Origin of the sequence: Lysinibacillus sp. A4 (genome assembly GCF_024919535.1) — a bacterium.
In the GTDB taxonomy this organism is placed as follows: Bacteria; Bacillota; Bacilli; order Bacillales_A; family Planococcaceae; genus Lysinibacillus; species Lysinibacillus capsici.
The window spans coordinates 115344-230686 of sequence record NZ_JANWTB010000004.1; the positions used below are offsets into that span (position 1 = coordinate 115344).

Consider the following 115343-nt stretch of genomic DNA (forward strand, 5'->3'; position numbering starts at 1 on the left):
CAAAAGAATAGGGAATTTCATCTTTATCAATTTCAATGTATTCATTCAATTTTTACGCCCCTCCAATCCAGCTTGACCACCACCAGATGAACTCTTAGGAGGTGTCGTGTATTTTGATTTATTTGTTTTTGATGCGGAAGTAGGTGTCTTTTTCGTCTGTTGACGACCTTTTTTCGAAACCGGTTTTGTTTGTTTTTTAACAGGAATAGAAACACTAACAAATTTAGCAACCTTAGCTACTTTTATTTGTTTGAGTGTCATTGTAAAAGCATATCCATCTTTAATTTTTGCTTCATAATCATGTGAAAAGTCCGTTATGACAACATGCTTTAATGACGTCATGTAATCAAAATCGATGATTTCACCAGCTTCTCGATATTTCCGAAGCTTTAACACTTTTTCCTGTGTATCATCAAGGATAATCCCTGTTAATGAGATGGTGATAGGGTTACTTTTCACATGATCTGTAATCTGCTCACCATCTTCAAGCGCATGGTCAGTCGTTGTAGACGATTCTGGCATCGACACCTTAGTAATAACATCGATTAATACATCTTTTATATACGGCATCCCATCACCACCTACATAATTTGTAATTCCTCGCCCAACACTTCACTAATTACCTCACGGACTTTTTGAGCTATATCCAGTGGATTATCTCCTGTAATATGGAAAATAAATTGATGACCACCATTGTTACTTGGAGTACTATCCTTCTTATCTAAATTAAATGTTCCTACACCCGATTCAGAACTATTATCAAGGTTTAGTTCCGGTGTACCAGAACTACCCTGACTTAATATCCCTGCTCTACGTAGCTTATTTGATTGATTAGCAGTCAAGACAGATTCATCTTTATGCAACTCTGCTACATAGCCATCATAAGGAACACGTTCAAGACCTGTAGCATGGGAACCGCTAATAAAATTGCCAACTGCGCCGGCTGCTTTACCTATGGTGCTACCTATAGATGAAACCCATTTGGGTAACTTGAAATTTGTGATAGCATTTTTGAATTTATTGAAATTACTAGTTATCGTGTCCCAATTTTTATAAATTGTGATACCTGCAGAAATCAACCCTTTTATAGGTCCTGCTAAAAAAGATAATATAGGGTTGTTATCAATAACTTGCCATAGTTGTATAGCTTTTGTTTTAACGGTCTCCCAATTTTGATATAACAGTATCCCTCCTGAAATTAGTAGACCGACAGCGGTCACAACCATTCCTATTGGATTAGCTCTCAAAGCTGCGTTAAAGCCTTGGGTCGCAAAAGTAGAGGCAATTGTACTGGCTTTAAATAAATCTAATGCTGTTTTTACAAATGAGATTGTTTTCATTACAGCAAAACCACCCGCAATACCCGCTGTGGCAGCTATTACTAATTCTTTATTTTGTATAAGCCAACTAACTCCAGTTTTAAAACCATCGAAGGCAACACTTGCAACGTCAATTCCCACAGCCACTGTACTACTCATTGTGTCTGCAAATGAAGCGATATTATCACTAGTCTCTTTAGGTAGACCGAAGTTTTGCCATAAATTGGATACATTACCTGAACCATTAACCAATGACATGAAAGTATCTTTAGCTGTACCCACAAAAGAAACTACTCGATCTATTTTACTGACTAACTTATCAGTATCTAGGTTTTCGATCCACTGTGACGTAGAAGCCATACCATCAACAAATGGTTGTAAGAGTGGGCCACCAATTTTCCCTTTTAAATTCGTCCAAGATTGCTTTAAATTCCCTAATTGGTTTTCATAAGCATCTGCTTCACGTGATGCTTGTCCTAAAGCCCCGGATAATTTGTTCCCATCTTCAACCATAGCCATTAAAGTTAGTTGTTTTTGAGATTCATTTAATTTTATGAACGACTTACCATATAGTTCGTTGGCTTTAGCATTACGTGTAGTTTCTGTAGCTGAAATACCGAGTGCTGCATCATTTTCAAAGTTTCCTTTTAAAAATGATTGCATGTTTTCAATTACTTCCTCAATAGATCGGTCGTAGAATGCTGCACTATCAGCAGCAGCTAAAGTTGCGCGTTCGGTTAAAGATAGTGCTTCAGCAGTATCCGCACCTGTCGTCTTTGCAAATGCTGCTATTTGAGTAAAACTGCCTTTTAGCCTTTCCGGTAACATCCCGGTTTGTTTAGCAATCTTATTTAAATTTTCATCTGCTGTAGATTGCATACCAGTAAATACTTGGTCAAACTGTGCATTCATAGCTTGGAAACCTGCGGCTGCCTCGATTGCGCTCAATCCGAACTCTTTCACCTTATGAACAGCAAATACACCGCCTACAATTCCAACCAGACCACGCATCATAGATTTAAAACCATCTAATGTTTTGCTAACATCTTGTACTTCTTGATTTAATTGGTCTGCTTCTGATTCAGCATTATTTAATCCACTTGAAACAAGCTGTGAAGCAGTATGACCTGTTTGCCCGAAATGAGTAAAGCCTTGAGCTGTATGATTTAAGCCTTGTCCAACGCCTAATATTTCATTTTCTATGTTATCCATAGCTTGATTTATTGCTTGTAAGGTAGCAGAAGCTTCATCACGAAAGTTAATACCAACATACATATCACGCAAAGTGTTACTCATTTAATCACCCCCATCACCTTTAGTGCTGCAAGGGCATCAATAATACTCTCGTTATCCCATGACATAACGATTTGGGGGTCTAAACCATACTCTTTGGCTACAATATAGGGCCATAAGTTACTTTTCACTTTTTTTATATGTCGAGCAGGGATGTTTTTCACCCCTGCAAAGTTCATTTTTTTATTGTCCTGTTCGAAGAAAGGAAAAGGCGGCGTTCGTTACTTCTTCCAGTTCCGCCCACGTTTCAAAATCATCCATTGTGAGCCCTGCAGGGGTAACAACAACATGTTGAAGCATCAAAGGCATCATTTTTGTATTAAGTACTTTCCCTACTGCATTTGTTCCTTCATCCATGATTTCAGCTTGCTTTGAGTTCATTACATTTTGAAATGTGTATTTGTTGCCAGCTTTAGATTCATATTCTTTTGTTTTTGCTTGAAATGCCATAATATTTAGTCCTCCTTATAATGTGCTGCTAAAATTACATATTCTAACGCCTCTACTTCTTCCGCACGAGTAAATGGAGGCAACTTTTGAATCCGACAATCTTCACCAGTCACACGTTTGTTTAACGTTGTATCATGTAACATAACATCAAATGATTCTCCACTTTTATAAAGCTGCAACAATATAGGTACAGATGCCGATTCAGGTTTTAATTTAAATGTAAATGTACCAGTCTCATTATTTGATTCATTCCATGTGACATTACCATCCGCACCGACAGTTTGTGTCCACTTATCCTCGTTTGGCTCTGCTGAAATTGCGTCTCCATCTGCGAAGCCGGTCAAAATATTGCCAGCTACTACAGCTTGCGTATTCTTAAAATTGTGTACGCTCATTTAAAAAGCCTCCTTACAGTGTTAATACACCATTAATTTGTACTTTCTCCACCCCGCCTGCGATCACTAGACGGAAATTAATATCTGGTAAGATTCGTTGTGCGATTGTGTTCTTTGGAATATCTTTACGGCGTGGGAACGTAATTTGATAGTCTGGTTCGCCGTTGTCATCTTCTGCAATAATGCCTTGGCGATAAGCCGATTTGAATCGACTGTCCATTACAGCTACAATTTGTGCAATACCCGCGTCTGTATAAGGAATCTTCTTCACGCTAGCAAGCTTTTGGAATACATCCTCACGGAGTCTTGCACGTAAGAAATAATCTGCTTGAATAACATCCAAATATTCTCCACCAATTGCTTTACCACTTGCATTAATCAGCCATCCCATTTCATTTATACACGTCGTGGCATTGTTTGCGATCACTGTATTAATTTCTGCATTGGATAACTTAGCAGCACTAACACCATTGACTTGCTTATGACTGAATACATAAGAACCAATAACCTGTGGAGCACCATAAGCAATCAAACCCTCGGCGTGGTAAGCATGTTCATCATCGTGCACTGACACTAAAACATTTTCATATTTATTTTTCAATTCTTCTGTTAACGCAATATTTTTAGTCGTAACACCATAAATTTTCTCTTGTGTTGAAATCCATTCACATAACGCCTTGATTTCTGCATCGCCGTTTTCTACTGATACAAGATAAAACCAATCGTTATTAGTTTTCACAAGGTCGTTTAAGGCGGCCGGTAATGCTGTAACATCATCAGCACCTGAAACATATGAGGTCCCATAGCAAGCTAGCTCTCTTATTTTTGGTGACTGGCCAAACATACGAGTAGCTAGTTTATACTCTTTAGTTGTTTCTGCAAAATCCTCTGCTACTTCGGAAATGTCTGTATAGATCTTGTACTTTAAATCTTTATTTGTTGCTAGAAGCAAAGGTAATCCAAAACCTTTCTCTGCAACTGGCTTTGTCTCACGTGTAATATTGACTTCTACAAACCGTGATTTATCGGATACAGCCATACCATCACTCTCTTTCTATTGTTATTTCGTATTCGACTTTATCGAAGTAATCAATTTCATATTGATCTGTTTCGTTGTAACGAATAATCACATCGAATCCCCATTTTTCATCGTAGGCATCCACAAGAAAAGTTGTTCTATTTCCCACTTCTGAAATACTAACAATGGCTACCCCTAATCCATCCAAAAAGAAAGAACCTCGCCCTTCAAACCACTTTCGAAGCTGTGAAGCCACTTCAAAAGAGTTATCATGCGAAGTTCCATACGTATTAAATGAAATCGTGAAATTGCGTTCTTGTGTCCGTTTTTCAATTAAAGAATCTGGTTGATCTACATGAGAAATATTTTCCCTACCTTGTCCTTTTCGATCACCAATTATTTTATAAGTAACATAAGGTAATGTCGGTATATCCCCTGTCTGGTCAGCACGAATAATCGTTAAAGAACTATCAACAGCTACCTCTTTACGGATTAATTTCATTAAATTCATTTCTCACGCCACCTCAACAAATATATATTGACGTCAGTATATACAGAATAGTCTTTAAAAGCTTGAAGAGTGTATTTTTGCGCATTGTACTCTACCTTTGTACCTTCTGGTATTTGATCTATGGTTAGTAGTTTCTTTTCTTTCACTGTATATGTGCCGTTTTCCGCATACTTTAAATCATCATTGCTGAGAGGTAAAATAATCCCTATCATTTCCTTAGGTATTTCTTGTCCAGTAACCCATTCTCCGTCAACATAGTCACCTTCGCCTTGCGTATGGGCAATAAAAGGCACCCCTTGCGATTGGATGACAGAACCAAACAACATTTTTTCAGGCATTAACGTCTCACCACCTTGTATGTGATCTTTTGACGCAAACCCCCTGTATCAATCAAAGGGTTACTAGACCCTTTTTTAGCAATTGTAGCAGGTGCATTTGGTGGACTATTTATATCCGTCAGTTTTTCCTGAATATCTCCCACCATTTTGGCACCAAGACGTTCACATAGTATTTGGGAGTTTATTCGACCATTAATTACGTGCTCTAATTGTTTTTTTAAATATGTGAACCACTCATTATTCTTATCATCGAAAGTAGACCTCAAAAAAGAACGTTCAGGAATTACAATAGAACCTCTTTCTTTACGGATAGTAATACCAAATTCTTGCACTCCTGCGATCATGACATATTCAGCGCCCGAACTACCGAAAATCCCTACTTCGATATCATACTTTTTCAAATCCTTCAATGACTGAATCACACGTGGAATATTGTTATTCCGGCTAATAATACGGACTCCCATTTATATCACCATCAAATTCAAGTGTTTTTTTGGCTTATTTTCTAGCTCAGCTAAATCTTCTAAAATTCTTTGGTATTCTTGACCGTATTTAGAAGCCAATAGCCCAATATTTTTGTTTGGATCACTGTATTGGCGCTCAATAACATCTACTTTTTCACGAATAATAGCTTGTTTTGGCTCCGCAGATAAAATAGCTAAATGTGCAGCTAAATAACGTGTAAGACGCTCATGATGTGCCTCTGGAACGCCTAAAGAGGACACTTCCAAAGAAGCATCCTCAATATATAACTCCAACCGCATATCAGAAATAGCCTCAAATTCGGTTCCTAGTAAGCGCACACGTTCAATTGTTGTTAAAGCAGGCATGATCCATACCTCACTTTCATATTAATTCCCTTGAATTTCAGCAATTTGAGCATCAATAGCTGCTAGAACTGTTTTACGTTTCTCATCCTCTTTAAATTTCTCTAAAAATTCGATAGAAAACGTATCTTTTACAAGTTTAATTGCTTCATCTGCGTCTAAATCCTTGAGAGAAGCCGTATTTTGTCCTTCTGGCACCACAATTTCTCCGCTTTTAATCAAGCTTTTAATGATTGGGTGTGTAATAAAAGCTGTATATTCAGCTTCTGGTAATGTATTTGCCCCAGGAATAACCTTTACATCATTTGCAATACGTGTGTAATTACCTTTGTTGTGTACTAACATTAGATACCCTCCCCACGCACAATAGCCATTGGATAGCGGACAATTGCACCGCCACAGCGTTCTTCAAGCGGAATCTTATAATTAGGGAACTTGTATTCTTCCGGATGACGTGTAATATCCATCGATACAAGCATTTCAACAACATCTGGTGAGGAATCAAATACTAAAAAGCAATCTGTCCCGCCTGTGCCTTGTTCATTAAGATCAGATGTATAATCAATACGTTTGAACCAATTTTGTGACTGAATGTACTGTAAACACGTTTGCATTGTGTGCTCATTGTAGACTTTTTCTAAATGCTCATATTGTTCTGCAGCTACGAAAAGCGTATCTGCTTCATGACCGGGTAACTTATTAACTAAGTTTTTAGCCTTTTTGATGTCCTCAACAATATCGACACCTTTTTTGTCCTTCCATTTTGTTGATGTACCTGCTTCATTGTTTGGTACCGCGAGCACTTGAATGCCAGTGGCATTAACCACACCTAAAATATTATGGTCCTTGTCACCCATCCAAACGAGTTTGTTTTCCTTTTCTGCTATGGCTTTGCGTGCAGTATCAGCTTTTGTCACCTCAACGGGACGACGTGCCATTTGTGCATTACGAATTTCTTGTACGGATATATTGAATGCTGTAGCAATGGAATAAATATTGACTGTATGACGTTTTAAATCAGCATCAACTAGTGGGATGTCTGTTGCTCCTGGTGCTAAAATTTTAGCAGCTCCTGATCGCGTCATGACATCATACGAATAAGTTTCAGCACCTGCAGGTACGTCGGTTTTGACGTTTAAAATGGTACGAGCCTTTAATTCTTCTTTTTTTGGCTCATAAATTTTCTTGTCTACTGCCTCTAAATCTTGTGGGCGTAGTAGTGCATCTTCACGGAATTGTGACATAAATTATGTTCCTCCTTTAAGGTAAATTAATTTCAATTTGAACTAATGAATCAGCAGTAGCATTTCCTCGGAATACAGCACGTGAGAAATCACTTCCACCACTTGCAACAAACTTGCCTGTTGCTACATCAACTTGTACAGCCATGCCATTTGTGACATCCCCTCCAGCAACAACAAAGATATTGCCTCGTTTAACCACTGGCACCGGTTGACCAACTAAATATTTTTGGTCATCTGCATTCGTTGTGTAATCATGTATACCACGTGATAAAGCAATACCAATCGGTTTGCCATCCGTTTTAACTGGCACAACCCCTGTCCCATCTGCGGTTAATTGAACGGCCGCACCAAATGGAATAATTTCTTTTGCTGGATAGCTGTCTGCTGCATACTCTTGATAGTTTGCTAATTGTCCTGGACTGCCAGCTAGTGGCATGTACTGTCCATATTCTGTAATGGCCATGGAATAGCCCTCCTTTTAATTAGTAATTAAGAACGCATGTTTAAACGCTGTGCACGCATTGCATTTACATCTGTATTTTGTCTTGAATCACCCGTAATAATGGAATTAGATCCGGTAGACGAAAATCCTTGTGAAGCGACTTGCTCAATAGTTGCATCAAAAAAGGCGTTGATATAGTCATCTGACTTCCCATCACCTTTAAAATCCTGTTTAGTTGTTGAAATAACCGCTTCTTTAATTTCACGTTCCGTTTTTCCTGTAAAGTCGAAAGAATCGCCAAGAAGCTGCTTTGTTGTGCTAATGAGTTGCACACGTGCTTCTACCTGCTTGTCCAATTCATCTGCTGATAATTGCTTTGCCTTCTCTTTAGCAAGTTCTGTTTCAACGTTTTGCAGCTTTACTTCCAACGCATCATAACGCCCTTGTAACGCGTCCATGCTATCACCCTTGACTTTAGCTGTTTCTTCTTTCGCTTTTAGAGCATCGATGTATGCTTTTACTGCTGGATCCACTTCATACTCTGAACCTTCAATCTTAATTTTTGCCATTTTATTTTTTCCTCCTTCATCTGAATCAATTTGCCATGCGTCACTGTCTGCGCGGATGGCTACCTCTGGACCAGCTCGCCCTTGCTCTACAATAGCAATGTGATTAATTTCAATGTTTCGCTGTACATACTCATATGGTTGACCATTATATGTACCCGCTTCTGCCACAACATCACTCATAAATCCGATGCTGATTTCTCTTTTACCGTTGTAAACCTTTTTAATAAGATCCTTATCGGTGATTGTCATAGATACATAAAGCTTCAAGTCCTCCACGTGAGCGTCTGTATGACTCATCCCCTTGGCATAAGCCTGATAATTATCCAAAGTCACCGGTTCATTCGGATGTTCATCTGTAATGGGTTTGGAGCAGGCTGAATGCATTGTACGATCACTAAATATTTCATCAGGCAACTTCGCTTCCATTTGGATAGTACCATCCTGCCGTGCATAAGGAAAAACACCAGGACGAGTAATCGGTACTTTGACCGTTAAATACCCTTCTGGTGTTTCCATGTAGTCGTTTATTAGTACTTTGTCATAGCGCTGATTTTTCAATAAAAATCACCTCCTTTGAATCACTAATAAAGGCCGAAAAATACTTTCTTGCCTTTTTTGTAGAAAAATATATTAATCCAAATTTAAAATTCAAGTTTAATAGTAGTATTTATAAAAATATCATTAACTTCAAAATGTTGTACCTGGCGATCTTTATTGTATGAGAATGTGAATTCAAATTCTAGTTCGATTTCCTTGAATTCAACAACATAATAATCATCGTTATCTAATTCTCTCATAATGTTATCCAAGCCAAATTCCAATTGGGCATTAACTTTCGCAAATCCATTTATTAGAATTTCATCTCCAATTACATCAACACTTGTATGTTCACCATTCACCTCAAAAATATCAATTGTACGAAGTTCCACGTGACCATTTATATGGGTATCCTCAACAAAATCACAAATTTTACTATTGTACGTAAACATTTGTAAATTACCAAGTATATTATTATATTGACTTTCATCTTTCAAAACCCTCAGAACATACGTTTCATTTATTTCTTCAGATTCGACCCAATTTACTAAATCAATAGTACGAATTAAAGGTTCTAAGATACTTTCTTTTTCTAATAATTCTTTTACTGAAACATAATGTGAAAATTTGCTTGAGTCATTTAGAAGATCAGGATGAATATTGCCCTTACTTAGACAGAAATCATTTACATTTTCCGTTATAAAAAAACAATTGCTTAAATTATGTTCTTCTGCAAAAGCTGCATATGACAACCATGTAATGGCATCTCTAAACTCTTGTTTTTTGTTTCCAAATGGTTTTACTCGCTTAATTGATCTCTCTACTAGTGTTGGAAGCAAGTCGTTATCAAGTTCAATTATCTTAATAATTCCTGTAGTAATTTGATTTTTATAGAAAGCATCGAATTTAGCCAAAAAATCTTCTTTTGAACTATTAAGTGTCGTTGCATTCAGCTTAGTGGGGTGATAAATGTCTAAATCCTCAAGTGCAGAGTCAAGCTGTTTCATTTTCAATTTCACATTTTCTTCAAATTTATTTCTGGTCTCATCAAATACAACTCTCGACATATATAATGAAAAACCATGATATTCAGCCAATTTAATTAAATTTCTATTAAAATTACTCTTAAAGAATGGATCTCTATATGTCAATGTTGTATCGAGAAAAATGTTTGGTATGTCAATCATTGAATATCCTCCTAACAAGTCTTTATTCAAGAGTATTCAACATAATTTGACAAATCCCTTCTAAGATTATTCAAATATAGGAATAGCAACACACCTACAACGATAATCTTCACCAGGCAAACCAAATTCAGGAGGATTATCATAAGAAAATATTTTATTACTTAGAACCTTATGGGTATCTCTAACTCTCTCATCCTTCGATGTGAGCCATTTAAAACGATGGACTCCCATACTTTGATGCCTTTGCGCTGTCATCTGTCCAAATAATGTACCTGATTGATCTACAGCAATAAACTTAGCACGGCGTTGAGACATGCCTATTTGCTCTTCCAATTGCTCACGGATTGTTTTGTAGCTACTGCCATCCTTTATACCTTCATAAATAATAGATTCAATTTTATGAGTATATTCATCACGAATATTTGTAATGTAGTCGACATTCTTCTGGATATTCTCTTTCATGAAAGGAGCAAGCCATGATTCGGTAGCTGTTAGTTCTATGCCTCTTACCCTTCCTTGCTGTTCCATATTGGTTTTATTCACCTGATTTAAATTTTTCATAAAAGAAGAAGCAGCTTTATTCACCCTTTGTTGTGAATACACAATCGAAACAGCTTTTTTGATATGACTTGTCAATTTTTTAAAAAAATTAAATGGACCATCTTGCACATAACCTCGGCCATCTTTCTGCATTTCGCTTTTTACTGCAGTATCGTATAACGAAAGGGTTGCCTTGCCCGCTTCTTGAACCAATTTATCGATGGAACGGAAATATGATGCAACAACAACGTCGGGAAAGCGAGTAGGTGGCACACGTTTAGCCATGCTGTCCATTTTCCTTCCACGCACTGTATACTTCATTGGCCATACGTTGCCATTGTGCATCATCGCCGCTAAACTTGAAATCGTCAGAAACTCCGAACTGCCCGAAGCGGGTCTCTCTAATTTCATCAGCAGAGATAACACCATTTGATACATAAATTTGGTCGGTTTCTGCAACGATTTTACGGATTTCTGCATCTGTTTTTGAATCCACTGACCAAAGTGGGTTGAATTTAATTTCCCACTCAACTGTGTCTGGATCAATTCGACCACCTGGTTCCTTCTCTGCCCATAACAACATACGAATAAGTCGCTCAAGAAGCGGTTTCATTTCATTTTCTTGGGCTGAGGTAACTCGGGCATAGTAATTCATCACATCATACTGTGCACCAGTAAGTGTACCGGCCTCTTGTCCTTTAATGACACTCTTAGGCATTCGAGCAGAAGCGGATATATATTCCCATACAAAGTCGAGCAAGTCCTTCATTCCAGATACTGGCGTTGTTTGCTTTGTGAGTGATTCTCCCGTTGCAATAAGGGCCAAAGCTTCTGTTCTAAACATAAAATCTAGTATCATTGATAGCTCTTTTTTTTCCTCTTTCGACAGGTTATCAATGTCGGCAGATTCATACACCTTAAATGTGAAATCATGCAATATCTGGCCAACAGACCATAGGGATGTATCAAGAACTGTAATAGCATCATATAACGACTCTAACAGCGACATACCCTGTTCTTCATCCTCTAAGCGTCTCGTTTGGTCATGCAACACACGAGAATAATGAACAAGTGATTCAGTCTCTACGGCTTGAATTCCGCTCCTAGATGCGCGGCTAATTCGTAAATTTTCCAACTTACCATAGTTCTTATCAAATACATCATCATTAATTAAAAGCTCGCTTACTTTCATTGATGAGAATGGATGCAAGTAATCTATAGAAAGTAGACCATCTAACTTTAATGGATCTTGTAACTCAAATTTACTTCGCTGGGTAACGCCTAAGGAAATAAATCCATCACCACGCATACGTTCGTACATCCTCATTTTCTTAAAAGCATCTTTCGCTTTAAGGTCTGCTAATCGTGCCATTATATCTCGTGCAAGCTGGTCATCCTTCATACGTAATGTAAACCAGTGCCTTGTCATGTCCTCCGCGGGGATATCGACAATATTTTGTACTATTGGATTATCTGCATATAGGGCAGATATTTCAGCATGGGTTAACTTTCTGCGAATACCAGGGACTTGTCTAGTTAACTTATCTTTAGCACCTGCTTTCCCATGTCCTTGCATAAAATCCTCTTTGTACTGTCTAGCTACTTCAAGAACACTCAATCTTTATCACCTGCCCATGCCTAATAATTTTTTCGTTCTATCTAACAAACTAGAATTATTTGTATACAACTGATTCAACGCTTGTGTCATTGCATCCACCATGTCATCATGAGCCCCATTAGGGAAGCTCACCATTTCCTCAATGACATCATTCACCCAAGGACACATATTCGGGTGAGGGAAATAAACATTACCCGCTTCAAATAAAGGAGACACCGCGTTTGCACGTGCCTCCTTACCACCATCAGGATCAACTGGAATAATGCCACTGATTTCATCTTTTAATGTATCTATGACAGCAGAGCCGTTCGCTTTATCCTCAATATATTTACTTGTAGCTTTTGGCCATTTGTCAGTCATTGCGCGAATTGCTTTAACTGTATCTGGGAAGTTCATACGTTTGTGGTCCTGATCTAATAAGAAATACTGTGCCTTTTTTCGTGACCATACTTGGCCAGCAACAAAGTCACTACTTTCTGTTTTCTTAAATGTACAGTCCCAAGATTGAGCCATTTTGTCAAAGTGAATCGGTAATACAATAACATCATCACTTAAACCCCAATCCCGCTTCATTTGCTCGTCTCGTACATAGTATTTAACCCATTCACGTTTGAAGATATTACCACCTGCAGGAGCGGGTCTTTGTTGGTAAAGAGACGCCCACGTTCGTGATCCAACCTCTGCCTTTTTATCCTCAGCCCATTTCTCATCAAAGCCGAGCTCTGGACATAACGGCTCGCCAATTTTACGGTTTAATAGATCATTTTCGTCCTCTGCAATGGCAGGTAATCGCAATCGCACCCACTTACGAGGGCTACGAGCTAGCAAACGACCAATTAAGTCATTCTCATGCCATCGTGTCATAATAACGATTACGGATGCTCCATCATGTAGACGAGTTGACAATGTTGCCTCCCACTCATCCCAGATACTATCACGTATCGTTTGTGACATAGCCTCTTTCATGTTTTTAATTGGATCATCAATAATCATTAAGTCTGCGCCTTGCCCTGTGATAGAACCACCTATACCAGTGGAGATCATTCCACCACGTCTGTCCTGAATTCCCCAATCCTTTGTAGCTGCATTGGACTCGGATAATTGCACATTAAATAGATCATGTGCAAACTCATTAAACTTATTACGATTTAGACGACCAAATTTGGTTGCTAATCCATCTGAATATGCAGCTGCTATTACCCGCTTATCAGGATTTTTGCCCAAATAAAAAGACGGAAACGATTCTGTTACCGTCATACTTTTACCATGTCGTGGAGGCATCTCTATTAAGATAGATAACTGTTCACCATCGGCCACACGTTGGAGCACATCGCAAATTAATTCAGTATGACGAAAGTGCTCATAATGGCGGTGATGCACATATTCAACATAATCACGGTAGAAGCGGCGTGCAAGTTCTTTGTCCGCTTCGTTTTCCAATGCGCTCATTTCCTCATCGCTTAGAATTAGCAATCGCTCTCAACTCCTCCGTCGTTAAATTACTTAAATCAACGCCTGTGGTGTTGCTACCTCCAGCACCTTTTGTTTCAGTACGTACTTTTGCAATGTCTACTTTCAATTTTTCTTCACGTAACCGTTTTAACTGTTCATCACTTAATAAATCTGTGTACTTTGATAACATTGCAAGTGCTGCCATTTTGTCAGCAAGCTTCACACTGATACCATCCTTGCCTTTTTTGACCTCGGTTATAATCGTGCCATCAACCTCTGTAGCATTGTGGAAGTGTACTGTATTTACCTTGTATATGTGCATCCTAGGATTTCCATCTTCATCTAAGATAACATCCCCCATGCCATCAAACATAGGTTCCTCAACTTCAAGCATGCCAAAGTCGACAAAATCGGTGATGTCAGCAAATGCAATATCAATGTACTTTTGCAACACATCACGAGCTTCTAACATCAAGCTGTCAGCTAGTTGTTGTTTTAGCCGCATGATTTCTTCTTTTATACCTTCATTTACCATCAGACGATGAGCATTTCGATTAGCTGTTATATAGTCGCACTGATATGCTTTTTGGTAAGCTTTTGTAGCATTGAAATATTTAACGTAGTACATACAAAAAAGCAACTGTTTATCGTTGAGAGCGTCACTGGGGACGATTTCAAACTGTACAGTTGCTTGTGGTTCCGCTTCTGGCGTTTCTTTGCTCCGTTGCATTTTTTTCGTTTTCTTTTTTACGGAACGTTCCGTATTTTTCGGCTGTTTTGATTGGAACGTTCCATTCGATTCCGCTTCAAGACGATTATCCCATGAATCTTTATTCTTCCAACCTCGCACGGTCCCCTCAGATACACCAAGTTGTTCAGCTATTTCTTTAAGCTTTATATCACCGTTATGGGCTTTGTATATATCATATGCTTGGTCACGTCTAGGATCTCTTGCTCTAGCCATATCTCATAAATCACCACCACCTCCATAGAAAATTATTATAAAAAATACATAAAAGTAATTCTCCTTTATAGAAATTTATGATAAAAAATCCATTTTTAATAGTGACACTGTGAGACTATGGTTCATACAATAATGAATAAAGTGAGGTGATAATAATGATTATCAATGTAACACTTGATATTCAAGTGGCTTTATTCATTTTTATTGTTTTCTTTAAGTCATAGCGCAAATGAATATTGTTAAACGGTACAATATCTCTGAAATGAGGTATTGAACCTACAACTTAAATAACTAAATACATAAAGATTTTTTCAAATATGCAATTCCTCTCACTGGAGGAAAAATTTATTCCTCTATTATATAGGCATTTGTACGACAAACTTTATACAGCAAATAAAAAAGGTTTTTCTTTACTAATATTGTCTGCAATTTTAGATTCCGCACGTTTTACATAATTTTGCACTGTACCACGATTTACCCCTAGTATTTTGGCAGCCTTACTAAAGGTCATTTGCTCTGCTCGTATCATAATAAAAGCGGTTCGTTCATTTTCCGTTAAACCGGCCATAGCTTGATTTAATGTATCTTTAATATTAAACATTCTTTCAATTTCTTTAACTGCAGAATTGTCATAACTATAATCAATGACCTCTGCAAGTACACCAGGAGTCATTTCCTCACTATCGACATACGTAATTAGATCTTGCATTAAATGATGGTCCATAACATAAACATCGGTACGAGTAGCGGCTCTATACTCTGCTGGATCATATCCTGTTTCCATCCACTTAATAGCCTCCAACATATCCCTTTCCATAATTGAACATCCTCCTGCTGCCTTTAGCTTTTTGAGTGATTGTTTGTATTCATCGATTAAATCAGGAAAGTACATGGCCATCTTCCTTTCTATCTCTATGTAAAAATAAAAAGGACACTAATAGAGCGACATAATTGTCAACAACTACTAGTGTCCATCGGTTTTTCCGTAAGGACGATTATTTTGTTTTTTTAATACGAATACGTTCGGCTCTCTCAACATCAAGCACTTGTCCATTGTGCCAAACGATTGTATCTTGCCCAAACGGTTTGGGTTTTAGTGGTGTAATTTTACCGTCTTGTACGATATATACACCATTTTCAGAAGTGTTGATTTGTTGTGTCATAGTTTTGCCCCCTATGATATAATTAATCATCTGACTGAACTTAAAGGGCAGGAACCTATTCGAGCTGTAGCGTGTGATGACGCTGCGGCTTTTTTAAGTTATAATTTACAAAAAATACATAACAAGGTAATTCAATGGACATATTTACAGGACTATCACTTGGCGAGAGTTTACTATATTTTATTCCACCGATGTTATTGTTACCTATCGTAATGATAGGATGTGCTGTAATTTATAAAATCCTATTAGGCAATATTTTGCCAAAGAAGATTTACAACTTTTTGCTTGGCCCGATTGCCCTACTAGGTTTCTTTATATGGGCAATACCGATGAATATGGGATTTTATGAATTTTTTAGAGCGATGTTTTAATCGCTCTTTATCCGTCTTATCCTCATATTGTGCAGTAATGAATTATTTTTTAAATTTTACCCATACTACCCTTGTAAAATAACGAAAAAACAAGAAAAGGATGTGTTAGTATGGGTATTCTTGGTGGAAATCCAAAAGATGAACCGTTACATTACGGTGAAGTATTTGCTGTTTGGACAAATTTGATCACAGATTATGGTATAATTTCTGGCTACCAAACGTTTTATAATCATGCTGGAGACGATGATCTCAAAAAAATTATTGAAGATATCATCGAACTTTGTAGAGATGAAGTAAAGCAATTAGAAAAAATTCTAAAAACGAATGGAATTGCTTTACCTCCAGCTTCTCCAGAAAGACCAGTTGCAAGAATGGAAGATATCCCTGCGGGTGCTAAATTTAATGATCCAGAAATTAGTGCTGCTCTTAGTGCTGATCTAGCTGCTGGATTAGTTGCATGTAGTCAAGCAATGGGGACTTCTACTCGAGAAGATATTGCTTTAATGTATGGTCAATTCCATGCGGCAAAAGCCCTTATCGGTGCTAAACTACTGCGTCTTAACAAAAATAAAGGTTGGTTAGTTCTGCCACCATTACATGTAGATTATCCAGAAAAATAATATTTTTACTAGACAAACCGTTTCCCTAGTTTAAAACTGGGGTTTTTTCTTTGTTATAAATGTATAGGTAATCTTTATTTGCACAAATTAATTATTGAGTGTATCGCACGCACTTGCTGTGGCGTTGGTTGACCGTCACGGCCTCCAAATTACTTAGGGTCACTACCAGCTCTGTGACCCTTTTTTAGTTTCTTTCCTCATAATGTGCAGTAATATATATTTTTAATTCCCTCCAAAACCTTCACAGAATTGTCACTTACGAAGTATTTATAAAATTTATATACTTACTCAAGTAACGATAACGAAAGGAGTGTTGACGTTTGCCAACTACTAGAAAAGAAAGTCTATATTTTGGTTTAATAATGTGTTTTGGAATGGTACTTTTTATGACCCTTTATAACTTCTACCTTAATGATACATTTGGACAAATTTCTTTCTTAGGTGGAATTACTGATTTTTTAATAGGTTTTATTGTTGCTATCATTCTTGACTTGTACCTAGTGGGACCTATAGCTAAAAAAATAGCTTTCAAATTAACAGCAAATACATCAAATGTTCTACTTAAAATTCTAACAATATCTACATGCATGGTTATTGGAATGGCTTTTTTTATGTCTATTTATGGTTTGATAACAAGTTATTTTCACAATGGATTGTATTCCAATTCGGTTATTAAAGAATTCCTTTCTGTGTTTTGTAGGAATTTTATTGTAGCATTGCCTTTGCAAATTATTATTATGGGCCCAATCGTACGTTTTTTATTTAGTAAGTTTATAAAAACTTCTCAAAATAACTTAGTATTAAAAAATTAAGTTGAAACCATATTTACTTACATTTCAAGTAACCTTAGAGATTCATTCTTTTTGGTTACTTTTTTACTGAACAATATCTTTCTACTATTCCCTATTTCACTCCCTTTGACTTAACTTTCCTAAGTATGATTGTTTTCAAATGTCTATCCCATTTTCAAAACAAACTCAACTGCTCATATTTTTGCTTCTTGACAGGTAATTTCACTATTTCAGATATTTCGCACTCAATTTTTGTCGTTTGGTTCACCTTTTCCTGCTTATCGTTCACCATAACAGCTTCCAGTACGGGTCTAGATCCAACTTTTTTAACAGTCTGTAGTTCCTCCCCTACTAAAAGCACGCTACCTACGACCATCCTATTTACAAGCTCATTTCTTTGAATTGATATGCAACCATAAAAATTCTCTATTACTGTTGCTTGCACACCATTTTCATAATGTTTACGTTCTATAATTGATGCGTCTATAATTTCTACAATATCACCCACCTCAAATATGGTAGCCGTGTCTTTTGCTGATTCTTCAAGAGACACAATACGCTCAAAACAATCATTACGTTTATATGCCCCAATTGGTGGATCATCTGGACGATGCTTAAAAAACACACTGTAGTAACCATCTGCTCGTGGCTCCGTAATGATGTATTCTTCGTCAATTTGATAAAAATGTGAGGGTGGTTTCACTACACGAGCCAAATATTTATTAAGTACTTGAGCTGGCGCATCAATAGCAACATCCACTAGCTCAAAGTGATTCTTTTGGTAGGCTCCAAAGTGAGATCCGGGTCTAGGGAAGCGGCTAGCACAATATGCATGACCGCCATGTGGGAAAAGATAGTAAAGTTCACCTTTTGTGAGATTAGTAGAACCTCCAGTATCAACACATTTTCCCTGTAACATCCTCACCACCTACTTTCGATAAATGGCAGCAAGTAGTGCAATGTATAGCCATCCATCGATACAGCTTCGCTTGCATGTTCTTCAAATGTTGCCAGTGGAATCGATTTACGCCCACCACTTTGAGCTGTCTGCCAAGCTGCTTGAAGCGGTGGAAATGGTAAGCGATAGTATTTATCCAACTCGCTGAAATACACAAGCAAAAATGTGATAGCGCCTTTTTCGTACCAGGAGCGGAGAAGTTCGTATTGATGATCATGTAAGTTTTGGAGCGGAAAACTTTTGCCCTTTGTTTCCTTTGCATCAAACACCACTGCTCGTCCATTACAGACACCTGCATAGTCCACCCATTCAGGCTTTTCCTTCCGTCCTTCTACTTGGGAGCCTTTATCTTTTGTAATTTGTACAGGCGTTGGAATTTTACGAATGTCAGCTAATCCCGCATTACGATATTTTGTGTTGGCCATATCAATGACACGTTCTAAAAACTTGCCACGGTTAGCATGTGTTACTGATTTCGCACGCTGCTTAGTTGATTGATTATAAAACATTCTGCGCCCTCATTTCTTCATGATTTTCTGCCTCTAGCACGTCAAAAATGGTGAGCTGGTTCTTCAAAAACTCTTGCTCAAGATCATTCAAGTGCCGCTTCCAGCAAGTAACCCCATACTGTCTTACAATGGATTCTCCATTTTTTAAGGGTCTGTTGCATCTTTTACAACGCCTCATCCTATCAGCCTCCTAAAATGGCAAATCATCATCAGACACTTCTATCGGTCCTCGACTATTCGCAAATTGGTTCTCATCTACTCTTGTATAGCTAGATTGATTCATAGGTGGCTGATTTTGCTGATAAGCACCTTGCCCTAGCATAGAACCACCGAATTGTTGCTGTGATTGCCCGCCGGCATAGTTTGGCTGGTTGTTGCCATAATCTTGTCCACCATACTGCGTCTGTTGTTGCGGATATGAATTGGGCTGATGACTGCCTGTAGAACGTGACTCTAAAAATTGGATACTGTCCGCTACAACCGTTGTGGTATACACCCTTTGTCCATTCTGATCTTCGTAACTATGCGTTTGAATACGGCCCTCTAAACCAATCAGTGCTCCTTTGCGCTGATAGTTTGCTAGATTTTCAGCTGCTTTACGCCATGCTTGGCAGTTAATAAAATCTGCATCTCGCTCACCATTTTGATTGGCAAATGTACGGTTAATGGCTACTGTAAAGCGGCAAGATGCAATACCGTTCGGTGTGTAACGTAACTCAGGATCTTTTGTAAGACGGCCAACTAATAAAACACGATTAATCATTTGTTTTAATCCTCCCTTTTTGTAGCTATGCCAGCATGCACATTGTTTTCTAAATATCTAAGTTGTTGCATTGCATAATCGGTGCAGTTGCTGTCACTTAACCGCTTCTGTACGTCTTGTAGGACTGGAAGCGGGAACTGATAATCACTGACAAGCTGGTTAATACGCTTCGCTACTTCATCATGTGTCACTGCCCGTACCAGTGCTTGGTCAGTGCCATTAGTAAAAGTACCTTTAGCCTGAGCCACATTGGCGAAATGGTCACGCATTTTCATATGTTCTTCATGTCTGCTCAAATTTTTCTTCCACCTTCCCTAGCGTTGCTAAGATTTTTTGTCGTTCTGCTTCAAAGTAAGCTTTCTGTTCTTCCGACGGCTCCGCCTCTACATCCGTAATAAGTATTGATGATTCGATGATTTCTCCATTTTGTGGTTTTTCAAGTTGCCGCTCTTTAAACCATTGTGGAACAATCTCTCTCCGCACCCGTTGATATTGCGGAGGAATACTTCCGTTAGCTTTCTCCCTTTCCCCTTTGATTTGAAGGATTAATGTGGTTGCTTTTTCACGTAGTTTTTTGGTTGAAAGAATATTTGATTGCCAGAAGCTGTTGTTTTGTGACCATTCAATTAAGTATTCAATTTGTTGAGCTGTCCGTTGATCTCGTTCCATCATGAGACGAATATGATCAGCCCAGCTATTCAAATTTGGCTTTTTAAAATTGGCATCGTTAGCAAGAATTCTTTCATAAAGCCTATTTGCTAATTGATATTCAACAGAAGATTCGTCGTAAACTCGTTTGCGACTAGTATTCTTTTTAGTAATCTCTGTATTTGTAATCTCTGTAGTAATCTCTGTATACGTATTACCCTCAGGGGCAATAGGTGTTTCCCGTTTGGGTAATACCCTGTTGCCCATATCGGTAACACCCTCTTTCCCATTTGGGCAATACCCTGTTACCTTTTTGGGTAACACCCTATTACCTAAAAAGGTAATACCCTCTAAAAGTCCTATGTTCAAATCGATAAATAATACATTGGATAAATTTGTTCCATTGGATGTGATTGTCCGAAAATCACGAGTAATTAAACCAAGTTGCTCCAAACGATCCATGGCTTCTCTGACTTGTTTTTTGCTAAAGCCAAATTGTTCAACAAAGCTATCATAAGAACGTTGTAGCGCATCCGCTTTAAACTTCTTTTTTATGCCCAGTAAACGCCCTGATGCCTCTTCTTTCACATGTGTAGGGCGATACCAATAAACAATTTCACTGAGCAATGTGATAGCAATTAAATCAGGCTTACCTGTGCTTAATCGAATGTTTTCATACCAAGTATGTGGGATGACATTCCCTTCTAAATGCATCTGTCCAATCGCATCTACTGTTGTATTTCCTGTTGTAAACATTTGGTTTGCCCTCCTTATAAAAATCCATCTGTTCGCTTACAAATGGCAAAACTGCCTTTGATTTCGATCAACTTGTAATCAGGGTAGCTCTGCCACATGTAGCGGCGTATTAGGCGATATAACTCCTTTTCATCGTCTGCCGCCTGTTCAAAAATCCAATGTGGTAACAACACTCTGTGCGGTACAGAATTCATTGAGGCACTTGCATCTTGATACCGCGTAAATATTGAATTAAGCTATCCGCTTCTTTCATTGTTAATAAATCCGAATTCTTATCAGGGATTTTGCATCTCTGCATAGCCCTGTTATAAACTGTGTTAGGATCGGAACCATATGCTGTGGCAACTTCACTCAACAATTTTGCTATTTCATTGAACTGTTCCTGAGTCCTTAAACCTGTGTGATTTGGTTGATTTTTTTGTTGGTGTGGCTGACCATTGTTATTTCGCTGTTTTGAAGGAGATGGTTGATTAATATATTGATAATCATTACCGCTCGCTCCATTTGCATCATCATCCTTCTCGGTAGCCAGCCCTAACATAGCCGACAAGCTATAGCGCTTCATATAAGTAATCTGACCACCGAAATCTTGCATGCTGTTGGCTGCTGGAAATTTGAGTGGATAAGATTTCACATACTCTCCTGATTCGTGCAGGAATATGGTTTCTACACAAGCCATGGTTAAATTGCCTTCAACGGTTGTATAGCTGTTCTGAATGATGGATAAATGATTTTGAACAAATATAGGTCTGACAGCATCTAAAATGCCATTGAGATCCGTGTATTCAAACGTATATGAACCACCATTTTTGGTGCGAACATTTACTTTTGCATTATGTTTTGGTGTTTGAATAGTAGCCCATGCTTTAGCTAATGCTGCCGAAATATTGACATTACTCTCGGAAAAAAGCATATTCTTCCTCCTAGCTAGTTGATTTTTTGAAGTCTTGGGCGTAAAATACAAAGTAACTATTATTTCGAATAATTTCTTTAGACCACTGCCGCAAACAGTGGTTTTTACTGTGAATAAATAGTGGAACGTTCTGCAAATTTCAATGTCACAATTTCCCCATCTTTAGCGATACCTTCAAGCCCCGTGTTCTTAACTTGTAAAAATCGAAATTCCTTTTGATCTGATAACCGCTTGAAGTAAACAATACGCATTTCAATCACCTACTTTCTGATGGAATCCCATCAAGCAGCCTATAACTGCAAAGCAATCCGTCAAGGGGAGGAACGGGTTATAGACTGCTTGACGAGAGCGAGTATCGTACTCGCAATCATCTAGTTTTGTGATATAATTATCGAGACTAATATAGTTCTGCTGTTTAATCGCGCCAACGATTAAGCAGCTTTTTTATTGCCAGCAAGCAATAATAATTGGTACGCCAATAGCAACCATGACAATTCCGCATTTCACACAGAACTCCTTATGTTCTTGGTCGCGGCCGTCATCTGGCATATACAAATAATTCACTAGCCATTTCACCATGCTGACCACCACTTCCCTACTGAAACTAAGCGTTCTTGCAATGACAAACTACTCCATTTATTAACTTTTAATACTTTCATTAGCAAGTTTCTTCACCACCTTTAGGGAAATACCTCGCCTACTAAAATCTTGAATTAACCCACCAAAATTTTTGTTATCTTGTAGCTGCACTTCTAAACGTTTGATAGCATGTTCTGCCTTTTTAATCCGCCAAGCACATTCAGCTGCTAAGTTGTATGTACCGTGCTGTCTATGAAATGCCATGGCTCCTTGTAAATCCTCAATGCATGCTTTCTTTGCGGCTATCTCTAGCTCCAATTTCTTTACATGATCCAATTGAAAATCCCTCCTCCTATAAACATTGGTACTGTCTGTAAAAACTGCACTGCTGCATCTGCGCTAAATAATGCCGCTACTACTGTGTCTTGAGAATTTGTAATAGCTGCTGCTCGAGCTAAAAATTTAGCTTCACAAGCAATGAGATTTTGCTCAATTCGACTAATCGTAGATTGCGTAGTGTGCATAAGCTCCGCAAAGGCTTCCTGCGACAATTTTGCTTTCTTGCGGCACTTTCTGATTAACTCTCCAACATCTACATGCAATGAAATCACCTCCTTATGCAGAAAGTGCATATTATGCTTACCACGCATGGTTTCTCTATTAAGTTATCTTTATAGTTGGGATATGAGATTGTTTGCCCCAATCTCTTTTACATACCTGTCCGGGTAGTTGTTTTTTAGTAATCTTTATTCAAAATTTCATCGAGCACTTTAGCTGTGGGTTCTGCTAACCAAACCCTTTTGTATCTAGAGCCTAATTGTCTTTGGTGCTCTCTAATTCGAGGGTCACAAAGAATATATTTTTCTAATGACGCCTTACTAAATCTAGTTTCTCGAACTAGATCATCGATATCCCAATACAGTGTTCGTTTCCTAATGGTGGCTTGTACTATTTGGTCGTACCTTTCTAATAGTTCTTTTTTAGTAAGACCAGCGTTCTCGAGTACCAATTGAGTAATATCTGTATCATTTTTAATCACAGTCACTTGGCACCACCTTCAACAAGTTTTAACTCTTGTTGGTTGTACGCGTTAATTTCCATTCTTAGCGTAGTAGATGGCTGCCACATGGAGATAAATTTGATACTTTCAGCAAAACGTGTTTTAGGAATTTCTCCATACCTCGGGACTTCAAAATGATTTTTGAAATCTCGCCAAAAAGCTGAAAATACTTGACGGCTTATTTTTTTGTAGGCATTCGATTCTTTGCCACCTAACGCGGCAATTACTACTTCTCGGACACGTTTGCTGATTTGAGACTCTTGATTGCCATCAATACGCATCGTTTTATAAAGTGATTGAATGGTTTCTTTCACTTCGCTCACCTCGACCTTTAATGTTTCGATCTCTTCTGATGTCTCAAGTGATAGTCTCATCGAAGCTTTCAACTGCTCTCTTTCTGATAACGGCGTTGGATGAAGCTGTTCCTCCAACGCATTAAACGCTTGGATGTACTTCAATTTGAACTCTAATGACTTAGGTCCAGTGAAGCCCATTGCTAAGAGCGTAAAGCCATCTCGATTCATGTAATACATTTTGTAAGACTGCTTATTTTGCGTATGTTGATAAGAGCTTTCAAAGAATAAATTCTGGGTCTGCTCATTTTTGAGCAACCCTTCTATATCCCGTAAAACATTGCGATGCTCTTTGTTAAACGATTCCGCAATTTGCAAAGACGTTGTAACAGCTTGGCGGTTTTGAATGACGACTAATTGGTTCATAATTAATCACTCACCTCTTTATTTTTAGTTATTTGTGGAAGTTGGATTAATAGAAGGTATTTTATACAAAGCTTTTTTGTAAACCTTGTATAACAAAATCATCAAAAAAAATATCTTTTGCATCCTTGTTTAAAGCTTGAGCAATCTGTAATGCTAATTTAACACCGGGCTCTTGCCCATGAAGTTCAATATTAGTAATCGTTTGTCGTGTTGTACCAGATCGACGAGCAAGTTCTGAAACTGACATCCCTGTTTGCAGTCTAATATCCCTTAATTTGTTAACCAAGAATAACACCTCCTTGTGCACTTAGTGTAATACAAGGTTTACTTAATTGTCAACAATGATTAACAAAATTTTTTAGTTAAATAAATACATAAAATATTTAAAGTATTGTAAAGTATGTATTACAGGTGGTGATTACATGAAAACTTTAGGTGAATTACTGAAAGAATTAAGAGGTAGTGAGTCTTTACGAGATGCCAGTAAACGTATCGGTATTAGTCATACATACTTAGACACTATCGAAAAAGGACATGATAAACGTTCAGGAAAACATGTAAACCCTACCCCTGAAACACTGAAACTCTTATCAAAGGCATACAATTATGACTACAAAGAGTTATTAGTTAAGGCTGGCTACTTAGAACCAAATTCTACAGAGGAAACCAAAGCTGAAAAAGACGAAGCTGAGTTCCAGGCTTTCGCCAACAACCCTACCCTTGAAAAATGGTACAAAGAATTGCCGAAGTCGAAGGAAGAGGATTTGGAGAAGCTTCGAAAGATGTGGGAGATTTTGAAGGATAACGGGGAGATATAAAAACAATCTATATTATTTAGGGAGATTTTTAATGGATATAGGGGTGTTAAAAGAAGGAATAAATATCTTCTCCTACCCTATGATAGAAAGATACCCAGGACGTGTAAGCGAATTATATGCCGAAGAACACGAAAGTAGTGTTTCATTCTATTTTATGAATCCAGTCAAACTTCATGTACTTTTATATGATAAAAACACGCATTTACTTTTCTCAGAAAGTGATGATGGCCAAATAGCATTTATTGACTGCTCACACAATAGTAACTGCAGAACCAAATAATGTATAAACAAGGACATGCGGCTACGCCATGTCCTTTATCACAACCCTGGTATGTAAAATAAATACTATATTGGATAATAAATATTTTTTTATATTTCTAGTTATATTAACTTACTATTTCGAATCAGTTTCTATACATAAAGTTGTAGCCTGACAAATTAAACTACATAAGGAGGTTTGCGTAAATGGGATTTCGTTTTAGAAAAAGTGTCAAAATAGCTCCTGGTGTGAAAGTGAATTTTGGTAAAAGAGGTACTAGTTTAACTGTAGGAAATAAATATGCACGTACTACATTCGGGAATGGTAGACGGACAAATTCTATTTCCCTTCCTGGCACGGGGCTTTCCTACTCTACCTCACAAACGACCAAAAGAAAAAAACGACCACAGAGAGTCGCTTATGAGTCTACTAACGTTGTAGTACCTGACATGTCACAAAACATACAAGAAGTCGAAAAACACAATGCATACGTCGCTATGCTAACTTCTGTTCATTTAGAAGTAGCAGATAATGTCGATTGGCACTTAGTTGCTACAGAGGACATATCGTACTTATTAAATGAAGGTCCTAATGTAACATCTATTATGGATGAAATAGCTAACTACAAACCTACTTGGCGTGACAAACTTTTCAATCGTGTTGCGGCTAAGAAATTACTAATTGAAGAGCGCATACCCGAAGCTAAAGAATTAGATCTTACAATCCATCAAAAAAAGCAAAGGTTAAAAGATATTGCTCCTAGAATTTTGAATGGTGATAGAAATGTTTGGACTATCGCCTTAACTGATTATGCACCATTTGATGATATCGAAAGTTTTGGGAGCCATTTAAGTTTTGATATTCATGCCAATGAACTCATCGTTAATTTTACTGTCGGGAATGAGGATGTCGTGCCTAAAGAAACGTTGACTCTAACATCAACAAATAAAGTCTCTCGAAAGAAAATGGGTGTAACTAATTATTTGGCACTTTATCAAGATTATGTTTGCAGTTGTGTTATTCGAATTGCTAGAGAAGTATTTGCCATTCTCCCTACTGATTCTGTGCTTATCCATGTTTACGATTCTAGTCAAGCTGAACCATTACCAAGAATGGGCTGTATACTTTCAACACGTGTAAATAGAAGTGAACTAGAGTATTTAGACTTTGAAAATATAGACTGCTCTGATACTGTCGAAACATTTGAACATAATATGAAATATCTTAAAACAAAAGGGTTCAAGCTAGTGGAGGAATTAAGATGAATGGTTGCTTATTGTTGATTTTAGCTATAATTGCATTGGTAGTAGTAATAAAATACCCTTTATTTATTATAGGTGTTGTTTTAATTCTATGGGGACTACGTGAATACAAAATTAATAAACATCTTAAAGCAAAATCTAAAGTAATACCCGCTATTATTATATTTGGCTGTATATTATCCCTTTCTGGATGCGTCCTAACTATTAATGGAGCACAAGAAGAAGAACGTCAAGCGGAATTAAAAAAACAAGAAGAATTAAAGAACCAACAAGAACTAGAGCGCAAGAAAGAACAAGAAAAGCAAGAGGAATTAGAGCGTCAGAAAGAATTAGAAAGACAAGCCGAATTAGAACGTCAAGAAGAATTAGAAAGACAAGCCGAATTAGAACGTCAAGAAGAATTAGAAAGACAAGCCGAATTAGAACGTCAAGAAGAAGCTAAAAAACAAGAAGAGTTAAAACAACAGCAAAAAGCCGAAGCTGCAGTGCAACAATCTAACTCACAGCAACAAAACACCCCACAAAAAGAGTACTATCGAAATTGTACAGAGTTGAGAAAAGTTTATCCAAATGGTGTAGGTTCTGATCATCCTGCTTATGCTTCAAAGCATGATCGTGATAATGATAATTGGGCTTGTGAACGTTAAAATATCCTATTAAAACCCTACTTGTTATGGAAACATAAAGAAAGGACCGCATAAAGGCGTTCCTGATAACAAATTGATGGCTGCAAGAGCAGTCGCCGATGATACAGTTTACGGTGCTGTAAGTAACTTCACAAAAGAGGGTGACGCTATGGATAAATTCTTAGGCAACCATAAGTCATCTCGTGCAAACACAGAGTTATATGGAGCAGTAAGTCGAGTTGCATCTGCATTTGATAATAGCGCAGTCGGTATATTACCATGCCCACTTTATAAGTAATTATAGAGCATGTACTGGGTGAATTCAAAGGAAACCTAAGGCACGATTGCTATGGCAACTTTGAGCCAAGCTGACGAATCATTTTACGTAGTCAGAAGGTGCAACGCATAGGTATTGAGTAAGGAAACAATAATATACCCACGAGCGCCCAGCACCCTAAGTATAGCTAATTATTAATCTAAAAAGGACATGATAATTTCATGTCCTTTAAAAGCACTATAGTTGGTAGTATTATTCATTTATGTTTTATATTATTTTTTTATAAATTGGATAGGTATATTTACGCAAGAACTATTTACTAGTATTATAGAATTAATTTCATTATTTGTTCAAATACGGTTATTAATTTTAACTTTTAAAAAGTTATCTAGAGTTTAACTTAATTTTAATTTGAGGTGGCGTATATATGAGTTGGAAAATTAAAAAACATACTAAAGCTAAACATAAAATTTTAAAAAGTTACCTAGGGGCTTGGTTTCCAATAATGGCATTTACGAACCCTAAGATAGTATACATTGATGGTTTTGCTGGTCCTGGAAGATATTTAGAAGGAGAGGACGGTTCACCAATTTATGCTTTAAAAATTGCACGAGAAATTTTTGAAAAACATTATCTCAAATTAAAAGATAAACAATTTGTTTTTTTCTTTATAGAAGCAAATAAGGAATCTTTTGAATCTCTAAAAAAAGAAATTAACGACCTAAAATTACCATCAAATTTTTCTGTGTCCATAATAAATGATGAATTCAGAAATGTAATGGTGGAAATTTTCGACTACCTAGATAAGAACAACAATAAATTAGCACCTACTTTCGCATTTATTGACCCTTTCGGTACTAAAGGAGTTCCTTTTGAAATAGTTAAAAAAATAATGTCATATAAAAAATGCGAAGTATTCTTTAATCACATGTACTCAGGAGTAATGAGGTCTAAACATGTAAGTGACCATACAGAATTATATGGTACTGACAAATGGAAAGAAGTCGTTGACGATGCTCCGAAATTAACTGAACTATATGCAAATCAATTACAATCTATTGCAAATGTAAGTTACACTCGTAGCTTTAATGTACGTGCGAAAAATAATGCTCATATTTTTGATTTAGTATATGCAACAAACAATTTGGTTGGTTTAAAAAAAATGAAAGAAGCAATGTGGAAAGCTGATCCACTAGGCAATTATCAATTTAGAGATACCACTAACCCTAACCAAATTGTACTATTTGAGGAAGAACCTGATCTAACACCATTAAAACAATTACTACTTGAAGAGTTCAGTGGAAAAGCAATGGAAATCACAGAAATTGATAATTTTGTTGCTACGGAGACACCGTATTTATCAGGACATATAAAACAGAAAACATTACAACCTATGTTCAAAGCCAAAGAAATTGCAGTTATAAGACCAAATGGAAGTAAGTCTGGGTTTAAAGAAGGAACTATAATAACATTCCCTTAACAGGAACACTTGTTCTCTATTGTAGAGTATGATATAATATAATAAGGAGGGATATTATGGCAGGTAGTAGCAGCATTGAATGGACTGAAGCAACTTGGAATCCAGTTACAGGTTGTTCGAAGGTTTCTCAAGGTTGTAAACATTGTTATGCTGAACGAATGGCAAAAAGACTTGTAGCTATGGGTAATCCTCGTTATATTAATGGTTTTAAGGTTACATTACACGACGATTTAATCACTTTACCTTATAAATGGGCTAAGCCTCGTAAAGTTTTTGTGAATTCTATGTCGGATCTATTCCATGAAGATGTTCCATTAGAGTTCATCCAAAAAGTTTTTGATACAATGAATGAAACGCCAAGACACACATATCAAATTTTAACAAAGCGTGCAAAACGACTTAGTGAACTCGCTCCACATTTAACATGGGGACCAAATATTTGGATTGGTGTGAGTGTAGAAAATGAGAGTGTACTAAATCGAATAGATTATCTCAGAAAAGTACCAGCAACAGTCAGGTTTTTATCATGCGAACCATTATTAGGACCATTAAATAATATGGATTTAACTGATATTCACTGGGTTATTGTTGGAGGTGAATCCGGTCCTGGAGCTAGACCTATGCAAGAAGAGTGGGTTTGGGATATAAAGTTAAACTGTGAAAAAAATAATGTTGCCTTTTTCTTCAAACAATGGGGTGGCGTTCAAAAATTTCGAAATGGCAGACTTTTAAAAGACCAAACATATGATGAATATCCAGAAATCGTGTTAGTAAACCCTACTTCCAAATAGTAGGGTTTTGTTATACAATAAAACAGAACATACGTTCTATTTTGTCATTTTAGAGGTTGATTTACATGCACTATACACATCTTGAAGATTATGTCCAACAGTTCTACACTCGCTTGGGCATTACAGACCCTACCCTGCTGAATGTTGAAGAAGTGGCTTTTAGAATGGGATTGAAAGTTTTTTATTGGCAAGATAAGAGTCAGGCCTTATTTATTAATGGGCGGCATTATATTTTTCTTAATGAAAATCAGTCGCCACAGCAACAATGGCAAGACTTTTGCCATGAGCTATCACATGTCCTATTACATACAGGTGATCAATTTCATATGTATCCCCTATTTCGTGAATATCAGGAATTCAAGGCCAACAATTTTATGTACCACGCTTGTATTCCTACTTTTATGTTGGAGGCTTTGTCAATTGACGATCATACACCACAAACAATTATGAAAGTAATGCAAATTTTTAACGTAGAATATGATTTTGCTTTCAGGAGATTAACACAATATAACAATAAGCAGATTATGCAGAGGTTGCATAATATGGCCTGTCTAAATATGAGATGATGAATATAGGACAGTTCATAAGTGAGTTTAATATAGGTTATCTGCTTCAAATTACTGTGGAAGGAGTGATGTTCTAATTGTCCTTAAACTCTAATCAATGTACCTGTCCGGGTCAGTTAGATAGGAAGTGGACGATATGGTTAGAAAGAAACTTAATAGTACTAAAAAGGAAAATATTTATTGGTATTATGATTCAAACAAGAAGAAGAAATTTGCCTACCGTTACAAATTTTATGACCATACTGGAGTACGTAGAGAAAAAACGAGACAAAACTTTAACTCTAGTATCGAAGCTGAAAAAGCATTAACAGCATTAAAGGCTACTGTTTTAAATGGTGGAGAAAAAATAATATTTAATGAAAACATGACAATTGCTCAATGGGTAGATATTTATTTTGATCGTAAAAAATCAAAGTGGAAAGGTACCTCCCCTAAAACTTATCGTAACGTAATTGAAATTTACATTAAACCTTATATTGGTAGATATAAGCTATCTCGACTGTCCAAAAGTTTATACCAATCTGAATTTATTGATAAATTATCTTTAATAGCTGCTCCAAAAAGCATTCAAATGTATCATAATTTTTTCATTGGATGTATTAATGCTGCTGTGGAAGATGATATTTTGGATAAAAACCGCATTGCGAAAGCTGAATTACCTAGGATAGAAAAAATTAATAATGATGAAGTCGAGGGCAATTATTTAACTCCGACTGAGCTAGAATACTTACTTAAATGTGTAAAGCAATCTTGTGATATTTCTAGATATACTTTAATTTCTATTCTAGCAGCTACTGGTATGAGACGTGGCGAAGCTGGAGGTTTACGTTGGTCCGATATAGATTTTAAGAATAATCTAATTTACATCAATCGTACTCGTGATTTTTATGGGGAGCGCTCGGCCAAAACACTAAACAGTATTCGCTGTATTGATATGACAGAGGTACTAAGTAAACAATTAGATCGTTATAGAAAATGGTGTATCGAAAGAAAATTAATTTTCGGGATTCAACATAGCGAGGATGATCTTGTCTTTATAAGTAAAACATGCAAGCCTCTTAATCAAAATGCAGCTAGATTAACGCTAATCTTAATGCATGAATTATATGACGTTAAACTCATCTCTCCTCATGGTTTACGACACACATTTGCTACCATCTCAATTGCATCCGGTACACCGCCAACAACGATTGCCAAAATCCTTGGTATGACTACTTCTACACTTTTAAAAACCTACGCCCATTCGTTTGCAGATCGAGAGAAAAGAGCAATGCAAGTTCTAAGTGAAATAGTCAATTTCGATTAAAACACTATTTTTCATTTAAAATGGGGCACTTTTTGGGGCACCAATGCGGTTAGCCCCTCCCCAACCCTTGATAATCAAAGGGTTTATAAAAAAATAACTATAAGCATAACTTATGACCTTGGTTTCTATCCTGATGTTTTTAATTTTTTGATGTGCATAATATCAAGGTTTTGTATTAATGAAGGTTTCTATACCTGTTTAACGAAGCCTATCTAAATGTATTTAACTGGGGTACGATGTGGGGTACAAACTGGGGTACGCGGACTTTTTGTAAAATGTGTACCTCAGTTTGTAAAATGTAAATCATGAAGGTTTTGGCAGGTATTATTATAAGGAAAGAACAATATGAATTCCTTTAAAGTTAATAGTATTTCTTTGTCACAATCTGTGGCATTTTTTTGATTAAACAAATTTCTACTACATAAATACATTTTTATTATGGTACCTTCTAATGGTTCATCTAATTTGTAGATGCTAAAGAATTTTGTTTGCTTTCTCACATTGCTTCAGTAATGCCTTCGCAATTTATTCCAAATCATATTACACGATTCATGTGTTTGGGCGCTTATTTCCTTGTTGGTGTTTTACTATCATATTTGAAAGCCTTTAAAATCTTTCTTTGAAATTAATGCTTATAATATTTCATCTCTTTTGACCATTCCTATTACGTTATAACCCTGTGTCCTTAAAGCCCATCGTCTGTTAGTACTTCGTGTTCTTCATGTGCTAAATGTAAGCTTGATAAACCAATAATGGGTACATTATCTGGCTTACGTTTAAAAAATTTTTACTGGCACTATTACTTCAGCTCATAATCTTCATCCGTTTTTACAGATTTTTACACAGGAATGTTGTAAATAGATTAGTGACTAGTATTGATATATACAAACTACGCCAAATTCCCTAAAATGGTAAATAGTAGATAAACAAATTGAGGTGAATATCGATGAATAAATGTCCTAATTGTTTAGCCAATAATTCTTTTACGAAAGTACAAAAAGATGGATCTGTTATTGAGATATGTGAATATTGTAATACTATTAACGAGGTTACTACAGCAACAAAGGCGATTATTACACCCGAAAACAAACCCAAAAGCATCGATCCCGTTGACACGGTTGTACATGTCGTTTATTTTTTCTTTTTTGTCTTCATTCTCTGTATTATTATTTTATTGCTTGATCAATGAAGTAAAGCCCATGTACTCGTAGTTAAATGAGCACCTGGGCTTTAAAATTACAATCATTTTATTTCATACAATTTTTCTGTTTTACACTCGTTGTTATAAATGATCTTTAATGATCTTCAATCCTAACAAATCAACAATCTCCGTACACGTACTTGGACATACGTTCTGCCTACTACAATCAACACGGAAAGGGTTTTAATTTCATTAAGCATGACTTTTGCTTCTGTAAATTTCACCTCTTTTACTACCTCTAAGCCATTCAAAATATCCAATTTGAATTGCGCATCGGTAATCTTTATCCTTGCAAATTAATCAAAAGGGTCTCTATGTGTAGTACCATCCCAGTTAGCATTGATTTCTTCAGTAATCATTTTCAGCACTGCCTCTTTCGTCAATGCTGTAGGGTTACCGCCTTTTGGTGGTGGTGGCGTTCCTCCATCTTTGAAGCGTTTATCAACTTCTGCTTGTACAGCCGCATTAATTCAGCTTCTAAGATGCCTAAATTAGCAGTTGTCTTTTCTGCATCCTCACCTACAAAGAACTCTACTAATTTAGCTGGTAAACTCTTTTCTGTTGCAGTAGACAATGCTTGATTAACTAACTTTTCGCGCGTAGCTTCTTTTTGAGACTGCTCAAATTGTGCTTTTAAGTCGCGTAACTGTTTCGCTTCCTCCGATTCAGGTGGGTAACGCTTGGAAATCTCATCTTCTAATTTCTTTGGAAGAGTTTTAGTTTCGTACGTTTTAATCGCATCAGTTACTCGAGTATCAGCAAATGATTGAAGCCATTTCTTACCCTCATCATCGTCGTTTAGAAATGATTGAACCGATTCAAGTGTCAATGTAGCCCCTTGACCGTTTCCTCCTGATGCTGGCTCCGGTGTAGGTTCAGGCGTTGGCTCTAGATTAGGATCTCCTTCTCCCGCAAGCATTTGAATATCTAAGGGTAATAAAGTTTTAAGGTTGAATGGATTGTATTTCATGTTTTCCGCCTTGCCCAATTTAGTTATTCAATTGAATCCCTAAACAGTTCAAAAGTGTATTTGTTCTCGTTCTTTATAGCGTCTGCGAGAATAAAGACAAAAATAAAAAGCCATTCAAAATGAATGACTTGTGTAGATTTTATAATTATGAGAACAAGTCTAAAGAACATGCTTGAAAAAACAAATTCCATAATATGCTCTAATATCCGTAGAAGTTTGAAACCAAAGCTACACTAAAGTACCTCTAATTTTAGTATTCATTAGAAACTAGATACATATTTGTCAAAGTAATATTCAAATATCTCATAAGTGACTTGTGCTTCACTGATATTTACTTTAAGAAGATTTTCAACGTCAATTACCTGAATTTCTTCTATATTTTTACTGTATTTAGAATTTTCATAAGCATTAAGCATGTCATAAAAAAATTCACAATGGATTGAACAATGATAACCGTCACTATACCCTCCAGCATTAATAAGAAAACTTGCCCAAGATATTTGACGGTGCCTATATTTCAAAAATAAACAAGCCAAATAGAAATCATTTAATTCAGGAAATTTTTCAAAGGGTTCTGAATATGCAAATTCATTTACAATTCTTACTGCATTGTTTTGGAATTTTGTTAATGAAAGTTCTATAATCCAGTAAGGAGGACTTTCAGATTTATCAATAATATCATCACAAAATAAGGAATAATGCTTATATGTTATTAAGCCAGAATCAATCATCTCCCCTATTTTCCAAGCAAGAGATTTGTTCAAATTAATTTGCAACATTATCCCTCCTTTATTTTTTAAATTATGTGCTTAAAAAACTCACTACCGTTGCTTAACTAAACTGCTCTGTTAGTTTCTCAAATGGAGTTTGATTCTAGAAATATGGGCCCTCTTAATCCTCTAAATACGAAATAGGATATGGAGAGTAAACTACTGTATCTCCATCTTCATCTCGCTTTAAAATTATGATAAAATCTGCCCCATTACTATCATCCCCTCTAGGTATTGGAGTAATCAATGGAGGGCACCTTAATTCATTATATTTTTCTAATGTCCCATTAAAGTTATTAAGAGCAAACGTGACACGTTTATCTATAAGAGCAAATAATTTATCTACTCCACCTGTTTGCATATCAAAATAGTCAGGGTTCTTCTCTCTTTTTTCAATTAATTTCTCCTTGTATTCATTAACTGTTAAAAAACAAAACTCCCAATCAAGTGGAAGAAGCCCTCCTCCTAGCCAATAAATATTCACTATTTATACCTCCTTACCAATAATTTTAGTAGCCTTTAAAACCACCTATCAATTTTAACATCATTATCCAACGATGAAATCACCTATAATAAAACATGAAGGTTATCCAAATAACTCAAACTTCACTATTAAACTGTTTTCTCCAACCTTCGTAACTCACGAATGGTATCACAACGCTAGGAGGCTTAATCTGTTTGTATGCTTTGTTAAAAGCTTGTTTGTATGTCAAACCTAATTCGGACATATAAGCATCAATATGAGCAGCCAATTTCTTTTGGTATGGTATATCATCCATGTAGTCTCTGCCTCGCCTGTACTCTGGTAACTTGCCATTAACCATATAAACCGTATGGCAGCGACACTGGATATCCATTGAAGCAATGCCCCATAACCTCGGTGCTTTTGATTTCCACTTACCATAGTGATAGTAGGCATCTTTATCAGCTTTCTGGCCGTCTAGCTTTCTATGAGACTTACGAACCCTTGTATCAAGTGACGACATCCACACCTTAGTTAACCTTGCTGTTTTACTCGCCTATTCCTCAATAGCTAAATCTACTTGTGATCTAACTCGACCACCTTCTGTACGAGCAACTAGGATTTGTCCAACCCATAGCATTTTCAATCCTGATTGCCATGTCTGTATAGCTTTCACCAGCTTGTAGGCTCTGTGCTATCTCAATGTTTAATCGCCTGATAATATCGTTTCTATGAGCCTCAAATATCTTTGGAAGAGTAATTATCTTTGCCATCTGCAGAGAAGTAAGGATAAGGGTTATACCCCAATTGTCTAGCTAGATTAATACTTTCTTGAGCAATTAAAACATGTGGTGGATATTCACGTTCTTTCCAAATTCTAAATCCATTTTGATATTCCACTATTTGCCCTGCTCTTCCGTGGCCGCAACAACATCCTATCGTTTTTATTCCTCTTGCATTTAAAATTTGAATTTCCTCTGCTATACATGCATCAACAGCAACCACATTTTTATTCTGATTCTTATTTATTATGTTTACCCATCTATACACACCATATAAACACATATATTCACCTCATTATTTAGTATGCTCTTTAAACAGAAAAAATTTACATAGAATTCTACTCTCAAAACCACACCCAACTCTGCCCTCTCAACTTGATGTAGTTTTCAAAGCAAAAGAAAAAACACCCCGAAGGATGTTTTAGAAATTCATATTGGTAATATCTCGTCAATCTAGTTTTCATTCATTATGTTTTTCTGTGTATATAAATTTTGCTACCCAGTTGCTTCACTGATAAATCATTACGGCCAACTTCCATCCGCTTAAAATAGTCTGAATCCTCCTTAGAAATTATAATCCTTCCAAGTTCATCTTCATATATATTCCACCCAAATATTAAAAAAGTTATGTTGATATGAAGCATATTTGATTTCACATATAAAAACCCAATTAATATAAAAAGTACTGCATTTGTTATCAGGGTACTTATTTTTTCCATATCTATTGCCAATAAAGGTACTATATATGTTACTAAATAACTTAATATCTCTTCGTTTTTTCTTGAAACTTGCTTACCAATTATATCATCGTTACATTCACATTTGTTTATATACACTAGTGGTAAGAAAGATAGTAAAAACAATACAATTAAAATTATATAAACTGTTAATTCAAGTTTATTTTGAATAATTGAATTTATATCAAAATTATTAAAGGGGAGTATTGAAATCGCGACAATTAAATATAAAGGTGAATACGATGAAATAAAAAGTAAAACCTTAAATAGATTTGTCACATCTCTCCCCTCCATTCCATAACTATCTTAAGTCGTCTCTTCCTTTTTCACCATTTAATACTGTTTTATAATAAGCATCGTTAAGTAATTTTACTATATCATTTAACTGTTTTTTGTCGGTATATCTAATTTTAGATTTATCCTCATTCAGTTCTATATTCAAATCAAACTCTGTTATTATTTCTTCTACTTTAACAAAATTTTCAACGAACCTTGTCATTCTTTCCGGCTTTGACATTAATCTTGAAATTCTTTTTACAATGTTACCATCTTCAATGCTATCAATTTTAAATTGCTCAAACCCATCAATTTTATGTGTTTCTTCAAAAGAGGTCAGTACAGTATTAGCATTCTGAACGTATATAGTTTTTAAATCAAAAATCCTTTGCATTGATACGTTATTAATCACGAGTATTTCGTCTTCAAAGATAAGTAAATCAAAGCTCGGCTCTATTCCTATAAATGACTCGGTTACTTTTCTAAATGTTTGATCAGCTAATGTTCCCCATAGCCCTTTATTGAATTTTTTAAATTGAGGAATACGGTTAAGTAAATAAAGGTATTTCTCGGTTTCCAATTCAATTTCTATACAATATAAATCTTTCTTAACTTCTTCATCTACCCTTTCAAATGGTTCTTTTAAACTATTTATCAAATTATCATAAGTTACCCCAACATATGATTGTTCACAGTATTCTACAACTCCGTTAGGTCGGCCATTTTCATTAAATTCAATCTGTTCCTTTTCCATCAATTTATTTATAGTTGGTTGAACAATTTCAACTATTTCTTTTTGTAAAGAACGACTTAATGATGGCTTATATGAAATATAATCTAAAGCTTCTTCTGTTTTTATTTTTTCAATTAAAAAAAGTTTTACTTTTGGTGTACCGCTAATTAATTGTTCTATTAGTTTGCTATTAATAAATTCAATATTCAAAACAATTATCCCCTTTAGCTATAAGTATTTATTACTAAAATTATACAGCATATGGGTATTATATCAAATCGAAGTTGCACAAAAGAACGTTTGTTCTATTATATTATCTCACTTCATCTGCAATTTCAACCAAAAAACACCAAAATCTTTAAAGGGGCTAAAAGATTTTGGTGTTTCATTTATTAGCCTTTTATATTAATTAAGATCTCTTAAAAAATATGGGCCGGCCATGTATGTCATGCTCCGAACTAATTTGCTTGGCGCAGGTCAGTCTGTCTTTCCGTAATAATTAGTAATTTATAAATACCAAGGGAGGAAAACCTTACCTCACCGTCCTGCCTCCCATTTTACAAGATAAATTTTTGAATACCTAATGTGTAACATATATAACGTTTGTAACATGTATCACATTTAAACATTGATTAGTTTATTATTTTTCAATATTATTGCAAGCATCAAGTATGTAATTCATGAATTGGATAGTATCATCAATACGTTGTTTTTTAGATTTATAATAACGTATGTTCAATCCTTCTCTAATACTAATAGCTTCTTTTATAAGGTTATGCCATCTTTCTGGTATATGATTGATTGCATATTTACTAGCATCTACCTTTGAAACAATATCGCATTCTCTAAGTGTATAAAATTGACGTAACATCCCTGTAATAGACCACTCTACTTCCATATCGACAAATTTATTTGGTAACAGAAGAGCTATGGTCTTATATTTTTTTATTGTCTTCAATCGATTTAACCAATAGGTATTCATATTTTCTAAAACATATTCAATTAATATACTTTCATCAACATTAAAAACTGATGTGGTAACATCTGAACCCTTTATAGTGATTCCTTTGTTTTTTAAAATCCACCAAGTAATAGGGTTAGTACAATCATTACTCCATTTTGTTTTACCTTCATTTACGTATAAACAATTCTTTATCTCAGATTGTTTCTTACCAAAATCTTTATCTAGTAAATAACACCCATCCATTACTGTTTTCTTATATTTTTGATTTAGTTTTTCATGAAGATCAGATATTATTTTCACCTCTGATTCAGTTAGGGATCGATTTACAACAGCAATAAAGTCAATATCACTAGAACCTTCTATGTAAGCATGAAGAGCAATTGAACCATGTAAATATAATGCATCCAGTGTATTAGGAATCTGATTTTCAAATAACGATAAATATTCATTTAAAAAACTTTGAACTTGGATAGGAACTTTAGAATCCACAGAAACTCTCCTTTTAATTCTAATCAAACTTATATTACTAAATAAATAATATAATTCTCTTTTCATTATGAAGATATTCTTTTTTTTATTCGACACTTTTTAAATTAGGAATAGTATACTTTTTCTACTTTATATAATGTCTGCTCGATAGTGGAGCAGAGAACGGCATCCGCTTTGTAAAATTTAACTCGAAAGTATAAACTTTTCAAAAAGTTCTTTATATTATTTTTTTGCTTAAAGGCAGGGAGAAATTCTGAATTTTTCTCCACATCACCAAAACTTTGAATCCACTGCTCTACACAAGTCTGACTAAGTATTTTTCTATTTAAAACACTAATTATGGATTTGACCATTCTCTCATCTTCCCCATCGGAGTAAATTCGCTCTGTTATAGTCATCTTTTCGTAAACCAAATCGAGGATAGTTAAGAGGTCGCTTTTATCCAGTTCGGAACATTGAGCCAAATCATCTAACGCATCTGCTGCATGGGCTATGGCATGAGCCCAGCCTTTTTCTTCATCATACCCACGGTAATCTCGCTCTTCTTGTACATTGTAAAATATTTTCTCTTTTATGTGATGAATTTGCTCTCTTGAGAGAAATGGTGATTCTCTATGCCTCGTTAAGAGAAGCGGTATGACTAGCATGGAGAAAGACCGAGTGAAGACAGAGTCTGTATTTGTTTCACCAAGCTTAAAAAGCAAATGGTTTTTATCCAAAAAAACCGGTAAAAGTTGTTCTAGTTCGTTTGCGGTGAGAGATTTATCAGGAATCCAGTGTGATAAGGTTGTATAAATTAGCTCATCACGTAGTTGGGCATCCAAAGAGCCAATGTTATTTATCATTTCTAGTATCAACTGAAATCTATCGGGAGGTACTTGGTACCCATTTTCTTTTATTACTATCAACTTTTCTTTTAAATTCATTTTACACGCTCCTATTAGAAAAATTTGTTTGAAATCAACCCTTTTTTGATTAGTAAAGTATTCAACTTACGCCTTTTCTTAATTCGCTCAGTTTTTCTACAACAAAATCATTCAAATCTTTTAGTAATTTATTTGAATCCTTTATGTAATACTTATTATGCCATCGTAACGTTTCTTCTAGTTCATTTAAATTACCTATCGAATCTAAACTATTAATTATTATTTCGATATTCCGATTAACTGTATGTTCGTAACCATTAATTTGGTCGGATAAAATTCCGATGTAAATATTTTTTATAATTAAAGTATTTAAACAAACTGTTAATTCGTTTCGCAGTTTTTCGAGTTTCAGATTGTTTTCGACTAAATCCCTTTTAGCCATATCATAAATTCCGTCATCTTTACGTTTTAAAGAAAATCTATCCTCATATGTGTTAATTAAGATTTGGTGTGTTTTAGTAATTCTGAAATTATCCATTATTTTTTTGTAGATTTGAGTAGATTTTATAATTTCATGGTTCAACTCCTATGCTTTGGTAAGGATTAATGCAATGTAATCTCTATCCCTTGCCTGCTTATCTTGTTTTTTTAACGAATCCTCCATTGATTTTTTGTTTGCTTCGATAATGAAATAAGTAGTTACAATTACGCCTACCATTCCTATTATCCCACCCACTATACTACCTATAAGTCCATTATCAACTTTTAATCCATCTATCAATATTGTATCAATTACGAATGATGTCCCTAAAATTAGGACAACAAAAAATATGATTCCAATAAAAATGTTTTTAATTTTATCTGACATTATTTAACCTCCCACTAAATCATAATCTGAGAGATAATAAATTGGAACAATTTTCTACAAATTCCACTTTTAAAACATCACCAAACCATGCCATCTCAACTCATAGCGTTTTGGCTGTTTGATGTTTTCAAAGCAAAAGAAAAAGTCACACCTGTTTTAAAGTGTACCCTTTGTAAAGGGTACACTTTAATTTTAGACGTGACCTTTAATATTGTTTTACATTAGATTCTTTTTATGGAATTTTCTTCTAATCACTTTTTTCAATGGATTCATATTTGGTAATTCCATTTTCTATTAGTGTTAATTTCGGAAGTGTAAAGTAAATTATTATTGCAGAAGTAATTCCAATAAGAGCACCTACCATTACATCTAATGGATAATGAACTCCTACCCAAATACGTGAAATTCCGACTAATATAGCAAGCAAAATCCATAGACTCCATTTTCCTTTTTTAAATAACCAAAAGGACATACAGAATGAAAAAAATAATATGGTATGATCGCTTGGAAATGAATTATTTATTGCTTTTTCTATCAACTGATTTGTATTCGAAAGGACAGCAAATGGTTGGTGATTAAAATGTAATAACCCTGCAAATTTCCCTATAATTTCAGCCAAAACGAAAGCTATGCTTGCGCACATGAGCATTATTTTATTTTCTCTATCTTTGGTAAACCAGAACAGAATAACAAAAATAGCTAAGAAAATAACTGTGTATTCAGCAATAATAATCATTGGTAAATTGAAGAATTGAAATTCTTTTCCTAGACTATTAAGCATTCTAAATAAATCATTATTTATTTCTAATATATTCAAGACATTCTCTCCTTTATAGCTTAATAAAGCTATGTTAAGAAAAAATGTATCTTTAAACCATCGTAAAAGGTGACAATTAATTGCTTAAGCTAACATTATTGTCACTTTGATTTGAAAGCCTTTATGATTAGTTGTATCAATTGCTCGTTTCTGACATACACGTACAAGTGAACGTGTTTATTTTACATATTCATAATGTATATTGACTCAATCTGAATAGTGAAATATTTACCAGTTTATGTTATCCTTATATAAATTATTAGGAAGCCTCGGGGGTTGTTTTGTGTTGAAAATACATTCTACAAATAGATATATCATATTTATTTTTGGCATTACTTTGATGATAACTGGATTAGGAAGATTATCTGGTTTCTTTGAATATGATTCAGTTATTCCAAATCAATCTGTTGCACTACTATACATATCTATGGGCGTTTCTGTAATGTTCATTTCTTACTTTGTTAAACCCAAAAAAGAAAAAAGTTAAAAGTTTACCATTCCAGATCTTTCAAGCATGTTCCTCATATTGTGTAGTTAGAAACTGTAAACAACCATCCTTGAAATATCTCTTTAATTCTCTTTTCCTAACAACCATTTCTTTATTGTTATTTACTAATCTTACATACTATTCTTTGTTAGCATGAAAGTTTAACTTTCGTCTGTTTCTCCTTTAAAACCTATGATATAGGTTCTGCGATACTCTAATTTGTTAGGTAGCCAACCCAGTTTATGACGTAACATAAATGGTTTCATAAAAACATACCCCTTTATTATAAATTCATATAATTTACTGACAGCCCATATTGACTTTTGTACTTCCTCCATCAACCTCAAATACTCCTATTGTGCAATAATCAAACCGAACCATATTTTCAAATATTACCTAATCATGTTATCCTTTTGTAAGTTATTACCTAAATATCAGGAGTTGTTATAAAATGAAAACACCTTCTAAAATTGGACATATCATATTTGTTTTAGGCATCTTATCGCTTTCAATCGGATCAGCGAGATTAACAGGTGCCCTAGAATACAATTCATTTATTTCAAATAAATCTGTTGCAATACTATTCATTGCTATAGGGGTTTCTGTTATGTTCATTTCATTCTTTGTAAAACCTCTAAAAGTTAAATAACTTTACAGAACAATATCTTTTAAATATCTAACTCCAATTGACCTGTTATCTCTTGTACATGATCATTCCAAACAAGTTGATAATTACTTGCTAACAGAGTTAGCTGGAACAAATTTAAAAGCCTCTAACAGTCGAAGGGATAGTTGCAAACTACGTTTTAAAAAGACCATTAACGATATAACCAGTACTCATATTATTTTATAAGTGACCTGACTTTACTGAGAAAGTGAATTCATTTCTTTATTACGAATATGAACAACTCCTGTATTACTAACTTTTATATTCACTTCTGTAATGCCTCTTTTTAATATATGTTCTATTGCATATCTAATCTCCCATTCTTTAACCTGACCAAGATCATTTGAAATACTAGCATGGCTGGATTTCTTATTTTCACTATGAATAATGACTGTCCCTTCACATTCATATACCTTTACAACACCACCCATAAAACCAGAAGCAATAGTTACAACATCGACTCTTTCTTTTGTTATATCTCGAAATGCTTTAGTTGGAAAATTATATATTTTCGCCATTTTGACCTCTCCTTCTACGGAACGTTTGTTTGTATTTATATTAGAACAAACATTCGCTCTTTAGCAAGGAGAAATTTATGAAAATATAAAAAGTATGTTATGTAGATTTTTTTGAGATTAACGCTTATTCTATGTACAAATTAATCTGCTAATTATTGATAGTTCTTTAACCACTCATAATGCATGTGTAGCCCCTACTTTTTAATCAATTTTAAAACCAATAATACCCATTTATTGAAATATACACTAATATATGATTAAATGTAAATTACTAGGGGATTATACTAGAATGAAGGAATAATAATGGTAAAAACAATTAAAGGTCGCATTTTTGGTTTTGCTCTACTCTCAGCTTTACTTGTTTCATTTTTCATCTATCCATCAGGTAATGTTTCAGCAGCCGAAATCAACGTTGTTCAAAACTCTACTAGTATAGACAATGTCAGTCCAGCTGCTGTGTATACTAAATATGTCACAGTTAATACAAGAACTTCAACGTTTCCACCTGGACAAATTTATCATGTTGAATGGGATGGAGATTTTAAATACGCAGGATACCTAACAAGATTTGATTATGCATACGATCCTGATGCAGGTATTTACTTTGCAACATATAAAGGAAATATTACAATTCAATAAAATTGAATAAACACCTAATCCCCTAGAGTTTTAATAAAGCATAACTAAACATCCTGGTCACTTTTAATAGAAGTGACCTTTTTCTTTCGATAATCCTCGGTAAACTTAATTAATTGTCTACCTTCTCCTCGCTAATACGCTTTTGATGTCATGTAAAACTTGATTAATTTATCATCAATCTTGAATTGTTTGTCGTTTATCACTTTGTACAATGCATATTCAGCTGCTATTGACTCCCCACTTTCTTTCCAGTAATCTTTCTGTTTTATTAAATCCTCCAGTGGTTTTAGCAGCCTGTAGACAAACTCAATAAAGTTTGTCTACAGGCTGACACCTTCTTCTCTGTTTTAATGAAAATTTGATTTATTTAGTAAAGTCCCAAAGGCAATGTTCACATTTTTTAAGAAGCTTCTTTACAAATCATTAGTAAATTGCCATCAAGATCTTTAAACACAAAATAAAAATTATCCTGAATCTCTGTAACAAGTTCAACATTATTTTCTCTCATATATTGATAAGAAGCTTGAATATCATCGGTGAAAAGCTAAATAGAAGCAGCTTAAATTATTGTTTTTCATACTGAATATCGTGGTACTCGAAAGTTTCATTTGCTTGCCAATCGCTCGCATACTTCTTGAGGATCAATGTTTATCACTTTCTAAAATATGGGTACATTCTTTTCCTACATTTTCTAAATACATCGTTAAAATCAACAATTTTCTTCTTTATTTTTCTCTAAAAGTTGCTTTATTTTATTATCTATATTTAATAAAACTAGTTTAATTTGTTTAATCTGATATTCTCTTTGTAACATCTGCTCATATTTTTCTTGAAATATAACTTTGATTTCAAGCAGATTTTGTAATTCTTCTTTTGTCAGTTTTTTATTTTGATCAATATTTTCCGACCAATCAAAAAGCATTTTGATTTCTTGAAGAGAAAATCCTGTTTGTTTAAGTTTAAGAATTGCTTCCACTGTATCAAAGTCTTTCTTGTTATAATTACGGTGCTTATTTTTAATTTCTGGATGCAATAAATTCATTTTTTCATAATAACGTATAGTATCTTTACTAAGACCAGTACATATTGCAAATTCACCAATTTTCATTATGATCCCCTTCTATAATATAAATTTATAAACCATTAGGGTAATTATACAATGGAAAATGAAACGAATGATATGATGGCTGAATGTAATTCGTCCATTTGTTAACCGCCCTTCTGAAACTGCCAATATATGTATCAGGATAAATGCAATTATCAGTAATATAAACATCCAGTCTTTGTTTGGTAGACATAATATTAAGAGAATACTAATTGATACGATAATAAATATGAATGTTCGTACTTCAAATCCAACTTCTTTCCATTTTTTTATCCCAGCCACCCCTATTAAAACCGCGTATAACACAATTAGTATAGTTGTCATAATGACCATCCCCATCACTCCATTCTTTGATTTTATTCATCTTAAAAGATGGAGCCAACTCCATGTCAACAGATAATAAACAACTTACTTTCACTTACAAATAGGCTAAGAAATAATTCCATTAAGCTAAAGTATCATCATCTTCGTCACAAAACACCCTAGTCTAGCTCTGAACAAGCTTTGGTTTAATTTCAAAGTAAAAGAAAAGCCTCCATTTAGGAACCTCCCTAAATGTTTTTTTAATTGCTTAATTAGTACAACCGTGCTAAAATAAATACATGAGTAAAAAAAATAACACAACTAACCAAAAAGAAATGTCATTTATTGAAAAAGCTCGTAGAACTCAAATTGTGGAATGTGCTATCGAAACCATTGCAGAGGTGGGTTACGCTCAAGCTTCTTTAGGTCAAATTGCAAAGCGTGCACAAATCAGTAAGGGGGTTATCTCCTATCACTTTGCAAGTAAGGGGGAATTATTAGAGCAAGTAATTTATGATTACTATATGGCATGTCAAGCTTATACTGCTCCTCTAATAGAAAATCAAAAATCTCCTATAGATAGGCTTAGCGTTTATATTGAATCAAACCTTAGATTCATAGATGAAAATCGGCAGCATGTTTTCGCTGTCATTGAAATTGTTTCTAATGAAAGAACTGCTGATGGCAAACTACGATTTGCGGCGGATCATGATGATACTATTTTTCTTCCCATTGAAAACATACTTACGCTAGGAATGCAAGCGGGTGTCTTCCGAGAATTCACCAAATTGGCTTCAAGAGTAATGGCGTTAACGATACGAAATTCCATTGATGGATTCACTATTGAATTAATGAGAAATCCCCAGTTAAATGTTGAGGAATATACGAGAGAACTGATTACAATATTTGATAAATCAACGAAAAAGTAATAGGTCAGACTTGAGGAGGATAGGTATGTATTACTATGAGGTAATTTGTTCTAGTTGTAGAAACAAATTCAGAGTATACGAGGGGTCACTGAGATTCAGACAGTTAAAGGAAAGAACCGATAAGATTTTTCGTTGCGAAGAATGTTATAGCAAAATTCGTATGGATGCCATTAAAAATTTCTTTAGATAGCTCTTTCAGCCCATCTTGAGAATAAATAAAAGGAAGTACAAGTTAAATAAGTATAAAGCCCAGGCTCAAAATTAATGAGTATCTGGGCTTTGGTCAGTCGTTTCTTAAAATGCCTATTCATGTGTGCATTAAGAATTTGATGCTGATATTCTACTTTGAACACAAAATCTTTGCAAAAATAAAAAGCCATCAAGAATCAGGAACAACTACTACTGCCCCATTCGATTGCACCCATCACATATAAAAAGAACACCTATGTTAGGTGCTCTTCTGATCAATTTTTCTTGTTTAAATCATCTGGATAAACTATCGTGTTAATTACATCTCCATTTGATTCATCTTTAAAAATTACTTTGACTTTATAATCCTTTTCATCTACACCATTAAATAATTGATAGTACATACCTGTTAAAGCTAGTCCGAATGAGGCCATTGTGTCAAGACTATTATCAAATTCTTCTTTGTTTACAGATAAAGTGAATTCTGAAAAGGATTTGTCATAGGTTACATCTTTAATAGATTTGAACTCTTCACTTGCTTTAAGCTCATCTACACTTGCTAGAATGCCTTCTTTTAAACCTTTCATCATTTCTTTATGTTCTGTTTCAGACATTTTATAAGTTAAAGAACCATCCTCATTTTTACTGACTTCCTTCATCCCACTGCTTTTTGCCTTTGAAATAACAGAATCAATGTCCTGACCCTCAAAAAATAGAGCTGGAATAGTTACTTCTACATCTCCACCATCTTTGCTACCTTTTTCCTGGCCCTCACTACAACCAGAGATCAAAACACCTACTAATATAAATAATGGTAGAATCCATTTTCTTGCCATTAAATCTCCTCCTCATACACCAATATACAGAATATGAAGAGATTACACTATACTTTATTAACATAAAGCTCTATTTCTTAACCGCTTCTATACATGAAAAATCATTTCTTTTTTGAGAAACTGATTTTTTTATCGTTATCTTAATGTGTTGGGTGACGTTCCACATCCTAAATAAAATCTATTTCTTACTAAGTGTTCAGTGCTTAATTTTATAAAATTCAACACGTACTTTGATATAATCAATCATGCGTTGTTTTACATTTGTTTTTTTACATTTTCTTCAACAAAGGTTGTGATGAATTTTTATGTTTGCAGTACTTTTGGCTATAAGTATTGGAGCTATTCTTGCTGTGCAAACAGCCATTAATGCTCAATTAAGAAAGTTTGTGATTTCTCCTTTTTTAGCTTCAATGATTTCCTTCGCTGTTGGTGTCATCTTCTTAACTATTACATTAGTAAGTAGTGGTTCATCACTGGGGATTCCATTAGATTTATTGTTGAACCAACCTATCTATATATGGTTGGGGGGAATTGGTGGCGCTATTGCGATAACTACTAACATTCTCTTGTTTCCTAAATTGGGAAGTGTGCAAACAACTATCCTACCGATCTTTGGAATGACTCTCATGAGTATGTTAATCGATCATAATGGCTGGTTTAATGCAACACAATATTCCTTTGGATGGAATCGAATCTTTGGCATATTACTAGTCTTCCTAGGCGTCCTTTTAGCTACAGCTATACGAAGCAAGAAAAATGAACAGTATTCTCCCCAAACAAATAAGGAGAGTGTGCGGAATCTATGGATTTGGCGCATAGTAGGGATTCTAGCAGGAATGTTACTAGCTATCCAAATCGCTGTTAATGGACAATTAGGAAAAGTTCTTCACTCTTCTTCTCATGCTGCCCTTGTTTCATTCTTTGTTGGTACTATTACCTTGATTATAATTGTTGGGTTAAAAGATCGATCTTACACAAGTATTAAAGAGCCTTTTAAACAAGCTGCTCCTTGGTGGATATGGATTGGCGGGATCTTAGGAGGATCTTATGTTCTCATCAATGTATTTCTTGTCAATCAAATTGGAAATGGCCAAACTGTAGTTCTTGCTTTATTCGGTCAAATCACTGGTAGCTTGCTGGTACAGCAATTCGGATTGTTTAACTCGCTAAAGAATCGAATTCAACCATTACAAATAATTGGTTTAATGGTGATGATAGCCGGTGTATTTTTAATCAGGATATTTTAAATAATTTTCTTTGCTAATCTTGATCGATGAAACTCTTTTTCAAGAATGGATGCGACATTTCCCCAAAACATAAAACCAGAGTTCATCTACAAAATGTAGCATAAACTCTGGTGACAATGGTGGTCTAACTTTATTTTATGAATTGCCTCATGATTATTTCTTCGCCGATACGTCCTATTAGCCTTTCATTTGTATCTTCAAACCCTACTTTTACATATAGTTTCTGTGCTGGAATATTATCTTTGTCTACAACTAAAACAATTTCATCGCAATTTGGAAATTCTGCTTTAACAAACTCAACTAGTAATGTCATTCCTTGTTTTGCATAGCCCTTCCCTTGTTCTGTATGATTAATTGATAATGCAGATAATAGCATCGCATTTCTATTCGTAGAATATTTCTTAACTCGTTCATTTGCATTTAGGAGAAAGAAACCAACAGGTGTATTTTCACTTAGAATTACAATGCGATGCTGTCCTTCATTAATTTCCTCAAAATTACTCGGCAGTGCAGAAAATTGTTTTTGCTCTTCAGTAAGTACAAAAGCGTTCAGTCCTTGCATATATTCACTTGAAAAATGTTTTAATTCAACCTTCTTCAGTTTTTCCATTACATAATTCTCCATTCACTTTTTCTATACTTTACCACTTTATTAGGGTGTGGTCATTCATTTATTTGAAATTTCGAAAAACAACACGTTCGTTAGATAAATAAATCACGTAAAAAATGCCCAGGCTCAACATTAATTTGAGTACCTAGGCTTTGTTGTTACTTAGTATATTCATCCTAATACCGTTTTTGGATTTGCCGCTAACACGCTACTGGCTTCATGTTGTACTTTTGTTAGCAATGTATGTAATCTTTACTTGATTTCGTTCACTAACACTGCAGTATTTGGAGCAACAATCGCTTCAATGCCCGAAGCTTTGTAGCTAACTCGAATTGACTCGTTGCTTTTATATAAATGGAAAGTATCCGAACTAAAAACAAATTCCCCGTTCTCATCTAAAGTCGGTGAATAGGTGATATCATAATGGAACTTTATGTCCTTTGCATCGGCTGGCATATCTGGTTCAGGTTGATAATCCTCAGGAACTTCCGTTGTAACGTATCTAAAAAATAGTTGTATGTCGTTTTCATCTATTTTTTTCCAAAGGTCATATGTATTTCCTTGTGCCTTCATACCATCAAAATAAGTTGTTTCCTTTTCTTTATCGGTAAGGGGCAGATAAGGAAGGGCTGCTTTTGCTAATTCCGTTATTTTTATTCTTTTCGTTTCTTTCCCTGCGGCATTATAAATCAATAGTGTTTTGTCTAAACTTCCAAACAAATCATCTCTTTTTCCAACCAGAAGATGGTTTTGAAAGGTTAAAAAAACCTCATCAGGTTGCAACTCTACATTATATTGATTTACAATTTTATTCATCTCTTTAGTCATTAAATGTTCTTCAAGGATATATTTTAAATTTCCAAATCCCAATAAAGGAATGATTGCAGCGATGATCATGCTTAAAAACAACAAACCAAATTTTTTGGCTAAACTAATTTGGTTTTTAATAAAGATAATGGGAATACCCACCGCAAAAGTAAAACCTAATAAGCCAACATATGCAAAAAATTGCATCAACCCTAATTCATCTATTTCGTACATATTAATATATACACACACACCAAGTAGAACGATAGCGATTAATCGTATCAATTGATTTTTCATACTATACTTCCTTCCTTCTACAAACCTCTAAAAGCTATGGACGCACTAAGAAAAGATCGGATAATTTCTCTACAATTGTTTGTCTATTCTCAATTATCAGCCGTGTTTTTCCTTCATAGTTTATTTTGGCTTTTTAATTGTCCCTAAGTTTAGAACTATGTACCATTTTTACGTTTTGTAATGACTAATTAGCATTCTATTTCTATTCCAGTTCCATCGAATACTTTACCTATCAAATCTTACCAATGTCTCACCTTATTTTATATAGGTAATTTTTTCCTTTCTTATAAATAGAAGGAGCCAGGAGATCTGAGTATCATTTTTATAGTATATATCAGCAAGATAACTCGTTACTTATGAATACTACTACTCTTGAGGATCAATATCACAAGTGTATCTCTACCTTCTCTAAAATTATAAAAGACACCAAGTATTAATATCTCAATGGATTATTTACTCTTGGGTATTGTTACAGGGATAGTGGCAACTATTAATATTAATCCTAGATAGAGAGGATATTTTAAACATTCATTCGTTGAATACCCCAATAAATAAGGCATACCTATTATGGCCATTACTACTCCAACTACAAACAAACCCATTTCAATTTTTCTGATCATATTTTTCCCCCATCCCTTAACATTTTACCCCTACAACCAGAGAGGCTTTATCTAAGGAGCTTCTTTAAAATAAAAGACACCCCTCGGAAATAAGGAATGTCTAACTTTTTATCTATACACATCTAACAGATTTAACAAATATCTTTCTAATTCATTAATCGCAAACAAAACTTCCTTATGAAGTCTATCCTCGACAACGCTATCATCATTAAAGACCTCTAAGTATTTATTCACTTCTACAAAGAATTTTTCATACTCCTGTAAAAACTTATCAATCGTTTGATCACCAGGTGTTACAGATAAATAAATTGTTTTAAATAAATTAAAATCACTATACGCATTACTTAAAAAATAGATAGCCAGTATTCTATCGCTATTAATATACAATTTCACAAAAGATAGATTTTGCTTCAATTTTTTCAATGCATTGATAAGATTATTCGTTTGCTTCAACATATTTGCCGTATTACTATACATCTGATAATCACCTCCACCTTTATAATAAGCAGAAAACCAACAAATTGGAATAATTTTCTGCAAATTACTAGCTGAAAACTTCCTTTACAATACAATTAAGTCGAAATATTAGTTAATAATGCTAAATGTATGACAGAAAGGACCCCCATTGGATAAATAATGGATCTTGAAAATCTATTTTTAAATTGATTTCGAGGATGCCTTTCAAAAAATAAATGTAGGATTGCATGAATGATAAAGAATAAATCAAGGATCCAAAAAATGATGGTTTGATACTGACTGAAAAGTAAGGAAAGGATTAAAACGTAAAGAAACAGGTGAATAAAAGTGAATACTTTATAAGCCTTTGAATCTTCCATATCTTTAAGTATTATAAACAATCGCCACTCAGAGCGTCTTATTGCATCCATTTCATGCAAAAGAAATAAAGAAAAGTTAAATAAAAAAAGAACGAGTAATAAATCAGGCATATAAAACCTCCAACAGACTATATACCAAATATTACTATAAAACCACTTTCGAAATACTAAGTAAACATGCCTAAATATGTCGATTTGTAGGCATATGGAGGCTTTCATTCTTCCCCTTATATTAAGCAACACAACCTTTTTACTTCATTCATTTTTGCATAAAGACATTTAAATTCCGTCTTACATTCAGTTCCAAATGAAATTTTATCATGTGTCATCATTCTAAAATTGGCTCCTTCAAGTAATCTTCTAGGAGTAAACAAAAGCACACAATCAGAAGGCTTTTCGTTGGTAAATGAAATTTGTAATCCCCCAAGAAATAATATAGATTAGCATAATGAAAAGTGTCGCCCCTGTATATAAAACCGTAACGGTTGTATTATCTACAAAATCAATAATTGTTGTTAAGTGTTCATTCATATACAATGCAATCGGTCGTGAAATCCAAGTTAAGAGGATAAAGCTAATAAGTATAACCGTTGTAATATAACCCTGTTTAAATATCTGAAATAATGGGAAGGTAAGCGCAGCAAATAGTAAGAATAAGCCACTACCAATGGCAATGTCAGATATCGTAAAATGTTTATTGAAAGCTAGAAGCGCTAGACTTGTAACACATATGGATAAAATCATATAGACAATCGCTCCAAGATAGCGGGATGCGATAATTTCTGTACGTGTGTATGGCAAGGAGTTTAATAATATATTCGTCTCAACTTTTTCATCGTATGCATATGTGTTAAAGGGAATAAAAATACTGGCGACCAGAAAAATTAAAACGGGTGGTGCCCCTAACAAAATAAAAACTAAGATAAAAGGAATAAAAAGCAATAGCTGCCTTTTCTGTAGTATGACATCGCGTTTAATTAAGTTAAGCATGATGGATGCCTCCTTTAAAGTAATACATGATATCTTCCAGAGAGGCACGTTCAATCATAACTGTGTCTCCAAAAATATTTTTCGCAGCTTTAATATTATCCGTTAGTGCTTCAAATCCTGTGGATGCACGATGAACATGAACGAATGCTTTTTCAGTGTCTCTATCAAGTAGATTCAACTCACCTTTAACGAGCGCATAGTTTTCAGCTACATCGTGTATAGATTGATTAAATACTAATTCCCCTTTCTGTATAAAAGCTATGTAATCTGCGATACGATCTAAATCAGTTGTAATGTGCGTAGAAAAGAAAATAGTGCGATTGCCATCAACCATTAATTCCTGTAATAGATCTAACAGCTCCCGTCTAAAAATGGGATCTAATCCTGCTGTCGGCTCATCCATAATGATTAGCTCTGCATGATGTGAGAGGGCTATTGCTAATGAAGCCTTCATTTGCATTCCTTTTGAAAATGTTTTTATTGCTTTGTTAAGCGGTAATTCGAATTGTTCTACATATTGATAAAATATTGTATCGTCCCAGCGCTTGTAGGCAGGTGCAACTATACGTTTTATATCTTTTAAGTTCAACCCTTCAAAAAATATATTGCCATCGTATACAAACCCAATGCGCTGCTTAATCTCCTTCTCATGCGTCTTGTAGTCTAATCCGAAAAGCTTTACTTCTCCAGCATCTGGCCTTAATAGATTCATCATCGTTTTTATCGTTGTAGACTTACCAGCTCCATTTGCCCCAATGAAACCCGTTACAAAGCCTCGCTTTACCTGTAAATTTATATGATTTACGGAAAAGCCCTTGAACCTCTTTGTGACATTCTTTAATTCGACTACATTTTCCATCCCTTTCACTCCTCGTATAAAATCTTCAATAATTCCTTTAGTTCATCAAGAGACAGGCCTATTTCTCTGCTATTCGCAATGACCGCACTTAGCTGTTCCTCAATAACCTTCAGCTTCTTTTCCCGTATAACCTCCAAATTTTGCTCCGCTACAAAAGATCCTTTACCAACAATGGAATAGATAAAGCCCGCCTTCTCCAATTCTTCATAAGCCCGTTTTGTCGTTATTACACTAATTTGTAAATCCTTTGCGAGGTTACGCATGGAAGGTATAGCTGTGCCCTCCTGTAGTTCACCTGCTAAAATAAGTGATTTAATTTGATTCGTAATTTGTTCATAAATTGGCTCCTTTGAACTGTTCGAAATAATTATTTGCATGCCAATCCCTCTTCTTTATTTTTTTGAGAATATCGTTGAAATCATATTCCCTAGTGCTGCAATCAGTATAGCAATAACATGGATTGTGATGAACATATTAAAAAAAGGAAAGGAATAAGGCGTTATCCATTCGGTGAAAAGCCTCGAATCCAAAATCCATCTTCCCATTCTGGCAACTAAATTATTACTATCGTTCATGTTCGGCTCAAGAGCAGTGCCATCGACCGCGATAAAGATCAATTGAACAATTAAAAATATACCAATAGTGATGATCCATCGTTTTAACAGATTACTTTCATCCGCTTTTTCAGTGCCTATCACTTAAACAATTCCCCCCACAAATTTATTATATTGTATATATACTATATAAACATTATATACACAAATAAAAAATTTGTTCAACCACTTTTTTTAAAAAGGAAATTTTATACCATGAAATGATCTATGACATTCAAATACAAAGAAGGAGCCTGTTTTGATAGCTATTATCAAAACAGGCTCCTATTAACAACTTGCCATTCATTGTGTCTTGTCATTCAAATATGTTCATTCTACAGTTGCAATCTGATAATTTATGATATAATGAATCATCTGACTAAATTGGCAAGACAATGGCTGTAGCGTGTGACGACGCTGCGGCTTTTTCTTTGTTTTTTCCTTACGTGATTAATTTAAATACTTCCCCTGCTTGGGTAGTGCGATTTGTTCAAAATCATCGACAAGTTTTTTTAGGTTGCTTGTCAGTTCTTCGCCCTGCATTGGTAATCCGTGCCCTGTGATGGCAACTGAAGGTTTTAGTATTGCTAATTTTTCGATAGATGCTCGAGCAGCCAGCCAATCTGTTGTAAAATATTGAGGGGGACCACTGATTTCTTTTGTCTGCGTAATCACCTTATAAAGAGATTCTTGTTTGACCGTAACAAATGCATCTCCAGCAATAAGCACCTTATCCTTCTCACGGAATAAAGATATATGCCCTGGTGAATGGCCAGGCGTATGAAACCATCTGAAACCTGCCATAAATGGAACACTACCATCAGAAGGTAAAACTTTGAGGTTACCACCTAAATTTATAGCTTCATTTGGAAAAATAGGTGACATTTTAGCAACCAAGCCGTTATTTACCGTTGGATCAGGCTCGGGATAATTTTGTTTTCCAGATAAAAAGGGTATTTCTAATGTATGCGCATAGACAGGAACATCCCACCGCTCTATTAATTCTATGAGTCCTCCGACATGATCAAAATGACCGTGAGTCAGTATGATTGCCTTCGGTCGAGACTTAGAACCATAACGTTCTTCAACAACTGAAATGATCTCATCCGCACTTTTGGGCATACCCGCATCTATTAGCACAAAATCTTTCATCTGCGGTTCACCATAAAGTACAATATTTACAATTTGAATCGTGTATTGATATAAATCGGGTAATATGTCTATACCTACACCGCTTCCAACAGAAGTTGCTGGGATAAATTTATAATCGTCCCCGTAATTCAAATTCTTGTCCATTTTAAATCATCTTCTTTCAATTAAGTCATTGGAGGTTCAAGCATAACCTTTATGGAAATGCCACAACCGTAGATGAAGGCATAATATTATCTTCTTACTTCTTTTTTATTGAAGGGCTGTTCTTTCTGTTGCTCTTGTTCCTCTTTTACTGCTTCTAATTCTTCAGGATTAAATTCCATTGCAATTTCTTTTTGCTCTACTTCATTCTTTTGCTTTTCTTTTGTCAAAACACTCACCTCCAATATGCTTTAAAGTGGCCTTCCTTAAGAAAATCTATACTTTTCACTTTTTCAAAGCTACATTAAACGTATAACTAAACAGAAAACACCCATTCTATAAGTGCGTAGTGTTTCACTACTTAAAGAGCTGCAGAGATTTCTTTCTCTGTGGCTTCTTTTAATTTTTACATTAAAAATTTTATTAAAAGTGAATTTTACTTATTTTTTCAGCCATACTAACATGGCTTTAATGGCGAAAAATAAGAAAAGGATGTGTACAGATGGGTATTCTTGGTGGAAATCCAAAAGATGAACCGTTGCATTATGGTGAGGTATTTAGTGTTTGGTCGGGTTTAATTGCAGACTATGGCATGATTTCTGGCTATCAAACGTTTTATAATCATGCTGGTGATGAAGATCTTAAAAAAATTATTGAAGATATCATCGAAACATGCAGAGAAGAAGTAAAGCAGTTAGAAAAAATTCTAAAAACAAACGGGATTGCACTACCTCCCGCTTCACCTGAGAGACCTGTAGCAAGACTGGAAGATATTCCTCCAGGTGCAAAGTTTAATGATCCAGAAATAAGCGCTGCCCTTACTGCTGACGTTGCAGCTGGATTAGTTGCATGTAGTCAGGCAATGGGCACTTCTACTCGTGAAGACATCGCATTAATGTATGGGCAATTCCATATGGCTAAAGCTCAGCTTGGCGCAAAACTTTTACGTTTAAACAAAAATAAAGGCTGGCTTGTACCACCACCATTACATGTTAATTATCCTGAAAAATAAAGACTCATTCGCTTAATTAGTACAGTACTCAAAGACTCGTACGTATATATGGAATAAGTTCTAATTAGAAATTTAGAGACAGTACCCTTTCAATCGTACTAGAAACTGTAAGGGTAGATTTGGGGCATCATACCAGAGATGCCAAATAACTTAAACTAGCTGTAGCGTTTGTCGACGCTGCGGCTTTTTGAATGTATAAATTGACTATATTTACACAAACTATTAATAAGTGTATCGCACACACTTTTATAGGCTGTGGGGTTGGTTGACCGTCATAGTCTTATTTTTATTTTAAAGGCAATAAACTATGCACAATGAGTTAACTTTTCATATAAATAGTAGTGTTAGGCTAATCTAGTTTAACATGTACCTCCCGAATTGTTACTTAGGGTCACTTTCAGCCGAGTGACCCTTAAATATTTTTCAGTTATTTAAACCTCGTTTCTATACTTTACATATTCTAGGTTCTCGAAAGGAGGGACTTTCATATGGGATATGAAGTTTACGGTTCAAACTATGGCAAGCATGATAATTTATCATTCGCTCTAATTGTTGTCCTCTTTATTCTTTTAATTATTGCTGGTGCTACTTTCTTATATCATTAATAATTACCTTCTATTATCCTCAAATATTCATGCTATGATCAAAGGGTCGTCTCCCACCCTGGTGACCCTTTTTTATACTTACTTTGTAGCATAGAAGAATGTATATAGGAAGTTTGTTGCTTAGTGTACTAATCTAATAAACAGTTCATAGAATATATCAAGCATAATTAGGGCTAAAAATAACGAAGGAGAATGTCTATGAGCATTGATTTCATTACACTTGCCCCAACAGTCATGCAGGTGTTTAAAGCTGGAGATGCAAATCCCAAAAAAGTAAAGCGCATTGTTTATGGACAAGCTAGCTCAGATGCAAATGGAATAGCAACATTCTACTTTACAGACAATGCATTAGTGAATGGCAGTCCTCTCTTATCTACTATTGACTATGCAGTGGCAAGTGTATACTCGACAAATTCAACAATAAACCTAAGACCGAGGGTTCAAATGAGAGAGAAGAATATTAGTGGAAAATATGTCTCTGCTAATATTACAAATATTAGTGGTGTGACAGTATTAGGAATTAATGTATTAGGATCGGAAAATCCAGTAAGTGGCGTGATTGTAGATTTTATGATTTTAGGTAGTTTTGATTTGTAAACAGATCATACTGAACAAACTCCCTCGTGTTGCTTTTACATTCTTCTTGGTAAAACCTCTTATCCTCACTTTCATCGAGAATAAGCAAGTAACAAATGTATTTTGATATGTAATGAGAAAAAATAAAGACAAAGTCGAAAAAATCGACTTTGTCTACTGAAACCACTCTATTTAAGAATGTTTTTCTTCATTTAAAAATTAAAGTTTAACGATGTTAGCAGCTTGTGGTCCACGTTGACCTTCTTCAACTGTGAATTCAACTTTTTGACCTTCTTCAAGTGATTTGAAACCTTCACCTTGGATAGCTGAGAAGTGAGCGAATACGTCTTGTCCGCCTTCTACTTCGATGAAACCGAAACCTTTTTCTGCGTTAAACCATTTTACTGTACCTTGTGTCATTTAAATGACCTCCAATAATGTTATTAAATAAAATCATACTACTTCCAAAGAAAAAAATTCACATATTACAAAAAGTAACTAACAAAACACGATTACTCTTTGTAATATGTGAATTTATTATTTCTTTAAGAAAGATTCTATTACATACAGTATATGATAAAAAATCGTATTAGTCCAGTGTAAAGTGAATTTTTTTATCAATGAAGGCTAAAACCTGCACGTACCACCATTTTAAAGGTTAAAATTAGTCATTTCACCGCCATTAAGTAGCTAGAGACAATTGTTTTTGTATTTCAATAGCGACATTCCTTACCTCATTAATCCGTATAGTTTTTGAAGCTGAATATTACATTTAAGGACTTAATTGCCCTATGCATCCTTAGGCTCCACATGGACATGCACTTCGTAAACCCCTTGCTCTTCCACCATATTTTTCTCAACAACCGAAGCAACATCATGTGCTTTCGTGATATTTAACTTTGCATCTACAAGTATAACGACATCAATTACCTCATTATTCCCATAATTTCTTCCTCTGATTTCTTTCAATCCTTTAACGCCATCTATTTTTAAAATAATCTCTTTGTATGTTTGCAGAATTTTCTCATCAAATCCATCTGATAGTTCATGAGAAGCTTCCTTAAAAATCTCCCAAGCTGTTTTACAAATAATGAAACCTACCACAATTGCAGTTATCGTATCTAACCAAGGCATATGTAGTTGTGACCCTAAAATTCCTACAGCGGTTCCAATACTTACCCAAGCGTCTGACAAGTTATCTTTAGCTGCAGCCATAATGGCCTTACTATTGATTTTTCCAGCCAATTGTTTGTTGAAACGATAGACAAAATACATCACCAATGCTGATCCTACCCCTACATAGGCTGCAACCATATCCGGCGATTCTTTACCGCCTTGAAAAATGGAAGAAAAACCACCGACCAATACTTGAATACCAACGGCCATCATAATAAATGATGCGACCATCGATGCAATGGTTTCACTTTTCCAATGACCATAGCGATGATCATGATCTGCTGGTTTTTGTGAAAGCTTTAGTCCAATAAGTACTGCAATAGAGGCAATAATATCTGTCGTATTATTCAACCCATCCGCTTTTAAAGCTTCTGAACCACTCATATAACCAATGCCAACTTTTATGATAGATAAAATTATATAGGCAATAATACTGATGATGGCACCACGTTCACCTAATTTAAGATTATTATATCTTTCTGCTTCCAATTTACTTACCTCCCACTTACGTACCTTATTATCATAACAACCCAATATCGAGTGGGTCTACAGCAACCTTTTTGCCTTACTATACATAAGTAGGCGGAAGATAAAAGTGTTGATGTGGGGAAAAAAAAAGCCCTTAGGAAGAAACGCTGTCACTGGTTTAAAGCCTAGAAATTATTATACTAATCGAATAAAATAGTAGTGTATCTGTTCTTTAAGATTTTTTCCTCCAACGAACACACCTAACAAACCTTGGTCATTTCCAATTTCGGGAATGACCCTTTTTTAGGTACTTATAAGCACGTAGAAAAACCTTGCCACAACTGTAGCAAGGCTTAGAATGAATTATCCTCGTAGAAACCCGCCCTCTGAGTGGATTATTTGTCCAGTTATCCATGTAGCCTCCTCGCTAGCAAGAAAGCTAATCACCTTGGCCACATCCACTGGTGTCCCAATCCGCCCCATTGGAAATTTAGGTAATAGATAGCTTCTAATCTCATCATTCATCCATGTAGAATCTGTTGGCCCTGGATTGACAGCATTGACGGTAATGCCCAGCGGTGCTAGCTCCTGTGCTAATGATCTAGTAAAGGCTGAAATTGCCCCTTTCGTTGCTACATAGGCTAGCTCTCCCATCATAGGACCTAAATCTTGACCAGATGTCATATTAATGATTCTTCCTGAATTTAAATTAGCTTTTTCAAAAAGACGTGCAAATTCCACACAAAGTAGTAAGGTTGACCTCATATTCACCGCGTAATGCTCGTCTAATGTTTGAGCATCTAACGCTAGATAACCATCTTGTGCTGAATGGGCAGCATTATTCACTAAAATGTAAGGTACACCTAGTTTTTCGAAAACCGTTTGGAGTATCCTTTTTGGAGCTTGAGAATCTGATAAATCAATTGACATTTCTTCACATGAAACACCCATACTCAAAATTTCCTGTTTGAATTCTCCTATCCACTTACGATCAGCATGCCAGTGTGTGAAAAAAACATTGACACCGTCCGTAGCCATTCTTCTACAAATAGCTGTTCCAATATCTTGAGGGTGGCTTGCACCCGTAATGATTGCTATTTTACGTGTTGTTTTATTCATTTCTTTTTACCCCCATGCTTTTTGATGGTTATTGAGATTATGAATAAAAAAAGAGCATTACCATCATGGTCTGCTCCGTTTTTAGAAATACAAAACCCTTACACTGCACATCCTTTGAAAATGACCACCATACCTAGACATACACCCTAAGCTACAGAAATTGTCACATGTAGAGTATGTATTCCCCTCTTCATTTAACTGAATTCATACCAAACAAAATTCGTGATAATTTTCTAATCTAAAATTATAATCTTATTTTGAACATCAATAGAAAAGTTTTCTACATCAAATTGATGCTGCTTTATCATATCTTCCGCTAACTGTTGAGCCTTCTTTTTAGCCTTGTGATTTTTTTCTTCTGTTAAATTAATGCTTACTTGAATTCCTTCAGACGTCATACTATGGTCAATGCTGAAAGTCCCGAAATCTTGGGCAAACATCTTCTCAAATAGATTGGCCATGACATCATTATAACTGAGCCGAGTTGAGATCGCTTCTGCTGGCTCATAGAGTTGCTTTAACGTTATTTGAAAAGAGATGGGGTTTAATTCATTAGCTTTGATAACGTCCAGCATTGTTTCCTCTATGTGTTGCTTTGTCTTGTGATCGACCTTGTCGGGTAATGACACAAGGAGCTCTATTTTTCCATTAGGTAAAATTCCGTAATCTAACAGAAAGCTATAGGATTCTTTGCGCAATGTATAAGAAATCTCACTAATTAAAAATTGATATTGCTGAATATAACGCAATAATTCATCATTACTAGGCTGTGACATAGAAACATTGGTTTTTTCAGCATATTGAATAGGTGCATTTGCCAAAAAGAAAAATGCACCACAAACAATGCTTAAAAGTAGAAACCATAACGTAAACAACCTTTTAATAAACATGTATAGCCCCCTTATTCGGGACTATATGCCAACTATCGAAAGTAAATTACGGTAGAATTTTATAAAACAACACACGATCTTGATTTTCACCACCATAATTACTATGAATGGACATATTATCTATCACCTTGTCACCTTTTTCCATTCTAAAACCCAGATTCGTATGGAAGGCGATGGATACTTCATTAATAGGCGACGTGACACATTTCACAATATTTCGATGGTATTGCTTCACCACATGAAAGAATACATCATATAATCTTTTTGCAATATTCTGTTTTCTGTAATCAGGATGGACCCCAACAAAATGGATGAACGCTTCATTTGTTTTAGACTGCGATAAAAAGCCAATGAGGAAGCCGATAATCTCGCCATCCTTCTCCATAATTAGGCTTGTATTTGTAAAGTGATCAAAAAATAATTTAGGCAGCTTATCTGACATATTCCTACCACCCCACCACTCATTAATCAATGGAGATAAAGTATAGTAATCTGAACTCTGTACACTACGAATGTTCATGGAATCCCTCCTCCTTTTCAAGTCATACAACAGATTTATGGTCTGAATGTATCTACAGCTATTATATAAATGGTGACAATCACCATAGCATACCCCACTAAAAATGCATATTTAAGTTATTGTGCTGAGGCTCATACAAACTCAAAAACAATCACCATAACCAGATATGGATAAAACAATGTAAATGAATACTATCTTTATACCCTCCATCTAGGAAGGTTAATCCTACTCTTATTTTACCCTACCATTTATTTCAATATCAATGGTTCTATTATACCTTTGCCATCACTAATGCCTTTAACGTGTTACTTAAAGCCTGAATGTGGTTCGTGGTGTCTGTCATGCTTACGAGAAGCTGATTTTCATCCTCCACTGAATGTAGAATAGCACCAGTAGAAGCTGCATTTTGCTCCGTCATGTGATTCAGTTTTTCAATTTGCATTTGGATTACCTCAAATTGTGAGATGGCACTACTTAATTCCTGCATCCCTCTTGTTAAATCTGTATTCGTTTCTGTAAAAGAATCCTTTAAATTATTAAAGAAATGACTGACATCCTGTAAAAGCTGTTCACCATGCTGGAGTGCCTTTTCACCGTCATCAGAACGCTGATGAGCCTCTGTTGATTTTTCAAACAAGGTTTTTGTCACATTGGTAATGCTGACAGTAATTGCAGCGCTTTCCTCTGCTAGCTTACGCACCTCATCTGCTACAATGGCAAATCCCTTTCCATGTTCCCCCGCTCTAGCTGCTTCTATCGCGGCATTTAAGGCCAATAAATTAGTCTGTTCTGCAATATGGGTAATCCCCTTTAATAGACTATCCACCGTTTGTAGGCTGTATTGAAGCTCTTTGACAGTTTCCACTGTTGAGCCCATCGCATAACTCATGACGCTCATTTGAGTCATGGCATCCTGCATTTTATCCCATCCTGCTAATACTTCTTGTTGTAGCTCAGTAGATTTAGCGACCGTATCCTTCGAAATCGTCAATGTTTTATTGACAAAATGAACCGAGTCGCCCATTGTGCCGTGAATCATTTGCAAACTGGATGCCTCCTGCTGAATACTTGCAGAAATATCCTCTGTCGCTACTAAAATTTGCTTACTAGAGCCAGAAATCCTTTGCATTGTTTGTTGGAATTGCGTGACATGCTTGTCCAATGCCTGACTGCTCTTTTCAATTTCCTGAAATGTATTTTGTAGTTGATTGAAGGATGCACGCACTTCATTTTGCTGGATTTCTGCATGTTGAATCAGTTCATTCCCCCATTTTGCCAGCAAATAAAAAGCTATAATGACCCCATTCATAATTGCCAGAAGTGTCACAAAGACAATGGTATCATCAAATGGGCCTAACAATGATGACGAGTTGACCATATATAAAATGAAAAAACTAAAATTGGTTAGAATCCCAAAGAAAACAATCAATTCTTTTTTAAAATACAGGGCAATAATGGCCACTGTGCACAGTAAAATATAATGTTTATTTAATGAGAAGCTATCAAGCAAAAATAAGGTAAACACAACACTTGATGGAATGAGGCCAAAAATAAAGCCTTTGACATACGTTTTTATAGGTAAAAAATAATTACATACCGCTAACGCAATGACAGCTAGCCCGATCAATAAAAAATGGATGCCCTTTGATAGAATCATAGGTCCGCATATTAGAATGGCCAAAATTGAGATAATAGCCAAATTGACACGATGAACTTTTCGTGTATCATAACGAAGTTTATGCTCCATTACTATCCCCCTTAAAAAATGAATAGACATTCAGTTAAATTTTCTATTATTATATAGTATAACAACTACTTTTTGTAGCTAAATATTGCATTTATAAGCAGAAATAGCTTATTTTTGAAATAAAAGGGGGAAATTGAATTGACTAGCGTCCAACAAATTGCACCAAATTTCTACTGTATCGATACACATGATTTAGGTCGAGAGCAGCGAACAAGCTCCTATCTATTAATCGATGAAAAGATTGCTCTCCTCGAAACTTCGGCCAGTCCATCCGTACCTTATATTATGGAAGGGTTACAGAAATTAAATATTGCAGTAGAGGATATAGACTATGTCATCGTGACACATATTCATTTAGACCATGCAGGCGGAGCAGGGTTATTTTTGCAAAGCTGTCCCAATGCTAAATTAGTGGTTCATCCACGAGGCGCAGCCCACATGATTGATCCAAGTCGTCTTATCCGCAGTGCTAAAGGAGTTTATGGCGCTGAATTTGACCGCCTTTTTGATCCAATTGTGCCCATTGACGCTGCAAAAATTATAGAAGTTCATCACGAACAGCGTTTACAATTAGGTCAACATCAATTAACGTTTTATCATACTGAGGGACATGCTAAGCATCATGTTTCAATGCTTTATTCCGCTACAAACGGCTTGTTTGTAGGAGATACCACAGGTGTTCGCTATCCCGAAATGGATGAGGAAGCAATTGATTTAATCATTCCGTCCACCTCTCCAAATCAATACAACCCTGAAACAATGGAACAATCCTTAAAATTGTACGAAAAGCTACAAGCAAGTGAATTATACTTCGGTCACTATGGGGCTTATAAAAATCCAGCTGAAGCCTATCGTCAGGTGCGCTATTGGACACCGCTCTTTTTAGAAGAAGGTAGAAAAGCGCAAGCAGCATCCAGCCAGTTCCAAGAACAAGTTCACTACTTAGATGCTCGCTTAAAGGAACTTTTATTCAACTATCTACAGGAAAACGACATTCCGTCCGATCATCCTGTCTATCAAACCATCCCATTCGATACCATTGTGTCCGCAATGGGCATACTGGATTACCTCGAAAAAGTAAATGCACAGGTTCCACTATAACGGCAAAAAGAGGTGTTCCCAATGACATTGGGAACACCTCTTTTTTAGAAGCGCTTGCAGTATTGGTCAAAGCGATCTTTTTTGTAAACCTGAGTTTTATCAGGTAAACCCTGCTCGTTTTACATCGCACAGCGCTCATGCCCTGTCAGAGCTTCCCTATCCCCATAAGTGTCCTCATGCCTTTAATTGATCTAGAACTGCTTGAAAATTTTGTTGCTCCCCTACTTCACGAAATAATTGAAAGGGATTGCTCATTTTTTTCATGCGCGCCATGACAAAGGGAATCGTAAAAAGTGTTGGTGTTAGGTTTTCATTGACCTCCTCCCATAGAAGCGGTGTTGCTACTAAACCCATTTCATTGCCCCGAGTAGAATACGGGGCAATGATAGTCTTGCCCTCTGCATGCTGGACATAATCTAAATATAATTTTTCATGACGATTCTTCTTTAAACGCTCAATTGTATATAAATTTGGCTTTTGCTCACATAAAAAGCGACAAACAAACTCTGTAAAAATACGTACCTCTTCATAAGTAAATGTATTTGCGGGTAAAGGAATATACAGCTGTAAACCTTTTCCACCTGATGTTTTGACGAAGGATTGGAGCTGAAAATAATCAATAATGTTCTTTAAATCAAGTGCGCCTGAAACGGCTAATGAAAAATCTTGTACTGAGGGAGGATCTAAGTCGAAAACGATTTCTGTCGGGTACGGAGAATGATGTGTTTGAAATGGAATGTGGAACTCTAATGCCAGCTGATTTCCAAGCCACAATAACGTTTCCAAGTTATTACATACGATATAATCAATATCATCCATCACAGCTGTTGCCACAAAATCAGGCATTTTTTCTGGTCTACTTTTTTGATAAAAACTTTCACCTGGAACACCATGTGGATAGCGTATTAGCGTTAGAGGGCGATCCTTTAGAAAAGGCATTAAATAGGGCGAAATATTTTGCAAATAGAACAAGTATTGATCCTTTGTAATACCCATATTCGGCCATACAGGCTTGTCTGGATGTGTGATAGCAACTGAATCAGGGATAGGATACAGTTGACGTTGCATGTGCAGCCAATGACATTGCTCAGGTGCTATCTCTAATCGAAAGGCATGAAATCTAGGTTCCCGAAGCTTACTACCATCAAAATCAATACAGGCAATATCAACACAAATCGAAGGCTCAAGTGCCCATAGCTCCTTTTTACGCAGTCCATTAGTCTGAAAGAATTTGACAAGTGTTTGATGCTCTTCCTCTGTCATCCCATGCTTAAACGTAACGACTTCTCGTAATTCATTGTCCTCAAAAACTGCACCATGAAAATAACTATTGCTATGGTCATATTGTGTGACAATGACTGTGACATAACGCCAATTTTTTATCTTTAACCAATGATTTGATCGTATGTTTTCAAGCCATTTACTTGTTTTCTTCTTAGCAACAATGCCTTCCCCATTGTAAAGCTTGATGGACTGCCATATGCTCTCATGCTCCTCACTACCATGTATGACTTGGATAGGCGTTGGATTCTCATAGTTTACGCTTGGCCATTTGAACTTCGTCGCAAGCTTGACCAATTGCTCCTTTCGCGTTTTTAAATAGTGGTTTTGGAGAGATTCTCCTTTAAGGGTTAAAACATCAAATGCTAGATAGTGAAAAGGACATGAATGAGCATGTTCCTGAATCACGTCTTGATTTTGCATTCTCCCCCTCTTCTGAACAACGGCAAAATCACTTTTATAATGATTGCGTAAATAAACTAACTCCCCATCCAAGGTTAGGGGTAAAAAGGTTTGGATGGATGTATATATTTGCTGACAAAAAGCTAAAATTTCGGGAAACAGGTGATTTAAATGTCGCCCATTTCTACTAATGAGCTTCGGCTCCTCATCCCAAACTAATAAGCAGCGAAAACCATCATATTTTGTTTCAAATAGCCATTCATCTCCACTAGGAATATCGTTTGTTTCCGATAAAAGCATTGGTTTCATTTCACAATACCTACTTTGCTTTTTATATTCAGTGTTTGAAGATTTCATTTTAAGATACATAAAAAACCTCAAAATACATCATAGTAAGAAAAACGAGGTGACAACAATGCATACAGTGTGGAAAGGCAGTATTTCCTTTGGACTTGTTAATATTCCTGTGAAACTACATGCTGCAACTGAAAATAAAGATGTCAAATTGCGTCAGCTTCACAAAGACTGCCATACGCCGATTAGTTATAAAAAGGTTTGTGAGGGCTGTAACCAAGAGGTAACAGATGAGGATATCGTGAAGGCTTATGAATATGCCAAAAATAAATTTGTTGTGTTGGATCAAGAGGATTTAGAAAACTTGCGTAAGGAAAATGAAGATAAGGCTGTGGAAATTATTGATTTTGTGCAATTAACTGAAATCGATCCAATCTATTTTGAACGCACCTATTTTTTATCACCCGATTCGACGGGAGCCAAAGCCTATTCATTGTTACGAAAAACATTAGAACAATCAGGGAAAATAGGCATTGCCAAAATCGTTATCCGCTCTAAAGAGCAACTTGCCATTGTGCGTGTTTATCAAAATGCCCTTGTGATGGAAACAATTCACTATCCAGATGAGGTAAGGAGCATTGGCGATGTCCCTAATATTCCAAGCGAACAGGATGTAGTACAAAAGGAGCTCGATACAGCCCTCATGTTAGTGGAACAACTAACAACTACATTCAACCCTGAAAAATATACAGATGATTACCGCAATGCTTTATTAGAACTAATTGAAGAAAAGAAAGCTACAAATACGATATCTACAAGCGATAAACAACGTCCAATTCCTGAAAATGTCACGGATTTAATGACAGCTCTACAGGCCTCTTTAGAAAAAACAAAAAAGCCCGCTACAAGAAAACGGACTACACGTACAAAGAAAAATGCCTAAGAACAAGCGTATCCTGACATCGGGATACGCTTTAGAATTGTCGAAAATAGGAATCTAAATCCTTATTGCGCTGAATCATTAAAAGTTTAGCCAATACAGCATGTTGCTGTTTAAAGAATTTAGGCTTTCCTACCCTTTCAAAGCGTTTATTCCAACGAAACATTTTAAAAAAGATCGAAAAAGTAGGTTGATAGTGAGCTTTTTCGAAGCCCATTTTTTGTTTTATAAATCTTTTTATTATACGAAAGACTCGAATTTTATAAGGCGTATCGAGAAAGATAATGCAATCAGCTTGCTGGAAGCTATCAACAACCCACTCCTCCTGATGGATCCCCTCTATAATCCAACTGTTCGTTTGGAGAATGGTTTGTAAGTGCTCCTTTTTTTCTTCATCTGTTCTTAGAATATCCCCTGATTCCTTTCGCATCCATGCCACATTATCAAGCTCATAATAAGGAATCTGCAAGGTTTTAGATAACTTCCTCGCCAATGTCGTTTTCCCACTGCCAACGGACCCAATGATATGTATTTTTTGTGGAAACGCTTTTGTCACAGAACCCCTCCATTGTATGTACCTTTGTAGAAATAATTCCTTTATTATACAATAGATTTCAACTTACATAACGATAGTTTCCCAAGAACATTCGTTCCTACTTATGGTATGATGAAGGAAAACTAGGAGATCTTTATTCATGACAATACATGAGCAAATGTCGCAACAACAAATAGCTGGCCTCAGCATTGCCTATATAAAGGATGGTGAGCTTCAGAAAGCAGTGTGCTTTGGTCTATTAGAGGTCGGGAAAACTAACAGAATCAATACCCAAACCATCTTCAATGCCTGTTCAATTAGTAAACTAGTTACAAGCATTTTAGTGATGAAGCTGGTCGAGCAAGGTATAGTAGATTTAGATGAGGATATTAATCAAAAGCTCACATCTTGGAAGATGCCAGATCATAGCTACACTCAGGGAAAAAAAGTAACATTACGACATTTGTTAAGTCATCAGGCCGGAATTATTGACCCTAAAGGCAGCTTCTCTCCCTTACATTCACGATGGCAGAGGCCTTCGATGGTCGACTTATTAAAAGGTACAACTCCTTATTGTTCCATTCCAATCGATAGTACTTTTGAGGCCGGACAAGAATTTCACTATTCAGATGCTGGCTTTTGCATTGTTCAATTGCTGATTGAGGATACAATAGGCTCAAGTTTTTCAACACTTATGACAGACGTGATTTTCCGACCACTAGCCATGACAAATAGCTTTTTTTCTTCCGCAGTCCCAACTGCCAATACAGCAAGTGGTCATCAGAAAGATGGCACCCTAACAGCACAAAGATACCCTATTTACCCGTATGATGCAGCTTGTGGATTATGGACAACACCGTCAGATCTAGCAAAATTATTACAAGAGGTAATGCAGGCCTTAAAGGGAAAGGGTACACTTGGTTTAGCTTCAATCCATGAGCTAATTCGTCCTCAGGGCTGTAAAGAATGGATGGGCCTTGGTGTATTTCTTGATGGTGCTGGTGAGCAGCTTGAAATATCCTCGCTTGGCTGGGGCGTTGGCTATCAATGTATGCTAGTGGCCTACCCCCACCTAGACAAAGGCTTTGTTGCCATGACTAACACCGATACAGGCGTTCATCAAATGCAAGGTCTCTTAGGAGAAATCTATCGTTCCTTTATCAAATAAAGAAGAGGCTTGATTTAAGCCTCTTTCCTTACCTCATAATGTAGTTGTACCATTTGACCATATCGTTTTGTTTCCAATAGCCTTAAGTTTTCGAATGGACGGGGAGATTTAAACAAGGGTATCCCTGAGCCCAGTAAATGGGGTGTAATCGTAATAATCCATTCGTCAATTAGCCGCTCCTGTAAAAAAGCATCTAGAAGGTTCCCTCCCCCTACCATCCAAATCTTTGTGCCTTCTTGCTCTTTTAAACGTTGAGTAAATGTGATGACATCCTCTTGGATAAACGTCACATGCTCATTTTCCCCAGTTTGAGTTGTTGAGAACACATAGCATTTTTTATCAGGATAAGGGAACGGTTTAAGATGTTCTAGGATATAATCATATGTCCGTTTTCCCATAATGACGGTATCAATGGTTTGATACATATCAGCGTAGCCATTATCACCCTCTCCCTCTGTTTCCTCTAGCCACTGTAGATCATCATTTTCCTTGGCAATAAATCCATCTAAACTCCCTGCAATAAATACCAGTATTTCCCGTGACATTACGTCAGCTCCTCTTCTTTTGAAAATCTCTTGTACAATCTCTATACTAAATATAAAACATGACAACTATTGGCATGATTAAATAAAAAGGTGAAAAAAATATGACTAAAGCTAAACGATTAATTGATATTTTGCTATTCGTCAGTGTGAAAAAGAAATTTACAGCGCAGGAAATTGCCGACACCTTCCATATTTCCGTGCGAACGGTGCATCGTTACCTTTTGGATTTAAGTGATATGGGGCTACCCATTTACGCGGAACAAGGAAGACATGGGGGCTATACGGTGCTATCCAATGCTATTCTCCCCCCGATATTATTTACTGAGGAAGAGGCGGTCGCCATCTTCTTTGCATTCCAGTCTTTGCACTATTATCGTGATTTACCCTTTAATACTGAAATGAAGTCTGTCTCTCAAAAGCTGTATGAATCCTTACAGAAGGAAGCCAAGAAAAAGGTGGATACGCTGCAATCCTATATTGCCTTTTGGAACCCTAAAAGAGCCATTACAACACCACTCCTAACGGACGTTTTAGAGGCTATCATCAACCAATCACAATTGCATATCCAGTATGAATCGAAGTCTGGTATCACCTCTAAGCATATCCAGCCTATTGGCGTGTACGCTCATGATGGCTTATGGTATATGCCTGCGCTACTGCTATCAAATGAAAGAATATTACTCTTCCGTGTAGATCGAATTAAAGGGATAAAAATTAGTGAAGCAAACCATAAAACGACGATGAATTTGCAGCAATGGCTTGAAACTGACTATGAGCCTCAGCAGCCTATTCGGTTATATGTAGAATTATCAAGCGAGGGCATTCGTCAATGTTTAAGTGAGCCCCATCTTGAAAAAGCGGTTGTTCGACATAGTGATGGAACAGGCTATATCGATACGATTATCGATCAACATGAGCTCCACTTTAATAGCTCCCTATTCTTTCGCCTTGGTCAACATGCAATTGTCAAAGAACCATACGCACTAATTCAGCTTATACGTCAGCATGCATATGAGCTATTAGCGATTTACCCTGAGCCAATAGAGCCTCTATAAGATGACAATTTTGTTAGATTCACGTAACATTCATCGTTACTACTTTTAAAAGATCTTCCTTATAATTGGTTTTAAAGGAGGAGATATACGTTGCAACCGACCAACAGTAATAAACGGATTGATACATTAGATTATTTAAGAGGGTTCGCCTTACTGGGCATTATTTTAGTCAATATCCCCTCATTAATGTGGATTGAACCACCTGAATTGGCAAACGATATTGCCTATAGCCGCTTTCTGACACTTTTTGTAGAGGGTAAATTTTTTATCATTTTTTCATTTTTATTTGGAATAGGATTCTATCTCTTTATTTCACGCGCACAGGCAAGGGGCGAAAAAGCCTATGCCTTATTTAGTCGTAGGCTTTTGATTTTACTGTTTATGGGGCTAGTGCATTTTTATTTCCAACCAGGTGAAGCCTTAACTGTCTATGCTATCTTTGGCTTTGTAGCCTTACCTTTTTATAAAATGCGCAAAGACATCAATCTCATCCTTGGATTCATCCTATTAGCCATCACTGCCTATTTTGGTCTAAAAATTTTAATGCCATTTCCACTGATTTTGCTTGGTCTAGCTGCTGGTCAATATCATTTATTTGAAAATATCTCGTTACATCGAAATAAAATCATGTTCGTGACGATTGTAATGGGCTTTATAAGCATGGCTAGCTGGTTTTATCAATGGCAGTATGTCCCTGAGCCTCTTGTTAATATCCAGCATTTGCCCAAGGATCAGCTAGCGGCTCATATTACAAATATTGAGCAATTTTCATTAATTGGACTACAGTTTAGCCCATTCGCTTCTGCCTTTTACATGGGAACAATCATCCTATTATTACAAAGCACTTTGTTCCAGCGACTATTGGCACCGTTAAAAGCATATGGGCGCATGGCCTTGACTAATTACTTGGGGCAAACAGCGCTCATTCTCTTAATTGGCCATACTTTCGGTTTAATTGGACAACTTCGCTATCTTGAATCTTTGTGGATTTGTCTAGGCATTTATGGTTGCCAATTGCTCTTTAGTAAGCTATGGCTATACTTTTTCCGCTTTGGCCCTATGGAATGGCTATGGCGAATCGGGACATATTGGACAATTCCTCCCCTACGCCAAAGTACGAAAGATTATTGATCGTAAAGGATAAACACCTATCAGCTTGGTGGTAAACATCATATATTGGTAATGTACCCTACTCGCTTTCCATCTTTGCTCATATCTTCAGCAAGAAACACATCCCCATTTTATTTAGTCACCAAAGTGACTAATTTAAAAACAGCGTTAAGCCATTATTAACGCTGTTTTTTACTTTTATTACATCTAATAAGTGAATCATTGGGGTTACAGTGTGTGGAATAGGTATTAAAAGCTAATAAAGTTATTGGGACATAAACATACAAGTCACTGGATTTTAAAATCCAGTGACTTGTATTCATTGCCATTATTTATCTCTTGCAAGCAAGTATAGCTCTTTAACTTGATAATTGGTTCACTGTACTAAATACGGGTTAATGCGCCATCAGGTTTGGGAATTTCTTGTACTGTTAGCTGATTCATTTTACAAAAATGTTTAAAGAATTGTTGTGCCAACTCCAGTTCTTTTGGGTCACTTTTCAACGAAATGATATCAAGTAAAATTTGAGCCATCCATAAATTTTCGAAATAACGATATTTCCCTGTCTTCCATGTCATTTTTTCGGGGAATTTTTCATTGATATAATATTGCCAGAAAAGTAACTGATCCGATTCCTGTTCTGTCAGATGAATTCTGTATTTTGAATGAGCAGGAATATGTCCATCTTCACACAGCTTGCCGACGAATTTTTCATTCACCATATAGACACCTAAGATACGTCTATCACTTTCAGGCTGGCTGGAATCTCTTGCTGTTAAAAGGACAGCGCTATTTTGGTGCAAGCGGCTCGGCTTGTTTGGCTTCCCTTTATTATTACCACTCTTTAATATACCTGAAAAAACATTCCACTCTGAAACAGAACTATTCTGTTCCTCTGAATCACACCAAAAAACCATCTGTGATGCGGGATGAAGTTTATGATTACTCATAAGTTTTTCGTGTTCCAAGCGAAGCAAGAGTTCTTTCCGTTGAAGTTCTTTGGCCTCTTCCATCCGCGATTCTTCTTCTTTTCGTTCAATTTCTTTTTTTTGTATAATTTCCTCAAGTAACTTAGCATCACTTTTATCATGTATTGTTAGGTGCTTTCCAAATACATCTGGAAAAACAAACCTTTTATTTTCTGATGCAAAATGTATTTCAATACTTGAATCATTTTGATTAACTATACTACCTATGCCAAAACGCTTGTGTGTAACTTTCTTATTAATTAGATTCATTCATCTAGTCCTCCTTATGGAATAAAAATTAAGTTACTATTAGATAGTAAAATTTCAAATAACTTCTTTAAAACAATTTCGAATTTTTCTTCTGTTTAAAAATAAAAAAACGTATCCAAATTCTTTCTGCAAAATAGGACATCGGAATTCGAAATACGTTTATAAAAAAATGATCGTAAGACTATTATAACATTTTTTAATAAAATTACAAATTTATTATTGACAACACATTTTTACATGAGTTAAAATATTTATTTATTCTCTGAATGTCATTAGAATCCTGTTAGAAAAGACCATAAACTTCTAAAAAACGCCTTATAAAATCCAACTTTTCCTTGTTACCTATTTGATGCCCATAAATTCTTCACCTGTTTCTTATTCTTAGCATACAATGCAAATAATACCCTTTTTTGTAGGGAGGATTATATGAAGCAAAATAAAGGTAATCGGAATAATGAGGGATTGGAATCCGTGAGTCAAGCAGCTAAGTTGGCTGTCATTGCGGGGGCGATTACAACACTTGGAGACGCTCTAGCGACCATTGCGGCTGGTCTTGCTCTAGAGGATGAGTTGAAGGAAATTGAAAGTAATAGCAATGATATTGACAAACTACAAAAGCAAATTGACGAATTAAATTATGAAATGAAACAATTAAAAAGGATGTTACGTTAATACCGTCTGTACACAAAAACGACAATACCACATGGATATTGTCGTTTTTTAAGCTATTTAGCAGCCCAAAGTTCAATCTCTATTTTTATATCTGGTAGCCCCAATGCAGATACATAAGCAATAGTCATAGAGGGATAGGAATGACCAAACATTACTTCCCATTGCTGATAGAAATGATGCCAATCAATCTCCTCTGTCGCCCATATATTCACCTTTACCACATGAGATGCATCCAATCCCTCAGTTGCTAAAAGCGCTTCAATATTTCTAAATGTATTGGTGGTTTGTTCAATTAAATCTACTGGCAGTTGATCATCTTGATCAACCCCAATTTGTCCAGAGAATGCATACATTGTTGCATCTTTCGGGATGATTGTGATGTGGCTATATTTCCCAACAGGGCTAGGTACCTGCATTGGATTTTTACGTACTATGTTAGTTTTCATATTCTTTTCTCCTTTAGGATTGTATTTTTTTCTAAAAAAGGGCAGACTTATCCCTTGTTTGTTGATTTTAGAAAAAAACAGCTGTGGAGAACCCTATACCCATGCTTAAAAAACGAATAGCTCTTTTTTTCATATGAATTCTCCTCCTTGTCCCTAAAGTTATGTTCACTTTACCATTTCTATCCTAGACAATCAATGAAATACCCAAACTCTTTTGCATTTCATCGATTATTTCTCAGGCAATTAACTATTCAACCATAGCAATCACAACATATATATAGTAGTGTAAAGCTAAATTAGCCTTACACCTCCGAAATTGTTACTAGGGTCACTCCATCCCAAGTGTCCCTTTGCATAAAAGAACTAGGTACCCCTCTTTGGCGGTACCTGGTTTTTTTGTTATTTGGGGTCGAGTCGCACTTATGTTGGCTAAGTTTTGTCCACCTGCATTACAGCTAGTTTTAATTCATCTGCAAGTAATGCTGAGGTGTAGAATTCTTATACGGAAATATACCATAGCCAATACAAGAACTATAAACTTAAATATAATTACACAGCACACTTCCCTAATGAGATCCTTTTGCTTTAAGCTCAAATACTAGAGATTCTTTGTCTAAGCATTGTTTATACAACAAATATAGAAAATGAATGCAGTATGCAACAAAAATGTTAAGCTTAGTAATTATGAGCCGAGTCATGTTTACATAATTAAGAGATAAAAATATGAATCCCTCCTGTAATAACACTTAATGCCGCTATTGAGATATGGATTGTTCGCAAGCTTCGATTTTTTCTATAGTTAAATAAATTCATTCCTATAATAGCAGTAATTGATAAAAGAATAATTGCAATTAAGCCAATAATTCCTTCATTCTCCAATTCACCCTCATTAAAGTACATGATTATCCCATGACCAATACCTAACAACAATGCCATTGTGCCAAAAAGAATATGATATCTACCTATTAACTTTGCTACGTATAAGTATAGTCCTTTAGATTGTGGGAAAGTACGAATTACAGACTTCAAGAAGGTTCTAATAGGAAAAATCATACCCGCTGCACCAATTCCTATGAATGCACACCAACCAATTAATTCACCAAGGTCCTCATAACGCCCTTCTTCGTGTTGTTGTCTACCGTTACCCTCATCATACTCATCTTTTCCTTCAAAAATATCATCAGCATAAATGGGATTTACATCATACAAAAAAAACATAACTACCAATACTATCCCAAACATTTTTAAATATCGCATAGGAGATCTCCTTCCATATTGAGGTTCAACATTAGTCTAAACAACCAATATGAAAAAAATCTGAAAAACGGTACTAGAAAAAATTACGATATTTAATTTAAATTTCTTTTTTGGCTTAGAATAAGTAGAAGATTGGTCGCACAAAAAATTCAGGTGGATTTCATAATGTTGTTATAAATTAGTTATATTGAATATAAAAAAGGTAGGAGGAGCTTCGTTGAAAATACTGATAGCTGAAGATGATAATCGATTAAGAAAAAACATTGTACACATCATTCAAAAAGAATTTCATCAGGTGGATGCTGTAGATAATGGTCAGCATGCATTAGAATACATACTGTTTCATACATACGATCTAGTCATTTTAGATTGGATGATGCCAGAAATAAGCGGTATTGATGTGTGCAAAGAAGCTAGAAGAAATGGTTATGAAGGTGGCATTTTAATACTAACAGCAAAGGATGATTGCAATGACATCATCTGCGGATTAGATGCAGGTGCTGACGATTATGTTGTTAAACCATTTAAAATGGAAGAACTCTTAGCGAGAATACGTGCCATTTTAAGAAGAAAAAATAAATCCATTCATCAAATCATTCAAATTGATGATTTAAAGTTATATTTGGATTCCAGAACACTTTTTAAAGATAATCAAGAAATACTATTAACTAAAAACGAATTTTTATTGTTAGAGTACCTTTTTATCAACAAAGGCATCATTCTTACTAGAGAACAAATTTACACACAAGTGTGGGGCTTTGATCATGAAATGACTAACAACAACCTTGATGCGTTAGTAAAATTAGTTCGTAAAAAAATCGATCATAATCGTCCAAAATCCATTATTGAAAACATTAGAGGAATAGGATACAGAGTGAGGTAGCATGTTTAAGAAAACTCGTAAAAAACTAACTTTATTTAACTCCATTTATTTTATAGGCTTTTTCTTTGCTTTTCTTATTATTCTATATTTTTCATTAGTTCAACTAATGGATTATCAACAAATAGAAGAACTAGAAACTTATTATAAAGAACAATATCATGACTTTTTTGAGCACAAAAATGATAATGAAGGGAAATTAGAATTTAACCCAAATGGTATGTATTTTTACTATATTTATACAAAAGACCAGATACTAGTCCACGGTGACGAAAACTATCAAGGTTTATTTAAAGATCTAGAAAAAATCATTCGAACGGAAGATCCTTCTAAACGTTTTGTAAAAAATATAAAGTGGCGCGATAAACATCTTTTAATTTTATCGAAACCCATTCAGCCAAACGATGAATTTCTTGGATATATTGTTATAGGCAAATCGACCACATCACAATATCATTTTTTTCAAAAAATGATCTTACTGTTTATTGTTTTAATTATAATTTTTACAATAATAATTGGATTCTTAAGTTACTACATGGCAGGAAAAGCCATGATTCCCATTCAACATGCACTTGAAAAACAGAAAAGCTTTGTTTCAGATGCTTCTCATGAGTTAAGAACACCGCTAAGTGTATTTTATAGTTCACTCGATATTTTAGAAACTGATGAAGCTAATAATATGAGTGATTTCGGTAAAGAATTGATTGAAGATTTAAAGCATGAAGCAGAGTTAATGAAAGAGCTATTAGATAAACTATTATTTTTAGCCCGACATGACAAAAATCGTATTCATTCAACTAAAGAAAAAATCTCCTTAACAGAGTTGCTACTAACGATTAGTAGGAAGTTTAAAAGAGCGTTACCGAAATCAATCGTTTTCGAAACAGAAATCCAACCTGATGTTGAATTTATTGGAAATTCAAATAATATAACTGAATTAATTTATATATTATTAGATAATGCCGCTCAGTACACACAAAGAGGATCAATCTATCTAAAGCTTTTACAAACTGATAAAATGATATATATCTACATTGAAGATACAGGCATTGGGATTTCTAAGGAAGACCTCCCTTTTATTTTTGATAGATTTTTCCGGAGTGATGCTGTGAGAAACAGAAACGGAACAGGACTAGGACTTGCTATAGCTGATTCTATTGTTCAAGATCACGGAGGAACATTCACAGTTCAAAGCGAATTGGAAAAAGGTACAACATTTTGTATTCAATTTCCTCTTTATACTAAAAAATAGGCTCTTCATCGTTACATGATGGATAAACCATAGAATGGCATTACATGTATCAGTAGTGCCATTCAACTAGTTTATTTTTTTGAGCTACTTTGGCAGTCTAGCTAACATGGAGAAACTGCCTTTCATCCATTCATGCACCGCTTACTTGCTAACCCCTTGCTTTTGATCTTTCTTCTTAAATCCATCACTCATCAATCTTACAAGTAGTGCGGTAATTATAACCATTACCGTACTGCTATAAAATAAAATTACCAACATTTGATTAGAGTCAGTACCAATGAATAGCCCATGAATAAGTGATAATATCCAAGCAGGTAAAACAAGAAAATGCATCTTCTTCCAAAGTGAAAAGTTCATTTTATTTATCCATATATCTGATGTTAAAAGAACTATTAAAAATAAATAAAAAGCTATGGTTCCTAGCCCAGACAACAATGCCTGATAGTTAGCGCTAAAAGGTAATACGATTTCAGAAATAGTATAGGGTTCGTATTGATCAATCATTAGTAAAAGTAAATGTACAATAACAGTTATAAATCCCATCCATCCACTCATTTGATGTAATTGAAAGTATAAGTTTTTATTGGACTTGAGAGTAGAAGATTTCCTTAGTAAACCAAAAAAAATTGACATACTGAAGTAAAAATAACTTAAAAGCCCTAATAATCGAATCCATTCCCAAGTACTAAATAACATCTAATTTTTCTCCTCCTTTCAGCCAATATATACTTCCATCATCTTTTGCTATTAAGCAAGCACAAGGCATCTGTAGTTTGTCAAACCATACTTGTAATTCTTGTTCATTTAATAAAAAAGCCAGTTTTGTTGCCACTTCTGCTTGACATAATGAGTTTGTTATTATTGTTGTTTGAAGGATAGGGCTAATGATTACCTCTCCGGTTCTTCCATCTAATAAGTGATGCTTTTCTTTTCCCTGCTGTTTCCAACTTCTGAATATACGATTCGATGTGGCAATTGCTCCGTTTTGAATTCTAATGGAACTGATCTCTTCGTGTATATGAAATGGATGAGCAATCCCAATGGTCCATGTCTTTTTGCCTGACGACCACATTTTCATATCTCCACCACCATCTACAATTCCAAACTCTGGAGAAACCTGTCTAAGCCAATCAGCTATTTTTTCAACTACGTATCCTTTGGCAAATCCACCTAAATCAATTAATTGATTATCCTTTTTTAAAACTTCATTGTGATCCAAAAAAAGAAATGGCTTATTTGTCTTTTTTTCTATTTGTATTGCCTTATACGTTGATTCTTGAAAAGGAAAGGATCGATCATACCCATGTTGTTCTAAATGTAATTTTAAATACGGAGAAAATATATTATTAGTTAATGTATAATAGTTGTCTGCTGTTTTTAAACAATCATATAATGCAGGAGAAATTCTACCTATTTCTCCTACCTTTAGTTGATTAATTTGATTTAACTCATTATTTGGCTCAAATCTCGACCACTCTCTTGCAACGTATTGCAACCATTTCACCACTTTGTCTTTCCAATCCATTTTTTGTGTTCCAGCAATTTCAATATAAAAGTTTGTATTCATCGTGTTTAATGATAGGGTATCCAAGCAACTTCAACTCCACTTCAAACTATGTTTAGGATCGTTTGGTAGTTCGATCGGTACGAATTTTATTTTGTTGTAGTTGATTCACTCCAACAATTTCAAAATTTGTCCAATCTAATTGAACAAGTTCCTTTTCTCGGTCTGACATTTTTTTTGATTGTTCATTTGTCAAATTTAGATCAGCTATGTTTATATCTGATGGAACATTATTAAATTGCGTTAATAGTAAAGAAGATAATATTACTCCAGAAGTGCCTAATATCCATTTAGCTTTCTTTTGATCTTTCATTCAATCATCTCCCTTTTTTATTTTAATAACTTCAATACAACAGCGTTATTCATTTCTTGCCATTCAGCCACATAGCCCAAACCATTTGAAATTACACTAATTGGAACATATATATTATCATTCAAGTAAAATGTAACAGCTGGTATCGGTGTTTTTATCTCGTTATAGTACACTACATTTGTCCCCGCACGAAAAATTAGTTCTGTACCAGCTTTATTAATTTCTAATATTTTACTATTATCATAATTAACTACTTTTGCACCTAAAAGTTCAGCAACAATTTTACCTGGCACATATATTTCACCATCTAAAGGAATCAAGTAAAGTGACACTGTATTATTATTATTTTCTAGTTTTAATTGAATTTCTTTCGCTTCTTTTAGGGGTAACTCTCCTTTATTTACATAAGTCGATCTTGTCCAAATATTCCATGTATTACTATTTGTTTCAGGGTATCTTTGGTCATAATATTCATATTCATCCTCTTCTTTATAATAATCATAATCATCATCTTCCTCGTCATCATCATAATCATCATTGTGCTTTTTATGAACATCACCCTCGTATTTTTTATAATCTTCTTCATCATCCGCATTTGCTATGTTGGCATCAAGAAATGGCCAAATTAAACTAATAATTAGCAGTATTTTGATAATCCTCATTTTTTCAGCTCCTTTATGATATTTCCATCTTAATTAAGCTAAATGAAAAAATACTGAAAAAACAAAATCATTCATTACAAATTTAACAAATGTATAGACTGCCATTTTTGTTTCGATAGAGGTAGTTAATTTTCTATGAGAACTTAAATAGCATTCTTGATTGAAATCAAAAAAAATTGCCTTCTGCAAATATAGAAGGCAACTTCAGTATTTTACTAGGCTTTTAGGATTCTCCCCCATAATACCTAATACATTTAATTAAAATAAATAGATCGAATTGCAATTTGTACCCATGAAATGTTGTCACTAAAGAAATTACTAATATTATCTAAAGATTTTATGCTCATAAAGATAGTCATAGGAAAGGTCAACAAACAAATATTCATGCTCGTTGATGGCAATGGAGAATGTTCTTGTAATTTCTCCTGTTTCAATATCCCGATACAATTCAGAGATTTCCCCACTTTGATCGTTGCGCATTTTGATAATCGTTTGAAGGAAATAAGGGCGCCAGCTCCAATTTTTATTGATGGCACGTGGCTGTAGCTCCCAGTTCCCATCAATTCGCATAACGTTAGGCGTTAACTGGAACCCATCCTCATTACAAATATAGAGACGGAAAGAGTAGTTATCCAATAATTCAGCTAAGTACTCTAAATGGGAGACATTGTCGCTTGTTGGTTTCACACGGTGAACAATCGCCTCTAATTCCTCCCTTAATTTTTTCAGCTGCAAATATTGCGCCTCCAGCATTTTCTTTTCGGAAGTAATAAATTGCTGGCATTCTTTTTTAAAACGTTCCTTTAATATATCCTTATCAACAAAAGTCATAGCTGGATTTGCTAGGTATGGCCCTTGATAAAATCTACCGCCATTTTTCCAAGCAAATTGTAGCTGATAAACCGTTTCAATATCTTCAAATAATAGATTCGCTCCAATTTTATAAGCTAGGCTACCAATGGCAGAAATCATGTCCGATTGAGCAGACCAAGAATCGTAATTTAAATCACGTGTATTGACCTTTAAGATATGTGGTGCCAATAGCGCAATATGCTCTAAATGACTTTCGGCTCCTACTTCCTGAACGGCAATTTTTACCCCAAACGTCGTAAAATAGCGTAGGGCGTGATGTAATTTGTTAATATCCCCTATAAAACGATGCTCTGATACGACAAGTACGATACGCTGTAAATCTTTTTCCTCTATATATTGTTGGATAATATTAAAATGACTTTCACCAAAATCTTGCATCAATAAATTTGGATTGCTTGGGATATAAATATCAATTTCTGGTGCAATTTCATCAATTTTGGCTAATGCCGCATGTAAAATTTTGTGTTCCATATCAATTCGATATTCTTCTGGAATATCTTCATTGTTGACAAAATCCTTTAAATTAATTTGCTGACCTTGAATTTGTAGATATCCGGAAATTTCGTAGGCAATCACCGTATGCGCATCTGCGCTAAATATCGGTTGATAATACCCATGTATTTGATCTAAATTTGTTAACACTTCAATTGCGTCCATCATCGAAACCTCCAATATGAATAACGTTTTCATTGTTATTCCAAAATAACATTACATTTATCATGACTAGCCTAAAAAATGCTCTCTGACTGTATAATAAGTTGTTTAAAGTAAAATCGCAACTTCACTTCTCATCATTAATGGAAATCCGTCCTAATTTTTAACCACCATAATTGCATTATTTCTAACGACTTTCCTACATAGTAGGTTGCTTGTTACACCATCTTGCAACGTTATGCTTTTGTCCAACCAAGGCTGTTCTGATATTTTACTCTCCCTTTAATCTATGCAACTTGACGCAATGACAGCCGTGATAATGGATGATGATTATCCTATACCAGTCAATTAATTCAGTCATTTACCCAGTATTTAAGGACAATTTTATGAAAAAAACAGTATCCCAAAAGGACAATAAGAGGCTCCTACTGGCATACTGTTTATTATTATTCAGACATAAAGAAATACCAAATCAGAGCGATTACTGCTAATGATAAAATAACAGCAATTGTTACACGAAGCGGTGAAATAGGTGCATTACCACCAACTCGACCCGTTTGTCCATTCACCATAAAGCGGTAAATCTTTTCCTTATAGCGGAAAGAAGATAACCAAATCGGTAACATTAAATATTTGTATGTAATATCATCATGGTTTGTGGAAAAGCGTAGATTGGATACTACATCCGCCCTATTTTCCCAACGGATTTTGGCCGTAATCTGCGCATGGAGATGATCATGGATTTCACTTTTTGCTTGGCTCCAGCCATCCTGCAAACCAACACTGTAACGCTCTGATAAAAATCCAGCTACATATTGAGGTTTATAGGCCTTATTATTAAGAAGATTAAATGGTTCAATTTTTCGCATCATGTCTCGATCATAGCGTGTTGTGGCACTCACTAAATGATCGTCTATAAATTCCTGATAAAACCCACTTGTTGAATACCAATCTGTTTCAGTATGCGTTTTACCATCTTTATCCGTAACCGTTCGATGTCGTCCATATCTTGCGGAGTATCGGGAGCTTGTTTTTGAATCAAACGTCCAATACGGGAGGTATACCCCTTTAAAGGCATCAGGCTTTGCACTTATTTTGGCAGCCTTTGGTGTAAACCATCGACCTTTGATCCATTTCTGAAAATGTTCTCCTGCCTGCTTATCCGTTACTTCAAAAGCACATACGCCATTGGGAGCAAGCGTATTTTCAGCGCTCGCTTCCATGACCTGATTTGAGCCGCAGTAAGGACAACTGTCAGCGACCTGCAGAGCATCATAAATTGTCTCGGCCGCGCAAGCTTTACAAATAACTGTTTTCTTCTCCACGCCCCAATTGAAATTCCCACGTTCCTCTGCTTTTAAGAAGTCCATTTCCTGTGCAACCTTTTCCTCTTCTTGCTCAGGGGTTGCAATTTCAGATTCAAATCCACAATACGGACAAGTCAGCTTACCTGTAGCAGGATTAAACTCAATGGATGCACTACAGGATGGACATTCCGCATCAAAGTCAAGCTTTACTTGTTTGACATGTTCAACTTCTTGCGTTGACATAGGTCATCATCTCCTTACTTGACATCCTTTTCATCAAAAACATCGCCGCATTCTGGACAGAATTTAGGCGGATTGGCAGGGTCCTCTGGTGCCCACCCACATTTATCGCATGCATAGAGTAAAGCACCAGCTGGTTTTTTAGAGCCACACTCGCTACAAAACTTTCCTTTATTCACCGCTCCACATGTACATGTCCAGCCCTCTTCCGCTGGTTTTGCTGCACCGCAATTTGAACAGAATTTCCCTGTGTTGTCATGACCACATGCACATGTCCATGTACCAGGTGCTTTGGCTGATTGATTTTGCATCGCAGCCTGAGCCATTTGCGCTTGCTTATTTTGCTCATTCATTTGATAAAGCTGACCAGCATTGACTCCACCTGCTTGTGCAGCCATATTCATCCCCATAAAGCCTGCCATAGCGCCACCATCATTGTTAGCAGCTGCAATCATCGCTTCTGCCTGAGCGCCTGTTAAATGGGCAGCAGCCATACCTGGATCACGCATAACCGCATTGCGTTGTAGTTGTTTTATCATGGCTTCGTCTTCCTCAGAAGCCTTTAGGGTACTAATCCCAAATGACACAACAGCTAAACCACGTGTAGCAAGCCACTTTTCTGATAATACCTTATTGAGTGCGTCTGCTAACGCAACCGTATGCGCAGGTATTTCACTATAACGAACGCCACTTGCTGAAATTTGTGCAAAGGCTGGCTGTAACGCTGTCATTAATTCTGATTTTAACTGGCTATCAATGGCCTCTCGCGTATATTCACGCTCTACATTTCCACATACATTTGTATAGAATAATAACGGATCAATGATTCTATAAGAATACTCACCATGACAACGAATGGCAATGTCGATATCTAATCCGATATTACGATCAATCACACGGAATGGAATTGGTGCGGGAGTACCATATTTATTGCCAACAATCTCCTTTTTATTAAAATAATAAACTCGCTGATTTTTAGCAGGTTCTCCACCAAATGTAAAACGCTTGCCTATCTGTTTAAATGTTTCCATAATGCCATGAGATAAATCTGAGCCATACATAATCGAAGGCTCTGTAGATGTATCATAGACATATTCCCCAGCTTCTGAAGAAAACTCTACAACCTTCCCCTGTTCAACAATCATCATACATTGCCCTTCATTGATGGCAATAATCGAGCCATTGCTAATAATGTTGTCATTTCCTTTATTTGAACCTCGTTTAGAAGTGCGTTTAATACCCTTAGTTACTAGAACATCTGAGGATAATGCCTCACAATAAAAATATTCACGCCATTGATCCTCTAAAACACCTGTTAATGCCCCAACGCCTGCTTTCAATAAACCCATAAATATTCCCACCTTCACATTGATGTTTAGCTTATTTTAACATCTCTTCATACTATGTAATACGCAAAATCAGACAAATTGTTTCATTTTCTTCCTATCAACTAAAAAACGAGAAGCGCCAATGATATAAATCATCAAAACGTTCTCGTTACTTTTTCTGTATTAGGATAAGGCAGCTATTATAACAAGCACCCACGCAACAATAAATAACATGCCACCAATTGGCGTAATCGCACCTAGCTTTTTCACACCTGTCACGGCTAGCACATATAGACTACCAGAGAAGAATACAATCCCTATAAACATTAAGTAGCCTGCCCAGGAAAGCAAGCTAGAGCTTCCTAAAAATGCAGCATTGGATAGAATGCCAAGGGCTAGAATCCCTAAGGCATGATACATCTGATATTGCACAGCCGTTTCCCAAATGGCTGCATAATGCGGTGAGGCAAACTTATCCTTGAGTGCATGTGCACCAAAAGCACCTAAAACAACACCAAGAGCTGCCAAAATAGCGCCTAAAGCTATAAACATTTCCATCTATTGTTCTCCTATTTTGCCTCGACGGCAATTTCTTTATATTTGGCATCCCAAGCTGGGTCAATCTTACTTAATGATACCGGTCGCAATGTATCCTTATGCGCAAGAATATGTACGGATTGAGCTGTGGCTGCTACCGTGCCATCCTCATGTAAAATTTCATAGCCATACGTCGTTCGTAAACGATCATGCTTTTCTACCCAAGTGCGCACCGTTGCCACTTGTCCATAATGCATGGCTGCTTTATACGAAATCGATAAATCCATCACTGGCGATACATAGCCATCTTTTTCTAAGGCAGCATACTCAAAGCCTGCATCACTTACAAGCTGGGTACGCCCAATTTCCATCCAAATAATATAGTTCGCATGGTACACCACGCCCATTTGGTCGGTCTCTGCGTACCGTATTTCAATCTGTTTCTCACTCACAAACATTTTCTTCACCTCGTCCTACATTATAGCGTAAAAATGTTGATTTGGTGGGGTTTTTGCTCTAAGGAAATTGGAACGGTGAAAAATAGAGCATTACTTTTCTTGGTATTTAAAATAAATATTGATTTTTCTAATATAAATTTTTATTCCATATAAACACTTTTAAGTGGGGTACTATTCGGGGTACCACTTTATGAATAATTATTAAATAAACATGCACGAGCAGGTACAAAACAACCAACAAAAACACCAAGTACTCATTTGAGTGCCCGGTTATTTGTTTATTGTTTCTGGAGTTTTATCAAAATTAAAGCCTTTAAACGATACAATTCTTAAAGAACCTGAAACTATTTTTTCTACATATGGAACTTTGCTACACAGTCTAGGTTCCAGCCATGTCATATCTCTTTCTGCCTTTAGATAAAGACTATTATTTTGTATACTCAACCAACCATTTGAATGCCAGTTCGTAATTATCGAAAAATTCAACAGACTCTTTTGTGTTGGATTGTTTTAAATGGTTCATTATCTCTCCCTCTTCAAGGAGAAACGCAATTGCTTTGCTGTGTTTTAGCATTGTTTTATTCAAGAACTTATCTTTCCATTCTTTTTGAACAGAAAAATGAGCTGGGATGTATCCTTTTCTATCTACCAATAATTTGTATTCTCTACCTTCAGAAATAAACTGTTGACAAATCTTTTCAAAATCATTAAACCAATCATGAACGTCTTCAATTTTTATTTGACCTATCAGGTGGGTAACAATTATATCTCCTGAAACTTCGGTGTTGACATTTTTTACCATCAACTTAGAATCATCTCCCTCGGTTTCTATTATGCATGAAAACCATATAAACTCAACGCTTACATTACCCCGCCTGCCGTTTACTTGCACTTTATAAAACTATATTCTGATTTAGACAATAAAAATAACGCTAGGCTTCTGGTTCCTTGCCCAATTTAGTTATCCATAAGAATCCCTAAACTGCTCAAAAGTGTATTTGTTCTCGTTCTTTATAGCGTCTATGAGAAAAAAGATAAAATAAAAAGCCATTCAAAATGAATGGCTCAATTACAAACTTAGTATTAAATTATTGCCCTAAAAAATATGACTTAGCTTGCCAACAATTTTGTTAGTGGCACTAAGATTTATTGTAATCGCTCTAAATCCTGATATTCTTTCATATAAGGACCATCTTCTGCAACAAATGAATGATACAATGCCTTTACTGCGAAATTTTTCTCTAAACCCATTTCAGATTTTAGCTTTTTTAATTCATCATGCAATGTTCGATGTTCATTTATAAGCTTTAGCATAACTGTCTTATTATATTTCATTACATCCGCCCTTTTTGTTTACAACATGAAAGCTATAATACACTATTTTCACTTATAATCGCAAGTACAGCCTTGAAAGAAGCAACAGCTGATTGTGTATATTCGGTCTTACTATACCTCACCATTACATTTTTTCTTCCACTCTTCATAACGCATAAAAGGCAATGTGACGGTTGGTGGCTTAACCTCTTTGTACGCTTTGGTGAAAGCTTGAATGTAAGTTAGTCCTAAGACAGTCAATACAAGAGGCCAATTGCCTTTGGTAGGTATCGTCCATGTAGTCTCTGCCTCGTTCGTCATTCAGGTAACTTCCATTCACCATATAAATCGTATGGCAACGGCACTGTTTATCTATGGAAGCAATTCTCTATCATCTCGGTGCTTTCGATTTCCACTTACCATAGTGATAGTAACCATCTATATTACTTTCTGACCATCTAACTACGAACCCTCGTATCAAGTGATGACAACCAGACTGTAGAGAGCCGTGCTGTTTTGGTCGCCTGTTCCTCAATGGCTAGATCAACTTGAGACCTCACTCAACCACCTTCTGTTCGGGCGACAACAATTCCTTTCTTTCTAGTCCATCCCATCACATTTTCGATTCTAATGGCCCTGTCTGTATAGCTTTCTCCAGCTTGTAAACTCTGTGCTATCTCGATGTTTATGCGCCTGATAATGTTGTTCCTATAAGGTTCAAAGACTTCGAGTAACATCAAGTCCGAAAACCAAGAGCTTTCTTTATTATTGGAGGTTCTACTCAAGCGAGTATACGAACTTGGCGATATGGAGGCCATTTAGGCAGACATTATCGATAAAAATGGTCAGTTACTCGAAAGTGGAAGAATAAATATCAAGGTATTTACAACTCCTTAACTTTGGTCATATAAAGCTGTGAATTGATACATTGAGAGATAAACCGCAAATAAAAATAACCCGATTAATAACCAACCATAAACTTTTCTCTCGCTCTGAAATGCTTCAATTCCTTTAGTTAACATGAATAAACCTGAGAAGAATACTATTAAAAAAATCAGATCGTAATCACGTGTTATAAGTAGGTAAGCTGAAAGAGAGACAGTAATGATAGCAAAAACAATTTGTAAAATGTTAAGCATAATATTCCACTCCTCTTTAACTATCATAACAAAAAAAGAAGTCGTGGAAATGATTGTAAATATCTAACCTTTAAATTTATTAAGATACCTAATCTCTTAAAAATTATGGACCGGCCGTGTATGTCTTGCCTCGCACATGTTTGTGAGGCGCAGGTCGTTCTTCGTTCTGTCTTTCCCTAATATTTAGATTTTTAATTGAAGTTCAATCATTTTTTTAAGATACTTCTTTGCAAATCATTAATAAATTCCCATCAAGATCTTTAAACACAAAATAAAAATTATCCTGAATCTCTGTAACAAGCTCAACATTATTTTCTTTCATAAATTGATAAGCAGCTTGAATATCATCGGTTAAAAGCTGAATTGATGGAACTTGGAAAGTGGAAATATCACCATCATCTTTTCTCCACTTTGGCATGGAATCTAAAATTAATCCAGCTGTACCTTTCATGGGTGCCACGAATAAATGTCCAAAATATTCTTCTCCCCCTTCCAAACCAAGTATTTTTCTGTACCATTCTTTTGCTTTCTCTAGGTTACGAACTGGAACAAACACACCGCCGATTTGGTTTTTAATTGGTGATCTATAATCAGGTGTAGTCACAATACTTCCTCCTTTAATAATTTATTTTCACTTTGGAATTCTACTTTTTCAATTCAACGTTATTTTCTACTATTCCTTCTTGCACTAACCTATATTATTTCTTGTCATTAGATAACAATATAGAGATTTAAATACTGCATAATATAAGAAAATTACATAGTAAATAAAAAAAGCCGCAGCGTCATCACACGTTACAGCTTATATTTTTATATTTATTTAAAACCTTAATCCACAATATCAATACTTTTTTTCCTCTTTTACTAGTGTCGTAAGTATAAAACGGTCTCCAGTAGCCATTTCAATCCCTGTACTTGCCCCACCCCCGCCAGCGAAATTGTCTACAATGATTTCTCTGATTAAGCTTAATTGTATGGAAGAGTCTGGGCTGTGTTATTATTTATATTCATTTATGCTCTCCCTAACTTATAACCATTATTAGGGTAAAACTTCACAATATATTTTTCATCATTATCACTTCTCACCCAATCATAACCTAGCATCTAAAGGGAGAACTACTTGATACTCACCAATAAAAAACACCCTATTTTGAACTGCACCCCAATTGTTAGACACAATGTAACAATTTGGGTGCAGTTCACTTTCAAATTTCAAAACCAATCTATAAATGCAAAAAGCCACACCTATTAGATGTGACTCGCAATAAAAGCTTTATGCTAATCTTAAAATGACAATAGACGCGCTGATAACTAGAATGTCAGGAATAACTAAATTTAATAAAGCTGTTGGGTTTGGATGAATATTTCTCAAAGTAAGAACATCCGATGAATTTAAAGTCGTTATTACTTGACCATTCTCCAAGTTACCAGAATTGTCTCCATAATTGGAACCGGCTATTTGGTTGTCGCCATTGAAAAGAGCAAATGCATTAGGGCCACCTGTAACAAACACCTCGTAGGTAATAAGATAAATACCCGTTTGATTTATAATGATAGGTGCTGTTCCTGGTACATGTGTTACAAACCCTGCAGGAGTAATATTACCATTTGTATTGAAAGTAACGGAACCATTATTCGGGATACCTGGTTGAGCAGTGGTATCATAAATATAAGCAAACCCTGGAAGACCTGTACCTAAAGGTTCTTGTGGTACCTGTACTCCTTGATGGATATTTTTGTTATTACAACTTTCTTCACAATCATCATGAATTCTGCTAATTCTTTTATTAGTTGGTTCCTTTTCACTTCTATTAAAATTGTCGAAACCCATTTTATCATCCTCCTTGTTTTTACATTATTCAATGAAGGGACAAATGAAATAGACAATTTTACTAAACCTTTATGGATTAATTATAAAAAGACCACTATATGAAGTGATCTTTTTAACAAGGAAATAATTTATTTTTCACATATTATTCTTAATAAAACATGTAAACTGGGGTAATATCTTTTCTCTTAAAATATATGGGCTGGCCATGTATGTTTATTAAAGCATTCATTTATAACAATTGCGCCTATCTTTTTAAATCCCACATTTAATCCTCTAAATAATCAAATTTTCTCGCGTGTTCTACTTCCTGAATGGAAACTTGGCGTGTTAATTCATCAGTTTCAGAGATATGGTATGAATCCCATTCGTCATTAACCGCAATTTCTTCAGGATCTTCATATAATTCATCATAATCTTCAAAATCCCCTTCAAAATCGGAAGGTGTTTCAGAAGTTCCATATTTTGCTACAACTTGAAACATATCTTCATAGTCATGAATATCATCCTTGTCATCACGGCCAGCAAAAGAATTGTCAACTGGAGGAAGCATCACTTGCTCTTCAACCGGTCGATCTGTTGGAACGTCTTTTGCAGTATGTTCAATACAAAAAGAGGTATAAGGCAGTGCCACCAATCGATCATATGGGATATCTTGTTGACAAACTTCACATACGCCATAGGAACCATCCTCAATCTTTTGTAAGGCCGTATTTACTTTTGCTAACTCATCAGTGTCATGGACTTTTAACGCCATATCTTTTTCACGCTCGTATAATTCGGTACCCAGATCTGCTGGATGATTATCGATTGTGGACAACCCATCAACAGAATCCCGTAAACTACCTCGTTCTAAATATTCATCATCTGTATCCATTCTTCGTTGGAGCGAGTGTTTTTGCTCAATTAACATATTTTTTAGCTTTGATATCTTCTTCTCATTTAGAATAGTCATCACGTCCTTTTCATTATTATGAACGAATTTGATTGAATTATTTGTTTTAAAGGATAAATTTAAAGACAAAAACGAAACTATATTCTTTGATAAATATGCTATATATAATTAGTTTAGCGTGCGATAAGGACATATTAAATCCGCATGTTTTTTATGCCCTTTTAGATTGTCCTAAAAGTTATGGCCTTCGAATAAAATGCCATTACATTTGATTATTGGAGGCTATTTTATGGATTCTATATTTACCTTTATCTTTTTAGGCATATCAATGGCTGCAACAATTGGACCTGTTAAGACTGTCCTATTGAATACAGGTTTAAAAAATGGCTTTTTTCATGCATGGTTTTTTAGTCTGGGTGCCATAGCAACTGACATTATCTATATGTTTATCGTATATTTTGGAATTGGCCAATTTATCAATTCCATCTGGTTAAAAACAATCCTTTGGTCCTTCGGCTGTTTTGTTCTTTTGTACACCGGTATCGAAAATTTACTATCGCTACATAAAATTGAGATGGATTCGAAAACAGGGAAAAGGACACGACTGAGACAATCCCTCATGACTGGATTTTTCATGTCTTTTTTGAATCCGCTAACCATCCTTTTCTGGCTGGGAATATACGGCTCCATACTCGCAAAAACGGCTGGTATCTCAACAGGGTATGAAATCATTTTGGTGAGTATCGCCATTTTGATGGGCATTATTTTTGTAGATTTTATTTATGCCTTTTTATCCAGTGTCGCTCGAAAATTATTATCTATACAGCTTTTGAAAACGGTCTCTTTTATCTCGGCCTTATTAATGATTGGTTTCGGGATCTACTTTGGGATGCAGGCTTACCAAGTGTTATTCCAATAAACTCACCGACAGCGCATAAAATAAACATGAAAGGAAACCATACCTTTTAAAAGAATATTAGTCGAGGTGTGGTAATGGACCAAGAGAAGGTTAATATAAGTGTCTGGTGTATTGTAAGTTTGACTTCTATTCCGCTCATCATGACACTTGGAAATTCAATGCTTATTCCCGTGCTCCCTATACTGGAGGATAAGGTCGGGATCACATCATTTCAGTCGAGCATGATCATAACAAGCTATTCAGTCGCAGCTATTTTTCTGATCCCCGTAGCTGGCTATTTATCGGACCGCTTTGGCAGAAGAATAGTGATATTACCAAGCTTAATTTTAGCTTTAATCGGTGGTCTGATTGCTGGATTTGCTTCATGGAAAATGGATGACCCCTACGCAATGATTATCGCTGGAAGAATTATTCAGGGAATTGGGGCCGCTGGTGCAATGCCGATCGTATTGCCTCTTGTAGGTGATCTTTACCAGGATGATGACGAAAAAATAAGTTCTACATTAGGGATAATTGAAACGTCTAATACGTTTGGGAAAGTGTTAAGTCCCATTTTAGGATCAATATTTGCTGCGTTTTTATGGTTCCTGCCCTTCTTTTCCATTTCAGCGCTTAGTTTGATTTCGATTGTACTAATTTTTTTCTTCGTTAAAGCTCCTAAAGATGATGATGAACCATTGAAGCTCAAAGAGTTTTTACGGAATACAAAAAAAGTTTTCAAGGAGGAAGGAAAATGGTTATATACCGTATTCCTTAACGGGGTCCTTGTGATGCTCATATTATTTAGTATGCTATTTTTCTTATCAGAAAACCTCGAAAAAGTTCATGATATAAAAGGGATTAAAAAAGGGTTTGTCCTGGCCATCCCGCTTTTATTACTTTGTATAGCTTCATTTATATCTGGTCGAAAAATTAAAGGAAACCTAGGAAGGATTAAAAAAATAATTATTGCCTCCTTGATTGCAATGTCTGTCAGTATTGTCTTTGTTGGGTTTACAAGTAAAAAACTGATTCTTTTATTAGTCGTTACGAGTATAGTGGGGATTGCTATTGGTGCACTATTGCCTGCACTTGACACAATTATTACTGACAATATTAGAAAAGAGTTAAGAGGAACCGTATCCTCTTTTTACAGCTCGGCACGATTTATAGGGGTTGCAGCAGGTCCTCCTATTATGTCACTTGTCATGAAAAATTATCTTCATGCCAGCTATATTACGGCAGGTGTTTTGGGATTCGTTCTCCTGTTTGTTGTCTTAAAGTTTATCAAAGTAGAAGATATTGAAAAAACTAATGAAATGGCATAAAAATAAAGAGCTTTAGATTGAATGACCTTATTTGAAAGCACATCGTTTATCCAGATCTCATACTAAAATAATTCCGCTTAAAAATACTTTTAGAAATAACTTATAAGAAGTAGTCTCTCGGCTACTTCATCATTTGTTGTCGTACTTGATCATTTCATGAGCTTCCAATAGCGCGTATGCTATCCCATCAAGCAATCTATGAAGTATTTCAACCTCTCTATCCGCATGCACTATCGAAATGCGCTTTTGCACCATTTCCTTAATTCGATCATTTAATGAATATATACGCCGTTGTAATTCCTGTATACAACTTTTGTGCCCACATGCCTTTGGTAATGTTGATTCAATCACTCCAATTTAGCTATTTTTATCAGCTTTCGTTACTGGCTGCCTTGCCTCCTCGATTGTTTCAGCCATCTTTAGTAACTGTTGTTTGCCCTGTTACATAGTTTCGTCCTCCTAAGTTATCATATACTACGTTTACTAGATTGACTTTAAAGGCATCAACCAATTCGAGCTGTAGCGTCTGCAAACACTACGGCTTTTTTTATGTATCTTTAATTGCAAATTAATGATTGCGTGTATCGCACACCCTTATTCGTTTGTGGGGCTAGTTGACCGTCACGGCCTCTCTCATGTTAGAGTCACTACCAATCCAGCGACACTAGTTTCTTTCCTCATATTGTTCAATAGCTCCACTATTAGATGTTCTACTAAGGTACTATGTCATGAGAAATAGGTTAACCTCCACTTACATACTTCGCATTGCTTACTAAACCAATCCACACTTTTCTTTAATTTATAGAAATGATTGATTAATAAGACTAGAGAGTATACAGAATACTTCATACTATGAAAATATAATCTGCAGATTATACAAATTTTGTTTATTTGGAGGTGAAATAAATGAGTTTAACTACTGGCCCAATTGAAAATACAGGAAATCAACCAGCTAATGCAGCTAGTGTTCGTGTCAAAATTCTTAACCTTACGGGAGGTTTATTAACTGGCGTAGTAAGAGTTTTTCGACTAGATGGGTCAAGACAATTATTATCAACAACTCCTTTTGCCGCTATTGCCAATGGTTCTACTTTTGTAACGCCTGGTGTAGTTGGAGCTCAATATGAAGTTGAAATTATTCCAAATCAAAATGGTGGAATATATAGCGTTTATGGACGAACAGCTTCAGGTGTAATTATTGCTGCCCAACGGTTTGTGAACTCCGAATTAACACAGATTCTTTAGAATTTAATGTTAAGATTATAAAAGAGGCTGGGACAAAAAGAAAAAATGTTAGACCAAGATATAATTGGTCTAACATTTTTTTGATTCAGGAAGGCATATTTAACTACTTGAAGTGAAAAAGTTAATATCTATTTTTATTATTTTTCAATATAATCGAGTTATGTCCCAGCCTCTTTCCATATTCATTCATTTACCCCCAGCTTGTCACTCCTTACAGCACATCTTCTTTCTGACATGAACTTCAAATTGTCCAGTTAATCCCCATGCATATCCCTATTTCACCCCTACTATTAGCTCCTAATGATTTCAGACCAGAAACTATTCTTCACTCTCCCCTCCTCAACGTCCAAACAACTGTATTTGATATGAATAAGATATTTAGAGAATAGGAGGTGACTATAAAATGGCATCATTTGAAATTGGGGCAAGAGGTCTTTTCAATTTTCGAAACGAACGCTTTTTCGTATTAGTTGAAGATGAAATTACAATTCCAGAAAAAGGTGTGGAGATTGATCCAGTTAATATCTATGAGATTGACCAACAAACTTTTGATTTTATCAGAGATGAAGGAGATACACCTTTAGTTGTACCACGTTTCAATCTTCCTCCTGTACCACCTGGATTTGAATTAGAACGAAAATGTATTTTTACAGTTGATAATTCATACTTTGTGATCTATGAATTAGAAAATGGCACTGATAACTTTGTTATTTTAAGAATCAGTGCAGCTTTATTTAACTCATTGAGAAATGCTGGTGTTCGTGAATGTATTCCTCAAAATTTTATTAATTAATAAAAAAATTATTATATTTATAGTAATGTTCAGCAAGAATCCTCTTCCTTGCTGAACATTTTATTCAAAGTGTACAGTAAAGTTTCTTTGTTTTTATGACACTCACCAATAAACATAGAATAGGTTAACTAAAAATACATTTTGTGTTAACCTATATACATACCATTATTTGGAGGTGTGTGTGTTGACTGACAAAAATAAAATATTACTTAGTTCGGTTGGCAGTTTGGCTTTATTTACTTTAGGAGGATACAGGATATTCACTAACAACTTAGAAGCTATGTCCATACTAGTAGCCTATATTTTCTTTATTTGTGGAGTTATAGGCTTTGTTTTTAATGTAGTAAGGTTGTCAAAAACCCCACGTACTTAGCATTGCTTCGTTGCAATGCTTTTTTCGTTTGCCATAGTCATTCATTCTTTCATCTGCACAAAAGTATGATTTAGTCGGGTTTTTGCTCTAAGGAAATTGGAACGGTGAAAAATAGAGGGATGCTTTTCTTGATAGTTAAAATAAATAGCGATTTTTCTAACATGATATTCACTACCATCTAAACTTCTATAAATCCTTTTAAGTGCGGTATACTTATAAATAATTTTATACATTAAGCATGAGTAGTTACTCTTATACATACAATGCGTCCCTGATTTACCTCCAACTGAAATAATTGTATGGAAAGAAAGGTTGGATGCTAATCTTTGATTAAAAGAAACTGCTTTGGGAGTGGAGTAAAAATTAGTACTTATTTAAATAAGGGGATGATCGATTGAAATATATTTCTGGTTTGATTGGATTTATTTTTATTGCCTTTGGCAGTTTACTAATGAATATCACTGAAAATGGAGAGACATTTACAAATGTAACATTAAAGATTTCAGGGTTCTTTGCTTTAATTATCGGTTTAAAATTTATTTTTCCAAATATGGGCTTTATAAAAAGTAAAAAATAACCAAGTATTCATATGGACACTTGGTTATTTTTTGATTAATCAACAACTTTCAGTGTTATAGGTTAATTAGCAAACAACCCAGCACTAAATCAATATAAACTAGTGCTGGATTATTTTTTTAGATACTACTTAAACTCAATTTCCTCTGCCGAAGCCCCTTTCGTATAAGTAATAGTAGCTCCATCGGGTAAATTTCGTATTTCTTTTACATTTTTTCCTTCGATAATAATTTCACCTATTTTCGTACCTTTAAAGTCAATAATCGCATTTCCTTTTTTGGGACTAATCGTTACTGTTTTATTCGCAAATCCTTCCCCATGGAATTCAGCATATTGACTAAACACTGCAATTCCATTTTTAATATTCGTATTTTTCCCTAACGATAGCGAAATACTTGGGCGATTCATGATTAGTTTACCAGTTTTGTAGTTATCAATATTGTATACATCTTCAGGTGTTATTGGAGTTGGTATTTCCTCATTCTCTGCCTTCAAATCAATTTGAACTAATACTGGGTCATGATCTGATGCACGGCCTTGTGCTTCTGTAAAGTTCGCATTTATATGAATCAAATCAATTTCTGTAACGTCAGCAAGCTTATTCGAAACTAAAATATGATCCAACACTTGATTGTTTCCTTGGAAGAAGTACGTAAAACGATCTTGCTCTGGGGCTTTATCTATCATATTCGTTAAAACATCACCCTTTAACGTTTGAAGAGCTGGTGTGAATTCAAAGTCATTCATGTCCCCTGCTACAATGATATTTAAATCTGGATTAATGGCAAGCCCTTCATCGATAAAGTCATTAATGGCTTGAGCAAGCTGAATACGTTTCTTTACTGATTCTAGCACTGGTGGCTGAGTTGGTCCCCAAAGTGAACCATCTCCACCTTTAGAATTTAGGTGAGCTCCGATAATCACTACACGTTCTTTCTGGAATTCAAATTCGGCTGCAATTGGTTTTCGTGTATCTACAAATTTTGATGGATCAACAAAGCCAGGATTTAAAGCGAGGCTTCCATCTGCTGTCCACGTATTGGTTTGGTCACCCATCCCTTTTGTACCTGACACTAATGAAACACGTTCTGGATTATATAGGTAGCCTACACGAATATTACCGCCAGGTGCACCACCTACTGTATTGTTAATTGGCATGACATCAATCCAATCATACGCAGGACCACCCGCAGCTTTAATTGCCTGAATTAATCGCATGTAGCTTTCCGATGCATCTGCATTTCCTGAATCGGTTTGTCCATCATTATCTTGAACTTCGACTAATGTAATAATATCTGGTGATTTCATATTATTCACAAATGTCGCTGCTATTCTGGCTACTTTTTCGTTCGATGTATTGGCAGGATTATTTGAAAAGTTTTCGATATTATAGGAAGCGACATTTAACTTGTCCGCTACTGGTTCAAGATGCGTCACTTCTTGCTGAAGATTCGCTTTTGTCACTTCTGGGAAGACTTTATTTGTGTTCAGTCGATAGCCATCTGTAAAATTCTCTACAAATCCGATAAGGGCATCATTAAAACGATCACCTGAATCATAATTTTTACCAGCTACCCCTTCAAGCATAATTTTTTCTGGGTTATAATCATCGGCTGCTATATTTAAACCACCATTCACATTGAATGTATTATTAGTTGTGATCGGTACAACAATTGGAGAATCGTTATTATAAATCGGTCCTATTACTCTCGCATCCGGGAATGATACCAGCATATACTCGATAGATTCCCAAAAATCGATGCCATCTTCTTGTGGGTCAAAAATTGCAAAACTATCATTATCGATAATTTTATTTGGTGGCAACAGATCCTCCCCTATCACAAGGGCTTCTGGAGTTCCTGCTGTACCTGTTTTTGTAATATTTGTTGCTGCAATTTGTGTATCTGTCAATCGAGAGTTGCCACCCGCCTCTACTACATTTCCTGAAACGTCAATAACGTCCCCTACTGCTACATTATGTCCTGTCTTATTTACTTTGATAGCAGTTGATTTTACGCCATCAAATGACGACTCGTTTTCTTGCATAATAAAGCTAGTTGAATTTAAAACAAATGTTACAATTCCCGCCACATCATTTACTGTTAAATCGACATATGGTGATTTATGGCTTGCCCCTTGAATATCGCTAATCTTGGCATTTTTAGTATCTATAATTTCATAAACAAATGTAGCCATTGCACTGTTCGTTAAACCTTCTTTTACCGCAATCGCTTTAATTGTCATTGGTTTATTAACAAGGATTTCCTCTGTATACTTCGTACTAGCAGTTGTTGGTGTTGAGCCATTCACTGTGTAATAAATCGTTGCACCTTCTGTCACTGTAGAAAGCGAAACCTTCGTGCCAGCTGTTACGCCTCCGACGTGAGAAGCTTTGATATCCTGGACCTTTGTTACATCTTCAATAACGCGAAGAGGGAGCAATTGATGGTTTGTATATTGACCAACAATCCCTGTAATCTCCCCATACGTTTTTCCACTCACTAAACCAGAATCTCTTGTTTTATCGTAAATAGCAAATGGGCCAGCTTCATCAGTTCCTGTAAAGTTTTGACCCGAACCAGTAACGGTCACATTTTTAATTGTAACTAGTTTCGATTCATTGTCTTCTGCCACCTCATTACTTTTAATAAGATGTGGCTCTGGTGTTGTCGAAGGAACAGGCATACCAACAAGTGAAATATTCGTTAATTGCTTTAGACCGCTATATTCATCTACTCGTCCTTGAACCGTCACTCGATCACCGACATTTGCGGCAAGACTATCCACAGGATAAATGGCTATCGCCACCCCATCTTCATCTTGAATGTGGGCTGTAGCCGTTTCTAATTTTGCTGTCACGATCCCTGATACGATAACAGTTTGCCCGATTTCTTTATTACGAGCTTCCGTAATGGATATAACAGTTGGCTCTTCTTTAACCGTATAATCAAAGGAAGCAATGTCACTATCGTCTAGGCCTGTTGCAGTAGCAAATGCTTTTATAGTCATGGCTTCATTTACAACAATCCCCGCTGCTGCATCATAAACCTCACTAGCTACTGACGGTTCAGAACCATCGGTTGTGTAATAGATGGTTGCATTTGGTGTATCTGTAGACAATGTTACTTTCGTTCCTGTATAAACTTCGCCTGTTACTGGTAAAGCCTTAATATTCTCTACTTGTGTTGGCTCATAGTTTGATACTAATTGGAAGCTTTCCGCGCTTAACGTTTTTAATTGATAGGTCCCGTTAAAAGTTGACGCAATCCCTGTCACTGTGATGACATCATTGTTATTGAAGCCATCTGCTTCAAACTGAGAGAACTGATAGCCTGTACGGTTATCATGGCGAATTAACAGCTCGTTATTTGCTGCATCGACTGCTTTAAATTCAAATGTACCATACGTACCAGATGGCGCTAAATCTTTAATCTTCACATTTTCAAGTGTGATTAATCTTCCTTGTGTGCTATCATCCGCAATCGGTAAATTTACTGTCTGCGGTGTAGGTGCCGTCCCTGTAGAAATCCGTTCAATTATTGGTGAATTAAACTGAACTTCTCCACTATATAAACTAGTTTTCCCTGTGATGCTGACAATATCTCCAACAGCTAAGCTCCCTGCTTCTGCAGAACTAGAGAAGACATATATCCCTGCTGTCTCATCCTGTACATAGAAGGCCTTGCCTCCCCAGCCACCAGGTGTTGTCGTAACCGTCCCTTGAATTTGAACTGTGCGGTCTGTTCCAACAGCTGCACGAGCTTCGGCAATGGTTACTTCAGTCTCGGGAGGATTTGGTTCGGTTGTATCGTCCCCAACAAACTCCATTGAAGTTGGTGATTTTAGCCCTGCATGGTTACTAAAATATTTTTCTAGTGAACCTGTTATTTTAACTTTTTTCCCAAGATTACTTGGGTTAGTAAATAATCCGAAATTGGCTCTATAGGAGCTTGGCAATTGAATATACAGCATTTTCGTGACATCTGTTTCATCTGGTGTATCAGCAATCGCAATATTTGTGTCACTATCTGCTATCACAGAATAAGAAGTTTCACTTTTGGCGAACCCTACTATATATCCCTCTACAGTAACATTACTCTTTACTGCGGTTGGATCAAATTGATTGACCGCTTCCCCCACGCCAATAGCTTCTGTCGTTTCGGCCTTTACAACTGTGAAGTAAGGTGAAATCATAGAGATTACAAGTAAAAATGATAACGCTATTTTGATAACGACATTACATTCATATTTCTTCATTCGCTTAGCTCCTTATGATTTTAGTCTAACATAATCTTTTCCTTAGGTTTTACATGGAAGTTATTATTCAATTACTGTGCTCCCTACAACGGTTAACCCATCTAAAGAGAGGATTACATTCGGCGCATAAATGATTAAATCCCCCGAAATAGTACCTGTACTACCAGATGGCATTAAAGAAATTCGCATTAAAGCTTCTCCAAAATACAGATGATTAGTTTTTTTCGGGTTTAAATATACCATCATAGCACGATCATTAAATTATTAATCTTTTTATAAAATTGTGGCGAGCGCTGTACATCCTTGTACTTGGTGTTACTACAACCGCTGAAGCTGTTAATGCGTTCAAATACTTGGATTTCCCCACTTACTCATACTTTGCGTAATCCCTCCCTATTCCTGTTTAGTAAAGATAAGTTTTAAATCCTCTTAACAAAATTATCGGTAATTATCAAACAATACCAAAATATTGTTTAACATAATAATTTTAACAGAAAAATAATAAATACTTTGTTATTTAATATGAATATTCTAAATTCTATGTAAAATAGTACATATTTATCTTTTACAATAGTCATTTGAATAGTAGTTTTATATTATGTAATTACATTTCCGTATGAATAAAAAGCGCCAATGTACCAGCTTAGCTCTGTCAGCATAAAAAAACTTCACTTTTGTAGAGAAGGACTGACATGGATAAGTGTTATCTTTTCTTAGAGTGGTCACCATAATAGCAGCTCGCTGAAAGATTGTTGCTTGACTGATTCCCTTCCACCTCCTTCATATGAAGCATCGAGATACAGTAAAACGTACCATAACCCATCGCACTTGTTGTCATAGTGGATAATAAAAAGCCCTCCATTTGTGGAAGGCTAAAGTCAATTCGTTTGGTTTGTTATAGTAAGGAACATCTAATCTTTTAAAGGTTCATCTTCTTCCATTTTCGAATTTTGGTTCTGAAATTTGTAAATGGAGCAACTGAGTTAATATGAACCCATTTCCAAACAGGCCAATTAGCTTGTGTTTTTGCCCATCGTCTTTGATCAACTTCAAATAATTCCTTTTCTGAAAGGGTATTTAACCACTCACATAAATGATTGACAGCTTCATTAAGCATTGATTGTTGTTCCTTCAAAGAGTACTCTCCGTATTGTTGATAAAAAGAGTTATACAATCCACTTAGATTATTCCATTTATAGCCTTCTGCAGGTGTATGTACTTCTTCGCCCTTTTGTTCTTTTTGCTCCCAGTGAAGCAAAAGATTTATCCAACCAAGTTGATAAGAAAGATTTTCAGACGGCGTTTTATCAACTTCTTTAATCCGTTTGTTTTTCAAGATTTCTGGTATATCATGAAATTCGGCAATATATTTTTTATACTTTTCGTTAATCGTACTAATCAATTCTTCTTTGTTGGCATACTGTCTCACTCTATTTCCGTCCCTTCCACCTATTTCTTAAGTTCAGTCTAACATAACGCGAATACGCTAATTTTGAAATTTTTTTTAAAAAAGTTGTTATATGGTAAGTGTTACCTTCTATTTTTTCGGTGGATGTATAAGTAACCAAAATTTACACACACTAACCTTGAGTGTATCACCCATAACGAGTGAAACAGAGAGTTTTATTACGTTCTTCTTTTCTTATGTGTGATGATTAATAATAGAGGTGCTTGAAGTGACTACATTCGGAAAATGCTTATATATCGCATTCTTTATCATTATTTTTTTATTTACAACCATTTGGAATTATAGTAAAAATGGTCATTGGGCTTTGCTAGAAAATTTATTCTTTGCCTTTTGGGTGGCCAGTTTCTTATTCATGGCATTACTACTCAGAAGTAAAAAAGAAGAATCGGAAAAAGCTGAAAATAGAAGCTGATTTGCCTGTTTTAACTAGTGTTAAAATCCGCATCTATATTTGCTGTAGCTCTAATAAGCTGCAGCTTTTTTATTGTTGCATTCATAAAAGCTAGTCAGAACTACTATTTTATCGGTATATTAAAACTTAAAATGTTATACTATTCAATAAATTACTTTGAAGAAAGGAACGTGAATGATGGAGGCGAAGACCATTTTGTTAGATCAACTTTTAGCTAATGCAAATGACCCAAGTTGGTATATCTCATTTTCTGAAGTCGTAGAAGGGTTATCTGAAGCAGAAGCCTTTTGGAAACCTGATTCTTCTAGCCATAGTATGGCTGAAATTGTCCAGCATCTAATCTACTGGAATGAAATTTGGCAAATACGGTATCGAGAAAATCAAGTGAAGGCTCCTTCGCAAACAAATAATGCGAATACGTTTCTAGTTAAAGAGGAGGTAACTTTCTATGAACTAAAAGAAAAGCTATTACATATCCTACTTACGTGGCAAGAATTAATTGAGGAAGAACAACTTTTATCTATCGTAAATGGATTCCCTGTGAAGGCGCAATGGTGGGCCATCATATCTAATGCTGCTACTCATAATGCCTATCATATTGGACAACTCGCTTATTTACGTAAAATGGAAAAATAGACATTTATATGCTATACTCTTAAAATAGGACTACTGTTAATAGTCCTATTTTTATTTGTTGCCGCTTATTTAACTCAAATAACACCAAAGGGAGATGCATGTGAGCCTAGAAGAAATTACACAGATCTATTCATTTTTCTTAACAACGCCACTTATAGTAAGGCTAGTTGTATTTAATTTTATTTTTAAAGCCCACAAACATACTATGGTTATTTTATTGGATGCGATTGTTTTAGTATCAACCACTATTTGGTTAATATTGATTAGAGAGGTCATTTTCCCTCTGCCTTCGTTAATTTTAAATGTATTTAGCGTACTCTACATCCTATTGATTATTGACATTTCTCTCAATTATTATCGCTTAAAAAGGAAGAGCTCCTTGCAGTGAAAAGCCCAATTTATACATATAAACAAGCTCCAAATAAAAGAAAAAAGCATCTTTTTTCAAGATGCTTTGCTCTTACTATTGGGGCAATTCTTCTGGTGTTTTCTCAAATTCAAGTATATGTCCATCAACTTTTGCTCTTTCTAGTTCCTCAATAAATTCTTCCTTACGTTCTTCAAGTCTGGAGTCAAGTGTGTTTTGATAACCCGGAAATAGATTGTAATCTACTGGTTTCCCCATAAGTTCACCTCTTATTCTCAGCTTTTTTATTTATTATAGGGTATATTGATATTTTCTGACAATTGTTTATGTCAATTTTGATTACAAGGACTGACAAGACAATACAACGGAAGTCTTATAAAAAATGCCTACCTATACTTTATTGCCCATAAAATTATGCTGATAAATCGAAACAGCAAGGTTTATCTTTGCCTCTAAACGTGCAATTTTCATAAACTTTGTTGATAATCCCTAGACTGTTCCTCCCCTTTTTTACGGAAAATAAAAGCATTTTCCCTCAATTAGGTATACTACAAAATCTTAAGAAATCTTCATAATTTTTCTCAATAATTATTAATAATTACCATTTACAATAAGAAAAGTCGACAATAGATTAACATAGTTAGGAGCATCTTGTCTTGGGCGTTACAGATATTATGAATAACATTCGAATTTTAATGTTACCAGTCATCCTTATAGTTGGTGCAGAGTTCTTACTTATTGGACTTTATTATTTCCTCTATCATAAAAAACATCAGTCAAATCGAAAAAAAACAAACTTTAAGCAACTGATACTTGTAGCACTCTTTATCGGCTATATTGTATTTGTGTGTGAACTAACGATTTTTGGGCGTGGTTCTTCCCATTTCATGCAAATGAATCTCCAACCATTTAGTGGCTATATAGATGCATGGAAGAAATACTCGTTACGTGATCTTCAAAATTGTATTTTTAACATTTTAATGTTTGTGCCACTAGGCATTTTCTTACCTTTACTTTTCTCTAAATTTAAATTGTTCAAATGGCTTCTTCCTGTAGTGGTGATGGCAACCTTATCCATTGAAACGTATCAAACACTTACAGGAGCAGGGATTTTCGAGCTTGATGACTTAATCAACAACTCGCTTGGTGGGATTATTGGATACCAGTTATATAGACTAGGATCTTCTATTGTTCAGCATAAAAAAATAAAAATGAAAAGTTTGATCGGAAACCTAGCCATTCCTCTCATGATGGGTTTGATTTTTATTGGCATGATGATTGTCTACGCTCAACAGGAATTTGGTCATTTAGCAATTAATGCCTACACAAAATTAAATATGTCGGATGTTGATGTAACCACCTCATTAGATTTACATACAGCATCTACCGTTGCCCCCGTGTATAAAAAAATAATTCATACAGATGAAGTTGAGACTTTGTTGCAAAAGAAATTGGATTTATCAGAGTTAAGTCGGCAGGATATTCGTGGTGATCGTGAGCTCTTATTGAAAGATAAAGCCGAGAACTCGTATACGCTATTTATTAATTCAGAGGGAAATTGGTCGCTAACAGACGATCTTTATACGCCCGTGCAACCTTCTTTAGCTGTGCAAGAGACACTTGTGAAGAAGGCAAAGAGTATGATGGATGAGCTTTCTCTCCTTCCTAAAGATGGGGAGTTTACAGCCTTGGATAATGGCGTATTTGAATGGACGCTTCCTGACCAAGCTGAATTGAACCAAGATTATTGGCTTGGTGAGGTAGAGCTCGGTTTGAAACCAGATGGTAGTTTGTATTCATTATCGTATAATATTCATGAGCATCAATTGATCCGTGAAGTAAATATTTTGTCACCTGCAGAGGTGTATGAGCGAATTAAGAAGGGCGAATTTCCACAGATAAAATATAATGCACTCGTAACAGAAGAAGAACTGTTGATAAAAAAAGGCGATCAGCTTACTGTCGATTTAATAGAGCTCTCGTATATGTATGATACAAAAGATTTCTATCAACCCATATACAGAGTTTCTGGTACATTCAATGGAAAAAGTTGGTTCACCTTGATTCAGGCGAGAAAGTAGCTTTTTTAATACCGCTAACTAAGGAAAGCCCAGACTTGATACTTGGCTTTCTTTTTATATGAGTTGAAATAACATCTCAAACTTTGGAATACTTCTAACAAAATGGACACCATCAACAAGTAACTACTTAACAGAAAAATACTAGTGTTTTTAGGTTTTATCTAATCTGTAGCCTAGGTGCCGGTAGAGTTGAATATAATATTTATATTGAGAGCATAGAGGAGGGTTAGAGAATGTTCGGTAAACATACATGTCAGAACTGTTGTCCAAATGAAATGAAATATTCCCCAAAAATTGTTGCGCTTCTTGGTCCTGTTGTTCCTGTCCCTTCACCAGATCGAAGTGCTTTAGCGTATGGATCCCTTAGAGGAGATACATTGGGCCTTTTATCACCTGATCCAATACCCGTCACTTTCCAAGTGGTTGGTCCGCTATCAAATGTTACGGTTAGCCCATCTGGGAATGAATTGGTCGTTCAAAATGACGGTGTCTATCAAATCACCATTTCGATTAATGCGCAAGCAACAGCAGCCCCTGATCCTGATCAACCATTTTTCACAGTTAGCATTACCGTCAATGGTCAACCGATTTTTCTAAACGGCATTGCAGTCTTTAATGTTGTCAATAGAAGTAGCTCGGCCTATGTGGTCCAAGCTACATTAGCCGCAGGGGATGTGGTGGGAGCCAGTGCAGCTTCAGATTCCTTCGTCGCTAGTTATGCTAACCGCTCCTTAACGATTGTTCAATTAAGTGGTTAGATTAAAAGTATATAAAGGACAGTAGCTCTCATCTCTAAATTTTAGAGATGGGATCTTTTTGATTTGACGAGGAGTGTATTCGGCTTCCTCTAATACTTCATTATTTATTTCTTACTCATAATCAAGTGACGCCAAGTCTGTTCTTCTCCTATTTTTTAGGTACGCCTGAATGATCATGTGTTATAGTAAAAAAAATAGTTACATGAGGTGGAACAATGGTTAGAAGAAGATAGCTAGCCTCCTAGGTTGTCAGTAGATTTAGGGGGCGAATTTAATTGATAGGAGTGTTCTATACATGAAACAAAATAAATATGATGAAATCAATTTCTTTTCCGAATATGAAAAAATGCCACGTTCCGTTCAAGGACTAGACGCGGCAGGTGAATGGCACGTATTAAAAGCACTTCTTCCAGATTTCCAGGATAAGACCGTACTTGATCTAGGCTGTGGCTTCGGCTGGCATTGTCGCTATGCCCGTGAACAACAGGCAAAATCAGTAATTGGTGTGGATTTATCAGAAAAAATGCTGCAAAAAGCGCAGGAAAAAACGAATGATCCTTTTATTACCTATTTAAAGATGCCGATCGAAGATATCCATTTCTCCGCTTCTCAATTTGATGTAGTAATTAGTTCATTAGCGATTCACTATGTACAATCCTTCGAAGCACTTTGTAAGAAGGTTTATGCTTATCTAAAACCTAATGGTTCATTTGTCTTTTCTGTAGAGCATCCTATATACACATCACGCAATGAACAAGATTGGGTCTACGATGAGAATGGCAACCGCCTGCATTGGGCAGTTGATCATTATCAGATAGAAGGCATTCGAGAAACGACCTTCCTTACCGAAAATGTTATTAAATACCATCGCACACTGTCTACTTATATGAATGTCTTAATACAAGCTGGATTTACGATAAGTGCGGTGAAGGAACCTATGCCTTCAGAGGAAATGCTAAAAAATATTCCGGACATGCAGGATGAACTACGGAGACCTATGTTTTTAATCATTGCAGCTGAGAAAAAATAATCACTGTGTGCTTAGGCAATATGGATCGGGTATCGCTAAGTATACAGCTATATCGTATATAAACAAAAAACCAGATGCTCTCTTTTGGGGAGCACCTGGTTTTATTGTGAAAGTGAATCTTACTAACTTACTTAGTTTTGATTCGTTATAATACTACGACAACTTGATGCGCTGAACAAGTTAAAATATTTTCCAATAGGATTTTAGGGGGAATTAATGCTTTTTCGAGAAAATAAATCATTCTATCAAATTTTAAGTCTTTCTTAGTTTCATTAAAATAAGAAATAACGAAATCTCATAAATGACTAACCGTAGCTCATGACACAGGGTCATTTACCAATGACAGCCCCACTGTATAGGTGGGTGACTGTTTGCTATTTTCACATAATTTAAAGAATGTTTCTACAAACTGAAATTGATAACAATGCTCCCCCTGCTCTAACTGAAAAATTTCTGCTAAAAGCATGAAATCCGCTTCATCATTCTCGCATAGTGATGGAAAAGCAATACAAGCAAGACATGCGCTGTTACAACCATACAGGTCTCTATGGTTTTAACTATGATAGGTGAAGCTACTAACTTTTTCGTGCTATTCATAAAACATGCTGAAGAAACACGTCTGCTAAAGGAACATTAAACAAAAAGACCAGTCACTCTTTTAAAGAGAACTGGCCATTTTGCGTTTAGGTTGAAGACTATGAAATATCTTCATTCATAGATTAACATATTATACTGAACAATATCTGAACAACCATACAAAAAAGACTAGACTCTCACATGATGATGTAAGCTCTAGTCTTTTAAGTGAAAGTGAATCTTACTAAATCTTGTCTAGCTTTAGATTCAAATTACAATACGAATGAACAGGCTAAAGGTTTCATAAATTCTTTATTTTTTCGTTAAATTATAGGACTACCACCACAAAAAGACCAGGAAACACGACAAAATGTGAATCCTGGCCCTTTTGTGAAAAGTGAATGTTACTAGTTTGCTTTAGTTCTTTGTATTCTACTGATGAGTTAGACGGCTGTTGTTTTAAAAAGTTACACATTCTTAAAAATTTTTTACTCTACTAATTAAATGGCAAATCAAACACGCCGTCAGCTCCATCCACCATACTAATTGACATAGCACACGCTCCCTCTGACTTATATAGGCTTCCTTTTCCAGTAAAGATATTTATCCTTCAGCAGCTACTCTACCTTTAGCCCATATTTTCCCTTCCGAAGCCGTGACACTCCAGTTAAATTGTTGTGTGCCTTTATTTTTCACCTCATATCAGATACCGAGTTCTTCATCAGAATGGACACTATAAAAGGAGGTGTGAAATTCACCATTCCCAGTTGATTCATCTACATAATTCACAGGGAAGATCTATGCTGTATCCCTACTTATAGCTTGTGTTGGATACTAACTAATTCTGTGAATCTTCCATTGCTTTTTCTAAAAGACTAAAAAAAACGTGATCTTCTATCATTTCAAAGCTTTCATTTGTGTTAAGGAGAACCAATATTTTATTTTTAGAATCAATGAACATCGGGTAGCTTGTATTGAGTGAAATTGTCATTCGGTAATCGTAATCAATAGTTTTTATGGCTGTTTTTTTGAATGTTACCTGTTGAAAAGACTGTATCAATTCTTGCTGTGTTTCTTTTGATATTTTCATTTCAGAAAAGATATCTTCTGTATCTGTATCTATACGATGTAGCGTAACAGTGGAATTTTCCACATGAAAATTAGCATTTTCTAATAGATCAATAGCAGAATAGCGTTGATCTTTCCATGTAATAAGCATACCACTAACAATTACTGCTAAGAGTAAAGATAAGCCTATTTTAAATTTTTTCATATTACTCCTCTTTCTCAGTATCTATAACTTGACAAAAAAATATTTTTATGCTAAAATTTACTTTTAAATAAATATTATATATAATAGGATTCTCCTGGCCAGGGGAATCCTATTTTTTGTTAAGGAGTGTTGGTATGAATCAACAGAAATCTAGTATCACTTCATTAGTTGCTGCCTTTAGTAGAGCCTACCATAGCCAATTTGATACGCCGAAAATTTTTGATGATTATTTAGCCAAGGAATTGATTTCACAAGAAGAATATCAAAATATTCAAGCTAATCTGATACAAGGCATTGCATTTTTTAATAAAGATATCGCTACAAAGTTTAAAGACGATTCAAAGGAATTAATAAAATGGATTACACAGGTTCAACTCTCACCGACTCCTTTGGCACGTGCTGCTTATTGTGAAAGGGTCTTGCATAGCGAAATACAGCTTGGTGTCGAGCAATATGTCATCTTAGGTGCTGGCTTTGATACTTTTCCATATCGTCAGCAACAAGGACAAACCATGCTGGAAATTTTTGAGGTGGATTATCCCACAACACAGACATCCAAAATAAAAAGATTACAGGAAGCTTCTCTCCCCCTCTTGAATCATCTGCATTTTGTACCAATGGATTTTACAAAGCAATTTCAATCTCAATTATTTTCAGAGCAAGGCTTTCAATCTAAAAAAACATTTTTTAGTCTGTTAGGTGTGTCCTATTATTTAACAAAAGATGAATTAGCAAGTTTACTCAATCATCTATTTGCCTTAGTTCCATCAGGTAGTTCCATTGTCTTGGATTATGGTGATGAAACACTCTTCACGGAAAAAGGACTCTCCAATAGAGTAGAAAACATGGTCAAAATGGCCGCAGTTGGTGGTGAACCAATGAAATCATGCTATGCTTATGAGGACATGGAGAGGATGCTAGATCGATTAGGTTTGCTTATATATGAACATCTATCTCCTACAGCGATTCAAGAGCTGTATTTTCAAAATCGAACAGATTACTTATGTGCTTTTGAAACTATCCATTACATGCATATTGTTAAAAAATAGGTCCACCCCATTCAATTTTATAAAATTCTAAATTTTCTTTTTATTACCCAGGCAATTAACTATTTCAATATAGAGAATTAGTATACTATAGTAGTGTAAAGCTAATTAGCCTTACACCTCCTAGATTTGTTACTAGGGTCACTGTTAACGCAGTGACCCGCTTATAATGATTGACAAACACCTAAAGGATTCCCATCAGGGTCATAGAAGGTAAAAAATTTGGTGTCCCCTTCTCCTTCTAAAGCCTCGACTTGAACATGATGATCCACTAGAAATAAATAGGTCTCTTCAATATTTTGAGAAAGGAAGTTCACATATTTCCCCACACCAAAGTGATTGTCTGGAAAATGACATGGCTGATGCTCCTTAGCTTTTACTAAGCAAATGACCGTGGGGGATTGTTCAGTGATTTTCATAACTGCTGCGCCCTCTTCTATATATTGAAGCTTAAATCCGAGTATTTCCTCATACCATTTAGCCGATAATTTAGGATCTTTTATTGGAATAAAAATGGCCTCTACACCTTTAAATAAGGATTGTTTCATTTTTCTTACCTCCATTTCACAGTTTGTTTTCTTCATTTTATTCTCCTTCAAAAAGATTCATTGAGATTGTCATTATTGATTATTTTGCCTGTCTTTTGCTTATCCTTAATAGTATCCGAAATGTCTTCTTTTCCTAGAGGAGGTGTCCACCATTAAACACAAGGTATCATTCATCCTATTGCTGTCAGTACTTCTTTTACTAGGTGGATGCTGGAATAAGCGGGAGTTAAACGAACTAGCTATTGTTACGGCTGTTGGTGTGGATAAATCGGATGAGCAATTCGAAATTTCTGTTCAGATTGTTAATCCAAGTCAAGTGGCTTCGAACAAAGCATCTGGCATTCAAGTCCCTGTTTTTACCTACCATGCAAAAGGTAAATCATTATTTGATGCCATTCGAAAATTAACAGCGCTAACACCTAGAAAGCCTTATTATGCGCATGCCCAAATTATTATTATTGGTGAAGAAATGGCTGAGGAAGGTATGAATAGCATTTTAGATTTATTTCAAAGAGACCCAGAAGGACGAAGTGATTTTAACTTTATTGTTTCTCATGATTCGACTGCACAAGAAATATTAAGTGTTTTAACCCCTTTAGAGGATGTGCCTGCTAGCAAAATGTTTAAATCATTAAAGGTTTCTGAAGCAGTATGGGGCACTACAGAATCTGTTATTCTTGATGATTTAATTCAATCGTTAGGCAGTATTGATCATAGTGCCGTCTTACCCTCTATTCATATATACGGTGATGCGGATGCTGGAGATTTTAGCTCGAATATAGAAAAAATGGATAGCCCTGCACAATTAAAATATGGTGGACTGGCCATTTTTAAAAATTATAAGCTCATCGGCTATTTAACAGAACAAGAAAGCAGAGACTATAATTTTTTAAATAATAATATAAAAAGTACATTTGAAATTATTGCTTGTCCTGAAGAAGGGAAAATCTCAACAGAAATTATTAATTCTTCTACTAAAATGACGGGTCATTTTCAAAATGATGTACCCTCGATTTCCATCAAACTTGATATTGAGCAAAACGTTGCAGAGATAAGTTGTCCATTGGATTTAACAAAATCAAAAACCATCGATGCTTTAAATAAAGAAACGAGCAGACAAATCAAAGAGCGATTAGAACGTACACTTCAAACAATTCAACAAACCTATCAAGCCGATTTATTAAAATTTAGTAATGTACTACACCGAGAGGACTATCAAGCATGGAATCGAATTAAAAAGAACTGGCTGACCCTCTATCCAGATCTTGAAGTTCAAATTGAAGTCGATGTGCATACAAAAGGAATAGGAACTGCAACAAAATTAAAACTTGACTAATTCGTAAAAATGACCAGTACTCTTTTAAGGAGTACTGGTCATTTTAATTAACGTACCGCTTCAAACGTTATGAGTGACGTTTCTTCAGTTGGTTGTTGAAGGAACTTATAATTCGCAGAACAAGTTATTGCAGAGAAGCCCACACTTTGTAATAAAAGCTTAAATTCTTCAATCCCATACCAGCGTAATAAAAACTTTTGCAGTTCCGTATCACTTAATGTGCCTTGTTGCCACTTCTCATATTTTAAAACCATCAGCGTATATTGCTCCACCCAATTCATGGCAATCGATTTTCTTTCAATGGCAATTCCTTCATCTTGTGAAATTTGATGGTAAGATGTCGTAATTTCTCCTGTTTTCCAGTCTGTAGGAAGTAATAAATCTACTAGGAGTCTCCCACCAGGGACAAGGTGCTGATACATAGAGGTTAAAGCTGATAGTGCTTCTTGATGATTTTCAATTAAACAAAATGAGCCTGTAGGCATAACAATGGCTTCGTATTGTTGACCTAAGGTGAATTGGCAAACATTCCCTTCATACAGCACTGGCGTCAATCCTCGTTCTTGGCATCTTTTTCGACAGGATGCTAGCATTTCTGGGGAATGATCAATTCCCTCTATATCAAAGCCTTTTTCCATAAAAGGAATATAGAAACGTCCAGAACCAACCCCTGCTTCTAGAATCTTCCCCTTTACACCTTGCAGTCGTTCTAGATAATATTCAATATCTCCACCAAGCGAGTATCCAACTGGTTTCGTAAAATCATAAAGTGCTGTGCTTAACGGTCCGTAATTTTTGTACATATATTCTCCTCCGATTGTTTGCGGAAGAAATCAACTAATCTATTTATTCTCCCGCACCTTTATTATATTCAATGGGAAAACAGAGCTGACTATCATCATCTATCACTCACTTTCTTGTAAATTTAGTTAAATTATACATTTATTTATTGTTTTAATCAATGTTTCTATTGATTTCCTATACATTACAATTTAATGTACAAATTAGCACAAATTATCAAAAAACCCTTCCCATTAAACGGTACCATTGAGTTAAGAAAGGATGATGGTATGGATTATTTTGAAAGAATTCAAAACGCCATAGAGTTTATTGAGAAAAACCTACATGAAAAGTTAACGATTACAGATATTTCTTCTCAGTCTTACTTTTCAGCATTTCATTTCCAACGACTTTTCCAAGCCATTACAGGTTTTTCTGTGCAGCAGTATATTCGCAACAGGAGACTTTCTGAAGCAGCTTCCTTATTAGCAACAACAAAGCAGAATATACTTGAGATTGCAATCAACTTTCAATATGGTTCTCAGGAGGCATTTACACGGGCATTTGTTCAGTATTTTGGTGTCACACCTGCTAAATACCGAAAAGGAGCCAACTCCATACCATTTCAAACCAAAATAAACTTTTTGGATTATAAACTGGAAGGAGAGCTCCCTATGCAGCGACCGGAAATACTTCACTTATCTAAAAAACGTATTACAGGCTATGAATACAAAACGTCCTTACAAGACGAACAATACTATGCAGAAATCCCTGGCTTTTATTTGGATTTTGGTCAGCAGCAATATTATGAGCGAATTTCCCATAAAGTAGCCCCTAATATGGCGTATGGCATTTCTACAAACTTTCAGGAGAATGGTCAATTTTCCTTTATTGTAGGAGAGGAAGTCGAAACATTTGAGGAGCGATTAGAGATAGGCTTCACCCAACTTGAAATTCCTGCTGGTAAATATGCGGAGTTTACATTGAATAGCACTACGGAAGGAATTCAAAATACAAGACGTTTCATTTACGGAGTATGGTTGCCGAATTCTAATTATGAGCGCGATACGGGTCCTGATTTTGAAATAACCGATGTCATGCAATCGATCTATCCACAGGAGATGAAAATGAAAATCTACATTCCCATTAAAGAATAATAAAGGAGCAAGGTCGATGATTATTGAGAAAGTATTTAAGCAGTTCCCTACCCTACATTCAGCTACTTTACAATTTAAAAAAATTGAAGACTCACATATACAAGAGCTATTTGCTATTTATGATAATGACAAGGTATTTGAGTATTGTGGCATCATCCCAAAACATAACCTTCAAACTGTTCAAAAAATGATTGGCCATTTTGAACGTGATTATACGAAGAAAAGCAGGATTAAATGGGGGATCTTCGAAATATCACAGCGTGAAAAACTAGTAGGGATTATCGAAGCGATGGACTTTAATCAAAAAGTAGATATGGTAACAATCGGTTACTATTTAGCTGAAGCATCCTGGGGAAAAGGCATTGCATCAGAGGCAGTTGCAACAATCGTAAAATTTTTATTGGAAGAGGTAAATGTTAATCGAATACAGGCAGAAGTCATGCCTTTAAATGAACCCTCGAAAAAGGTTTTGTTAAAAAATGGATTTTCAAAAGAAGGTCTTTTGAGACAAGCTTCATTATGGTCTGGTAAGGGTGTTGTTGATTTAGAGATATACGGCTTATTGAAAGGCGATTACAATTTGAAAGACTAAACTCTACTAATGAGTTTAGTCTTTTCTTATATTGTACAGATAAATGGACATTTTACCATCTCCTAAAGGGCTCTTTAACATAGACTAGAAATAGATGACTCATGCTAGCATGACATTGTAATCATAAAGGAGCGTTTTAGAAATGGATGGAAGCAGATATTTAACACGAATGAATTGGGAATTTAACAATTATCATAAATTTTCTAAATGCTATTGTGAATCAAAGAATGTTTACTTTGGTCACTCTCCCAGCGTAGATCATCCTATTATTGAGGAAGATTCTTATAAAATAAAATATTATAATAGTCCCCAATTTGAAAAAAAATATCAGAAACAAAATCAAATTGAAAAGCATTGTCAAAGCTGTATTTGTAGTCACTTAGAATGTTTTGAACCAGGGACTTTAGTAGATGTATACCTTTCAGATGGCAGCCAATTTCTAGGAATATACTTTATTTATCTTATTCCGCAAAGCTGCTGCGGGTACTTCCTTCAAATCGATGATATGACACGGCCTGTCATTATGGACTGTCAAAACATTGATGCAATACGTAAAACTTGTTGAGGTAGTTGATACTTTGGCTTTTCTCTTTTTATTATTAAAATAGGCTGGTTAATTGCTATACAAGCACAACCAGCCATTCGACTACCCCTCGTTTATCCATTGAATTAGTTGTTCATTAAAAAATACAGGCTCTTCAAACATAGGAT

Annotated in this window: 143 protein-coding genes (2 of these 143 cut by a window edge); 45 read left to right on the plus strand and 98 right to left on the minus strand. The window is 35.5% G+C overall.

The window, feature by feature from the left end:
* From NY607_RS09075 to NY607_RS09180, 22 genes are all read right to left on the minus strand, one after another.
* Positions 1 to 49, minus strand: the 5' portion of a protein-coding gene (locus NY607_RS09075; protein WP_257522272.1) for a phage baseplate plug family protein. Its footprint begins 269 nt before the window's first position; 49 of the gene's 318 nt are visible here — the first part of the coding sequence; it begins with the start codon at positions 47 to 49; its stop codon lies off the left edge, out of view.
* Entirely contained in the window at positions 46 to 570 is a 525-nt protein-coding gene (locus tag NY607_RS09080; protein ID WP_257522273.1) for a phage baseplate protein, read from the minus strand. The genes NY607_RS09075 and NY607_RS09080 overlap by 4 nt, the downstream gene beginning before the upstream one ends.
* A gap of 11 nt (positions 571 to 581) precedes the next feature.
* Positions 582 to 2615, minus strand: coding sequence for a phage tail tape measure protein (locus NY607_RS09085; RefSeq protein ID WP_259419513.1), 2034 nt, complete (start codon positions 2613 to 2615; stop codon positions 582 to 584).
* Positions 2612 to 2791 (minus strand): hypothetical protein, encoded by a 180-nt coding sequence (locus NY607_RS09090; RefSeq protein WP_259419514.1) that lies wholly within the window; start codon positions 2789 to 2791, stop codon positions 2612 to 2614. Before NY607_RS09090 ends, NY607_RS09085 begins: the two co-directional genes overlap by 4 nt.
* Positions 2792 to 2795: 4 nt before the next feature.
* A complete protein-coding gene (locus NY607_RS09095) occupies positions 2796 to 3062 on the minus strand; it encodes a hypothetical protein (protein ID WP_259419515.1) in 267 nt (88 codons plus the stop codon).
* Between the two features lie 5 nt (positions 3063 to 3067).
* Positions 3068 to 3457, minus strand: a complete 390-nt coding sequence (locus NY607_RS09100) for a DUF3277 family protein (RefSeq protein WP_259419516.1) — start codon at positions 3455 to 3457, stop codon at positions 3068 to 3070.
* A gap of 13 nt (positions 3458 to 3470) precedes the next feature.
* Positions 3471 to 4496: a DUF3383 family protein gene (locus NY607_RS09105; RefSeq protein WP_259419517.1), complete on the minus strand. Its 1026-nt coding sequence runs from the start codon at positions 4494 to 4496 to the stop codon at positions 3471 to 3473.
* A gap of 4 nt (positions 4497 to 4500) precedes the next feature.
* Positions 4501 to 4986, minus strand: a complete 486-nt coding sequence (locus tag NY607_RS09110) for a phage neck terminator protein (RefSeq protein ID WP_259419518.1) — start codon at positions 4984 to 4986, stop codon at positions 4501 to 4503.
* The gene (locus NY607_RS09115; RefSeq protein WP_259419519.1) at positions 4983 to 5324 is read right to left on the minus strand and encodes a hypothetical protein; all 342 of its coding nucleotides are present in this window, start codon (positions 5322 to 5324) and stop codon (positions 4983 to 4985) included. The genes NY607_RS09110 and NY607_RS09115 overlap by 4 nt, the downstream gene beginning before the upstream one ends.
* Positions 5324 to 5788: a phage virion morphogenesis protein gene (locus tag NY607_RS09120; RefSeq protein WP_259419520.1), complete on the minus strand. Its 465-nt coding sequence runs from the start codon at positions 5786 to 5788 to the stop codon at positions 5324 to 5326. Before NY607_RS09120 ends, NY607_RS09115 begins: the two co-directional genes overlap by 1 nt.
* Complete coding sequence (locus NY607_RS09125) at positions 5789 to 6154, minus strand: DUF4054 domain-containing protein (protein WP_259419521.1); 366 nt, start codon at positions 6152 to 6154, stop codon at positions 5789 to 5791.
* A 21-nt stretch (positions 6155 to 6175) separates the two neighbouring features.
* Positions 6176 to 6496 (minus strand): hypothetical protein, encoded by a 321-nt coding sequence (locus NY607_RS09130; protein WP_259419522.1) that lies wholly within the window; start codon positions 6494 to 6496, stop codon positions 6176 to 6178.
* Positions 6496 to 7395 (minus strand): DUF2184 domain-containing protein, encoded by a 900-nt coding sequence (locus NY607_RS09135; protein WP_259419523.1) that lies wholly within the window; start codon positions 7393 to 7395, stop codon positions 6496 to 6498. The genes NY607_RS09130 and NY607_RS09135 overlap by 1 nt, the downstream gene beginning before the upstream one ends.
* 16 nt (positions 7396 to 7411) lie before the next feature.
* The gene (locus tag NY607_RS09140) at positions 7412 to 7858 is read right to left on the minus strand and encodes a structural cement protein Gp24 (protein ID WP_259419524.1); all 447 of its coding nucleotides are present in this window, start codon (positions 7856 to 7858) and stop codon (positions 7412 to 7414) included.
* A gap of 26 nt (positions 7859 to 7884) precedes the next feature.
* Positions 7885 to 8964 carry a DUF2213 domain-containing protein gene (locus NY607_RS09145; RefSeq protein ID WP_259419525.1) on the minus strand — a complete coding sequence of 360 codons (1080 nt, stop codon included), beginning with the start codon at positions 8962 to 8964 and terminating at the stop codon, positions 7885 to 7887.
* An 83-nt stretch (positions 8965 to 9047) separates the two neighbouring features.
* Complete coding sequence (locus tag NY607_RS09150) at positions 9048 to 10130, minus strand: PIN domain-containing protein (protein ID WP_259419526.1); 1083 nt, start codon at positions 10128 to 10130, stop codon at positions 9048 to 9050.
* Between the two features lie 66 nt (positions 10131 to 10196).
* Positions 10197 to 10955: a phage minor head protein gene (locus NY607_RS09155; protein ID WP_259419527.1), complete on the minus strand. Its 759-nt coding sequence runs from the start codon at positions 10953 to 10955 to the stop codon at positions 10197 to 10199.
* Positions 10948 to 12288 (minus strand): DUF1073 domain-containing protein, encoded by a 1341-nt coding sequence (locus tag NY607_RS09160; RefSeq protein ID WP_259419528.1) that lies wholly within the window; start codon positions 12286 to 12288, stop codon positions 10948 to 10950. Before NY607_RS09160 ends, NY607_RS09155 begins: the two co-directional genes overlap by 8 nt.
* Before the next feature lie 6 nt (positions 12289 to 12294).
* On the minus strand, positions 12295 to 13755 hold the full coding sequence (gene terL, locus NY607_RS09165) for a phage terminase large subunit (protein ID WP_396631594.1): 1461 nt from the start codon (positions 13753 to 13755) through the stop codon (positions 12295 to 12297).
* A complete protein-coding gene (locus NY607_RS09170; RefSeq protein ID WP_259419529.1) occupies positions 13742 to 14704 on the minus strand; it encodes a terminase small subunit in 963 nt (320 codons plus the stop codon). The genes terL and NY607_RS09170 overlap by 14 nt, the downstream gene beginning before the upstream one ends.
* A 382-nt stretch (positions 14705 to 15086) precedes the next feature.
* Positions 15087 to 15596: a sigma factor-like helix-turn-helix DNA-binding protein gene (locus NY607_RS09175; RefSeq protein ID WP_259419530.1), complete on the minus strand. Its 510-nt coding sequence runs from the start codon at positions 15594 to 15596 to the stop codon at positions 15087 to 15089.
* Positions 15597 to 15699: 103 nt separating this feature from the next.
* Complete coding sequence (locus NY607_RS09180; RefSeq protein ID WP_259419531.1) at positions 15700 to 15867, minus strand: DUF3954 domain-containing protein; 168 nt, start codon at positions 15865 to 15867, stop codon at positions 15700 to 15702.
* 134 nt (positions 15868 to 16001) lie between these two features.
* Here NY607_RS09180 and NY607_RS09185 point away from each other — a divergent pair, with 134 nt between their 5' ends.
* The 3 genes from NY607_RS09185 (at position 16002) to NY607_RS09195 (ending at position 17670) form a co-directional block, all read left to right on the plus strand.
* A complete protein-coding gene (locus NY607_RS09185; RefSeq protein WP_259419532.1) occupies positions 16002 to 16238 on the plus strand; it encodes a hypothetical protein in 237 nt (78 codons plus the stop codon).
* Positions 16239 to 16348: 110 nt separating this feature from the next.
* On the plus strand, positions 16349 to 16858 hold the full coding sequence (locus NY607_RS09190) for a DUF3231 family protein (RefSeq protein WP_259419533.1): 510 nt from the start codon (positions 16349 to 16351) through the stop codon (positions 16856 to 16858).
* 320 nt (positions 16859 to 17178) lie between these two features.
* Positions 17179 to 17670, plus strand: coding sequence for a DUF2798 domain-containing protein (locus NY607_RS09195; protein ID WP_259419534.1), 492 nt, complete (start codon positions 17179 to 17181; stop codon positions 17668 to 17670).
* 154 nt (positions 17671 to 17824) lie between these two features.
* On the opposite strand, the gene NY607_RS09200 is transcribed toward NY607_RS09195, so the two are convergent.
* The 14 genes from NY607_RS09200 to NY607_RS09260 all read right to left on the minus strand — a co-directional run bounded on the left by NY607_RS09200 (position 17825) and on the right by NY607_RS09260 (position 24849).
* Positions 17825 to 18568: a hypothetical protein gene (locus NY607_RS09200; RefSeq protein ID WP_259419536.1), complete on the minus strand. Its 744-nt coding sequence runs from the start codon at positions 18566 to 18568 to the stop codon at positions 17825 to 17827.
* 2 nt (positions 18569 to 18570) lie between these two features.
* Complete coding sequence (locus NY607_RS09205) at positions 18571 to 19116, minus strand: Holliday junction resolvase RecU (protein WP_259419537.1); 546 nt, start codon at positions 19114 to 19116, stop codon at positions 18571 to 18573.
* Positions 19106 to 19294, minus strand: a complete 189-nt coding sequence (locus tag NY607_RS24305) for a DUF6011 domain-containing protein (RefSeq protein WP_312130982.1) — start codon at positions 19292 to 19294, stop codon at positions 19106 to 19108. Before NY607_RS24305 ends, NY607_RS09205 begins: the two co-directional genes overlap by 11 nt.
* A gap of 12 nt (positions 19295 to 19306) precedes the next feature.
* Positions 19307 to 19879, minus strand: a complete 573-nt coding sequence (gene ssb / locus NY607_RS09210; RefSeq protein WP_259419538.1) for a single-stranded DNA-binding protein — start codon at positions 19877 to 19879, stop codon at positions 19307 to 19309.
* 5 nt (positions 19880 to 19884) lie between these two features.
* On the minus strand, positions 19885 to 20175 hold the full coding sequence (locus NY607_RS09215; RefSeq protein ID WP_259419539.1) for a DUF6877 family protein: 291 nt from the start codon (positions 20173 to 20175) through the stop codon (positions 19885 to 19887).
* Positions 20162 to 21283 carry a DNA replication protein DnaD gene (locus tag NY607_RS09220; protein ID WP_259419540.1) on the minus strand — a complete coding sequence of 374 codons (1122 nt, stop codon included), beginning with the start codon at positions 21281 to 21283 and terminating at the stop codon, positions 20162 to 20164. The genes NY607_RS09215 and NY607_RS09220 overlap by 14 nt, the downstream gene beginning before the upstream one ends.
* 190 nt (positions 21284 to 21473) lie before the next feature.
* Complete coding sequence (locus tag NY607_RS09225) at positions 21474 to 22196, minus strand: ERF family protein (protein ID WP_259419541.1); 723 nt, start codon at positions 22194 to 22196, stop codon at positions 21474 to 21476.
* 104 nt (positions 22197 to 22300) lie between these two features.
* Positions 22301 to 22447 carry a hypothetical protein gene (locus NY607_RS09230; RefSeq protein ID WP_259419542.1) on the minus strand — a complete coding sequence of 49 codons (147 nt, stop codon included), beginning with the start codon at positions 22445 to 22447 and terminating at the stop codon, positions 22301 to 22303.
* A 193-nt stretch (positions 22448 to 22640) separates the two neighbouring features.
* Entirely contained in the window at positions 22641 to 22775 is a 135-nt protein-coding gene (locus tag NY607_RS09235) for a hypothetical protein (protein WP_255409617.1), read from the minus strand.
* A gap of 60 nt (positions 22776 to 22835) precedes the next feature.
* Positions 22836 to 23111, minus strand: a complete 276-nt coding sequence (locus NY607_RS09240; RefSeq protein ID WP_259419543.1) for a hypothetical protein — start codon at positions 23109 to 23111, stop codon at positions 22836 to 22838.
* The gene (locus NY607_RS09245; RefSeq protein WP_237898078.1) at positions 23099 to 23377 is read right to left on the minus strand and encodes a helix-turn-helix domain-containing protein; all 279 of its coding nucleotides are present in this window, start codon (positions 23375 to 23377) and stop codon (positions 23099 to 23101) included. The genes NY607_RS09240 and NY607_RS09245 overlap by 13 nt, the downstream gene beginning before the upstream one ends.
* A 134-nt stretch (positions 23378 to 23511) precedes the next feature.
* A complete protein-coding gene (locus tag NY607_RS09250) occupies positions 23512 to 23820 on the minus strand; it encodes a hypothetical protein (RefSeq protein ID WP_257522303.1) in 309 nt (102 codons plus the stop codon).
* The gene (locus NY607_RS09255) at positions 23817 to 24554 is read right to left on the minus strand and encodes a Rha family transcriptional regulator (RefSeq protein ID WP_259419544.1); all 738 of its coding nucleotides are present in this window, start codon (positions 24552 to 24554) and stop codon (positions 23817 to 23819) included. Before NY607_RS09255 ends, NY607_RS09250 begins: the two co-directional genes overlap by 4 nt.
* 61 nt (positions 24555 to 24615) lie before the next feature.
* The gene (locus tag NY607_RS09260) at positions 24616 to 24849 is read right to left on the minus strand and encodes a helix-turn-helix transcriptional regulator (protein ID WP_259419545.1); all 234 of its coding nucleotides are present in this window, start codon (positions 24847 to 24849) and stop codon (positions 24616 to 24618) included.
* 127 nt (positions 24850 to 24976) lie between these two features.
* Here NY607_RS09260 and NY607_RS09265 point away from each other — a divergent pair, with 127 nt between their 5' ends.
* The 10 genes from NY607_RS09265 (at position 24977) to NY607_RS09310 (ending at position 33128) form a co-directional block, all read left to right on the plus strand.
* The gene (locus NY607_RS09265; protein WP_259419546.1) at positions 24977 to 25372 is read left to right on the plus strand and encodes a helix-turn-helix domain-containing protein; all 396 of its coding nucleotides are present in this window, start codon (positions 24977 to 24979) and stop codon (positions 25370 to 25372) included.
* Positions 25373 to 25403: 31 nt separating this feature from the next.
* The gene (locus NY607_RS09270; protein WP_259419547.1) at positions 25404 to 25652 is read left to right on the plus strand and encodes a hypothetical protein; all 249 of its coding nucleotides are present in this window, start codon (positions 25404 to 25406) and stop codon (positions 25650 to 25652) included.
* Positions 25653 to 25837: 185 nt separating this feature from the next.
* Positions 25838 to 26896 (plus strand): DUF4236 domain-containing protein, encoded by a 1059-nt coding sequence (locus NY607_RS09275; RefSeq protein ID WP_259419548.1) that lies wholly within the window; start codon positions 25838 to 25840, stop codon positions 26894 to 26896.
* Complete coding sequence (locus tag NY607_RS24255) at positions 26893 to 27540, plus strand: excalibur calcium-binding domain-containing protein (RefSeq protein ID WP_310794745.1); 648 nt, start codon at positions 26893 to 26895, stop codon at positions 27538 to 27540. Before NY607_RS09275 ends, NY607_RS24255 begins: the two co-directional genes overlap by 4 nt.
* A 148-nt stretch (positions 27541 to 27688) precedes the next feature.
* The gene (locus NY607_RS09285) at positions 27689 to 27817 is read left to right on the plus strand and encodes a hypothetical protein (protein ID WP_259419549.1); all 129 of its coding nucleotides are present in this window, start codon (positions 27689 to 27691) and stop codon (positions 27815 to 27817) included.
* Positions 27818 to 28223: 406 nt separating this feature from the next.
* On the plus strand, positions 28224 to 29276 hold the full coding sequence (locus NY607_RS09290) for a three-Cys-motif partner protein TcmP (RefSeq protein ID WP_259419550.1): 1053 nt from the start codon (positions 28224 to 28226) through the stop codon (positions 29274 to 29276).
* A 56-nt stretch (positions 29277 to 29332) separates the two neighbouring features.
* Complete coding sequence (locus tag NY607_RS09295) at positions 29333 to 30067, plus strand: DUF5131 family protein (protein ID WP_259419551.1); 735 nt, start codon at positions 29333 to 29335, stop codon at positions 30065 to 30067.
* 65 nt (positions 30068 to 30132) lie between these two features.
* Positions 30133 to 30633, plus strand: coding sequence for an ImmA/IrrE family metallo-endopeptidase (locus NY607_RS09300; protein ID WP_259419552.1), 501 nt, complete (start codon positions 30133 to 30135; stop codon positions 30631 to 30633).
* Between the two features lie 136 nt (positions 30634 to 30769).
* Positions 30770 to 31939 carry a tyrosine-type recombinase/integrase gene (locus NY607_RS09305; RefSeq protein WP_257522311.1) on the plus strand — a complete coding sequence of 390 codons (1170 nt, stop codon included), beginning with the start codon at positions 30770 to 30772 and terminating at the stop codon, positions 31937 to 31939.
* 946 nt (positions 31940 to 32885) lie between these two features.
* Positions 32886 to 33128 (plus strand): hypothetical protein, encoded by a 243-nt coding sequence (locus NY607_RS09310; RefSeq protein ID WP_259419553.1) that lies wholly within the window; start codon positions 32886 to 32888, stop codon positions 33126 to 33128.
* A gap of 391 nt (positions 33129 to 33519) precedes the next feature.
* Here the strand turns inward: NY607_RS09310 and NY607_RS09315 are convergent, their stop codons facing one another.
* The 11 genes from NY607_RS09315 to NY607_RS09365 all read right to left on the minus strand — a co-directional run bounded on the left by NY607_RS09315 (position 33520) and on the right by NY607_RS09365 (position 41875).
* Positions 33520 to 34128, minus strand: a complete 609-nt coding sequence (locus NY607_RS09315; RefSeq protein WP_259419554.1) for a DUF4355 domain-containing protein — start codon at positions 34126 to 34128, stop codon at positions 33520 to 33522.
* Positions 34129 to 34370: 242 nt separating this feature from the next.
* Positions 34371 to 34886 carry a hypothetical protein gene (locus tag NY607_RS09320; RefSeq protein WP_259419555.1) on the minus strand — a complete coding sequence of 172 codons (516 nt, stop codon included), beginning with the start codon at positions 34884 to 34886 and terminating at the stop codon, positions 34371 to 34373.
* Positions 34887 to 35001: 115 nt separating this feature from the next.
* Positions 35002 to 35364 carry a hypothetical protein gene (locus NY607_RS09325; RefSeq protein ID WP_232540661.1) on the minus strand — a complete coding sequence of 121 codons (363 nt, stop codon included), beginning with the start codon at positions 35362 to 35364 and terminating at the stop codon, positions 35002 to 35004.
* A gap of 717 nt (positions 35365 to 36081) precedes the next feature.
* Positions 36082 to 36408 (minus strand): hypothetical protein, encoded by a 327-nt coding sequence (locus NY607_RS09330; RefSeq protein WP_259419556.1) that lies wholly within the window; start codon positions 36406 to 36408, stop codon positions 36082 to 36084.
* Positions 36409 to 36592: 184 nt separating this feature from the next.
* Entirely contained in the window at positions 36593 to 37141 is a 549-nt protein-coding gene (locus NY607_RS09335; protein ID WP_036163830.1) for a hypothetical protein, read from the minus strand.
* A gap of 22 nt (positions 37142 to 37163) precedes the next feature.
* Complete coding sequence (locus NY607_RS09340) at positions 37164 to 38081, minus strand: DUF4868 domain-containing protein (RefSeq protein WP_259419557.1); 918 nt, start codon at positions 38079 to 38081, stop codon at positions 37164 to 37166.
* A 430-nt stretch (positions 38082 to 38511) separates the two neighbouring features.
* Positions 38512 to 39324 (minus strand): aminoglycoside adenylyltransferase domain-containing protein, encoded by an 813-nt coding sequence (locus NY607_RS09345; protein WP_259419558.1) that lies wholly within the window; start codon positions 39322 to 39324, stop codon positions 38512 to 38514.
* Between the two features lie 104 nt (positions 39325 to 39428).
* Positions 39429 to 40250 (minus strand): DUF2785 domain-containing protein, encoded by an 822-nt coding sequence (locus tag NY607_RS09350; RefSeq protein ID WP_259419559.1) that lies wholly within the window; start codon positions 40248 to 40250, stop codon positions 39429 to 39431.
* Positions 40251 to 40311: 61 nt separating this feature from the next.
* Entirely contained in the window at positions 40312 to 40773 is a 462-nt protein-coding gene (locus NY607_RS09355; protein ID WP_259419560.1) for a hypothetical protein, read from the minus strand.
* A 3-nt stretch (positions 40774 to 40776) separates the two neighbouring features.
* Positions 40777 to 41058, minus strand: coding sequence for a hypothetical protein (locus NY607_RS09360; RefSeq protein WP_259419561.1), 282 nt, complete (start codon positions 41056 to 41058; stop codon positions 40777 to 40779).
* 247 nt (positions 41059 to 41305) lie between these two features.
* Positions 41306 to 41875: an undecaprenyl-diphosphatase gene (locus NY607_RS09365; protein WP_259419562.1), complete on the minus strand. Its 570-nt coding sequence runs from the start codon at positions 41873 to 41875 to the stop codon at positions 41306 to 41308.
* A 283-nt stretch (positions 41876 to 42158) separates the two neighbouring features.
* Between NY607_RS09365 and NY607_RS09370 the strand changes: the two genes are divergently transcribed.
* A complete protein-coding gene (locus NY607_RS09370; protein ID WP_231595622.1) occupies positions 42159 to 42362 on the plus strand; it encodes a hypothetical protein in 204 nt (67 codons plus the stop codon).
* Between the two features lie 161 nt (positions 42363 to 42523).
* Here the strand turns inward: NY607_RS09370 and NY607_RS09375 are convergent, their stop codons facing one another.
* On the minus strand, positions 42524 to 42700 hold the full coding sequence (locus NY607_RS09375) for a hypothetical protein (RefSeq protein ID WP_231595621.1): 177 nt from the start codon (positions 42698 to 42700) through the stop codon (positions 42524 to 42526).
* Positions 42701 to 42813: 113 nt separating this feature from the next.
* Between NY607_RS09375 and NY607_RS09380 the strand changes: the two genes are divergently transcribed.
* The gene (locus NY607_RS09380; RefSeq protein ID WP_048392664.1) at positions 42814 to 43011 is read left to right on the plus strand and encodes a hypothetical protein; all 198 of its coding nucleotides are present in this window, start codon (positions 42814 to 42816) and stop codon (positions 43009 to 43011) included.
* A gap of 215 nt (positions 43012 to 43226) precedes the next feature.
* Here the strand turns inward: NY607_RS09380 and NY607_RS09385 are convergent, their stop codons facing one another.
* Positions 43227 to 43547, minus strand: a complete 321-nt coding sequence (locus tag NY607_RS09385) for a DUF1827 family protein (RefSeq protein ID WP_259419563.1) — start codon at positions 43545 to 43547, stop codon at positions 43227 to 43229.
* Positions 43548 to 43850: 303 nt separating this feature from the next.
* Between NY607_RS09385 and NY607_RS09390 the strand changes: the two genes are divergently transcribed.
* A complete protein-coding gene (locus NY607_RS09390; RefSeq protein ID WP_054550262.1) occupies positions 43851 to 44186 on the plus strand; it encodes a hypothetical protein in 336 nt (111 codons plus the stop codon).
* Positions 44187 to 44895: 709 nt separating this feature from the next.
* Here the strand turns inward: NY607_RS09390 and NY607_RS09395 are convergent.
* Entirely contained in the window at positions 44896 to 45294 is a 399-nt protein-coding gene (locus NY607_RS09395; RefSeq protein WP_131520109.1) for a MerR family transcriptional regulator, read from the minus strand.
* Between the two features lie 599 nt (positions 45295 to 45893).
* Between NY607_RS09395 and NY607_RS09400 the strand changes: the two genes are divergently transcribed.
* Positions 45894 to 46523 (plus strand): TetR/AcrR family transcriptional regulator, encoded by a 630-nt coding sequence (locus NY607_RS09400; RefSeq protein WP_131520108.1) that lies wholly within the window; start codon positions 45894 to 45896, stop codon positions 46521 to 46523.
* Positions 46524 to 46548: 25 nt separating this feature from the next.
* Complete coding sequence (locus tag NY607_RS09405) at positions 46549 to 46713, plus strand: DUF2197 domain-containing protein (protein ID WP_131520107.1); 165 nt, start codon at positions 46549 to 46551, stop codon at positions 46711 to 46713.
* A gap of 274 nt (positions 46714 to 46987) precedes the next feature.
* Here the strand turns inward: NY607_RS09405 and NY607_RS09410 are convergent, their stop codons facing one another.
* Positions 46988 to 47548, minus strand: a complete 561-nt coding sequence (locus NY607_RS09410) for a hypothetical protein (RefSeq protein WP_131520106.1) — start codon at positions 47546 to 47548, stop codon at positions 46988 to 46990.
* Between the two features lie 305 nt (positions 47549 to 47853).
* On the opposite strand from NY607_RS09410, the gene NY607_RS09415 reads away from it, so the two are divergent.
* A complete protein-coding gene (locus tag NY607_RS09415; RefSeq protein WP_259419564.1) occupies positions 47854 to 48795 on the plus strand; it encodes a DMT family transporter in 942 nt (313 codons plus the stop codon).
* 130 nt (positions 48796 to 48925) lie between these two features.
* On the opposite strand, the gene NY607_RS09420 is transcribed toward NY607_RS09415, so the two are convergent.
* The 11 genes from NY607_RS09420 to NY607_RS09470 form a co-directional block, all read right to left on the minus strand.
* Entirely contained in the window at positions 48926 to 49405 is a 480-nt protein-coding gene (locus NY607_RS09420; RefSeq protein WP_054550269.1) for a GNAT family N-acetyltransferase, read from the minus strand.
* Between the two features lie 252 nt (positions 49406 to 49657).
* A complete protein-coding gene (locus NY607_RS09425) occupies positions 49658 to 50509 on the minus strand; it encodes a hypothetical protein (RefSeq protein WP_259419565.1) in 852 nt (283 codons plus the stop codon).
* A gap of 449 nt (positions 50510 to 50958) precedes the next feature.
* Positions 50959 to 51129 carry a hypothetical protein gene (locus tag NY607_RS09430; RefSeq protein ID WP_193767319.1) on the minus strand — a complete coding sequence of 57 codons (171 nt, stop codon included), beginning with the start codon at positions 51127 to 51129 and terminating at the stop codon, positions 50959 to 50961.
* A gap of 108 nt (positions 51130 to 51237) precedes the next feature.
* A complete protein-coding gene (locus NY607_RS09435) occupies positions 51238 to 51606 on the minus strand; it encodes a hypothetical protein (protein WP_048392639.1) in 369 nt (122 codons plus the stop codon).
* A 95-nt stretch (positions 51607 to 51701) separates the two neighbouring features.
* A complete protein-coding gene (locus tag NY607_RS09440; protein ID WP_259419566.1) occupies positions 51702 to 52076 on the minus strand; it encodes a DUF6713 family protein in 375 nt (124 codons plus the stop codon).
* Positions 52077 to 52349: 273 nt separating this feature from the next.
* The gene (locus NY607_RS09445; RefSeq protein ID WP_259419567.1) at positions 52350 to 52955 is read right to left on the minus strand and encodes an ABC-2 transporter permease; all 606 of its coding nucleotides are present in this window, start codon (positions 52953 to 52955) and stop codon (positions 52350 to 52352) included.
* Entirely contained in the window at positions 52948 to 53814 is an 867-nt protein-coding gene (locus NY607_RS09450) for an ABC transporter ATP-binding protein (protein WP_131520102.1), read from the minus strand. The genes NY607_RS09445 and NY607_RS09450 overlap by 8 nt, the downstream gene beginning before the upstream one ends.
* A 5-nt stretch (positions 53815 to 53819) precedes the next feature.
* Positions 53820 to 54191, minus strand: a complete 372-nt coding sequence (locus tag NY607_RS09455; protein WP_004225203.1) for a GntR family transcriptional regulator — start codon at positions 54189 to 54191, stop codon at positions 53820 to 53822.
* 15 nt (positions 54192 to 54206) lie between these two features.
* Positions 54207 to 54512 carry a YfzA family protein gene (locus NY607_RS09460; protein WP_259419568.1) on the minus strand — a complete coding sequence of 102 codons (306 nt, stop codon included), beginning with the start codon at positions 54510 to 54512 and terminating at the stop codon, positions 54207 to 54209.
* A 345-nt stretch (positions 54513 to 54857) separates the two neighbouring features.
* Entirely contained in the window at positions 54858 to 55703 is an 846-nt protein-coding gene (locus tag NY607_RS09465; protein WP_259419569.1) for an MBL fold metallo-hydrolase, read from the minus strand.
* A gap of 86 nt (positions 55704 to 55789) precedes the next feature.
* Positions 55790 to 55930 carry a hypothetical protein gene (locus NY607_RS09470; protein ID WP_259419570.1) on the minus strand — a complete coding sequence of 47 codons (141 nt, stop codon included), beginning with the start codon at positions 55928 to 55930 and terminating at the stop codon, positions 55790 to 55792.
* 272 nt (positions 55931 to 56202) lie between these two features.
* On the opposite strand from NY607_RS09470, the gene NY607_RS09475 reads away from it, so the two are divergent.
* From NY607_RS09475 to NY607_RS09485, 3 genes are all read left to right on the plus strand, one after another.
* Positions 56203 to 56712 carry a DUF3231 family protein gene (locus tag NY607_RS09475; RefSeq protein WP_237898099.1) on the plus strand — a complete coding sequence of 170 codons (510 nt, stop codon included), beginning with the start codon at positions 56203 to 56205 and terminating at the stop codon, positions 56710 to 56712.
* A 488-nt stretch (positions 56713 to 57200) separates the two neighbouring features.
* A complete protein-coding gene (locus NY607_RS09480; protein ID WP_004225198.1) occupies positions 57201 to 57317 on the plus strand; it encodes a YjcZ family sporulation protein in 117 nt (38 codons plus the stop codon).
* A 198-nt stretch (positions 57318 to 57515) separates the two neighbouring features.
* Positions 57516 to 57914 carry a hypothetical protein gene (locus NY607_RS09485; RefSeq protein ID WP_259419571.1) on the plus strand — a complete coding sequence of 133 codons (399 nt, stop codon included), beginning with the start codon at positions 57516 to 57518 and terminating at the stop codon, positions 57912 to 57914.
* A 198-nt stretch (positions 57915 to 58112) separates the two neighbouring features.
* Here the strand turns inward: NY607_RS09485 and NY607_RS09490 are convergent, their stop codons facing one another.
* The 6 genes from NY607_RS09490 to NY607_RS09515 form a co-directional block, all read right to left on the minus strand.
* Positions 58113 to 58313 (minus strand): cold-shock protein, encoded by a 201-nt coding sequence (locus NY607_RS09490; RefSeq protein ID WP_004225195.1) that lies wholly within the window; start codon positions 58311 to 58313, stop codon positions 58113 to 58115.
* Positions 58314 to 58682: 369 nt separating this feature from the next.
* A complete protein-coding gene (locus NY607_RS09495; protein WP_131520098.1) occupies positions 58683 to 59558 on the minus strand; it encodes a cation diffusion facilitator family transporter in 876 nt (291 codons plus the stop codon).
* Between the two features lie 342 nt (positions 59559 to 59900).
* On the minus strand, positions 59901 to 60656 hold the full coding sequence (locus NY607_RS09500; RefSeq protein ID WP_259419572.1) for an SDR family oxidoreductase: 756 nt from the start codon (positions 60654 to 60656) through the stop codon (positions 59901 to 59903).
* Positions 60657 to 60889: 233 nt separating this feature from the next.
* Positions 60890 to 61546, minus strand: coding sequence for a hypothetical protein (locus NY607_RS09505; protein WP_259419573.1), 657 nt, complete (start codon positions 61544 to 61546; stop codon positions 60890 to 60892).
* 46 nt (positions 61547 to 61592) lie between these two features.
* Positions 61593 to 62066, minus strand: a complete 474-nt coding sequence (locus NY607_RS09510; RefSeq protein ID WP_131520095.1) for a GNAT family N-acetyltransferase — start codon at positions 62064 to 62066, stop codon at positions 61593 to 61595.
* A 271-nt stretch (positions 62067 to 62337) separates the two neighbouring features.
* A complete protein-coding gene (locus tag NY607_RS09515) occupies positions 62338 to 63813 on the minus strand; it encodes a methyl-accepting chemotaxis protein (protein WP_131520094.1) in 1476 nt (491 codons plus the stop codon).
* Between the two features lie 138 nt (positions 63814 to 63951).
* Between NY607_RS09515 and NY607_RS09520 the strand changes: the two genes are divergently transcribed.
* Positions 63952 to 64914 carry an MBL fold metallo-hydrolase gene (locus tag NY607_RS09520; RefSeq protein WP_259419574.1) on the plus strand — a complete coding sequence of 321 codons (963 nt, stop codon included), beginning with the start codon at positions 63952 to 63954 and terminating at the stop codon, positions 64912 to 64914.
* A 174-nt stretch (positions 64915 to 65088) separates the two neighbouring features.
* On the opposite strand, the gene NY607_RS09525 is transcribed toward NY607_RS09520, so the two are convergent.
* Complete coding sequence (locus NY607_RS09525) at positions 65089 to 66906, minus strand: DNA ligase D (RefSeq protein WP_237898102.1); 1818 nt, start codon at positions 66904 to 66906, stop codon at positions 65089 to 65091.
* A gap of 106 nt (positions 66907 to 67012) precedes the next feature.
* Here NY607_RS09525 and ku point away from each other — a divergent pair, with 106 nt between their 5' ends.
* On the plus strand, positions 67013 to 67834 hold the full coding sequence (ku, locus tag NY607_RS09530; protein WP_004225181.1) for a non-homologous end joining protein Ku: 822 nt from the start codon (positions 67013 to 67015) through the stop codon (positions 67832 to 67834).
* 31 nt (positions 67835 to 67865) lie between these two features.
* Here ku and NY607_RS09535 read toward each other — a convergent pair whose 3' ends face one another.
* The gene (locus tag NY607_RS09535) at positions 67866 to 68387 is read right to left on the minus strand and encodes an AAA family ATPase (protein WP_237898103.1); all 522 of its coding nucleotides are present in this window, start codon (positions 68385 to 68387) and stop codon (positions 67866 to 67868) included.
* Positions 68388 to 68526: 139 nt separating this feature from the next.
* Here NY607_RS09535 and NY607_RS09540 point away from each other — a divergent pair, with 139 nt between their 5' ends.
* Entirely contained in the window at positions 68527 to 69534 is a 1008-nt protein-coding gene (locus tag NY607_RS09540; protein WP_259419575.1) for a serine hydrolase domain-containing protein, read from the plus strand.
* A 14-nt stretch (positions 69535 to 69548) separates the two neighbouring features.
* Here NY607_RS09540 and NY607_RS09545 read toward each other — a convergent pair whose 3' ends face one another.
* Positions 69549 to 70079: a dihydrofolate reductase family protein gene (locus NY607_RS09545; protein WP_131520089.1), complete on the minus strand. Its 531-nt coding sequence runs from the start codon at positions 70077 to 70079 to the stop codon at positions 69549 to 69551.
* 101 nt (positions 70080 to 70180) lie between these two features.
* Here NY607_RS09545 and NY607_RS09550 point away from each other — a divergent pair, with 101 nt between their 5' ends.
* Both NY607_RS09550 and NY607_RS09555 read left to right on the plus strand, forming a co-directional pair.
* Positions 70181 to 71134, plus strand: a complete 954-nt coding sequence (locus NY607_RS09550) for a helix-turn-helix transcriptional regulator (protein WP_259419576.1) — start codon at positions 70181 to 70183, stop codon at positions 71132 to 71134.
* A gap of 90 nt (positions 71135 to 71224) precedes the next feature.
* Positions 71225 to 72265: a DUF418 domain-containing protein gene (locus NY607_RS09555; RefSeq protein WP_259419577.1), complete on the plus strand. Its 1041-nt coding sequence runs from the start codon at positions 71225 to 71227 to the stop codon at positions 72263 to 72265.
* Positions 72266 to 72628: 363 nt separating this feature from the next.
* Here the strand turns inward: NY607_RS09555 and NY607_RS09560 are convergent, their stop codons facing one another.
* Positions 72629 to 73483 carry a malate synthase gene (locus tag NY607_RS09560; RefSeq protein ID WP_259419578.1) on the minus strand — a complete coding sequence of 285 codons (855 nt, stop codon included), beginning with the start codon at positions 73481 to 73483 and terminating at the stop codon, positions 72629 to 72631.
* Between the two features lie 426 nt (positions 73484 to 73909).
* Here NY607_RS09560 and NY607_RS09565 point away from each other — a divergent pair, with 426 nt between their 5' ends.
* Positions 73910 to 74155: a hypothetical protein gene (locus NY607_RS09565; protein ID WP_048392591.1), complete on the plus strand. Its 246-nt coding sequence runs from the start codon at positions 73910 to 73912 to the stop codon at positions 74153 to 74155.
* Between the two features lie 53 nt (positions 74156 to 74208).
* Here the strand turns inward: NY607_RS09565 and NY607_RS09570 are convergent, their stop codons facing one another.
* Both NY607_RS09570 and NY607_RS09575 read right to left on the minus strand, forming a co-directional pair.
* Entirely contained in the window at positions 74209 to 74601 is a 393-nt protein-coding gene (locus NY607_RS09570) for a RidA family protein (RefSeq protein ID WP_016992195.1), read from the minus strand.
* 708 nt (positions 74602 to 75309) lie between these two features.
* Positions 75310 to 75858, minus strand: a complete 549-nt coding sequence (locus NY607_RS09575) for a hypothetical protein (protein ID WP_259419579.1) — start codon at positions 75856 to 75858, stop codon at positions 75310 to 75312.
* Positions 75859 to 76075: 217 nt separating this feature from the next.
* Here NY607_RS09575 and NY607_RS09580 point away from each other — a divergent pair, with 217 nt between their 5' ends.
* Positions 76076 to 76741: a response regulator transcription factor gene (locus NY607_RS09580; protein WP_036076407.1), complete on the plus strand. Its 666-nt coding sequence runs from the start codon at positions 76076 to 76078 to the stop codon at positions 76739 to 76741.
* 106 nt (positions 76742 to 76847) lie between these two features.
* A complete protein-coding gene (locus NY607_RS09585; RefSeq protein ID WP_259419580.1) occupies positions 76848 to 77990 on the plus strand; it encodes a sensor histidine kinase in 1143 nt (380 codons plus the stop codon).
* Between the two features lie 141 nt (positions 77991 to 78131).
* On the opposite strand, the gene NY607_RS09590 is transcribed toward NY607_RS09585, so the two are convergent.
* From NY607_RS09590 to NY607_RS09665, 16 genes are all read right to left on the minus strand, one after another.
* Positions 78132 to 78686, minus strand: a complete 555-nt coding sequence (locus NY607_RS09590) for a ferric reductase-like transmembrane domain-containing protein (RefSeq protein WP_036076409.1) — start codon at positions 78684 to 78686, stop codon at positions 78132 to 78134.
* The gene (locus tag NY607_RS09595; protein WP_259419581.1) at positions 78676 to 79581 is read right to left on the minus strand and encodes an FAD:protein FMN transferase; all 906 of its coding nucleotides are present in this window, start codon (positions 79579 to 79581) and stop codon (positions 78676 to 78678) included. The genes NY607_RS09590 and NY607_RS09595 overlap by 11 nt, the downstream gene beginning before the upstream one ends.
* 28 nt (positions 79582 to 79609) lie before the next feature.
* Positions 79610 to 79867, minus strand: a complete 258-nt coding sequence (locus NY607_RS09600; RefSeq protein WP_054550292.1) for a hypothetical protein — start codon at positions 79865 to 79867, stop codon at positions 79610 to 79612.
* A gap of 17 nt (positions 79868 to 79884) precedes the next feature.
* Complete coding sequence (locus NY607_RS09605) at positions 79885 to 80529, minus strand: copper amine oxidase N-terminal domain-containing protein (protein ID WP_259419582.1); 645 nt, start codon at positions 80527 to 80529, stop codon at positions 79885 to 79887.
* 324 nt (positions 80530 to 80853) lie between these two features.
* On the minus strand, positions 80854 to 82059 hold the full coding sequence (locus NY607_RS09610; RefSeq protein WP_036076413.1) for an EAL-associated domain-containing protein: 1206 nt from the start codon (positions 82057 to 82059) through the stop codon (positions 80854 to 80856).
* 443 nt (positions 82060 to 82502) lie between these two features.
* Positions 82503 to 83606 carry a TFIIB-type zinc ribbon-containing protein gene (locus NY607_RS09615; protein WP_131520077.1) on the minus strand — a complete coding sequence of 368 codons (1104 nt, stop codon included), beginning with the start codon at positions 83604 to 83606 and terminating at the stop codon, positions 82503 to 82505.
* Positions 83607 to 83620: 14 nt separating this feature from the next.
* A complete protein-coding gene (locus NY607_RS09620) occupies positions 83621 to 84952 on the minus strand; it encodes an SPFH domain-containing protein (RefSeq protein ID WP_259419583.1) in 1332 nt (443 codons plus the stop codon).
* 162 nt (positions 84953 to 85114) lie between these two features.
* Entirely contained in the window at positions 85115 to 85489 is a 375-nt protein-coding gene (locus NY607_RS09625; RefSeq protein WP_259419584.1) for a DUF423 domain-containing protein, read from the minus strand.
* An 11-nt stretch (positions 85490 to 85500) separates the two neighbouring features.
* Complete coding sequence (locus NY607_RS09630; protein ID WP_004225136.1) at positions 85501 to 85926, minus strand: acyl-CoA thioesterase; 426 nt, start codon at positions 85924 to 85926, stop codon at positions 85501 to 85503.
* 427 nt (positions 85927 to 86353) lie between these two features.
* The gene (locus tag NY607_RS09635) at positions 86354 to 86818 is read right to left on the minus strand and encodes an STAS/SEC14 domain-containing protein (RefSeq protein WP_237898112.1); all 465 of its coding nucleotides are present in this window, start codon (positions 86816 to 86818) and stop codon (positions 86354 to 86356) included.
* A gap of 254 nt (positions 86819 to 87072) precedes the next feature.
* Complete coding sequence (locus tag NY607_RS09640; RefSeq protein ID WP_054550360.1) at positions 87073 to 87261, minus strand: hypothetical protein; 189 nt, start codon at positions 87259 to 87261, stop codon at positions 87073 to 87075.
* Positions 87262 to 87372: 111 nt separating this feature from the next.
* Positions 87373 to 87561: a hypothetical protein gene (locus NY607_RS09645; RefSeq protein ID WP_131520074.1), complete on the minus strand. Its 189-nt coding sequence runs from the start codon at positions 87559 to 87561 to the stop codon at positions 87373 to 87375.
* Positions 87562 to 88133: 572 nt separating this feature from the next.
* Positions 88134 to 88379 carry a DUF3953 domain-containing protein gene (locus NY607_RS09650; protein WP_131520073.1) on the minus strand — a complete coding sequence of 82 codons (246 nt, stop codon included), beginning with the start codon at positions 88377 to 88379 and terminating at the stop codon, positions 88134 to 88136.
* Between the two features lie 214 nt (positions 88380 to 88593).
* Positions 88594 to 88983 carry a VOC family protein gene (locus tag NY607_RS09655; RefSeq protein ID WP_131520072.1) on the minus strand — a complete coding sequence of 130 codons (390 nt, stop codon included), beginning with the start codon at positions 88981 to 88983 and terminating at the stop codon, positions 88594 to 88596.
* Between the two features lie 669 nt (positions 88984 to 89652).
* Positions 89653 to 90210, minus strand: coding sequence for a hypothetical protein (locus NY607_RS09660; RefSeq protein ID WP_103118266.1), 558 nt, complete (start codon positions 90208 to 90210; stop codon positions 89653 to 89655).
* Positions 90211 to 90475: 265 nt separating this feature from the next.
* On the minus strand, positions 90476 to 91156 hold the full coding sequence (locus NY607_RS09665) for a TraR/DksA C4-type zinc finger protein (protein WP_259419691.1): 681 nt from the start codon (positions 91154 to 91156) through the stop codon (positions 90476 to 90478).
* A gap of 235 nt (positions 91157 to 91391) precedes the next feature.
* On the opposite strand from NY607_RS09665, the gene NY607_RS09670 reads away from it, so the two are divergent.
* The 5 genes from NY607_RS09670 to NY607_RS09690 all read left to right on the plus strand — a co-directional run bounded on the left by NY607_RS09670 (position 91392) and on the right by NY607_RS09690 (position 96316).
* On the plus strand, positions 91392 to 92021 hold the full coding sequence (locus tag NY607_RS09670; RefSeq protein ID WP_048392575.1) for a LysE family translocator: 630 nt from the start codon (positions 91392 to 91394) through the stop codon (positions 92019 to 92021).
* Between the two features lie 74 nt (positions 92022 to 92095).
* Positions 92096 to 93328, plus strand: coding sequence for an MFS transporter (locus NY607_RS09675; protein ID WP_259419586.1), 1233 nt, complete (start codon positions 92096 to 92098; stop codon positions 93326 to 93328).
* 906 nt (positions 93329 to 94234) lie between these two features.
* The gene (locus NY607_RS09680) at positions 94235 to 94573 is read left to right on the plus strand and encodes a hypothetical protein (protein ID WP_048392571.1); all 339 of its coding nucleotides are present in this window, start codon (positions 94235 to 94237) and stop codon (positions 94571 to 94573) included.
* 403 nt (positions 94574 to 94976) lie between these two features.
* A complete protein-coding gene (locus NY607_RS09685; RefSeq protein ID WP_131520069.1) occupies positions 94977 to 95366 on the plus strand; it encodes a spore coat protein in 390 nt (129 codons plus the stop codon).
* Between the two features lie 767 nt (positions 95367 to 96133).
* Positions 96134 to 96316 (plus strand): hypothetical protein, encoded by a 183-nt coding sequence (locus tag NY607_RS09690; protein WP_202341031.1) that lies wholly within the window; start codon positions 96134 to 96136, stop codon positions 96314 to 96316.
* Between the two features lie 125 nt (positions 96317 to 96441).
* Here NY607_RS09690 and NY607_RS09695 read toward each other — a convergent pair whose 3' ends face one another.
* The 3 genes from NY607_RS09695 to NY607_RS09705 all read right to left on the minus strand — a co-directional run bounded on the left by NY607_RS09695 (position 96442) and on the right by NY607_RS09705 (position 102001).
* The gene (locus tag NY607_RS09695) at positions 96442 to 100572 is read right to left on the minus strand and encodes a chitobiase/beta-hexosaminidase C-terminal domain-containing protein (protein ID WP_259419587.1); all 4131 of its coding nucleotides are present in this window, start codon (positions 100570 to 100572) and stop codon (positions 96442 to 96444) included.
* A 63-nt stretch (positions 100573 to 100635) separates the two neighbouring features.
* Entirely contained in the window at positions 100636 to 100761 is a 126-nt protein-coding gene (locus NY607_RS09700) for a hypothetical protein (protein ID WP_259419588.1), read from the minus strand.
* 730 nt (positions 100762 to 101491) lie between these two features.
* On the minus strand, positions 101492 to 102001 hold the full coding sequence (locus NY607_RS09705) for a ClbS/DfsB family four-helix bundle protein (protein ID WP_131520065.1): 510 nt from the start codon (positions 101999 to 102001) through the stop codon (positions 101492 to 101494).
* Positions 102002 to 102248: 247 nt separating this feature from the next.
* Here NY607_RS09705 and NY607_RS09710 point away from each other — a divergent pair, with 247 nt between their 5' ends.
* A complete protein-coding gene (locus NY607_RS09710) occupies positions 102249 to 102452 on the plus strand; it encodes an RNA polymerase subunit sigma (protein WP_131520064.1) in 204 nt (67 codons plus the stop codon).
* A 174-nt stretch (positions 102453 to 102626) separates the two neighbouring features.
* Complete coding sequence (locus NY607_RS09715; RefSeq protein WP_048392558.1) at positions 102627 to 103088, plus strand: DinB family protein; 462 nt, start codon at positions 102627 to 102629, stop codon at positions 103086 to 103088.
* A 463-nt stretch (positions 103089 to 103551) separates the two neighbouring features.
* Here NY607_RS09715 and NY607_RS09720 read toward each other — a convergent pair whose 3' ends face one another.
* A complete protein-coding gene (locus NY607_RS09720) occupies positions 103552 to 103713 on the minus strand; it encodes a hypothetical protein (RefSeq protein WP_193767318.1) in 162 nt (53 codons plus the stop codon).
* Between the two features lie 398 nt (positions 103714 to 104111).
* Between NY607_RS09720 and NY607_RS09725 the strand changes: the two genes are divergently transcribed.
* The 3 genes from NY607_RS09725 to NY607_RS09735 all read left to right on the plus strand — a co-directional run bounded on the left by NY607_RS09725 (position 104112) and on the right by NY607_RS09735 (position 107324).
* Complete coding sequence (locus tag NY607_RS09725) at positions 104112 to 105536, plus strand: VanZ family protein (protein WP_131520063.1); 1425 nt, start codon at positions 104112 to 104114, stop codon at positions 105534 to 105536.
* A gap of 233 nt (positions 105537 to 105769) precedes the next feature.
* Entirely contained in the window at positions 105770 to 106294 is a 525-nt protein-coding gene (locus NY607_RS09730) for a hypothetical protein (protein WP_131520062.1), read from the plus strand.
* 295 nt (positions 106295 to 106589) lie between these two features.
* Complete coding sequence (locus NY607_RS09735) at positions 106590 to 107324, plus strand: class I SAM-dependent methyltransferase (protein WP_131520061.1); 735 nt, start codon at positions 106590 to 106592, stop codon at positions 107322 to 107324.
* Between the two features lie 1414 nt (positions 107325 to 108738).
* Here NY607_RS09735 and NY607_RS09740 read toward each other — a convergent pair.
* Positions 108739 to 109173 carry a hypothetical protein gene (locus NY607_RS09740; protein WP_237898119.1) on the minus strand — a complete coding sequence of 145 codons (435 nt, stop codon included), beginning with the start codon at positions 109171 to 109173 and terminating at the stop codon, positions 108739 to 108741.
* A gap of 134 nt (positions 109174 to 109307) precedes the next feature.
* Here NY607_RS09740 and NY607_RS09745 point away from each other — a divergent pair, with 134 nt between their 5' ends.
* A complete protein-coding gene (locus tag NY607_RS09745) occupies positions 109308 to 110222 on the plus strand; it encodes a class I SAM-dependent methyltransferase (protein ID WP_131520059.1) in 915 nt (304 codons plus the stop codon).
* 161 nt (positions 110223 to 110383) lie between these two features.
* Here NY607_RS09745 and NY607_RS09750 read toward each other — a convergent pair whose 3' ends face one another.
* Positions 110384 to 110767, minus strand: a complete 384-nt coding sequence (locus tag NY607_RS09750) for a VOC family protein (protein WP_131520058.1) — start codon at positions 110765 to 110767, stop codon at positions 110384 to 110386.
* Positions 110768 to 110909: 142 nt separating this feature from the next.
* Here NY607_RS09750 and NY607_RS09755 point away from each other — a divergent pair, with 142 nt between their 5' ends.
* Complete coding sequence (locus NY607_RS09755; RefSeq protein ID WP_131520057.1) at positions 110910 to 112103, plus strand: Ger(x)C family spore germination protein; 1194 nt, start codon at positions 110910 to 110912, stop codon at positions 112101 to 112103.
* Between the two features lie 47 nt (positions 112104 to 112150).
* On the opposite strand, the gene NY607_RS09760 is transcribed toward NY607_RS09755, so the two are convergent.
* Entirely contained in the window at positions 112151 to 112906 is a 756-nt protein-coding gene (locus tag NY607_RS09760) for a class I SAM-dependent methyltransferase (protein WP_259419589.1), read from the minus strand.
* Positions 112907 to 113173: 267 nt separating this feature from the next.
* On the opposite strand from NY607_RS09760, the gene NY607_RS09765 reads away from it, so the two are divergent.
* The 3 genes from NY607_RS09765 to NY607_RS09775 all read left to right on the plus strand — a co-directional run bounded on the left by NY607_RS09765 (position 113174) and on the right by NY607_RS09775 (position 115197).
* Positions 113174 to 114040, plus strand: coding sequence for an AraC family transcriptional regulator (locus tag NY607_RS09765; protein WP_259419590.1), 867 nt, complete (start codon positions 113174 to 113176; stop codon positions 114038 to 114040).
* 16 nt (positions 114041 to 114056) lie between these two features.
* Positions 114057 to 114632, plus strand: coding sequence for a GNAT family N-acetyltransferase (locus NY607_RS09770; protein ID WP_131520054.1), 576 nt, complete (start codon positions 114057 to 114059; stop codon positions 114630 to 114632).
* A gap of 142 nt (positions 114633 to 114774) precedes the next feature.
* On the plus strand, positions 114775 to 115197 hold the full coding sequence (locus tag NY607_RS09775) for a hypothetical protein (RefSeq protein ID WP_259419591.1): 423 nt from the start codon (positions 114775 to 114777) through the stop codon (positions 115195 to 115197).
* An 81-nt stretch (positions 115198 to 115278) separates the two neighbouring features.
* On the opposite strand, the gene NY607_RS09780 is transcribed toward NY607_RS09775, so the two are convergent.
* Positions 115279 to 115343 carry the 3' portion of an alpha/beta fold hydrolase gene (locus NY607_RS09780; RefSeq protein ID WP_237898123.1) on the minus strand. 778 nt of this gene lie beyond the right edge of the window, so the window shows 65 of its 843 coding nt (coding positions 779-843); its start codon lies off the right edge, out of view; the stop codon is at positions 115279 to 115281.

Bases quoted from the DNA above. Each gene is read 5' to 3' on its own strand.
- NY607_RS09080 (WP_257522273.1), bottom strand. From the start codon at position 570: ATGCCGTATATAAAAGATGTATTAATCGATGTTATTACTAAGGTGTCG.
- NY607_RS09085 (WP_259419513.1), bottom strand. From the start codon at position 2,615: ATGAGTAACACTTTGCGTGATATGTATGTTGGTATTAACTTTCGTGAT.
- NY607_RS09090 (WP_259419514.1), bottom strand. From the start codon at position 2,791: ATGAACTTTGCAGGGGTGAAAAACATCCCTGCTCGACATATAAAAAAA.
- NY607_RS09095 (WP_259419515.1), bottom strand. From the start codon at position 3,062: ATGGCATTTCAAGCAAAAACAAAAGAATATGAATCTAAAGCTGGCAAC.
- NY607_RS09100 (WP_259419516.1), bottom strand. From the start codon at position 3,457: ATGAGCGTACACAATTTTAAGAATACGCAAGCTGTAGTAGCTGGCAAT.
- NY607_RS09105 (WP_259419517.1), bottom strand. From the start codon at position 4,496: ATGGCTGTATCCGATAAATCACGGTTTGTAGAAGTCAATATTACACGT.
- NY607_RS09110 (WP_259419518.1), bottom strand. From the start codon at position 4,986: ATGAATTTAATGAAATTAATCCGTAAAGAGGTAGCTGTTGATAGTTCT.
- NY607_RS09115 (WP_259419519.1), bottom strand. From the start codon at position 5,324: ATGCCTGAAAAAATGTTGTTTGGTTCTGTCATCCAATCGCAAGGGGTG.
- NY607_RS09120 (WP_259419520.1), bottom strand. From the start codon at position 5,788: ATGGGAGTCCGTATTATTAGCCGGAATAACAATATTCCACGTGTGATT.
- NY607_RS09125 (WP_259419521.1), bottom strand. From the start codon at position 6,154: ATGCCTGCTTTAACAACAATTGAACGTGTGCGCTTACTAGGAACCGAA.
- NY607_RS09130 (WP_259419522.1), bottom strand. From the start codon at position 6,496: ATGTTAGTACACAACAAAGGTAATTACACACGTATTGCAAATGATGTA.
- NY607_RS09135 (WP_259419523.1), bottom strand. From the start codon at position 7,395: ATGTCACAATTCCGTGAAGATGCACTACTACGCCCACAAGATTTAGAG.
- NY607_RS09140 (WP_259419524.1), bottom strand. From the start codon at position 7,858: ATGGCCATTACAGAATATGGACAGTACATGCCACTAGCTGGCAGTCCA.
- NY607_RS09150 (WP_259419526.1), bottom strand. From the start codon at position 10,130: ATGATTGACATACCAAACATTTTTCTCGATACAACATTGACATATAGA.
- NY607_RS09155 (WP_259419527.1), bottom strand. From the start codon at position 10,955: ATGGCTAAACGTGTGCCACCTACTCGCTTTCCCGACGTTGTTGTTGCA.
- NY607_RS09170 (WP_259419529.1), bottom strand. From the start codon at position 14,704: ATGGCTAGAGCAAGAGATCCTAGACGTGACCAAGCATATGATATATAC.
- NY607_RS09175 (WP_259419530.1), bottom strand. From the start codon at position 15,596: ATGTACTTTCCTGATTTAATCGATGAATACAAACAATCACTCAAAAAG.
- NY607_RS09180 (WP_259419531.1), bottom strand. From the start codon at position 15,867: ATGACACAACAAATCAACACTTCTGAAAATGGTGTATATATCGTACAA.
- NY607_RS09185 (WP_259419532.1), top strand. From the start codon at position 16,002: ATGGACATATTTACAGGACTATCACTTGGCGAGAGTTTACTATATTTT.
- NY607_RS09190 (WP_259419533.1), top strand. From the start codon at position 16,349: ATGGGTATTCTTGGTGGAAATCCAAAAGATGAACCGTTACATTACGGT.
- NY607_RS09200 (WP_259419536.1), bottom strand. From the start codon at position 18,568: ATGTTACAGGGAAAATGTGTTGATACTGGAGGTTCTACTAATCTCACA.
- NY607_RS09205 (WP_259419537.1), bottom strand. From the start codon at position 19,116: ATGTTTTATAATCAATCAACTAAGCAGCGTGCGAAATCAGTAACACAT.
- NY607_RS24305 (WP_312130982.1), bottom strand. From the start codon at position 19,294: ATGAGGCGTTGTAAAAGATGCAACAGACCCTTAAAAAATGGAGAATCC.
- ssb (WP_259419538.1), bottom strand. From the start codon at position 19,879: ATGATTAATCGTGTTTTATTAGTTGGCCGTCTTACAAAAGATCCTGAG.
- NY607_RS09220 (WP_259419540.1), bottom strand. From the start codon at position 21,283: ATGTTTACAACAGGAAATACAACAGTAGATGCGATTGGACAGATGCAT.
- NY607_RS09225 (WP_259419541.1), bottom strand. From the start codon at position 22,196: ATGCTTTTTTCCGAGAGTAATGTCAATATTTCGGCAGCATTAGCTAAA.
- NY607_RS09230 (WP_259419542.1), bottom strand. From the start codon at position 22,447: ATGCGTATTGTTTACTTCAAGCGGTTATCAGATCAAAAGGAATTTCGA.
- NY607_RS09235 (WP_255409617.1), bottom strand. From the start codon at position 22,775: ATGGTGAAATGGCTAGTGAATTATTTGTATATGCCAGATGACGGCCGC.
- NY607_RS09255 (WP_259419544.1), bottom strand. From the start codon at position 24,554: ATGAACCAATTAGTCGTCATTCAAAACCGCCAAGCTGTTACAACGTCT.
- NY607_RS09265 (WP_259419546.1), top strand. From the start codon at position 24,977: ATGAAAACTTTAGGTGAATTACTGAAAGAATTAAGAGGTAGTGAGTCT.
- NY607_RS09270 (WP_259419547.1), top strand. From the start codon at position 25,404: ATGGATATAGGGGTGTTAAAAGAAGGAATAAATATCTTCTCCTACCCT.
- NY607_RS09275 (WP_259419548.1), top strand. From the start codon at position 25,838: ATGGGATTTCGTTTTAGAAAAAGTGTCAAAATAGCTCCTGGTGTGAAA.
- NY607_RS24255 (WP_310794745.1), top strand. From the start codon at position 26,893: ATGAATGGTTGCTTATTGTTGATTTTAGCTATAATTGCATTGGTAGTA.
- NY607_RS09285 (WP_259419549.1), top strand. From the start codon at position 27,689: ATGGATAAATTCTTAGGCAACCATAAGTCATCTCGTGCAAACACAGAG.
- NY607_RS09290 (WP_259419550.1), top strand. From the start codon at position 28,224: ATGAGTTGGAAAATTAAAAAACATACTAAAGCTAAACATAAAATTTTA.
- NY607_RS09295 (WP_259419551.1), top strand. From the start codon at position 29,333: ATGGCAGGTAGTAGCAGCATTGAATGGACTGAAGCAACTTGGAATCCA.
- NY607_RS09300 (WP_259419552.1), top strand. From the start codon at position 30,133: ATGCACTATACACATCTTGAAGATTATGTCCAACAGTTCTACACTCGC.
- NY607_RS09305 (WP_257522311.1), top strand. From the start codon at position 30,770: ATGGTTAGAAAGAAACTTAATAGTACTAAAAAGGAAAATATTTATTGG.
- NY607_RS09310 (WP_259419553.1), top strand. From the start codon at position 32,886: ATGAATAAATGTCCTAATTGTTTAGCCAATAATTCTTTTACGAAAGTA.
- NY607_RS09330 (WP_259419556.1), bottom strand. From the start codon at position 36,408: ATGTGTTTATATGGTGTGTATAGATGGGTAAACATAATAAATAAGAAT.
- NY607_RS09350 (WP_259419559.1), bottom strand. From the start codon at position 40,250: ATGAATTTAAAAGAAAAGTTGATAGTAATAAAAGAAAATGGGTACCAA.
- NY607_RS09360 (WP_259419561.1), bottom strand. From the start codon at position 41,058: ATGTCAGATAAAATTAAAAACATTTTTATTGGAATCATATTTTTTGTT.
- NY607_RS09375 (WP_231595621.1), bottom strand. From the start codon at position 42,700: ATGGAGGAAGTACAAAAGTCAATATGGGCTGTCAGTAAATTATATGAA.
- NY607_RS09380 (WP_048392664.1), top strand. From the start codon at position 42,814: ATGAAAACACCTTCTAAAATTGGACATATCATATTTGTTTTAGGCATC.
- NY607_RS09385 (WP_259419563.1), bottom strand. From the start codon at position 43,547: ATGGCGAAAATATATAATTTTCCAACTAAAGCATTTCGAGATATAACA.
- NY607_RS09390 (WP_054550262.1), top strand. From the start codon at position 43,851: ATGGTAAAAACAATTAAAGGTCGCATTTTTGGTTTTGCTCTACTCTCA.
- NY607_RS09395 (WP_131520109.1), bottom strand. From the start codon at position 45,294: ATGAAAATTGGTGAATTTGCAATATGTACTGGTCTTAGTAAAGATACT.
- NY607_RS09400 (WP_131520108.1), top strand. From the start codon at position 45,894: ATGAGTAAAAAAAATAACACAACTAACCAAAAAGAAATGTCATTTATT.
- NY607_RS09405 (WP_131520107.1), top strand. From the start codon at position 46,549: ATGTATTACTATGAGGTAATTTGTTCTAGTTGTAGAAACAAATTCAGA.
- NY607_RS09410 (WP_131520106.1), bottom strand. From the start codon at position 47,548: ATGGCAAGAAAATGGATTCTACCATTATTTATATTAGTAGGTGTTTTG.
- NY607_RS09415 (WP_259419564.1), top strand. From the start codon at position 47,854: ATGTTTGCAGTACTTTTGGCTATAAGTATTGGAGCTATTCTTGCTGTG.
- NY607_RS09420 (WP_054550269.1), bottom strand. From the start codon at position 49,405: ATGGAAAAACTGAAGAAGGTTGAATTAAAACATTTTTCAAGTGAATAT.
- NY607_RS09425 (WP_259419565.1), bottom strand. From the start codon at position 50,509: ATGAAAAATCAATTGATACGATTAATCGCTATCGTTCTACTTGGTGTG.
- NY607_RS09430 (WP_193767319.1), bottom strand. From the start codon at position 51,129: ATGATCAGAAAAATTGAAATGGGTTTGTTTGTAGTTGGAGTAGTAATG.
- NY607_RS09435 (WP_048392639.1), bottom strand. From the start codon at position 51,606: ATGTATAGTAATACGGCAAATATGTTGAAGCAAACGAATAATCTTATC.
- NY607_RS09440 (WP_259419566.1), bottom strand. From the start codon at position 52,076: ATGCCTGATTTATTACTCGTTCTTTTTTTATTTAACTTTTCTTTATTT.
- NY607_RS09445 (WP_259419567.1), bottom strand. From the start codon at position 52,955: ATGCTTAACTTAATTAAACGCGATGTCATACTACAGAAAAGGCAGCTA.
- NY607_RS09450 (WP_131520102.1), bottom strand. From the start codon at position 53,814: ATGGAAAATGTAGTCGAATTAAAGAATGTCACAAAGAGGTTCAAGGGC.
- NY607_RS09455 (WP_004225203.1), bottom strand. From the start codon at position 54,191: ATGCAAATAATTATTTCGAACAGTTCAAAGGAGCCAATTTATGAACAA.
- NY607_RS09465 (WP_259419569.1), bottom strand. From the start codon at position 55,703: ATGGACAAGAATTTGAATTACGGGGACGATTATAAATTTATCCCAGCA.
- NY607_RS09475 (WP_237898099.1), top strand. From the start codon at position 56,203: ATGGGTATTCTTGGTGGAAATCCAAAAGATGAACCGTTGCATTATGGT.
- NY607_RS09480 (WP_004225198.1), top strand. From the start codon at position 57,201: ATGGGATATGAAGTTTACGGTTCAAACTATGGCAAGCATGATAATTTA.
- NY607_RS09485 (WP_259419571.1), top strand. From the start codon at position 57,516: ATGAGCATTGATTTCATTACACTTGCCCCAACAGTCATGCAGGTGTTT.
- NY607_RS09490 (WP_004225195.1), bottom strand. From the start codon at position 58,313: ATGACACAAGGTACAGTAAAATGGTTTAACGCAGAAAAAGGTTTCGGT.
- NY607_RS09500 (WP_259419572.1), bottom strand. From the start codon at position 60,656: ATGAATAAAACAACACGTAAAATAGCAATCATTACGGGTGCAAGCCAC.
- NY607_RS09505 (WP_259419573.1), bottom strand. From the start codon at position 61,546: ATGTTTATTAAAAGGTTGTTTACGTTATGGTTTCTACTTTTAAGCATT.
- NY607_RS09510 (WP_131520095.1), bottom strand. From the start codon at position 62,066: ATGAACATTCGTAGTGTACAGAGTTCAGATTACTATACTTTATCTCCA.
- NY607_RS09515 (WP_131520094.1), bottom strand. From the start codon at position 63,813: ATGGAGCATAAACTTCGTTATGATACACGAAAAGTTCATCGTGTCAAT.
- NY607_RS09525 (WP_237898102.1), bottom strand. From the start codon at position 66,906: ATGAAACCAATGCTTTTATCGGAAACAAACGATATTCCTAGTGGAGAT.
- ku (WP_004225181.1), top strand. From the start codon at position 67,013: ATGCATACAGTGTGGAAAGGCAGTATTTCCTTTGGACTTGTTAATATT.
- NY607_RS09540 (WP_259419575.1), top strand. From the start codon at position 68,527: ATGACAATACATGAGCAAATGTCGCAACAACAAATAGCTGGCCTCAGC.
- NY607_RS09545 (WP_131520089.1), bottom strand. From the start codon at position 70,079: ATGTCACGGGAAATACTGGTATTTATTGCAGGGAGTTTAGATGGATTT.
- NY607_RS09550 (WP_259419576.1), top strand. From the start codon at position 70,181: ATGACTAAAGCTAAACGATTAATTGATATTTTGCTATTCGTCAGTGTG.
- NY607_RS09560 (WP_259419578.1), bottom strand. From the start codon at position 73,483: ATGAATCTAATTAATAAGAAAGTTACACACAAGCGTTTTGGCATAGGT.
- NY607_RS09565 (WP_048392591.1), top strand. From the start codon at position 73,910: ATGAAGCAAAATAAAGGTAATCGGAATAATGAGGGATTGGAATCCGTG.
- NY607_RS09570 (WP_016992195.1), bottom strand. From the start codon at position 74,601: ATGAAAACTAACATAGTACGTAAAAATCCAATGCAGGTACCTAGCCCT.
- NY607_RS09575 (WP_259419579.1), bottom strand. From the start codon at position 75,858: ATGCGATATTTAAAAATGTTTGGGATAGTATTGGTAGTTATGTTTTTT.
- NY607_RS09585 (WP_259419580.1), top strand. From the start codon at position 76,848: ATGGATTATCAACAAATAGAAGAACTAGAAACTTATTATAAAGAACAA.
- NY607_RS09590 (WP_036076409.1), bottom strand. From the start codon at position 78,686: ATGTTATTTAGTACTTGGGAATGGATTCGATTATTAGGGCTTTTAAGT.
- NY607_RS09600 (WP_054550292.1), bottom strand. From the start codon at position 79,867: ATGAAAGATCAAAAGAAAGCTAAATGGATATTAGGCACTTCTGGAGTA.
- NY607_RS09605 (WP_259419582.1), bottom strand. From the start codon at position 80,529: ATGAGGATTATCAAAATACTGCTAATTATTAGTTTAATTTGGCCATTT.
- NY607_RS09610 (WP_036076413.1), bottom strand. From the start codon at position 82,059: ATGGACGCAATTGAAGTGTTAACAAATTTAGATCAAATACATGGGTAT.
- NY607_RS09615 (WP_131520077.1), bottom strand. From the start codon at position 83,606: ATGTCAACGCAAGAAGTTGAACATGTCAAACAAGTAAAGCTTGACTTT.
- NY607_RS09620 (WP_259419583.1), bottom strand. From the start codon at position 84,952: ATGGGTTTATTGAAAGCAGGCGTTGGGGCATTAACAGGTGTTTTAGAG.
- NY607_RS09625 (WP_259419584.1), bottom strand. From the start codon at position 85,489: ATGGAAATGTTTATAGCTTTAGGCGCTATTTTGGCAGCTCTTGGTGTT.
- NY607_RS09630 (WP_004225136.1), bottom strand. From the start codon at position 85,926: ATGTTTGTGAGTGAGAAACAGATTGAAATACGGTACGCAGAGACCGAC.
- NY607_RS09640 (WP_054550360.1), bottom strand. From the start codon at position 87,261: ATGAAATATAATAAGACAGTTATGCTAAAGCTTATAAATGAACATCGA.
- NY607_RS09645 (WP_131520074.1), bottom strand. From the start codon at position 87,561: ATGACGAACGAGGCAGAGACTACATGGACGATACCTACCAAAGGCAAT.
- NY607_RS09650 (WP_131520073.1), bottom strand. From the start codon at position 88,379: ATGCTTAACATTTTACAAATTGTTTTTGCTATCATTACTGTCTCTCTT.
- NY607_RS09660 (WP_103118266.1), bottom strand. From the start codon at position 90,210: ATGGGTTTCGACAATTTTAATAGAAGTGAAAAGGAACCAACTAATAAA.
- NY607_RS09670 (WP_048392575.1), top strand. From the start codon at position 91,392: ATGGATTCTATATTTACCTTTATCTTTTTAGGCATATCAATGGCTGCA.
- NY607_RS09675 (WP_259419586.1), top strand. From the start codon at position 92,096: ATGGACCAAGAGAAGGTTAATATAAGTGTCTGGTGTATTGTAAGTTTG.
- NY607_RS09680 (WP_048392571.1), top strand. From the start codon at position 94,235: ATGAGTTTAACTACTGGCCCAATTGAAAATACAGGAAATCAACCAGCT.
- NY607_RS09685 (WP_131520069.1), top strand. From the start codon at position 94,977: ATGGCATCATTTGAAATTGGGGCAAGAGGTCTTTTCAATTTTCGAAAC.
- NY607_RS09695 (WP_259419587.1), bottom strand. From the start codon at position 100,572: ATGAAGAAATATGAATGTAATGTCGTTATCAAAATAGCGTTATCATTT.
- NY607_RS09700 (WP_259419588.1), bottom strand. From the start codon at position 100,761: ATGCGAATTTCTTTAATGCCATCTGGTAGTACAGGTACTATTTCGGGG.
- NY607_RS09715 (WP_048392558.1), top strand. From the start codon at position 102,627: ATGATGGAGGCGAAGACCATTTTGTTAGATCAACTTTTAGCTAATGCA.
- NY607_RS09720 (WP_193767318.1), bottom strand. From the start codon at position 103,713: ATGGGGAAACCAGTAGATTACAATCTATTTCCGGGTTATCAAAACACA.
- NY607_RS09730 (WP_131520062.1), top strand. From the start codon at position 105,770: ATGTTCGGTAAACATACATGTCAGAACTGTTGTCCAAATGAAATGAAA.
- NY607_RS09735 (WP_131520061.1), top strand. From the start codon at position 106,590: ATGAAACAAAATAAATATGATGAAATCAATTTCTTTTCCGAATATGAA.
- NY607_RS09740 (WP_237898119.1), bottom strand. From the start codon at position 109,173: ATGAAAAAATTTAAAATAGGCTTATCTTTACTCTTAGCAGTAATTGTT.
- NY607_RS09745 (WP_131520059.1), top strand. From the start codon at position 109,308: ATGAATCAACAGAAATCTAGTATCACTTCATTAGTTGCTGCCTTTAGT.
- NY607_RS09750 (WP_131520058.1), bottom strand. From the start codon at position 110,767: ATGAAACAATCCTTATTTAAAGGTGTAGAGGCCATTTTTATTCCAATA.
- NY607_RS09760 (WP_259419589.1), bottom strand. From the start codon at position 112,906: ATGTACAAAAATTACGGACCGTTAAGCACAGCACTTTATGATTTTACG.
- NY607_RS09765 (WP_259419590.1), top strand. From the start codon at position 113,174: ATGGATTATTTTGAAAGAATTCAAAACGCCATAGAGTTTATTGAGAAA.
- NY607_RS09770 (WP_131520054.1), top strand. From the start codon at position 114,057: ATGATTATTGAGAAAGTATTTAAGCAGTTCCCTACCCTACATTCAGCT.
- NY607_RS09775 (WP_259419591.1), top strand. From the start codon at position 114,775: ATGGATGGAAGCAGATATTTAACACGAATGAATTGGGAATTTAACAAT.